A 115,343-nucleotide genomic window follows, 5' to 3' on the forward strand; every position below is an offset into this window, starting at 1 on the left:
GAAGGCAAGTGTGGCGAAGGTAAATGTGGCGGCGACAAAGCGCACAAAGAAGGCAAGTGTGGCGAAGGTAAATGTGGCGGCGACAAAGCGCACAAAGAAGGCAAGTGTGGCGAAGGTAAATGTGGCGGCGACAAAGCGCACAAAGAAGGCAAGTGTGGCGAAGGTAAATGCGGCGGCGACAAAGCGCACAAAGAAGGCAAGTGTGGCGAAGGTAAATGTGGCGGCGATAAAGCGCACAAAGAAGGTAAGTGTGGCGAAGGTAAATGTGGCGGCGACAAAGCCAAAAAAGAAGGTAAGTGTGGCGAGGGTAAATGCGGCGGACAGGCTTAATTTCTCGCATCTCCTCTATGAAGGGCTGAGTGTTCAGCCCTTTTCCGCTTAACTCCGTTAACAGGATATACCATGATACAAAATTACATTTCGGGTGTTGGTCTTGGCCTTCGCCGTGAAATGATGGACGAGCTTCTTCCTGATATCCCTAGTGAAGTGCACTTTTGGGAGATAGCGCCTGAAAATTGGATCCCTTTCGGAGGGAAGTACGCTAAGCAGTTACGTCAATTTACGTCATCTGCTCCTTTTGTCTGTCATGGATTATCCCTTTCGATTGGCAGTCCAGAACCGCTGGATGTTAATTTTGTTAAGGAAGTGAAGCATTTTTTGGATTTACACAATGTGATCCATTATAGCGAACACTTGAGTTATTGTTCGGGGAAGGGGCACATGTATGATTTGATGCCCATTCCATTCACAGAAGAAAGCGTTGTGCATGTAAGTACTAAAATTCGTCAAGCGCAGGATATTTTAGAGCGCCCATTAGTGATGGAAAATGTGTCTTATTACGCTGCGCCTGGACAAGAAATGTCAGAGCAGGAGTTTACGTTGGCAGTGCTAAATGAAGCGGATTGTCAGTTATTGCTTGATGTCAATAACATCTACGTAAATTCAATTAACCATGGTTACGACGCAGAGTCATTTCTGGCTGCAATGCCAAGCGAACGGATTGTTTACGGGCACATTGCTGGGCATTTTGATGAAGCAGAGGACTTGAAAGTAGATACGCATGGAGCAGATGTGATTGAACCCGTTTGGCAGCTGCTTGACAAAGCCTATGCGTTGCACGGTGTGTTTCCTACATTGCTTGAGCGAGACTTTAATATTCCTGCTTATTCGATGTTGAAGCAAGAACTTGAACATATTGCTACGCTCCAGAATAAATATCTAACATTACAGCCTAAAAAGAAGCCAGCCTGATGCATTTTTCTGACGTTCAACGCCAATTTATGGAGGAGATTAAAAATCCTTCTCAGCCCTCGCAATTTGCTGATATCGAGCAAAGAAGAATGGCAATTTATCAAGATCTGTTTTTCAACAATGTAAAAGGTTTCATTGATTCTGGCTTTCCAGTACTTCAGTCTTTGTATTCAGAAGATAGGTGGCGTCAGCTAGTAAGAGGGTTCTTTATAGAGCATGCGTGTCGCTCACCTTATTTTGCTGATATCAGCAAAGAATTTGTTGAATATTTGGCGAATACGTATGTCATGCAGCCAGATGATCCACCGTTTCTTCAAGAACTTGCTCATTATGAGTGGGTAGAACTCTCAATAAGCATCAGGCATGGAAGCGCCGTGATATCGAATGCAAATGAGCTGCATATTGACTCCCTATTATGTTTGTCAGATGTGAGTGTTTTATTAAGTTATCAGTTCCCCGTGCATGGCATATCTCCAGATTATCAGCCCCAAGAACCGGAAGAACCCGTATATCTTATTGTATATCGTGATGCTGAAGATGACGTCGCTTTTATGTTGATTAATCAACTAACAGCGTTAGCTGTTAAGCAAATTGAAGATGCTGAGGGGACATTGACCCTTCGGGCGTTAATGGCAGATATGACCGAGCGCTTTCAGCAGTTCGACACTTCCGTTTTGCAAAATGGACTCACAGACACGTTACGAATGTTAATCGACAAGCATATTCTTTATTTAAAGTGAATCGTAAAGAGACTCGAACACGCCTTATAAAGTGTATGCGTTTTAGAACAGAATACGTGCTTAATTTATCGGCTATTCCACCCGTCAGACCAAAAAGTCACCACTTAGATCCACTTTTCGCTAGTCTAAGGCTATTATTTCAAGGCTGATTGCATTAATATTCGCCCTTTGTTTAATTCAATGTGAGGAGCTCTCTCATGCAACACGAAAGTGGTACACAGGATCCGTTTAATTGGGGATATTTTTTTGCTGCCGTCGCAGTGCTAGTGGCATTGCCACTTATGCATGTTATCGCGGGCTGGTTTGTATTTTTCCTGTAAGCGAACGCTTCTCTAACGTCGATATTGAGGAAATCAGTGTCTGCAGAGTATATTAAATCGGTTGTAAAAACCGTACCGGATTATCCCAAACCAGGGATTATGTTCAGAGACGTGACGTCTGTTCTTGAAGATCATTCAGCGTTTACATCAGCGATAAAGTTGATGGTAGAAAAGTTCGGTCCAATGAATATTGATAAAGTAGCCGGAACTGAAGCCAGAGGCTTTTTGTTCGGCGCACCACTGGCTATTGAGTTAGGTGTGGGCTTTATTCCGGTTAGAAAACCTAATAAGTTGCCGCGTGAAACGATCAGCGAAACCTACGAACTTGAGTACGGTATGGATACGCTTGAAATTCACAAAGATGCGATTAAACCTGGCGAACGCGTGTTGATGATAGACGATCTTCTTGCAACAGGCGGAACGATGGTAGCAACAGCGAACCTGATTCGTCGTCTGGGTGGCGTTGTTGAGCACGCAGGTTTTATTATTTCACTGCCTGATCTTGGCGGTGTTCAAAAACTTCAGGAAATCGATGTAGAATCATACGCATTGTGTGATTTTGACGGCGAATAACCTATCAATGAGCTATCAAGTTCTCGCCCGTAAATGGCGTCCCCGCACATTTTCAGAACTTGTGGGGCAAGAACATGTCGTTGCGGCAATTACGAGTGCGCTAGAAAATAACCGACTCCATCATGCGTATCTGTTTACAGGTACGCGCGGTGTCGGAAAAACGACGATAGCACGCATATTTTCTAAAAGCTTAAATTGTGAGCAGGGAAAAAGCGCCCACCCTTGTGGCGAGTGCTCGACCTGTAAAGAAATTGAGCAGGGTAACTATGTTGATTTGCTCGAAATCGATGCAGCATCGCGTACTAAGGTGGAAGACACGCGCGAGTTGCTTGATAACGTGCAATACAAGCCAACGCGCGGTGACTACAAAGTCTATCTAATAGACGAAGTACATATGTTGTCAAAACATAGCTTCAATGCGCTGCTAAAAACCCTTGAAGAGCCGCCTCCCCATGTGAAGTTTCTGCTTGCTACTACTGACCCGCAAAAACTGCCGATTACCATATTGTCGCGTTGTTTGCAGTTCAATTTAAAGGCATTGTCCAGAGAGCAAATATCCACGCAGCTTGATCATATTTTACACGCGGAATCAATTACGTTTGAGGCAAATGCCATTGCGTCATTAGCAAGAGCAGCACAAGGAAGTATGCGTGACGCGCTGAGTTTAACTGACCAAGCGATTGCGCAAGGTAACGGCAATGTATCAGCGAATGTAGTTGCCGATATGCTTGGCTTGATGGATAAAGATCAAGTATTAAAACTGCTGCATGCTGTGCTGAGTAAAAATGTGTCAGGTGTCATGTCGCTGGTGGAGCAACTTGCTGTTCAAGCTACGTCATTTGAACATGTGCTTGATGAGCTACAAAGTTTATTACATCAAGTTGCGTTAACTCAATTTGTGCCTGAAGTTTGCAAGTTAGAAACGACATCAGCGCGTGGAATTTTTGAGCTGGCGAAGATGGTTTCGCCAGAGCATGTTCAATTATTGTATCAAATTGCGTTAAACGGAAAAAAAGATATCCAATTCGCGCCCGACGCAAGAACAGGGCTAGAAATGACCTTGATTCGTATGTTGGCTTTTAGCCCCGACAATCAAGGGAGTTCTGAACAAGCGCAATTAACTCCAATGACTCAAGCGTCTGCGCAGCCTTTAGCGTCTAGTTCTACGAGTACAAATGGGCCCGAAACAAGCCATGCAAATGCATCAGTCAATTCGACTTTGCCTGCCGCGATTCTAGCACAACGAGAGACGCAGTCTGAGGAAATGCATCCCTCCCAGCCTGCACAGGAAAATGCGTATCAAGCGCAGCCGCCTGTCGAAATGGATTTGTCTGCTGTACCAACGAACGTAAACCTAGCGCAACAGGCAATTGAAAGCGAGCAACCTGCTCTCTCAGAAGAGGAGTTCAGCGCAGAATCTTCCGCATTAATTGCCCAACAAGAAGATATCATGTTGCAAGCGCAGCAATTAGGTGCATCGCTTACGCCTGAAACGCACAATGAAAGCGTTCAAGAAGAGTCAACGCCTGCCGAGTCTGGGCCGGCTACTGCGCCTGTGCCAGCATCAACACAATCCTTAACCGAGACGCTATTGTCTCTGCAACAAAGTACGCAGAATCATTCTGGCGCTAAACCTTCCGCCACATCAAGCGGAGGAGAGGAAGAGGGAAAAAAGCCAGCGATAGATATCGATGAACCAAAGGTTCAGGATGATCCTGTTGCCCGTATTCAAGCAGCCTCGCATGCGCGCAAGTTGTCAGAGTTTACCCCTGATGTAAGTGCCTCAGATACCGAAGATAGCTTTTTTGCGGAAAGCATGGTTAAACAAAATACTGCCGCTAATGAGACGCAAGAGCCTAAGGTCACATCGTTACAGCCTATGCAACGCGACAGCGCGCATTTAGGTGCAATGGATAAAGAGGCGACTAATCAGGCACCCAGCACGACATTCGATCTTTCCACAGAGACTGCTGATTTATCGCTAGCGGATAACGATTTTGCCCAACCCGAGCATAGCGTCACCGTAGACGCTAACACCAGCGAGCAGACATTTACTGATAATGTTGCTCCAACGGACAGCGTGTCGCATGCTTTTGTACCGAATCAAGTTGATGACGATGTAGCACAAGCGTCACAACGCGTGCAAGACGCGCCTCCTTGGGATGTGGGAGACGAGGACGTTTTGCCCCATGCCTCAACAGATGTCGTCTTTGATGTGCACGCTGAACAGATGGAGCAAGACGCGGAAGAATTTGATCCGATGGCGCATTTACATGATGAAGTCGATGTGCCTGTTACGGTTGATGTTCCTGCGTTTTTAACAGGCGGAGAAAAAGTACTATACGCACATCAACTTGATACATGGAGTGCGTTGATCGAGTCAATGCCAATAACCGCATTAACAAAGCAATTAGCGTTGCATGCCGCTTATACATTGAAAGAAGACACCGTCGTCCTCACATTACCATCAGAGAAGGCGCATTTAGTGTCCGACTCATCGGTACAGCAATTACAACATGCATTGGGCCAGACATTGTCTAAACCTATTACTCTCGATATTAGGCTAGACATGCCGTCAAACACACCGTTTGCATTACAGAAAAAAATTAATGAAGTCAGGCAAGTTCACGCACAGTCAGTAGTTCAAACTGATGCTCACATTACAAGCCTGAAGAGCGCGTTTTCAGCAAATATCGTTGAGAACAGCATTAAACCCAGATAATCAGAGAGAGAATTATTATGTTTAAAGGTGGTATGGGAAATATCATGAAGCAGGCGCAGCAAATGCAAGAGCGCATGCAAAAAGCCCAAGAAGAGCTGGCTAGTATGGAAGTAACAGGCGAAGCGGGTGCAGGCATGGTTAAGGTGACAATGACATGTAACCACAATGTTCGCCGTGTCGATATCGACGAAAGCTTAATGGAAGACGACAAAGACATGATTGAAGATCTTGTTGCAGCCGCAACTAACGACGCGGTTCGTCGTGTGCAAGAAACTTCAAAAGAGAAGATGTCTTCCATCACTGGCGGCATGCCAATGCCTCCAGGTTTCAAAATGCCGTTCTAATTTTTTGGCGTAGATTGTATGAAATTTAGTCCCTTGATCGATGAGTTAATCGATGCATTCAAAGTTCTGCCAGGCGTTGGCCCCAAAAGCGCACAGCGTATGGCCTTTCAGTTGCTCGAGCGTAATCGGTCAGGGGCGCTAAAATTGAGCCAGATTTTGCATGATGCGATGGAGCATGTGCAACATTGTGGTTCATGTCGTACTTTTACTGAAGCAGAGATCTGCGAGATATGTAGCAGTGCTAAGCGCGCTGAATCGCGGCAGTTATGTGTCGTAGAATCACCACAAGACATCGTAGCAATAGAACAAACTGCAGAGTTTAAAGGGCGCTACTTTGTTCTAATGGGACACCTTTCTCCCATTGATGGCATTGGGCCTAACGAAATTGGCCTGCATATTCTTGATAAACGCCTAGCGTCGAACGCGTATGATGAAGTAATTCTTGCCACTAACCCCACGGTTGAGGGAGAGGCAACGGCGCACTACATTGCGCAAATGTGCAAAAGCTATGATTTGCAAGCCACGCGCATTGCTCACGGTGTACCTGTCGGTGGTGAATTAGAGTACATTGACGGAAACACCTTGTCTCACGCGTTTAGTGGGCGTCGCTCACTTTAACAGCAATTTCGCCGTTTCAATGGCAAAAATTCAGCAAATTTGTTAGTGATGGCTTGAAAAGGTATAAATCACCCCTATTTTCTTTGCGTACACGCGAGTGATGAATAGGAGATTGACATCTATGGCTGAAACAGCCCATCAAGAAACACATGGTTTTCAAACTGAAGTAAAGAAATTACTTCAATTGATGATCCATTCACTATATTCCAATAAAGAAATCTTTCTTCGTGAGCTTGTTTCTAACGCTGCAGACGCTGCCGATAAATTGCGTTTTAAAGCGTTATCGAACGATAGCCTCTACGAAGATGACGGTGACTTACACGTTAAGATTTCCGTTGATGAAAATGCCGGTACCTTGACGATTGCCGATAACGGCATTGGTATGACGCGAGACGAGGTGATTGAAAACCTTGGGACGATTGCGCGTTCAGGCACATCGGAATTTTTTAGTCAGTTGTCTGGTGATCAAGCAAAAGACTCCCAACTTATTGGACAATTTGGGGTCGGCTTTTACTCTGCGTTTATCGTTGCCGATAAAGTCACTGTGCGCACGCGAGCGGCGGGTGAAGATAAGCAACGTGGTGTTGAGTGGCAGTCTGAGGGAGAAGGTGAGTTCACGGTGTCTGACGTTGAAAAGTCAGTACGCGGAACAGAGATCATCCTGCATCTTCGCGAAGAAGAAAAAGAGTTTTTAGACGCATGGCGTTTGCGTTCAATCATTGGAAAGTACTCTGATCACATTAGTATTCCTGTGAGAATGTGGAAAGAGCCTGTGCCAGAACAAGACGGCCCTGATGGCGAAAAAATTCCAGCTCAAGACGGCGAATGGGAAGCCATTAACCGAGCCACGGCATTGTGGACACGTGATAAGTCAGAAATATCTGATGAAGAATATCAAGAGTTTTACAAACATATCTCTCATGATTATGCCGATCCGTTGAAATGGTCGCATAACAAGGTTGAGGGGAAAAACGAATATACCAGCCTGCTTTACATTCCGTCAAAGGCGCCATTTGACTTGTGGAATCGTGACCAGAAGCACGGATTGAAACTGTACGTTCAGCGCGTATTTATCATGGATGATGCTGAGCAATTTATGCCAACCTACCTGCGTTTTGTAAAAGGGTTGCTTGATTCAAATGACTTACCTTTGAATGTGTCTCGTGAAATTTTGCAAGACAACAAAGTGACACAAGCGATGCGTCAAGGCTGTACCAAGCGAGTTTTGCAAATGCTTGAACGTTTGGCAGCGAACGACGAAGAGCAGTATCAAGCGTTCTGGTCTGAATTTGGCAATGTATTAAAAGAAGGACCAGCCGAGGATTTCAGTAATAAAGAAAAAATTGCTGGATTGCTACGTTTTGCATCTACTCACAGTGATTCAGATGCACAAACGGTAGGCTTAGATAGCTACATTGAGCGAATGAAAGAAGGTCAGGAAAAGATCTACTATATTACTGCTGATAGCTATCAGGCAGCGAAAACTAGCCCGCATTTGGAAATCTTCCGTAAAAAGGGCATTGAGGTCTTGTTGCTATCTGATCGCATCGACGAATGGTTGATGTCGCATCTTACTGAATTCAAAGAGAAGACGTTCCAGTCAATCACCCGTGGTGAGCTTGACTTGGGCGAACTCGATGATGAAGAAAGCAAGAAGGCACAAGAAGAAGCTGAAAAGCAAGTAGAAGGTTTACTAGAGCGTGTAAAAACCGCGCTAGGTGACAAAGTTGAAAGCGTGAAATTCACGCATCGTTTGACTGATTCTCCAGCGTGCATCGTTGCTGATGAGCATGGTATGACGACGCAAATGATTAAACTCATGCAAGCGGCAGGACAACCTGTACCAGAGGCTAAATATCACTTTGAATTAAACCCAGAGCATGCACTCGTGAAAATCTTGGCAGATGTTCAAGATGAAGCGCGCTTTGCTCAATGGTCAGAGGTGTTGTTTGATCAAGCCGCATTATCTGAGCAAGGTAGTTTGAAAGACCCTGCTAGCTTTGTGACGAAACTTAACGCATTACTGATGGACCTAGCTAAATAAGCCTACAGCAGAATAATGTCGATTAGAAAGGGGAGCGGATGCTCCCTTTTTTGTTTCTATTGCGCAAAATTAATGTTTTTGTCTACATTTAATGCAAATTGGTGAGGAACCAATGCGACGTAATATGACTATTTGGTTAAGTTCGTTTATTTATAGCCCTTTCAAATAAGGAGTGGGAAGGTTTTTGACGGATTTGTTAAAATAAATCAAATAGAGTGCGTTAATCGATTGTTCTTTGTACTAATCGGCTTGTATCACGCTAGCTGAATGTGTAAAGTTGCGGACTCGAAGTATTTAACGTTTTCAAAGAATAAGAGGACACGGCATGCGCATCATCCTTCTTGGTGCTCCAGGTGCAGGTAAAGGCACTCAGGCTCAGTTTTTAATGGGTAAGTATGGAATTCCACAAATCTCTACGGGCGATATGTTGCGTGCTGCAATCAGCGCAGGAACAGAGCTCGGACTTGCAGCTAAGAAAGTCATGGATGAAGGCAAATTAGTGTCTGATGAGATTATCATTGGTTTAGTGAAAGAGCGAATAGCGCAGCCTGACTGTGAAAATGGCTTTTTGCTAGACGGTTTTCCTCGCACCATCCCTCAGGCTGACGCCATGAAGGAAGCGGGCATTGCTATCGATCACGTTATTGAATTTGACGTTGACGATGAAGTGATCGTAGAGCGTATGGGCGGACGTCGCGTTCACCCCGCATCAGGTCGCGTTTATCACATTCGCTACAATCCGCCAAAAGTTGAAAACAAAGATGATGAGACTGGCGAAGAACTTGTTATACGTCCTGATGATCAGGAAGATACGGTTCGTAAGCGTTTAGGTATTTATCATGAACAAACAAAACCGCTTGTTGATTATTATCAGCAAGAGGCAAGCGCTGGCAACTGTCAGTATCATAAATTAGATGGTACACAGCCGGTTGAAGAAGTAAGCACCAAGCTTGCAGCGCTACTTGGCGAATAATTCTTTTATAAAGCCCACGTGAGTGGGCTTTATTCGTTTAGGGGCAAACCAGTGATGCTATACGTTCCTATTACTTCATTTTATGCTTCTCTGTTGGCAGTTATGTTTTTGTATTTGGCAATACAAGTGATTGTTCAACGGAAGGAGTATGGTGTTGCGTTAGGGGATGGCGGAGAAAAGCACGTTAAGCAAAATATCCGTGCTCATGCGAATTTTGCTGAATATGTGCCTATGGCACTCTTACTGTTGTTGCTCGGAGAATTAAACGCTATCAATCCACTTATCCTGCACATATGTGGAGCGGTTCTTATTTTAGGTCGTGTGCTTCATGCTTATGGCCAGCGCCACCACGTTGCAGAAAGTTGGCAGCGCTTTGTTGGTACGCTTCTTACTTATTTAGTGATCTTCACATTATCGGCGATGAATCTGTGGCTGTTTTATCGATAACAATGCCAGATTGATGTGCAATCTTTTCATCCCGAATGAAAGATTTACGTTTATTCATGCTAATAACAGCCAGATTTATCTTTACACATTTCTTTAAACTTTCCGTAAAACGAATTACAAATCAATAAATTATGATTAGTAGTCGCCTTTGCTCAAAGGGCTACTATCGGCCTTGGAATAAAAGCTGCAACACTGAATCTTGATAAAGACTATCTCAACCGGGCCAACGAATAAGTTCGCAGGAAAATTAACTTGTTTTGGACGATACTTTACATAGTTGAATGAAACGTTGGTAGTTTGTTGAGTCCTGCAGAGTATCGTACTCAGGAGGCGTTATGGATGTACCATATAGTGTTGGTGATGCTAATATTCGTCGCCAAGAAACCCCACTTTATTCTAATGAAGAGAATAGCGCGCGCCCGCAGCAGGGTGATATCGGTGTACCAGACAACTTACCTTCGGATGAAGAGCTAGCTGAAACCAGTCAGGCAAAAGAGCCCTCGCAACGACAACAGGCAATCAGAGATGCGAGTAGAACGACAGATCTAAATATCACTCCGCCATCAAACCCAAATCGACTTGCAGAGGTCAATTTTCAGTTAAATAGCGTTATTGCACTAGAGCAGCAACCTTCGCAAGCACTGGCACAACGCTTATCTCAAATAGAAGAAGAACTCAATCAACTCGATCTTCGTGATGAGATCCGTAGGCAGAGTAATGGAGAAACGTCATTGAATGATATCGCTGAGTCACAGCGAGAAAATGGAAATGTCAGCGATGCTACCTTAAATGATGATGAGGGAATTGTTGAAGAAGAGAATGAAGAAGTCAGTGTTACTTTAGATAGTGAACGGAGCGCGGGCATTTCGCAACGTGAACAGCAGACAAATAGCGATATACAGAATGATCAGCTGCGCGAATCAGGGACAGAATCTGTGAATACTGCAGATCAATTGCGGGAACAGATATCGGCTCGAGTTCAAAGTGCTCTAGCAGGCAATGAGGATAATGTTAATCGTTCCTCGTCGGCTAGACCTGATACGACGAACTCGATTGAAGTTGAAAACGATATTGCGCCCCGCGAAGCCCGCCAAAGTGAACAGGCTGCGCAAACAGAAGCGCGAGAAAATCGCATAGAACGCCGTGAAGAAACCGAGGTAGACCGCCGTGAAGCCCGCCAGAGTGAACAGGCTGCGCAAACAGAAGCGCGAGAAGATCGCATAGAAGGCCGTGAAGAAACCGAGGTAGACCGCCGCGAAGCCCGCCAGAGTGAACAGGCTGGGGAAACAGAAGCGCGAGAAAACCGGATAGAACGCCGTGAAGAAACCGAGGTAGACCGCCGCGAAGCCCGTCAAAGTGAGCAGACTGCGCAAACAGAAACGCGAGAAAATCGCATAGAAGGCCGTGAAGAAACCGACGTAGACCGCCGCGAAGCCCGCCAGAATGAACAGGCTGGGCAAACAGAAGTCCGAGAAGACCGCACTGGACGTCGTGAAGAAAACGATGTAGACCGCCGCGAAGCCCGCCAGAGTGAGCAGGCAGGGCAAACAGAAGCTCAAGAAAACCGCACTGAACGTCGTGAAGAAACCGATGTAGACCGCCGCGAAGCCCGCCAGAGTGAACAGGCTGGGCAAACAGAAGCGCGAGAAAACCGCATAGAAGACCGTGAAGAAAATGAAGTAGGTCGCCGCGAAGCCCGCCAAAGTGAACAGGCAGGGCAAACAGAAGCCCAAGAAAACCGCACAGAACGCCGTGAAGAAAATGACGTAGACCGCCGTGAAGCCCGTCAAAGTGAACAAGCTGGACAAACAGAAGCGCGAGAGAACAGAGTAGAGCGCCGTGAAAGCAATGAGGTTGATCGCCGTGAGGCGCGCCAAAGTGAGCAAGCAGAGCAAGCTGAATCAAGAGAGAATCGAATAGAAAATCGTGAAGCGCAAGAAGTAGATGGCCGTGAATCTCGCCAAAGTGAACAAGCTGCGCAAACTGAATTGAGAGAAAACCGGATAGAGAGTAGAGAGCAGCAAGAGGTCCAACTCAGAGAGCGCCGCCAAAATCAAAACGCAAGCACTGAACAGCGTGAGGAAGTGCGTGAAGAGCAGCGCGTTGAAGAACGGTTAGCGGAATTGCGTGAAAACGAAGAACAACGTCTTCGTACTATTCAGCGAGATAACGAACAGCAAAATACGCTAGTCCAAGAGGAGTTAACGAATCAAGACATCAGAGCAGAGACCCTTCAACAAGCGGCCAGAGAAGCGGAGAATCGTCAAGCGGCTGAAGATGATGTTCAAAGAAATAATCAAGCACGGGTGCAATCTGATGAGGTGGACGAGTTTGAAGATGTCAGGCGGGAAGGGCAGGCATTGGAAACGCTTGATGCTGATGAGTTGGATCCCCTTATCGATGCTCAACAGCGTCAAGCGCTATTGAGGGAGCAAGCCGAAATTTTGCAGGTGCTAGTGGAGAGAAATGCTGAAGGTGAAGCGCCTGAGTTACCTGAGTCGGCGGACACTGATCTCGATGGTTATCTAGAAGAAACACGAGAGCAAGTGCAGGATGAGGTCGAAGACAACGCTCAGCTGATGAAAAATCGTCAACCACGTTCAGAGTCTCTGGGAAATTTTATTGATGAAGTCAGCTAAATTAGACAGATAATTTAGCTAGGTAGAAGACATACACAACCGAGTAAACAGTTGGGATGATCAACCCAAAAGTGATCAGCCCGCCTGATGCGATAGTTGAGTGTGCTTTGGCACACCAAATTCGCTATTTACTTTTGGCTCTAGCTGAAAAGTCAGCATGAGATCGAATGTAAATAATCGCGTTGTTCGTAGGCGTAATACGGTGCATTACGTCGCCAGATGAGCTAAAGAGACTTCCTTCCTCTAGCTGATATTTAGCGTTATTAGTAGAAGATTGATAGGTAATCGCACCTTGAATAATTACCGCTTTGAAGATGGGGTCTTGGCTTTGAATATCGATAGGTATGCCACTTTCCAGTTTTAGCAATATGCCCTGCAAACTACTTTCTGCATCATGCACTTTATTATTACGCCAAAGGTGAGCTATTTCGATATTGCTACTTGTTACAATCGCAGATTGAGAGTGGTCTAGCCAGACCAGATTAGCCGCGTGTACGTTAAGTGCATGTCCTCCAGAATCAAAGTGATTGGATTCTGGTTTAACTAAATATGGGCCGCTGTCAATTTCAAGATAGATGAGATTTTTATCAGCGTTTGCGGCTGTAACGTGTTGTTTGCCTGCGGGTTGTGTCCAGAAGGAAACGGGTGGCAACCACATGTGGGCTGCATCGGGATCATCATTATGCATCGCACCATGAATAACGATGCCTCGGTAAGTGATATTATGAATATGAGGCGGTGATGAAAACCCTTTATTGAATCTTACCAACATGCCTGTGGCGACATTTTTTGTTCTATCACCCCATAAATCAACGGCTCCCGGACTCTTCTCTCCTCGAAGCGGGTTCAGGTATCCCCATTTAAGCTGGTCGACAGTGATGATATCAACCTGGGCTGGGTTTACATCAGATGAGCGACAAAAAGGTGCAAACATTATTAGGGCGAGTAAGCATATATACGAACTCAATTTCATGTTGATCTCCTGTCCTTTTCGAGTATACGTGCAAAAGAGGAGTAGCTAGACTTACTCCTCAAGTATTGTGCTTATTACACCGTGACAACGACCTTTCCCATCGCTTTGCCACTACCGAGGCGCGCGTGAGCTTGACCGATTTCAGACAAGGAAAATGACGATTCATCAAGCACAGGGTGTAGTTCGCCCGCTTCGATAATTGATGTTAATGCGTGTAAAATTTTAGCGTGCTCATTTCTACGATAATTGTGAAGCATGGGGATCAACATAAAGACGACATGCAATGACAAACCTTTAAAGTGAGCGGTTGAAAGATCGAGTTCCACCATAGATACGGTAGAAACGACGTGACCATTGAGGGCTGCCGCTTCAAAGGAATTTGTCATATTCTTGCCGCCAACTGAATCATACACGATGTCGAATCCAGTACCTTGGGTATGCTTTTCAACATAATTCTCTACAGATTCTAATTTATAATTGACTGGTATTGCGCCTAGTTTCTCAATAAGGGCTAACTGAGCTTCGCCTCCGCCTGTGGAATAAACATTGGCACCAAAGTATTTCGCCAGTTGCAGAGCGATATGTCCGACACCACCTGAACCCCCATGAACCAGCACATTTTGGCCCTGTTTAATGCCTGCTCGTTTTAGACCCTCGTAGGCGGTGATGCCCACTAACGGAATGGCTGCGGCTTCACGCATAGATAAGTTTTTAGGTTTCAAAGCGATTAAGTTAGCATCAGCGACGATGTATTCGGCCAATGTACCAGGTAAGTCTGCCAAGCCGCCCGCACAGCCGTAGACTTCATCGCCTACGCTATACTCTGTTACGTTCTCGCCCACCTCTTCTACAACGCCAGCGAAATCCATACCTAGCAGGGCGGGAGCCGAAGGAGAAAGCGGTAGCTCGGGCCCCATTTCACGAATCATCGTATCTACGGTATTCACGCTGGTGGCCTCGATTTTGACCAGTACGTGCCCTGCTTTAATTTGAGGTTTGTCTATTTCCGTGGCTTCGAAAACGTCGGGGCCACCAAAGGTGTTGACTATCATTGCTCGCATAATGTGCCTCCAGTTAATGTAATTACAGTTTAGGTTTATTGAAAAGCAGAATAAATGGCGTTTAAATAGAATCAGAATTCGTATTTTGGATATAATAAATGGACACCGATGGTATTCGATTGTTTGTTATTGCTGCAGAGTTGCTGAATATAAGCGCTGCTGGAAAAAGGTTGGGCATTGCCCCTTCGGTAGCGAGTGCGCGGTTATCTAAACTTGAAGTGAAGTTAGGAACTGACTTGTTTCATCGCTCAACGCGCAAAATCACCTTATCGATTGAAGGGGCAGAGTTTCTTCCCTATGCCAAAGAAATCATTGCGCAAGAAGATGCTGCATTTGCAGCATTAGGGCGAGGCAGCGCGACCGTAAGCGGAACATTGCGTTTTGCGTCGTCTAGTACGTTCGCACAGTTATTTATTGCGCCAATACTTCCCGAGTTTCTGGCGCGCTACCCAGATATTAACGTTGATCTAATGCTTTCAGATGCACAATCAAACTTGATTGAAGGTGGGTTTGATCTTGCCCTTCGTAACTATGCCGTTGAGGATAGCAGTTTAATGGGCAGAAGACTCGCGCAAGACACTCGGATTCTATGTGCATCTCCAGATTACTTGAAAAAACATAGCACACCCAAACACCCTGACGATCTTGTACAACACCAGATTCTTACATTCATGCATTCAAAACCACGAAAGTTAATATCGAGCCAAAATACGGTTGTCTCGGCATTTCCTCCTGTTAAGCACCGCTGTCGTGTTGTATGTGATGATGGTGCAAGCATGCGAATTGCCGCTAAAGCAGGCGTTGGAATTTGTATGAGTTCGAAATGGAATATTTATAAAGAGTTGGAAGAGGGGAGTTTAGTACGGGTGTTGCCAGACTATGTCGTTGACGATAATGCTGCCATTTGGTTGGTCTATCCCAAGTCGAATGTACTCACAGCCACAGTGCGGGTGTTTATTGATTACTTGATTGAAAAAATAGGTGAACCGCCCATTTGGGAGCGTTGATATCGAATACATAGCTCAATAAAAAACAGCGCCGTAAGGCGCTGTTGTTGGGAGATACATGTTTAACTTTGGTATAAGCGGCGTACTTTATTCCGCGCCATTTTCCAGCAATTTACTTCCAATTTCGATTTTACGCGGCTTCTTAGCCTCAGGAATGACACGTTCCATATCAATATGAAGTAAACCATGCTCCATATCAGCGGCAAGTACCTTTACGTGATCACCTAATTGGAAGCTACGCTCAAAGTTTCTTTCTGAAATCCCTTTATGCAAGAATTTACGTTCGCCGTCTTCTTTAGAGGGCTTTTTACCCGTTACTTTTAGGGTGTTTTCTTGCACTTCTATTTCGACTTCATCACGAGAGAATCCCGCAATGGCCATAGTTATTCGGTATTTGTCTTCACCTAACAACTCGATGTTGTAAGGAGGGTAGCTGGCTTGTTTTTCATTGCGACTAGCCGCATCAATCATAGATGCTAGGTGGTCAAAACCAATGAAAGAACGGTATAGTGGAGATAGATCGATGTTACGCATATTCATATCCTCTTAAAGCAATATGTTAAATGTTGCCCCGATAAACGGCGGCATAAAAGTGTAAAATTGTCGAAGCTGGTGCTGTAACGAGCATACTGGTTTTTATTTCCACGTACCTCTAAATCAGCCATGTCAGATTCAACTCAAAAGTAATGTGACATTCACAATGTGTTGGCATAAACAGCACTATTCAAGCTACTGTATTACCACGCAACAGGAGCGCTATTCGATGCCACACCTTTGCTTAGTCTGTCGACCCTTTCGGCGTCGACAACTCATATATATGTGTGCCACACTTTTTTTCAATGTAAAAAATTAAAAAATTTTGATTAATTTTATAAGTGATTGATAAGTAATGAGTAAAAATGAAGAGGTGGTAGCAAAAATTTTAACTTTCTGGTTTGGCGAACTGAAAGATGGTATTGCAAATCCTGAAAAGTCTAGTCAATGGTATGAAGCATCGGCGAAGTTCGATGAAGAAGTGACCTCGCACTTTCATGCTGACTATCAAAAGGCTAAATTGGGAAAATTAGACGATCTTGCTGAGCATCCCAGAGGAGCGCTTGCGTTAATAATTTTATTAGACCAAATGCCCCGTAATATGTTTCGAGGAAAAGCCGAGGCCTTTGAAACTGATTTACATGCCTTGCAAATATGTTTAGCGGGGCTAGAGGCTAAGTTTGATAAGCAATTAGCCTTTGCTGAGCGGCTCTTTTTCTATCATCCGTTGGAGCATGCTGAATCACTCGAACATCAACAACTTTGCGTAGAATTAATGGCCGATTTGATGAATGAACACAAGGGCAATAAACGAGATATAGCCAAGGTAGCGTTAAAGTTTGCTCTGAGTCATCGAAACATTATTGAGGAGTTTGGACGATTTCCTCATCGAAATGCGGTGTTGAATCGCCAAAGTACTTCTTCAGAATTATTTTACCTTGCTGAAGGTGGGGATCGGTTTGGGCAATAACCAACTAAGTGAGTCATGCTCAAAGTGTCGAAACAACTTTGAGCATGATGACGAAACTCTGAATCAAAAAATATTAGGGCAAAGGAACAAAGTGGCGTCCATCGCGGGGAAGATAGTAATTGTTTTTATCTAACGACGTGACCAAACCCAGCACTTTTCCTTGCAATTCAGACACTGGAATAAACCCATAAACGCGAGAGTCTGCGCTGTAATTACGGTTGTCTCCGAGTACTAGCACGTAACCTTTTGGCACAGTAACTGGTGTAAAGTTGTCTAACTTCTGTGATGCAGGTTTGAACGCCACGGCATGCTTTACGTCATCAATGGTTTCGTAGTGCTTGCCATCCACTTTTTCATACATCAGCGGTTTGCCGTTTATTACCAGCTTATTATTCTGCATTGATATACGGTCGTGCTCCACGGCAACTATGCGTTTTAATAACCGGTTTTCAGCGGCTTTAGATTGAATAATCACAATATCTCCGCGCGCAGGCGACCGCATATTCATAACGCCTATGTCAGTAAATGGAATCTCTAGCTGATAGGCCATTTTATTCACGAAAACGCGGTCACCCGGCAATACCGTTGGCTCCATTGAACCTGTGGGAACGTGATACCAGTCTGCGATACTAGAGCGCATGACCATCATGAGCGCGATAAATAAAATAAATCCTTTGTTTTCCTTGATATAGTTAGTCACTTTTGCAGAAATAAGCCCTTTCAAAATTGCATCCTTTATTAATCATGTATATTCGATGGATTTGAGATCGTAATTACCAAACAGTTCCATGTTAGATGTAAGTAAATGTAAAATCGAAAAATTAGGGAGACATTATGGGTGAAACTAACTTAGAAACCTTGTTGGGAACTATGCGTCCTATATTAGCAAAGGACATTTTTGCGTTTTGCACAATACCAAAAGATAAGGTAACAGCAGACATTCTGAAAGTGTGTACTGGCATGTTCATAGAACAAGAAGGAACGACACTGATTCTGGAGCAATCTATTGCATTATCGAAAGGGCTAACGTTTTCAGGAGAATTTGCCTGTATCACGCTTACTGTACATTCTAGTTTGGAGGCGGTGGGCTTAACCGCAGCGGTATCTTCTTGTTTAGCTGATATTGGCATCAGTGCGAATGTCGTCGCAGCGTATTACCATGATCATGTTTTTGTGCCTTATGAAAAGGCCGCTTTAGCCGTCGAAGCGCTTAACGCATTGTCACAGCAACATCAATAGTTGGCTTTTTCGGAGGGAGATTTGGCAGTAAGCTATGTTTTGCAAAGGCTTTCCATTACTGCGGAGTCTGCATGAATAAGTGTGGTGTCAAACAGCGGTATGGAGGTATCGCCTGGCTTAATGAGCAAACCAATTTCTGTACAACCCAAAATCACGGCTTCAGCGCCAGCTTTTTTTAGTGAGTCAACAATGTGAATAAATGCTGTTTTAGACTCGGCCTCAATTTTGCCTTTACAAAGCTGGTGATAGATCACGTTGTGAACGGTATCCCTTTCTGACTCAGTGGGAATAAGAACGTTCATATCGAAAGTATCTTGTAAATAGCTCGTGTAGAAGTCTTCTTCCATGGTAAATCGGGTGCCCAATAACCCCACTGTACGAATTTGATGTCTTTGTAGTGCGCTACCCGTGGCTTGGGCAATGTGCAAAAGAGGAATAGATACAGATTGGGTAACCGCAGGTGCGACTTTATGCATGGTGTTAGTACAAATAAGAAGAAAATCTGCGCCCGCAGCTTCAAGTTGCTGGGCAGAATCGCTAAGTATGTCTGCTAGTGCAGCCCAGTTTCCATCATGTTGAAGTGCCTCAATGGTTGCAAAGTTGAGGCTGTGAAGCACGATATCTGCCGACGCCAGACCACCGAGCTGGTGGTTAACCTGTTGGTTAATCCGCTGATAATAGGTCGCCGTTGATTCCCAGCTCATTCCACCGATTAAACCAATGCGTTTCATGTGAGTTGCGTCCTTACGTATAGCGTTGCTTAATGCTCAAGTTCAGACTTAGGATGATAGCCCCACATAGTAGGGACTATCAATCATGTTGTCTGTGATAAAAATTGCTATTTGCGCACGCCTTCCACGTGAAGCTCCATGTCTACATGGGTTGATGCTGGGCCGAGGTTATAGGTAATACCGTAATCCGCCAATTTCAGTTTGGTGGAACCCATAAAGCCTGCTCGATACCCTCCCCACGGGTCTTTGCCTTCACCAATTTTATAAGCATCAATGACGATAGACTTGGTTACACCATGAAGGGTAAGTTCACCATGCAAATCGAATTTGCCGTCACCTTTGGGAACAACTTTTGTACTCTTAAACGTGGCTTCAGGAAACTTGTCTACATTGAGAAAGTCGTCTCCACGTAGGTGCTTGTCTCGTTCAGCATGATTAGAGTCAATGCTAGAGGTGTCTATTGTCACTGATACTGCGCTTTTGCTCATATCATCTTCAAGAGAAAACTCGCCGTCAAATTGGTTAAAACGCCCAACTAACCAAGAGTACCCCAAGTGCTGAATTTTAAAGTTTATCGACGCATGTGCGCCTTTCGTATCTATCGCATAGTCTGCGGCTTGTGCGTTTATTGTTGCAAAGCTCAAACCTAACGCCAGTGTAAGAGATGTCAAAGTGGTCTTCATTCCTTTTCCTCGTTAAGGGTGGGTTGCTGTGATGTGCTGGGCGATAGCATTCTGACCAGCGTGTTGTCTTTGTTAATAACATGATGTTTCAGTGCCGCCAGCGCGTGAAGTAAAGCCAAACCGATAATTGAATAAGCTAACCACTCGTGAATCTCGCCAGCAATGTCTTCTTGATTAGCGATCCATTCTCCCATTGATGGCACTGAAAACCAGTTGAATACTTCTATACTGCGACCATCAGCCGTTGAGATCAGATATCCGCTCATAAATAGGCTGAATAGCAGTATGTAAAATGCGATGTGTCCTAATTTCGCAAGGTGCTTCTCCCACCGAGCGCCAAGCAATTGGGGAGATGGCTGCTGAATTTTCCAAGCAAGCCGGAAAAGTGTTACGGCTGCCAACAGTAATCCGACACTTTTGTGATAGTGGGGAGCTGTTTGATACCATTCGCTGTAATAGTTTAAATCTACCATCCAATATCCTACGGCAAATAAACCAATCACAGTGAGTGCCGTTAGCCAATGAAGGGTAATACTTACCCAGCCGTAACCAGAATTTGAATTTTTAAGCATAGAATATCCTGAATAACGCATGCGTATGAATACGTTATCTATGCTAGGCGTTTTCGTAAGAAAGGGAAACTAAAAGGTATTGAAATGAGGCTTCAAAAAAATAGAACAAAACGCAGTCTTTCAACTGCGTTAAGTAGAGAGAACGGCTGCCGCGTTATTGGCTATGGCGTTCCTTAAGTACATTTAGCACATCTTGCAATGACAAATCACAGGCCTGAAGTAATACCGTCAAATGGTAAAGCAAATCAGCAGATTCGTTTTTTAATTCGTCTTTATCCATAACGGTAGCAGCCAGCGCTGTCTCGACACCTTCTTCTCCGACCTTTTGAGCGATGCGCTTAATGCCTTTAGCATATAAACTCGCCGTGTAACTGGAATCGGGATCGGCATATTTACGCTCAGCGAGTAACGCTTCCAAATCCGCTAAAAATGCCATGTCAGGATTTTCAGACTCAAACCAGCATGTTTGCGCGCCAGTATGGCAGGTTGGGCCTTTAGGTAACGCCAATACTAATAGGGCATCTTTGTCACAGTCAGCGCTAATACTGCTAAGTGATAACACGTTGCCTGATGTCTCTCCTTTTGTCCATAGACGTAACTTGGAGCGACTGAAAAACGTTACTTGCTTCGTTTCCAAGGTTTTTACAATGGCATCGGTGTTCATGTATCCAAGCATAAGGACTTTACCACTTATGGCGTGCTGAACAACGCATGGCAATAGATTGTCCATTTTCTCCCAAGCAAGCTCATTGATGTTATTTTGTGTAATCTTCATGGTAAGTTCCTCATTGTTCACGAATGGGAATGCGTTTTTCGCGCAGATAGGTTTTCAATTCAGGAATATCGATAACCGCTTTATGAAAAACCGAAGCCGCTAAAGCGCCATCGGCATCCGCTTGGCTGAATACGTCAAAAAAGTGAGACATCTCGCCCGCGCCGCCCGAAGCAATGAGAGGAACATGACATATATCCCGAATGGTTTGTAGTTGTGTTACATCATATCCGTTGCGCACGCCGTCCTGATTCATACAATTGAGAACAATTTCACCTGCGCCACGTGCCTGTACTTCTCTCACCCAATCTTGAGTTTGCCACTGGGTTTTTTGGGTGCGCGTTTCGTCTCCCGTAAATTGATACACCTGATAGGTTTGGGTTTGTGCATCAAAAAAACTGTCGATGCCAATGACTACGCATTGTTGGCCGAATGTTTGGTTAAGCTCGGTAATTAATGTCGGGTTCGCCAAAGCGGGGGAGTTAATGCTGATTTTATCTGCTCCCATCTCTAAAATTCTGCCGGCGTCTTCAACGGTTTTTATGCCACCTGCTACACAAAATGGAATATCTATTACTTGTGCAATACGGCTTACCCAGCTTTTATCGACAACGCGTGCATCGCTTGACGCGGTGATATCATAAAATACCAATTCATCAGCCCCTTGCGCGGCATAACGCTCTGCTAGAGGCACAATATCGCCGATGATTTCATGGTTGCGAAATTGCACGCCTTTGACGACTTTACCGTCTCTTACATCAAGGCAGGGGATTATGCGTTTTGCCAACATGCAATTGCCTCCTCAAGGGTAAACTTGCCTTCTAACAAAGCGCGGCCCAGTATGACACCATCCACACCTGTAGGTTTTAGGTCCTGAATGTCTGTCAATCCTCCAATACCACCAGATGCTTGCCATTTAACGCTTGGATATTGCTTACTCATTTCGGCGTACAGTGCATCATTCGCGCCTTGCAGTGTGCCATCTCGGCTTATGTCGGTGCATAGCACGTGCTTTGCACCGACATGCAAGAAGTCATCAAGTAAGCTTTCAATTGATACCCCTGAATTTTCTTGCCAGCCGTGCGTGGCGATGAATTTATTGCCATTCGCGTCTATATTGATATCCAGTGCGAGCACAATGGCATCACTGCCGTATGTTGTTATCCAGCTTTTAACGAGTTCGGGTGATTTTACGGCTAACGAGCCGATAACAACACGCGAAACGCCAGCGCCCAATAAGCCTTCGACATCTTGTTGCGAACGGATGCCACCGCCAGCCTGAAACTGCATGCGTTTGGTGTTTACCATACTTTCAATCAGCGCTAGCTGGCGCTTGTTGGTGTCTTTGGCACCTGTTAAGTCAACAATATGTAGCCAGGTTGCTCCCGCATCGGCATATTGATTGACCACATCGATGGGATCAAACTGATACTCGGTTTTTTTCTCATAGTCGCCCTGAAACAAACGCACGACTTTGCCATCAATTAAATCTATTGCTGGGATAATCATTTACCACTCCACAAAATTTTTCAGTAAACGTGCACCGGCTTCGCCTGAGCGTTCAGGATGAAATTGGACACCAAAGAAATTGTCTTTTGCAATCGCTGCAGAAAAACGCTGACCATAGTCGCAAGTTGCAACCGTATATTCGTTAGGCTTAACTGCAAAGCTGTGTACGAAATAAAAATACGTGCTTTGCTTAATACCTTGAAACAGCGGGTGGTCAGTATGCTGTATTTGATTCCAACCCATATGGGGTAGCCTGACGCTATTGTTTTGCATACGTTCAACATTACCAGAAATCCAATTTAGGCAAGGCGTGTTACCGGTTATCGACTCCTGTGAACGTGAAACCATAAGCTGCATGCCTAAACAGGCTCCCATCACAGGTTGTGTTAATGCCTTAAGCGTATCAATCAACCCTTTTTTTTCTATGCTGCTCATCGCCGCTTGTGCCGTGCCGACGCCCGGTAAAAAGATCTTATCGGCACTACGTATCACGTCAGGCACATCACTAATCGTTACCTTTGCATCTAAGCGCTCTAACGCATATCGCACCGACGCTATATTTGCACAGCCGGTATTCACAATCACAATGTTGTTAGACACTACAACGCTCCTTTACTACTAGGTAAAGCGTCGCCTTGTTTGGCAATGGCCTGACGTAGTGCACGACCAAACACTTTAAACAGACTTTCCACTTGGTGGTGTGCATTGCCATCTGTGGTAGATAGGTGCAATGACAACCCCATTGATTGAGCTAAAGAGTAGAAAAAATGCGGCACCATTTCTGTTGCCATATCTCCTACAGATTCACGGGTAAACTCTGCTTCAAACTTTAGGAAGGGGCGGTTTGAAATGTCGATAATGCACTCTGCGCGACATTCATCCATAGGAAGTGCAAACCCGAAACGACCGATGCCACGTTTATCTCCGAGCGCTTTTTTTAGCGCTTCACCCAATGCGAGTGCAGTGTCCTCTACACTGTGATGATCGTCGATGTGCAGATCGCCATCCACACTCACGTTCATTTCAAAGCCGCCGTGAGTGGCGATTTGATCAAGCATATGATCAAAAAAGCCAAGGCCTGTAGCGATTTGTGAAGGCGCACTGCTATCGAGATTGACGTCAATAGTGATATTAGTTTCTGATGTTTTGCGGGTGACCCTCGCAGTACGACTCTGGTTTAGCAACTGCATTTCGATATCGTCCCAATTCAGCGATTCTGGGCTATACTGCAAACCGCGTATGCCCATGCTTTCTGCCAACTGCATATCTGTGATGCGATCACCAATGACATACGAACGGGTAAAATCGACTTTACCTTGTTGTAAATAGTCTTTCACTAGCCCCAATTTGGGTTTTCTACAACTACAGTCGTCTTCATCGAAGTGCGGGCATATCAATACGTCATCGAATACAATGCCTTGAGATGAGAAAACGTCCATCATCTTATTGTGGGGTAAATCAAAATCAGATTGCGGGAAGCTGTCTGTGCCCAGACCATCCTGATTGCTGACCATCACCAAACGAAATCCAGCTCGTTGTAACTTAAGTAATACTGGAATGACGTTGGGTTCAAATACGAGTTTTTCCAGTGAATCTAATTGCTTATCAACAGGCGGTTCTTCTACAAGTGTGCCGTCGCGGTCAATAAACAGTATGGGTTGTTGGCTCATGATGATACTTCCTGAGATGCATAAAATGCGGTGATGGCTTCTACCAAGCGTTGGTTTTGTTCTGCGTTACCCACAGAAACGCGTATACAGTTGTCGAGACCACGTTGCTTAGATTGGTCGCGGAGCAATATGCCGCGCTCAATCAGATACGGCATTAAGGTCTCTCTTTCATTGCAGCGATATAGCAAAAAGTTCGCTTTTGTACTGCCTACGGGTGACAATTGTGGGAATTCTGATAATGCAACCTGCAATGCGATTTGCTGACGTTGCAATTCGCGCACTTGTGCTTTCATTATTGAAATGCCTTTGGGTGATAACGCTTGTTCCGCAATTTGAGCAACGGGTGCAGAAATAGGATAGGGCGCAATCACTTTTAGCAAGGCTTGAATTGTCGCTGGGTTAGCGAGAGTGAACCCGCACCGCAATCCGGCAAGGGCAAAGGCTTTGGACAGCGTGCGTAACACAACCAAATTTTCGTACTTTTTAAGCGTTGATGCCCATTCTGAGGTAGGAGAAAACTCAACGTAAGCTTCATCGACTACCACTAATGCGGAATCTTGGTAGTGGGTCAATATTGCTTCGATATCATCCGCGTTTACGCCTGTACCAGTAGGGTTATTTGGCGAGCAAATAAAGACGATGTTAACCTCACCCTTGCGGGCTTTGATTCCCTCTACATCCAGAGAAAAATCTATATTCAACGGGACTTCTTGCACGCCAACATTGCAAGTTTTAGCACTGATTGCATACATACCATAGGTAGGTGGGCAAATCAGAATACTGTCTTTGCCTGGCATGCAGAATGTGCGTATGAGTAATTCTATACCTTCGTCTGCGCCGCGCGTGGCAAGCACGTTGTCAATTTGTATACCAGCGTAATCTGCATAGCTTTTAATGACCTGTTCCGGTTGGCATTCTGGATATCGGTTTAACGTGCTTGTATCTAAGGTGTACGCATTGGCATAGGGTGACTCGTTGGCATTGAGCCAGTCTTTGCCACCACTGAGTAATCGTCTGGCTGATTCGTAAGGTTTTAGCTCGCGAATACTGTCAGGTAGGAGTTTGTTAATTATTGATGTCATATTAGTTCTCCAAACGGATCGCGACAGCCTGACGGTGAGCGTCTAAGCCTTCGGCACCTGCCAGCGACATAATAGCGGGCCCGATAGTTTGTAAGCCTTCGTAGCTCAGTTCTTGCACGGTATAGCGTCGCATAAAATCGGCGAGTCCTAAGCTGGAGTAGGCTCTTGCATAACCATACGTTGGTAATACGTGGTTTGTACCGCTAGCGTAATCACCAGCAGACTCAGGAGACCATTGACCAACGAAAATGGAGCCTGCATTTTTTAACAACGGAAGCTGCTCGCGAGCGTTGGCGACCTGAACTATCAAGTGTTCGGGCGCATATGCATTACTGACCTCAATTGACGTTTGCACGTTGTCAGTGAGAATAAAGCGGCTGTGCTGCATGGCTTCGGTGGCAATCTCCTTACGTGATAAATTAGCAAGTTGTTTTGTTATTTCATCCTGCACCGCTTGGATTAAAGCGTCTGACTCAGACACCAACACCGCTTGCGAGTCTGTGCCATGCTCTGCTTGAGATAATAAGTCGGCCGCCACAAAAGCAGGGTTAGCTTGCGCGTCAGCAATGACCAACACTTCTGAAGGGCCGGCTGGCATGTCGATTGCGGGGCCGCCTGCTAGCTGACTAACTTGCTGCTTGGCCTCGGTAACAAAACTGTTTCCAGGGCCGAAAATTTTATCTACTGGCGCAATAGATTCCGTACCCAGTGCCATGGCTGCAATGGCCTGTGCGCCGCCAACTAAATAAATTTCATCGATACCACATAGCGTGGCCGCATAGCGAATTTCAGCTGATACAGAGCCTTGTGCATTGGGAGGTGAGCACAATACTTTACGTTGGCAACCCGCGACTTGCGCTGCAACACCGAGCATGAGCACGGTTGATGGTAATGGTGCTGTGCCGCCAGGAATATAAAGGCCGACAGAAGCAATCGCATCGTGTTTTAGTTCACATAGCACACCAGCTTGAGTGGTGACCTGAATATCTTCAGGGCGCTGGGCCTCGTGAAAGCGTTTGATGTTGTCGTAAGCAGTTTGAATGGCTTGCTTAACCTCGTCAGAGACACTGTTTGCACTCGATTCAATGTCTTTAACAGATAAACGCAATGCAGGTACATCAACCTTGTCGAACTTCTTATTTAATGCATATAGGGCGGCATCTTTTTCTTGCGCCACATAAGAAATAATCTCACTTACTGATGCTTTTAACGTGTCGCTGCTTTGTTGCGCTGGGCGGCTAAGTGCTTGTTGCTGAGCATTTTTATCCAGCTTTCCCCAATCAATGATTTTCATGTGTGGTTACCCCATCATTTTCTCGATTGGCATCACAAGAATGGAGCTGCAACCCAGTGCTTTTAGCTTTTCCATGGTTTCCCAAAATAACGTTTCTGTACTGACAACATGGATGGCAACAGTTTTGTCACAGCTTGCTAATGGAAGAACGGTCGGGTTTTCTGCGCCAGGAAGTAACGCTTTAACGTCGTCAAGTTGCGCCTTAGGTGCGTGTAGCATAATGTATTTGCTTTCTTTCGCTTGCATGACGCCGTCAATACGAGGGAGAAGGCGGTCAATAAGCGCTTGTTTCTCTGGCGGTAAACTGCCACCTCGCTGAATCAGTACGGCTTTAGAGGTAAAAATCACTTCTTCCTCTTTTAACCCATTGGCTTCCAGTGTTGCACCAGTAGATACCAAGTCGCAGATGGCGTCTGCTACGCCTGCCCTTGGCGCTACTTCAACGGAGCCCGTTAACATCACGGCACTTGCATCAATGCCTTTCTCAATAAAAAAACGCTCTAGAAGATAAGGGTAGGTTGTTGCCACTTTCATTCCGTTGAGTGATTGAATACCTTGGTAATTAAATTCGCTTGGTACTGCAATTGATAGTCGGCAGCCGCCATAATCGAGGCGTCTTAGCGTGCTGAACTCTGAGCGTTTGCTCGCCGCTTGTCGCTCTAACATTTTTTCTTCGAGTTCATTTTCACCGATGAAACCTAAATCGACAACGCCGTCCATCACAAGGCCTGGAATGTCGTCGTCCCTAACGCGTAATAGGTCAATCGGCTGATTGGTAGAATGCGCAATTAACAGCCGATCGCGAATTTGTAGTTTCACGCCAATTGCTTTAAGTAACGCGATACTGTCGTCGCTTAATCGCCCTGATTTTTGAATCGCGATGCGAAGTCGGCTGCTATCTGTCATGTTTTTACCTTTCAATTATTTTTAAGAATCGTTAAATATTGTCGCCAAAACGAAAAACCCCCCGGAAGTTTCCTTCCGGGGGGTTAAAATTTGTATTCTTAAGCCTCTGGAAGGTAACAATAGACCTTCCAGCACGAACCTGAAAGGTTATGCTTTGTGGTGGTGATGATGGTTCAAGTTAAGGCTTAAAATGTTCATTTGTATGTTTATAAATTCGCTGTTCGTTTTCACTGATTTATTAAGGCGTTTAATTGGTCGCCATACGCTTTTTAACCTAGCGAAAAATATTCTTACTTGCAAGCGTTTATTAAAGATGAACCAAAAAGCAATGATTCTGTCTTATAATTGAAAGTAATAAGAATGCAGGTCTTGATTAAAGTTTGCTGGCTAATTGAGCGATATAAGATAATAAGTGCTCGCCTATTAATGGGCAAATACCAATTGAGTATAGTCATGCGCGCGTATTGAGGAGCGTACTATGAGTAACGATTTACTTTTTCCAATTATACCTCGGGAAGGAAAATCTCCGATTGTTAATGAAGAGATGAAGGTGAAACGTATTCAAAAAAAAGAACGTGCGCATGAAATTGAGGAAGATGAAGAGCACCCTCTCAGTACAAAAGAGCGCGATGCACGCGAGAATCAAAAAAAGCAACACAATAAACAACAATCTGCACCTGAAGAACCACATGATTTAACCGATGATGAAGGTGAAGATGAAGTGAATGAGCAAGAAAAAAAAGGGCCTCCTCATTTAGACATCTTTGTTTAGCAGGGGCGTTATCGCTGCGCCTGCATACGTACCTGTCTATCTCGATAGCAATGGTGTATGACCAGCAATTTCAACTAATTACTGGTCGATATAAAGGGCGCACGGTTGTAGAGTTTAGATACTGGGCTGCATCTTCATACAACTTGCATAGTACGTTGTTGTCGCTGGCCAGTCTGAAAAAATACCTAATACCCCAACATCGTTGGCCAATACATGCATAAGTTTTAATGCATCACCATCATTATCTGTGATATTACCAATACTTTGATAATACCAGCCTCCGCCAGAGGTTAGGTTTCCGGAGCGTTCGAGAGTCCAAGTGATCACATCAAGGCCAGCGTTTTTAGCGGCCGTTGCATAAGCAGACGGTACGATGGTGTCATTTGCACCCTCTGTTACTAACACCCACAGCGGAGGCGCGATGATGTTAACCCCATCGGCAACCAGCTCTTCCATAGTGGGAGACCACGTAGAGGCGTCATTCGGGTTAAAGGTGGCTTCGTCATAACGTCCGTCAAGGTACACTGCTTGACGACCAAACTCGGGCTCATTGGCAATCCAATATTTCACGTCGTCAAGGTTGAAAGATTGCGCCCATACATGGTTAGGCTCAATGCCTGCGGCTCTATATTCGTCTATCATCTTTTGCGCGTATTGTGCTTGTGTAAATCCATCAAAAGGCATCTCTACGCTTGGAGATTTCAGTTCAGGTGTCATTTTCACGTCAAGGGATGTGAAGAGTTTGATGCTCTCTGCGTGGGTTAACAAGGTGCCGCGTGTGGAAAATAAATCGGTACGCCAATTGGCCGTGCCATTCAGGTACTCTGCAACGGTTGTGGCTTGCGGATTGGCGGCGTCCATTTTGCCTTTAAGCGATTTAAATTCAGCTAGCGTTATGTCACTGGTGCAGCATTTAGCTTGAGCGGGTGCCCCTGAAACTGGATCGGCTGGCGTAAAGGGAATAGAGCACTTCGCCGCCAACTCGGTTTCAAGAATGTTCGTTGTCGTATGCAAATCACATTGAGAATGTCTGCATACCAGTTCTTTGTCTTTGGTAAAAGTCACATCGCACTCAACGATCCCTGCACCCATGCGCGCTGCGGCTTCATATGATTCACGGGTATGTTCAGGGTACTGCATGGGCGCACCGCGATGGCCAATAGAAAAATCTGTCTTGTAAAACGGCCCTTCAGAGCAGGCTTGCATTGCTTCTTTCAACTCCCCATCTTCCATATCATCAATAAGAAAATATGGGCGATTGCCGATTTGAATATCTTTTCCTTCGCCTTCTGGCACTTTAACAATAACCGCAGTTTCCACCGTTTCCACAATGGTTTGTGTGGTCACAACAGGCACTTCTTTTTCCACTTCGACCACTTGCACATCGTCGTCATCACACGCACTCAAAATAAGTGCAGCAATACTAACGGAAGCGATTTTACTTAGTGTGTTCATAGTTTTCCTTGTTTAATCGGTGTGATGTGGCGCATACGCTATAGATTAATAATGACAAAAAATTTACCGATAGATGAACACTTTGTGCCAATTTTGTGACAAAAACACTGGCAAAAAAGAGAGAGGGAAAATTGTAAGGGAAAGCATTCAAGAAAAGATCGTTAAAAGAGCGGAAAGTATCAGACAGCATCTTCTTAGCGCTAGATGCTGTCTGTGGCGGTAAGCTTAACGTGCTGGCAATGTGACCTTTTCAAGTAGGGTTTTAGCGTCTTGGCGTTCTAAGCAACTCGCCAGTGGCGCACGTTTAAATTGTCTTTTTGACACATTATACGTAACGCCTTCAAAGGACGTTTGTGCGTGCGCGATATCGACACGACACGTGATAGATTCATTACTTTCACGATAGATAATCTTAACTTCTTTGCTTTTTTCAACTAAGTTTTTATAGGGATATCCTTTATCGGTATATACCTTTTCTTGCGCAGATATACTGAACGTTGTTAACAGCATAGCGACAAAATAGACAAATTTTGAAGACATTAAATACATAATCTTGATCCTTACATGAATTGCCCGTGGTTGGTTAGTTTGAGAATAGAGGTTGATTACATGCTGAACAAACGATATAAATTTATATATAGTTAAGTAAAACTTAAGTATTGGTGTGGTGTGATTTCATTACCTCCGTTAAAAGCGCTCCGTGTGTTTTGGGCTGTGGCGAGATATGGCAGTTTTAAACGTGCATCAGAGCAACTGTTTGTGACTCAGGCAGCGGTTAGCCAGCAAATAAAATCGCTCGAAACCCATTTTGGATGTTCGCTATTTACACGTTCTGTCACGAATACTCACTTAACAGAAGATGGCAAACGGCTTCTACCGTATGTAGAACAGGCTTTTGCGTCCCTTGAAGATGGGGTTTTACAGTTAATGGGTGATCCCAAACCCGATATATTGAGAATTTCTGCGGTACATTCGTTTACATCGTCTTGGCTTATCCACCATCTTTCCAGTTTTCAGTCTCTTTATCCCAATTTGATGGTACAGCTGATGCCTTCAAATAGACTGGTTGACTTTAAAGATGCTGAACTGGATGTCGCAGTGCGTATGGGAATGGGAAACTATGAGGGAGTTATAAGTCAAAAGATTATGACTGACAAACTCGCGCTTGTGGCCTGCCCATTGGCATTGAAAGGTAAACATATAGATGATCCGAAAGAGGTGTTTTCACTTCCCGTTATATTTGACACCAGCCCCGGTTTTCCCGAGATGCTGCAATCATGTGTAGCGTCTTTTGGCCTCACTTTCCAACAGTTGCGCTTTCCTATTCAGTCAGATAACGCGGTTCCATTAATTGAGCATGCATTGGCAGGGAAAGGGGTTTTACTGACAAACCGCATTTTGGTTGAACGATATATTCAGGCTGGCACGCTTGTCGAGTTGTTAGGCTATTGTGCGCCAAGTCGATACTCTCTTTACTTGGTCGCACCGGAACGCCATTTTTCTTATGCTAAAGTGCAGCAGTTTGTGAATTGGTTCAGCAACGCAGTTCTAGACACCGTCGAAAGTCGTTCGCAAATTAATTAGTCATATTCGCTACTCAAAATCGGGTTTCTAAGCTGATGCAGCGCCAGACTCACAATTATTCACCGGTTCCACTCTATTTGCATTTCAAGAGGTTCTCGTTTTTCGTCTAAACCACACATTTCATCGTAAGGAGTGGATTGCTTTAGCCATACTTCGTCAAAATTGTCATTCTGGAAATGATCTTTGATTTCGTTTAAACAATGAAACGCCATTGGGTTGTCGTCTTTGTCTCTGACCAGACGCTTTTGCTGACCGTCCATGGTGGCGGCTAGATATGTGCCGCCTTCAATCGATTCAATGAATAACTTCATGCAAGGGCCTCCAAACGTAAATGAATGCGTATACTCGTTAAGTATAGTCACCCTTTTTCCTACGTGGCGGCGAATGGCAGAGATCACCTTTTGCGTTAACGCTCGCTGTCTATTTCTTCGAAAGATAAACCAGCATGACTGGAGAGACGTTCAATAAGTGTTTCACCCAGTAATGCCGCAGGCGTCCAGAATCCACCGTGGCTGTCATGCTCTTTGAGGTATTTGTGTAGAGTGACAGCTGTTTCCGTTAGCATCTTTGCGGTGGAGCCGTATCCGGGATCTCTGTCTCCCGTTACTTTTACTCGTATTGACTGGCTTGATGGCATTTTCCCCAGAAAACGAAGATCAAAAAATCCATTTTCTTGTTCTTCGGGGCTTGGCCCTTCACCTGACTTTGGTAACACGAATTGTTCTAGCAACCACCTTGAAGGTGAAAAGGCCGCGGCAGCCGTAAATACGGCCAATCCTGTAGAGGTGGCATATGCGCGGAATGCCCCTTGATTGTCTTTGCCTGTCAGCATGGCTTCGTCATATTTGAAGTGTTCGCCATAAGCTTTATCTAATAGCGCATTCGTGCGATGAACAATTTTGGTATTGATAGATGCCATTACAAACGGCGCAGCCCATGCGTTGAATTCGTCTTCGTATTCTGCTGATTTGTGATTGTGTTGCCGAGTAGTAAAGCCATGTTGCTTCGGGCACAGTGAATAAGGATCCGTCATGACGCGTCGAACGTGAGGGTTGTATCGGGCTTCTTTGATGATATTCATCATTGACGCGGCAGTGCCGCCAGAAAACGATCCCTTAATACGCTTTACGCGCATTTTTATATGCTCACAAGGCACATTGTATTTCGTTTTCGCTAACTGTTGTAGGTAATACACACCAAGATCTGAGGGCAGACTGTCGAAGCCACAAGTGTGCAATATATGTGCGCCAGTGGTTTTGGCAACGTCTTCGTAACGAGACAGCATTTTTTCAATAAACTGTGGTTCGCCAGTGAGGTCTAAATAATGTACGCCACGCGCTGCACAAATTCTTACAATAGGTTCACCATATATCGCATAAGGTCCCACTGTCGAGATAATGATTTCTGCTTGCTCACACATCGCTTGAATTTGACTGTCATTTTGCGCATCACAAAGAATAATAGGAATATCGCTCGTGGCAGCATTATGCTTCTCAAGTACGCTTTTTAATTTTTTTTCTGAGCGTCCTGCGATCGCCCAGGTGATGTCGCTTCCAGCCGGGTAGGTGTTTAACAAATACTGAACCATTATATTGCCGACAAAGCTGGTGGCTCCAAAAACCACGATATCAAATTTTTTCACGTGACAATGTCTCCTTATTGTTCTCTTCTTTAGCGCGTATTTACTGGTATTTCCACCAATGGTTACTTAACGTGCGTATACCTGCACTTTGCAGGGTTTGTCTGGTTACTTCAATGTCTTCTTTGCTTAAAAATGTGCCAATGTGCACGCTTTGTTGATGATCTTTAAGGGTTAATGTGGCTGGGTCTAACGTATTATTTGCTTCAGTAATATGCAAGTGCGCAGAATCACGTTCTAGCCGAGCTCTTGACTCAGGCCGCGTTATACCTGACTCGATAACAATCTTTTCTTGATCAATAGATATCACTTGTTGCTGATAACTGCCCATGCTGACGCGATACATGAAATAGCCCAACAATGCCATTTCTAACCCTGCAAATGGCAGAACGATCCACGCCCCTACCATTGCCCAACTCACTGCAATAATCGCGATAATGCACCAAGCGATTAAAATAAACTGTTTAATCTGTTTCCAACTGGCAGAACGGTTAGGGCTGAGTATGATGATATCGCCCTTCGATGTTAGTGTATGTTTAACCATAATCTATTCAGAATAGACGTAGAAAGCAAAACGCATAAACTTTACGTTTTATTCAAACCCGATTAATAGGAGCGAGAGCATGCGAGCGGTGATATTAGATAAAGATACCTTTGGCCGCGATGATGTGTCATGGCAGCGTATTGAACAACAATGCTCGGATGTGAGGTGTTTTAGTCACACTGATGCAAGCCAACTGGCCGCCAGACTTGCTGATGCAGAAGCCGTGTTTGTAAACAAAGTCGTACTTGATAAGAAAGCGTTGATTCACGCTAAGCAATTGAAATACATTGGTGTACTTGCCACAGGAACGAACAACATTGATCTTAAAGCTGCTGCGTCTCTTGGCATCACGGTTAACAATGTAGAGGGCTATGGTACTGACAGTGTCGCGCAACATACAATGATGTTGATGTTAGCCCTTGCGGGAAAACTAACCGCCTATCAGCATGCGATCCAAACAGGCGAATGGTCGGCGTCTGACAGTTTTTGCTTGCTGCACCTTCCTATTACAGAAGTGGCGGGTAAACACCTTGTAATCGTGGGGTTTGGGACATTAGGGCAGCGTGTAAAAGCCTTGGCTGAGGCATTTGGGATGCGGGTGTCTGTTGCCGCTCGACCTCATCAAGATTATACCGAAGGCGCGGCGCAGATAGCCCGTAAGCCGTTAGATTCGCTACTTCCAAGCGCGGATTTCCTATCTTTACATTGTTTATTGTCTGAAGAAACCGAAAAGCTTATTAATCAGGTGAGACTTCGCCTAATGAAACCATCAGCATGCATAATCAACACGGCACGAGGCGGGCTTATTGATGAACAGGCGTTAGCTGATGCGCTAACCCAAGGCACTATTGCTGGTGCAGGACTAGATGTGTTGTCTGAAGAACCACCTAATCGTCATCATCCGTTAATTCGTTTGCAACATCCGAATCTTATCTTAACGCCTCATAATGCTTGGGCATCAAAAGAAGCAAGACAACGTTTATTAGATTTAGCCGCCGATCATTTTTGTGCGTTTTTACGCTCAGACAAATCAGCGCGTTAAACTTTTCTTTGTCTTTGTTGTCCATTTCTATACCTTGAAATTTAACGAAGCGACGCCAGTAATAGGTCGTTAAAAAATAAAATAGGGGACGCGCTATGGAGCAACATCAGTTATTTAATGAGGCTCTCATCAAACTTTGCATTCTGATGTATCAGATTGATGGCAAGATTACGCTCGCTGAACAAGATTACTTAGATGAGCTAGCGGGTAGTGTAGAATGGCATGGTGATATGGACTATGAAGACTTTCTGAGTTGCGCAATTCATGAAATTCGTGAAGTGATTGATGCTCAAGAAACCCTGAATTTTATCAGTTCGTTACAAGATGCATTGTCATACAACCCCAACCGAGTATTGTTAGAGGCGAAAGGCATTGCAAAAGCAGATGGCGATATTGTCGACGAAGAGCAGGATATCATTGATTATTTAACCAACCGCGTTTTAGCGCGAGCTCTGAGAGCGCAAACGTCTCGAATAAAGGCGTCTCCGACCCCAGCATAAACGTCTTATACGCACAGAATGTGCACGAACATAACCATTCAAGTGAAAAGCGATATAGAAGCACACAAACACCCTGTATATTTTTGTTAATTTTGGCATAATCACGCCTCGCTTAATGAGGTATCGCTTTTCATGTCTTCTGTCGCTTCACTTTTTTCAACATCTGGCCGCCTTGCACAAGGTATTCCCGGTTTCAAACCGCGTAAACCGCAAACAGATATGGCGATTGCTGTGGGGGATGCCATACGTGATCAAAGCCTGTTAATTGTTGAAGCGGGTACGGGAACGGGAAAAACCTTTGCTTATTTAGCGCCCGCATTAAACAGTAAGAAAAAAGCGATTGTCTCGACAGGAACGAAAAACCTGCAAGAACAGCTATTTCACCGAGACTTACCGCTGCTTAAAAAAGTGATGGGGAGTCATCGTCGAGCGGCTTTGCTTAAAGGTCGGTCAAATTATTTGTGTACCTATCGCTTACGGCAACACGGCGGCAACAGCACGATTATTGATAAAGACACATTGTCAGAGTTGTCTCTAGTTAAGAAGTGGTCTACGAAAACTCAAAGTGGCGATATCGGAGAGCTGAAAACCTTAGCTGAAGATGCCAGAGTTATCCCTTTGGTGACTTCAACCGTGGACAATTGCCTTGGTAAGGACTGTCCTGATTACGAAGATTGCTATTTGGTAAAAGCCAGACGAGAAGCAATGGATGCCGATATTGTCGTTGTCAATCACCACCTTTTCTTTGCCGATATGGCCCTCAAAGACACCGGCTTTGGCGAGCTGATTCCTGAAGCAGACGTCGTGATTTTTGACGAAGCGCACCAAATTCCTGATATCGCCAGTGAATATTTTGGTGAAGCGATATCCAGTCGGCAACTACACGAATTGGCCAAAGATATCGAGTTGCTGTATCGCACCGTGCTAAAAGATGCTGAACAGCTTCATAAGGCCGCTGAAAAAGTGCGCTTAATTGCCGCTGACTTGCGCTTATTGTTTCCTGTTGAGCCAGAAAAAGGCAATGCCTTCGAGATTTATGAACGCGATGATATACAGCAGCAAATCACCAAACTTGATGATGCGTTAGGCGTGTTGTACGAAGTTGTGAAAATTCACATGGGGCGTGATAAAGAACTCGACACTATTTTCGAACGTGTGTGCGATGCCAGAACGCAACTAGCAACGGTAACCAATACAGAGCAAAAAAATGTCAGTCTTTGGTACGAAACAACACCGAGGCACATTATATTACATATGACGCCCCTGAGTATCGCGCACAAGTTTGCGGCCTTTGTGGCTTCTCCGAAACGCGCATGGGTGTTTACTTCTGCAACGTTAATGGTCGACAAGGGCTTTGAGCATTTTCAGCGACAAATGGGCTTAATGGATGCGAAAACAATGTCGCTTGATAGTCCGTTCGATTATCAACAACAGTCTATGCTGTGTGTGCCAAGATTTTTACCAGAGCCGAATAGCTTTGCATTAAAAGACGCCATGGAAGCAGTGGCTAAAGAGTTAATTGATGCCAGTGACGGACGTTGTTTTTTACTGTTTACCAGTCACGCCATGTTACAAGACATGGCACGACGTCTTGAAGATAAAATCAGTAACAAAATTCTTGTGCAGGGCACGACAACTAAACGGGCGTTGCTAGATGCCTACTTAGAAGACAAACAAGCGGTATTGTTGGGGACTGGCGCATTTTGGGAAGGTGTGGATGTGCGAGGTAGCGATTTGACCTGCGTGATGATTGATAAATTGCCATTCGCTTCACCAGATGATCCGCTGTTGCAGGCACGAATTGAAGATTGTCGTAAAGCGGGCGCAAATCCGTTTGCACGAATTCAAATACCGCAAGCCGTCATTACGCTAAAACAAGGAGCAGGGCGGTTGATACGCGATGAAGGTGACAAAGGCGTGTTGGTCATATGTGATAATCGCTTAATTACAAAAGACTATGCGAAGACATTTTTAGCCAGCTTACCTGATATGAAGCGAACACGCTCCTTATCGAAAGCGACCGCGTTTTTGAAACAGATTAGACAAGAGGAAAAAGCATGAAGTATTTGGCCATAGATACGGCTACGGAGGCGTGTTCAGTTGCGCTTTCAGTTGAAGGGAAAATACAAGCAGAATTTGAGATTTGTCCTCAGGCCCACAGTCAAAAATTACTTCCTATGGTTGAGGGTGTGCTCAAAGATAACAACGTAGCATTGACCGAGTTAGACTTTTTAGCATTTGGCCGAGGCCCAGGTAGTTTTACCGGAGTGAGAATTGCAACGGGCATGTTACAAGGGTTGGCGCTAGGCAGTGAGCGCCCAGTTGTTGCTGTTTCTACTTTGGCTGCGATGGCGCAGCAGGCGTTTGACGAAACAGAAGCAACTTGTTGTGTTGCGGCAATTGATGCTCGTATGGATGAAGTGTACTTTGCTATTTTTGATAAAGTTGATGGCTTGGCAAGGTGCATCGGAGAAGAAGCTGTTTTGTCTCCACAGGACGCCGTGAAGCTGTTGCCTGATGAGGCGTTTATTCAAGTTGGAACAGGTTGGGAAGCTTATACTGAATTGCAAGTGGCCTCTCAATTTGCCTCGAGCTCGTCTATTCTTTATCCAAGTGCAGAACACATGCTTAAACTGGCAGAGGCAGATTTTGTTAAAGGGATTGCTTTGTCTGTTGAGCAAATTGAGCCTGTGTATTTACGTGACAAAGTGACATGGAAAAAGCTTCCAGGACGAGAGTAGGCTACATTGGTGTGATTTTTGCGTATGCGTATGTGTTTTGAATATATTTAAGTATTCCAAAAATTCAACGCGCAGTATTCGTGCAAAGTTTATACACTATATTGAGTAGACAGGCGAAATTAGAGTAAATACGTGGAAGTAGAATCGTCGTTGGTGGCTGCACAAAATGGGCTAGCGATTTCACCTTCGCAACCTGAACCACAGCGTCAGGCCGAAGCTCAGCAGCAGCAAGCGCAGCGCCAACAAACAGAATTACCGCGCACGCAAGTAGTCGTGCGCCAAGCTGATAGTGAAGCTTCTGAACAAGCGGATCGCTTTCGGCAGCAGCAGCGCACGACTTATGAACAGCCTGATGCACGTTCTCGGTCTGCAATTAATGCGTATCAAGCGCTAGAGCTAGAAGAACGCCGTAGTGAGATTAAATCGTTATTTGGCGTTGACACTTACGCTTAGTTCCGCAAGCCCTTTGTGTTTTGATTCATTGTCTATTCAGTTTTATTCTCTAAGCTTTATGTTAGAGTGAAGAAAAACCCCAAGGTTGAGTTATGTTAGTACGTATTTTTTTCTTTACTGCCTTATTGAGCCTCGCAGGCTGTTCAAGTGTGCCTGACAGTATCAAGTTACCAGAAAGTACATCACTACCCGCCTTTGAGCAGGTGGTGGCTATACCTGAAAATCATAAAGGTAAAATGGTGAGGTTTGGCGGTGTCATCGCTGAGATTGAAAATAAAGAGCAGGGAACATTAGTGGAGTTGGTTCAGTTTCCGCTAAAAAGCTACGGTCGCCCGCTGGTTAGCGACGACAGCCCAGGCCGATTTAGAGCCTATGTAAAAGGCTTTCTTGATCCGATGGTGTATAAGAAAGGTCGCTCAATTACATTCACTGGCACGTTTCGTGGCATAGAAGAGGGCACGGTTGGAGAGCACAAATACGGGTTCCCTGTCATTGATGCAAACGGCTACCATCTTTGGAAAGAAATCAAAGAAGTTGAAGTCAGTAGCATTCAGCTATGGCATCACCCATTTTGGATTAACCACACCTACTATCCATTTTACCCCTACCACCAGCGCGTTATTATACGTAATGGTCGCGATGGAGCGGGCGCGAAAGGTGGTGCGGCAACAAAAGAGACTGGCAGTCGTAATCAGTAAACGAATGATGCGTCTATTTGTGTGGCAATATGTTGCCACACTGTGGCAGTTTTTGGTTCTATAGATGGCAAAACTATGCCGTCAAAAACGTGAATGTAGTGGAATCTATCCCAACAAGGACGTGATGTGAGAGAAATTATCTTTGACTCTGTTGTGCCTGCGCTTTCTGGGTTGAGTAACGATCAAACAGACAAGCCTCTCTTACTGGCATTACATGGTTGGCTTGACAATGCCGCCAGCTTTTTACCTTTATCTAAATATTTATCTCAATACCATATAGTTGCATTAGACTTTGCTGGCCACGGTAAATCGGCGCATCGTCCCGCCGGAGCACACTATCATTTGCTTGATTATGTGCATGACTTGCATCAAGTTGTTGAGCAGCAGAGATGGACATCATTCACGTTGTTAGGACACTCGATGGGAGGCATAATTGCAACGCTTTATGCCGCTACTTTTCCTGAATATATTGAAAAACTGATAACAATTGAGTCCTTTGGTCCTTTGACTAAGCCTGCTGCTGATGCTCCTAGCCAACTGAAAACCGCGATAGAAAGCCGTATTGCTAATGAAAAATCAGATATTCGTCACCCAACGCAACTTGAAACTGTGGTGTCGGCGAGACAAAAAGCGGGCGACATGTCGCGAGAGTCTGCCCAACTTTTGGTGTCTCGCAATTTGGATTTGTCATCAGAGCCCATGAAATGGAAAACCGACCGAAAACTGCGTACAACGTCATCGTTGCGCCTGACTGAGCCTCAAGCTGAGGCATTTATGTCTGCGATTACATGCCCAGTGTTAACAATTATGGGAACGAAGGGGTTTGATATGATGAAAAAAGCCTTGAGTGAGAGGCAGTCAATGGTTAAACAGCTAAAAATTGTTACTTGTCAGGGCGGACATCACCTTCATATGGACAATCCTCTAGACGTTGCTGAGCAGATAATCTACTTTTTAGAACAGTAATTCATCAGTTGTTACCGATTTTTTAAACATAGGTTTATCTCAGAGCGGCCTTTGGGTAATATTGCCCACCTGTTACCTCTGGTCGGAGCAGCCACGACGCAATTAGCGCATGCTCTGGCACTCATAAAACAAGAATTAAGCCCACGGAGGCAAAGTGGAAAAAATTTGGTTAGAGCACTACGACCCGCGTGTCGCGCCCGAAATTGATCCAGATAGCTATTCGTCAATCGTAGACATATTTGAACAGTCTGTTGAAAAATTTGCAGACAGAACAGCATTTATAAACATGGGGCAAAGCATCACATTTGGTGAGCTTGACCGTGATTCAAAGCAATTTGCTGCTTATTTGCAACATAGCGGACTTGAAAAAGGGGATGCGGTAGCGATCATGTCGCCTAACGTGTTGCAGTACCCTGTTGCGATGTTTGGGATATTGCGCGCAGGAATGTCTGTGGTCAATGTTAATCCTCTTTATACTGCTCGAGAGCTGAAGCATCAGCTAAACGACTCTGGAGCGAAAGCGATCGTCATTGTTGAAAACTTCGCTTGTACGTTAGCTGAAGTGATCAATGAGACCCAAGTAGAGCAGGTGTTTCTTACTCAACTGGGAGATATGTTGCCCGCGCCGAAAAAGTGGATCGTTAATTTTGTTGTTAAATACATCAAAAAAATGGTGCCTGCGTTTTCTCTTGAGGGAGCTGTAAACTTTATTGATGCGGTGAAACAAGGCAAGCAGTTTACATACACACGCCCTGACGTGACGAGCGATGACATTGCCTTCCTGCAGTATACTGGCGGCACTACTGGCGTGTCGAAAGGTGCCATGTTAACCCACCGAAATATGGTGGGCAACTTAGAGCAGGTTTCAGGTATTATTGCCACGGTTGTTGAAGATGGGGAAGATGTGGTGGTGACAGCATTGCCGCTTTACCACATTTTTGCGTTATTGGCGAGTTGCTTAACGTTTGTGAAATTTGGTACGCCGAACTTGTTAATTACCAATCCGCGGGATATGCCTGCTTTTGTAAAAGAACTTAGCAAGTACCCATTTACGATTCTACCTGGTGTAAATACCCTTTTTAACGGTTTGTTGAACACACCTGGTTTTGCTGAACTCGACTTTTCCAAGTTCAAGTTTGGGTTAGGCGGTGGTATGGCCGTGCAGCGCCCTGTTGCTGAAAAGTGGGAAAAAGTAACGGGTAAAGTGTTATTGGAAGGCTATGGGCTGACCGAGTGTAGTCCAGTCGTCACCGTTAACCCGCCACAATTGGAAAAATACAAAGGGTCTATAGGTTTGCCACTGCCGTCAACGGAAATTAAGCTGTGCGATGAAGATGGCAACGAAGTGGGGTTCGGCGAACCCGGCGAGATGTTTGTTAGAGGTCCTCAGGTCATGAAAGGGTACTTGAATCGACCTGAAGCAACGGCTGAGATTTTAAATGACGGTTGGCTTGCAACGGGCGATATCGCCACTGTAGATGAACAAGGCTACTTCTACATCGTTGATCGTAAGAAAGACATGATTTTAGTTTCGGGCTTTAACGTATTCCCGAACGAAGTAGAAGAAGTGGCTGCAATGCACGAGGATGTGCTTGAAGTAGCGGCAATTGGCGAACCCCATGATGTATCAGGGGAAGTGGTTAAGCTGTTTGTTGTACGTAAAAACAGTAGCGTGACTGAAAAGGCACTGATTGAACACTGCCGTCAACATCTGACTGGATACAAAGTACCTAAAATGGTTGAGTTCCGAGACGAGCTTCCGAAGTCAAATGTTGGTAAGATCCTGCGGAAAGAGCTGCGCAAGTAGTCAATCAAAGCCGGCCTGATACGCCGGCTTTTTTATGCGAGATAATGATGGATTACCAATTTATAAGAAATGACCAAGAGCTAGAACAGTTTAGCAATGAGGCGGCAAAAGCCGACGCGGTTGCAATAGACACTGAGTTTGTTCGCACTCGTACTCTCTATCCTCGGCTTGGGCTAATACAGGTATTCGATGGCAAGAGGCTTGTGCTGATAGACCCGCTTGAAATATCTGATTGGTCGGCTTTTAATGCATTGCTGACAAATTCAAGTGTTATCAAAATTCTGCATTCTTGTTCCGAAGATTTGGAAACTTTTTGGCACAATTTGGGTGTCGTGCCTTCGCCTATTTTTGACACCCAATTCGCTGCGTGCTTGTTGAATATGGGCGCAACATTAGGATATGCCAATTTGGTAGAGTTAACGCTTGGGGTGCAATTAGATAAGGGGGAATCTCGTACCGACTGGTTGGCAAGACCGTTAAGTGCTCAGCAATGTCAGTATGCTGCAAACGATGTGTTGTATTTGTATCAGCTTTTCCCAGATATTTATCAGAAAATTAAAGACATAAACCGATTGGAATGGATTTTTAATGAAATGGAAGCATTAAGTCTTAAAAAGACGAGCCAGCTTCCTACGCAACTCGCTTACCTGTCGATTAAAAATAACTGGCAGTTGCACGGTCGGAGCCTGTACATCTTGCAACAGCTAGCGAAATGGCGTGTTGAGAAGGCCATGAAAAAAGATATGGCACTGAACTTCGTCGTTAAAGAACAAAACTTAGTTGAAATTGCCAAACGCCAGCCGACCCATAAAGGTGCGTTGTTTAAACTTCAGGGAATTGCGCCACAAGAGGCGCGCGTTCATGGTGATGAAATCGTTAATATTATTAATGAGGCTAAAGACGTACCGCCTGAAATGTACCCGCCAGCAATCGAGCGCTTAATAGAATATCCAGGGTTTAAGAAGATCGTATCGTCAATTCGCCAGTTATGTCAGGAGCAGGCTGATGCATTGAATATTCCTGTTGAGATTTTAGGCTCAAAGAAGCAAATCCATCAGGTGTTAAAATGGGCATGGTTTGAACAGGACGAAACACGCGAATTAGGGGTAAGACCAGATTTACTCAGTGGGTGGCGGCAACCTTTGTTACAATCTGGCATTGAGTCAATTCTTGGAAAGAGTATAAAAGAGTAAATTATGTTGTACGCAGTCTACAAAAGTAGTCGCAAAGACGAAACATATCTGTACTTGGCTAAAAAAGATGATTTTTCTTCGGTGCCAGAGCCTCTTCTGGCTACCTTCGGTAAGCCGATTTTTGTTATGTTACTTCCACTTATGAAAGTCGATAAACTTGCACAAGTTGATAAGCAAAAGTTGATTGATGAAGTACAAGAAAAAGGGTTTTATTTACAAATTCCGCCGCCGAAAGAAAATCTATTAAAAGCACACCTAAGTGCACAGAATAGCGAAAAGTAACCTTCATGAAATTATTTGTAATAATCGGGCTGCTTATGGGCAGCGTGTTGACGTTTTCTGCGCAGGCTGAATTTTCGGATTACATTGAGTCTATTAAAAATGAGGCGCAAGAACAGGGTTTTGATAGGCCGTTTCTTGACGCAGCATTTGCTGACGTGAAGTATATAGAGCGGGCTGTCAAAGCAGACAAAAACCAACCAGAACGTAAAATTACACTCGATTCTTACTTAGCTTCACGTGTCCCGCAATGGAAAGTGAATCAAGCCATAGATAAATACAAGCAACATGAAGCGTTGTTGCAGCGTGTAGGGCAGCACTATGGCGTACAACCTCGTTTTATCGTCGCATTGTGGGGTAACGAAAGTAACTTTGGGCGTATTCAGGGGAAATTTCCACTACTGTCTTCTCTCTCAACGTTAGCTTTCGATGGACGCCGTGAGGCCTTTTTCAAAAAGCAATTGTTTGCTGCGTTAACGATTTTAAAGCAAGGCCATATTACACAAGATAAATTGTTGGGGTCGTGGGCAGGAGCAATGGGGCAAAGCCAGTTTATGCCAACGTCTTTTTTGCATTATGCGCAAGATTTTGATGGTGACGGTAAAAAAGACATTTGGTCAAACGAGGCTGACGTCTTTGCCTCTATCGCTAATTTTTTGAAAAATGAAGGATGGGATGATACGCGTACGTGGGGTCGCCAAGTAAGGCTGCCGGACCAGTTCGACACCGCTTTGATAGGTTTAGGTAAAGAAAAGGCCAAGTCATTGTCTCAATGGCAGATGTTAGGTGTACGTAGATATTCAGGTGAATTGCTACCTTCTGTTGATATTCAAGCGCATATCATTGCCCCAGATGGCAAAAAAGGACGCATCTATCTAGTTTACAATAACTTTCAGACATTGATGCGCTGGAATCGATCGTCGTATTTCGGTGTATCTGTGAGTTACCTATCGGAAAAAATTAAGGAAGGCATATGAGGCAGCACCGTCTTCACGGCAACAATGAAACGCAGACATTTCCCATAGGAAAAGTCGTGTGTGTCGGACGCAATTATGTCGAACATGTAAATGAATTAAATAATGCTATGCCTGATGAGGCTGTGCTATTTATTAAGCCTTCTACCGCTGTGTGTTCGTTGAATTCCGCAATCGTGTTACCTGAGGGAAAAGGGGGTTGCCATTATGAGGCGGAGCTAGCCTTACTTATCGGTAAACCATTGAAAAATGCCTCTCACAATCAAGTTGAGGTAGCGGTTGCTGGCATTGGGTTAGCTTTAGATTTAACCCTACGTGATAAACAGTCAGAGCTCAAAGCAAAGGGGTTACCTTGGGAAAGAGCAAAAGCGTTTGATAACAGTTGTCCTGTTAGTGACTTTTATCCACTAACACAACCGCTTGACCGAGCGTTTTGTTATCAATTCAGCATTAACGGTGAACTTAGACAATCCGCTGATTCATCTCATATGATTTGGGGAATGATTGACTTGGTTACTGAGATTAGCCATCAATTCACGCTAGAACCCGGTGATGTGGTGATAACGGGTACGCCAAAAGGTGTGGGGCAGTTGCATAAAGGTGATAAACTTAGTTTATCTCTTGAATCATATTTTCAGTTAAACACGCAGGTTAGTGTATGAGCGAAAAGCAAGCACCCTTTTGGGAAACGAAAACATTAGAAGAAATGTCTGATAAAGAGTGGGAAGCGATTTGTGACGGCTGTGCAAAATGCTGTCTGCATAAATTTATAGACGATGAAACAGTTGACGAACTTGCGCCCACAGCAGTGATCTTCGAAGGGGAGCAAGTCCATTATACCAATATCGTGTGTTCGTTACTCGATACTAAGGCATGCTCGTGCACGCGCTATGAAGAGAGAACCAAGCTTGTACCTGATTGCGTTAAATTAACTAAAGATAATTTGGGCGATATTTTTTACATGCCATCGAGTTGCAGTTACCGACGCCTTCACGAAGGTCGGGGTTTACCCTCATGGCACCCTTTACTCAATAAGGGCAAAAAATCCAAAATGCATCAGCTAGGCATGTCTGTCAGAAACAAAGTGGTGTACGATCACGACGTAGAGTTAGATGCTTTTGAAGACTATATCGCGCTTTGGCCGCTAGAGGACATCGATTAGTCGTCCTGTTTTGGCTATGTTTCCCTAGAGAGTCTTAATAAAACTAAACAGGCTTCGAGATAACGTTTGAAGCCGATTAGTCTGTGGGATCTGGCACATCATGAGTTGTAATGTTTCGCTTTTCCCGTTGTTTTCTTAGCCATTCTGGCTCTTCTGCATCAGGTAATTCATTTTGCTGATTGTTATCAGGGTTGATGAAAAAAGCCAATTTAGTCATTAAAGGAAAGTGATCTGAGCCTATATTAGATAGGCGCTTTACTTGTTTTATCTTGAAGTGCTGGCTGTGAAAAAGGTGATCAAGCGGCCAGCGAGCAAACCAATGATTTGCGTGAAAGGTATTAAACATGCCTCGGCCTACACGCGGATCGAGTAAACGGCTTATTTGTCTAAATAGTCGTGTTGATTTAGACCAAGCAACATCATTTAAATCGCCCGTGACAATAATAGGAGAGTCATCGTCTTTTAACTGTTTCGCTAATAAAATTAGTTCTATGTCTCGTTCGGTTGACTCATCGTTTTCTGTGGGGCTTGGAGGAGCGGGGTGCATACAATGTAATTGCAGTAGCACGCCTGAAGGTAGAGCGACACTCGTATGAATCGAAGGGACATCATCCTCCACTAAAAATTTCAATGATGCATTGTTAAGAGGCAACTTCGAGTACAGATGCATACCATAGAGGTTATCAAGTGGGCATTTCACTGAGTAAGGATAATCATCTTCTATGCAGTGTAAATACTTTTCCCATTTTTTATCGGTTTCAAGTGTCACCAGAATATCAGGTCGATAATGAGCAATGTGAGACAGTAAAGGTTTAGGGTCGCTATTTGTCATTAATACATTCGCGGTAATGATGGTAATTTCAGCATCAGGGGTATCCGTGTCGGACAGCGCGTTAACCTCAGGCTTAGCAATTAAGGTGTAGGGTAAAATCCAAGAGAGTTGATAAGCAATGCAAACAACGTGTATACCAAGTAGTAGCCAAGTATCTTGGTGTAAAAGAGGCAAGGTGAAAAGCGATACCAGTAAAATAATAAAAGACAGCGCGGCAAATTGAACACGAGGAAAATCGAACGCGCGTATCCACCACACCTGCTTATTAAATAAGGGCAGTACCGTTGCCATTAGCACAAAAAGCGTTGCTACACTGAGAACAATAAACATAACATCCTGATTTTATTTCGTTATGTGGTCAATAATAGAGTACAGAAGATAAATTTGATATGGGTTTTGATGTGGATGAGGATGTTTTAATACAACCACGACACGTTTTGAATTTTAGTAAACAAGCGATAAACTGTGTTTTTGTAGGCTACCCAGTGGGTAGCCTCTGATTCTTTAGTGGATGGTGTAGCACGTCATTTGTGCACTAAGATCTTGCCCAGATCCTGTGTAAGTAGTTTTACACGTGACAGAAATTGAAAACGAAAAAGCGTTTAATGCATCTTGAATGGACCTTTCATGCGCGTAATCTGGTGAACCTGGATTTGATATAGGATATTTTACAGCCCAGCCGCCATCTATATTATAGAACGTCACATCGCTAATTGTTTGGCAGTAATTTTGAACCGGTCGACACATAAGAATCGGTTTTTCGTTTATACCAGCTACGATTGTAAATGGTGACTCTTTCAATGCTTTATCGGCTAATGCAGTTGCGACGGCATCAACCGCTCGACTTCCAACTGCAGACGCTGCGCTCTCTACAACTTTATTAAGGATAGACGAGGGATTATTATCTTTGACTTTTACCCGTTGCTTGCCTGACGTGTTCACTTTATCTGTGTCGTGATTGCCTAGCGAGCCAAAGCAGTCATTACCGCAATCATCCATCCATAAGTAGACATAATTTTGCCCTGATAGCGTAGACTGAACGTATTGCCGAAAAATACTGTATCCGCGCTCATTAGATACGTTATGAAAAATGTAGTGAGGGTTTTCACTGCCGCCGCTCACGTCAACTCTGATTTCTTCGCCCCATTGTGTTTGAAAATAAAATGTTTTAACCGTAGCTGAAGCATGAAATGGGGCCAAAAATATAAAGAACAAAAAATAACAAAGAGTGTACCGAGACATAAATCATCCTTATTTTGATAAAAATTAAATAGCTATTCCATCCATGGTGGAGTAAATAGTTTTGGTTAATAAAATGACCGCGTCAAGTGCAGAAAAGGGAAGAATCCAGTAAACGCTATGCCTCTCCCGTTCCTATGTTCCATTCACGCATCAACGCCGCCAACTGTAAATCGTCTAATCGTTCACTGTTCGATAAGGTTTGATATATCGCTTTTTGATCATTGACGTGCTTATGTTGGCCCAACTTAAACTTACCTTCCACCGAGGTGACATGAAGCTTCATTGATACTATCGCCGTATCTAGCTTATCCATGTAAGCTTCGTCGTATATGTCTTCTTGCGCAGTGAAATGAGGCTCGTAGGCTGCCAGTATTTCTCTAGAGAAAGCCTTATTAAACGAAGGTGGTAATACCTCTACTTTTGCATAGACGTGTACAGCCGCGTAATTCCAAGTGGGTACAGCGGGCTTTGACTCGTACCACTGGCCAGAAATATAGGTGTGAGGACCCGCAAAGATAACCAGCACCTCTTTCCCATCGAGTTCCCGATGATGAGGATTCGCTTTTGCCATATGCGTGTGAAGAACAGCAACACTGTCACGTCGATGAAGAATCATTGGAATATGAGTACATTGTAGCGGGTCTGCGCTAATCATTTGTGCAAATGGGAAGGCTTCAACGAAATCCCAGCTCTGAGATTCTGTAAGAGCCAGCTTTTTGGGTGTATACATCCTTATACCCTTTTTAACTTCAATAACCGAGAAAAGAGTACCACGACAAAAGTTAAGCTGTATAGAGAGAAGATCACGATCATCCACATAGGCATGCTCAAACCTAAAAATGCCCAATCGATGTTTCCACAGTCACCTGTTGCGGCAAACAGACCTGGGAGCCACTCGTGCAAGGCTAAAAACTCCGGAAAATTCGGCACGAATTCACAACTAGCAAAAAATGGATTGGCAGCAGTTTGAATCTCGACATGCTCTATTGCAATCAGCAATCCCCATATTGCAGAAATGCCCCATCCAATAAATGCCAATGTGCGTGTTAATCCGTGTTGATACAAAAGCGGAAGCAACGCGCTTAAACAAATACCAAATGTAGCGGTGCGCTGGTAAATGCACTTAATACAAGGTTCTAAGCCCATTCCATATTGAAAATAAAGCGCAGTAAGAATGAGTGCCAGTGCGCTGGCAAAAAGTAGTAGCCATGCAGATTTTTTGTCAGCTAAGTGGGCGAGGGTGTTCATAATTTATTCTTTTCGTTGTCATTTTTACTATGGCAATCATTATATTCAGACCAATAAAAAAAGCACCGTTGAAGCGGTGCTTTTTCGTATTTTTGCGTTTAATTTATAGAAAATTAATGACTCGCGTCTTCTACGCCAAGGCCTGTATGATGGCTGATCCAATGCATCTCATAGAGTAAATCGGTCATGTCATACAGGAACAGGTAGGTTGAGACTAACCCGACAATGGTGAGAACAATCGTGTAGGGCAAAGCCATATACACCATTCTGCCGTAAGACAGTCTAAGTAGCGGTGCAATACCTGATGTTAACAAGAACAAGAACGCGGCCTGGCCATTCGGCGTTGCCACACTCGGTAAGTTTGTTCCGGTATTAATAGCCACAGCTAGCATGTCAAACTGGTCGCGAGTAATTGCGCCATTTTTAAGGGCTGCCGCAACTTCGTTAATGTATACCGTGCCAACGAACACGTTGTCACTCACCATCGACAACACCCCATTGGCAATGTAGAACATGACTAATTGGGTTTTGCCTTCAAAATTCGTAAGTACCGATTCTATAACCGGCACGAACAGCTGTTGATCGATTATTACGGCGACGACGCCGAAGAATACGCACAACAGCGCGGTGAAAGGCAACGCTTCTTCAAATGCCTTACCTAAAGAATGCTCTTCAATTACGCCGCTCATGGTAGTCGCAAGCACGATAATCGACAACCCGATCAAGCCTACTTCTGCAAGGTGCAGTGCAAGACCAATAATTAGCCAAACACCAATCAAGGCCTGTGCGATTAGGCGAGCATTATCGCGTTTAGAGCGAGCTCTATCCATGTGGTTGTTGTAATCAGTTAAAATTTCGCGCACGACATCGGGCAGTTTTGCGCCGTAACCACAAATTTTAACACGCTCAACAAAATAGGTGGTGATTAATCCAGCAAAAAAGACGGGAATCGTGATAGGAGACATGCGCAAGAAAAACTCGACAAAGTCCCAACTGGCTTTTTTCGCAATAACCAAATTCTGTGGCTCTCCCACCATTGTCATCACGCCACCAAGCGCTGTACCAACGGCCGCGTGCATCATTAGGTTACGTAAAAATGCACGGAAATTTTCAAGATCATCTTTGCTTGGATGATGTTCATCATTGGTATGGTCATGATCGTGTTCAAAATCAAACCCAGATGCCACTTTATGGTAGATGGTGTAGAACCCCATGCCAACAGAGATGATAACTGCGATAACAGTCAGCGCATCCAAAAAGGCCGAAAGAAATGCAGATGCTGCAACAAAAGACAGCGACAATGCAGTCTTATTACGGATATTGATGAGTAACTTGGTAAACAAGAACATCAATAAGTCTTTCATAAAATAGATGCCGGCCACCATAAACACCAATAGCAACACCACACTCAAGTTTTCATTGATCTCGTGATACATGTGTTTTGGGGTGGTCATACCGATGGCAATGGCTTCAATAAGAAGCAAACCACCGGGTTGCAATGGGTAGCATTTAAGCGCCATTGCCAGCGTAAATATAAATTCCAATACGAGCACCCAACCAGCAACGTATGGGTTGATCATAAAGATAAGTGGGTTAATGAGTAGAAACGCAATAATTAGCTTTTTATACCAGCTGGGTGCGTGGCCCAAAAAATTCTGATATATCGCTTGTGACATAGAAAGTTGCATCAGAGAGTGTCCTTCAACCTTTATACTATTTATTATGTAGCTCTTTTTTAAGAGTTAAGACAGATAAATGCAAGGTAAATCTGTCAGTTAGCTTGAGTTTGTCGAAATATACAGCGTTTTATCTCCACTTGATGGTCATCAAATCATTTTAATTCCCTAATATATCAAGGGCTTTATACATAGATATTAGCGTTTAATTGACTTTATGCGCTGAAAAGTGATGGTTTATTGCTCAATTTTGGCGGCGGGGAAGGCGAATGGTTACGCTAAGTCTATATTGATCTTATTTTTTATTGACGGAAAAAACAGCGATTGAACTGAAATTGTTGTTTTTACGATCTTTTTATAAATGACAGGGCTTGAAAAACGGCTGAAAGCGGCAATAAACAAGGAATTCGCAGTAAACTTTAGGTTTACCGATGTAAATCATCTGGTACAATCAGTTGAATATATAACAAAAACATAACAATTAGTGAGTGGTTGTATGATCTATAAGGCGCAAAGCCCGGCAGGTTTTGCCGAAGAATATATCGTTGAATCGATCTGGAGTGGACGCTTTCCGCCCGGTACCATTTTGCCAGCGGAGCGTGAGCTGTCAGAATTAATTGGGGTCACTCGTACAACCCTTCGTGAGGTGTTACAAAGATTAGCTAGAGATGGCTGGTTGACCATTCAACATGGTAAACCAACGAAAGTGAATAACTACTGGGAAACATGCGGCCTAAATATTCTAGAAACGTTGGCGCGATTAGATCAAGATGGCATCTCCGAACTTGTTGATCAACTGTTGGCTGCGCGCACTAACCTAAGCGCCGTGTTTATTCGTGGTGCGCTTCGTAACAACGCTCAAGAAGCTATAGCTATTTTATCTCGTGCTGTAGCGTCTGAAGACGGCAAAGGGTTTGCCGACCATGATTACCGCCTTAACCATGATCTTGCGCTCGCATCAGGTAACAAAGTGTTTGTGTTAATGATGAATGGTTTCCGTTCGTTTTATGCGCGTATCGGTGGGTATTATTTCTCGTTTGAGAAATCGAGAGAACTAGCAAAAGATTACTACAAGAAACTCGTTGAATTAGCTGAAACTGGCGAGTACGACCAAGTGCCATTAGTCGTTAGAAAATACGGTATCGAAAGTGGCAAAATTTGGCATGAAATTCGAGAAGAGATGCCAAAAGATCTTGTTGATTAATATGTTATGACTATGCGCCTGAACTTATTTCAGGCGTGAACTATTGATTTATTTCTATCAATCACCTTCATCAGTCCCTCCGCTTTTCACATTCTATAGTCAGTGATTGCAACCTATCTTTTATTTAAATGTTAACTATTGATTACTTTAGTATGTGCTTTCTAATTTTTGAGCATATTCTGACCATAACTGGTACATCGAGGATCAAAATATGACTAAGTTAGACACTATCAAAGGTAAAGTAGGCGAAGCTGAAGATTTTGCTCGCAAAATATGGTTAGCAGGATTGGGTGCTTATGGCAAGAGCTACGACGAAGTACAAAATCGTTATGACAAAATCAGCACAGACACGCAGAAAGTATTTCACGAGCTGGTCGCTAAAGGCGAAAAAATCGAGTCTCAGGCTAAAACGAAAATTAAAGAGCAAACCAATGTAGAGGCTCGCGTAGAAGAGGTTCGACGCAAGCTTGGTCTTGACGACCCAACAACGGAAGATAAAGTTGAAGAGTTGTCTGCAAAAATCGATGCGCTAACGGAAGCTGTAGAAAAATTAGCCGCAAGATAATATTGGTTGAGTAGCTCAGTTGAGTCTGAGCTACATGCTATTTGAGGAGCGTAAAATGACAACTGCAAAAAATGGTAAATCTACAAGTGAAGAAGTGCTTCTTGCTGGCGTAGGCGCGTGTGAGGAAGGGCGAGAGATGGCTGTGAAACAATTTGATAATGCGGTCGAATCGGGCTCTGCCTTGTTTAGTGATCTCGTTCAACGGGGCGAAAAAGTAGAAGATGACATCGTCTCTCGATTTTTTGAAACCACAAAAATTAAAACGCGAGTGCAAAATATGCGTCAGTTTTTTGGGTTAGATAACGCCCGTCGTGAACGCAAAATTGAAGCGCTATCAGATAAGGTGGACAAGCTGATAGAAGCCGTCGCAAAGCTGGCTGAAAAGAAAGTGAAAGAGCAGGAAGAAAAAGAGAAGCTGGCTCGACAAGCGAAAACGGAAGATAAAACAAGTACAACGGCTAAAGCGCCTGCTCGTACAAGCGCCAAATCGACAACGTCTACGGGAAGTACATCGACAAGCCGCTCTGCACCCACCAAAACTTCAGCGAAATCGACGACAAGCAATACGAAATCTAGTTAGCATTCTGTCGTTGTGTACACATGAGATTTGTACAACGTTATCCCGACTTTGAAGCCGGGATTTTTTTGCGGGCTAAACTGAGAAAATCGAATCCCTTTAGGTGCCGAGTGAACTTTCCTTCATAGACTGTCTTATTAAATGGTCGCTTGAGATAATAGTTTGGCTTCTTTAGTTTTGAGAGCAGTTAGGTGCTTGTTAAGGGTTTTGCTGATTCGTGTGTTTCTTTTAATTACATCGATTTGCGGCCAGGTTGCGCGTTCAGCATTATCCATGAGTGTTGTTATCCCCTCAAGCGAAGGATTTGCAAAGATGTGTTTAACGTTGCCTAATCCTCTCTCTGGAAGAATATTGATATCTCCCACATATTGCTGCTCAATGATAGAACGGATTTTGTGTATTCCCAAGCGAGCTGTGCGATTTTTCGTTAGGGTTTCCAGTATATCGAAAGCAAAGATGCTATTACTTTTGGCTAGGCTTCCTAAATGTCGGGTGGTCAATGACCAAATGCCTTTTCTAGGGCTTTTATTGCGAGACAAGAATGGCACCGCGATAGGGTTTGTTTGACTCACAATGCTATGATTCACGCCATACAAGCGTGCCAGCCTTTGAAACGGCATGTCTGCCATTAGAGAGCCATCAACAAATCGGCGGTTGGGAATATATGGGACAATGTCGCCATTTGGAGCTTTGGCTTTTAATTGTACTGCGCTAAATATCAAAGGAATGGCACAAGATGCTCTTACTGCTTGTGTGATGATCGCATTAGGCGATGTTTTGGCATTGAGCAATCGAGAGTGTTGATGGATATCTGCAGGTGACACAGTCACCGTAACATGGCGTCCTGTCTTTTTATATGCTTCTTCAAATGTGGTGAGATCAAATAACTCAATGAGGGCATTCTCTAGCGGAGTGCTATCTAGCAAGCTACGTTTGCCCATACCTTTCCAAATATTCCAATCCCGGAATCTCTCGTAAACATGCTCGGGTTGAAAAAAGGTTTTGAGTTCTTCGTCGGTTCGCGTGCCGATAAGCGAAGCGATGATTGAGCCAGCGCTGGCGCCAGAAATCACATTCGGCAAGAGACTATGCTCTGCTAGCGACTTAACCACGCCCCCATGAAAAAAGCCAAGACCAGCACCGCCACTGAGCATCAAGCAGGTTTGCCCATATGCATGCGTGGTTTCTTCGAAAAAAGACAATTTGTGGTAAAAATCAATCTCTGTTTCGTCAGCATTGAAGATGTTATCTAACGCCGTGCACACTTCAGTAATGAATGACTCTATAAGGACTTTGGTGCCCATTTTGGCCTTTAAATTCATAACCGGATTAGCAATATTGGCAAGATTCCCATGAAGCCCTTCATGAAGAATTGACATTAGGCCCTCGGTGTCACCTTTAGAGCGCGCTATTTGCATTCGATTTAGGCGCTTTCTAATCAAACGGTAATCGTAGTCGTGAGACACATCCTTTGCTTTCCATTCGTCGGCACCTGACAGCCCGTCATGCGCTTGGCACGCTTCAACGTACTCTTCGTAACTGCGTGCATTTGAAATCGCTTTTTCGAGAGAAGCTAACTGTCTTTTTAACATGAGTTACCCGCTGTTCCTGTTAAAGCCCAGTTTGTCACTTAGTAAAACGTGGCCGCATGAATTTGGCTAAACATAATGACTTCAATTTATTCTTATAGTGTTCGGATTAATTAGAAATTGCTACCCAATTTTCTTTTACTTGTTTTTATTCTTGTACGACGCATTGGATGATTATGACCAATTTGATTTTGGTGTTTATCAAGAATGAGCTTAAGGTGAATATTGACGGCAATTAGGGCACCTAACATCTTGCCTTGGTTAAGAAATTTCAAAATTAGATTGACCATTCTAAAATGAGTGGTTAGCCTGAACTTTGCTCAGATAACGCAAAGGTTTTATGCAACCTACATGGACTGGAACACCGAACACCTAATTCTTCTCCTTATCCCAATCATCAGTGCACTAGTGGGGTGGGCGACTAACTACCTTGCAGTGAAAATGATGTTTTACCCGATTTCATTTGTGGGAATAAAGCCTTTTTTTGGGTGGCAGGGCTTGATTCCCATGAAGCGAAAAGAAATGGCTGAAATTGAGGTCGATTTGGTTCTGGGTAAGTTGCTGAGTGTGCAGGAGTTAGCATCACGTCTTGAACCAGATAAGCTCACATTTTCTATTCAGCGTAGGCTGAATCAAGTGATTCGCCGAATCGTGAATGATGTCATGCAAGAGTCGGCTCCCGCTTTATGGGCGTCAATTCCAGTACAAGGAAAAAACCTCGTCTATAAACGTATTGAAGCAGACATGCCGAATGTGGTGCATAAAATGGTGGAAGATTTTAAGCACAACGTTGACGAGATTTTAGATATTAAAGAGCTTGTGGTTAATCACCTCGTTGAGAATCCCGAATTAATCAACGAAATATTTCTCAAATCTGGCGAGAAAGAATTTCCGTTCATTGAGCGCTCTGGCCTGTACTTTGGTTTTTTGTTCGGTATACCCACTATGGTGTTTTGGTACTTTTATCAAGCGTGGTGGATATTACCATTGGGCGGGTTATTAGTCGGTTACCTGACGAATTGGATTGCAATCAAAATTATCTTTGAACCCAAACGCCCAATCAACGTGTTTGGCTTAACCATTCAAGGTATGTTTTTAAAGCGCCAGAAAGAGGTTTCACGAGTATACGCCGACATTGTTGAACGTAAACTCATTAATTCACGCAATATTACTCAAAGCGTTCTCCATGGCTCTGGTTCTGAGCAGCTTCTTGAGCTTATTGAGCTTCATGTCAATGATGCTATCGAGCGCTACGTGGCGATTGCTCAACCTTATTTTGCAATTGGTGTGGGTTCAGAAAAATATTTCAAAATGAAAGAACGCGCCGCCCGAATGATTTTCGATAGCTCTGACAAATATTTGTTATATGCCTACGAATATGCGAATCAGGCACTACAAGTCGGGCATGATTTATGTGAACGATTACAAGCTTTGTCACCAGAGGATTTTGAGAGTGTATTGCGGCCTGCTTACCAGGCTGACGAATGGAAACTAATCGTAGTCGGTGCCATATTAGGTATGCTCGCTGGATTCTGCCAACTTTATATTATGCTGGTTTAGCCTTATTTACCCGTCATCTTGTCTGATTTTTTGCCCTGTGCCCCAAGCAACGAATGGGATATCGGTATACTGATTTAGCGAAAAGCTGATCTATGTCATGTAGGTGTCACACTTTTTGCAATACATTTGCTTTATTATTGAGCAGTTGAACAATAAAAGAGCAAATCTGTACCATAGCTATCTATACATTATAGAATTAGTGTGAAATATTGGGTTAAAATATTGACCTGGATGGGGGGGGAATGAAAACAGCAGAAAGGATCCTGTTTACAGCATTGGCACTGTTTAATCAGCGCGGTGAATCTAATGTCACTAGCGTTGAAATTGCAGATGAACTAGACATCAGTCCTGGCAATTTGTACTACCATTTCAAGGGAAAAGAGGTACTTGTATTGGCGTTGTTGGATTTGTACTGCAGACAACTAGATAAAATACTTTCGAGTGCAAAAAACACGGCTTTGACCTTACCTGAATTCTTTAGCTTTCTATATTTAGCGCAAGAACAACATTTTTTGTTCCGCTTTTTTCACCATAATCAAGTCGAACTGACTAGCCGCTATTCTGGTGTGACACCTAAGTTACAACGCATGTTTGATGCACTAAAACAGTGCGTTGATGCTCAATTGAACCAATACTGTGCGATGAATCTTCTTAGTGTGACAGAAAAAGACCAAGCCTATGTTTCTGATCTCATTGTGGCGCTGTTTTATCAACCTATTCAGGTTCTGCCAAAGCTTGATGAGAAGGCCCATGAAAAAAAGCATATCGACGCTTTTTTGCAACGAGTGTTGTTTGTTCTCCGTCCTTATTTAGCAAAAAATGACGGTGGCTTAGAAGAGCTAGTACAGTTTGTGCAGGGCAGTGAACAAGAAAGTGATTTGCATCTTAGCAAAACCACTATTGCTTGAGCTGATTAGTCAGCATGCAGCAGGTGAATAGAGCGAAAAAGTAATAATTGGAGTGAGACCTTGACAAAAAGAATGTCGTTTTTAGATCGCAGTTTTTGGATCACTGAGTCTCAAGATAATCCTAAGCATGTAGCCGGATTGCAGTTTCTTGAAAAACCTGAGAATGGTGGTAGCCATTACGTTGTTTCATTGTTTAACGAAATGCGCCAACACACCAAAGCAGTGGCACCTTTCAACTGTGTGGTTAAACGGGTGTTGGGCTTTCCAACTTCGCTTAAACCTATCACGAAGTTAGATATGGATTATCACGTCCAATACCATGTGATTGATGATGTAAACGATGCGTCTCTCGTTCATCAGTTTGTGGCTTCACTGCATGAAAAGTGGCTAGATCGAGATAAACCTTTATGGCAATACCACTTGATTGAGGATAAAAAAAGTAAACGGTTCGCCATATTTTTCAAAGTACACCATATGTACGGTGATGGTGCGACACTCGTTCGCTGGTTTCAAGAAGGGTATGAACCCACACCCACAACTGACGGTTTTGTCCCTATTTGGGCAAGACTCAGGAAAAAACGTCATGGGAAGCGCATTGCGAATTGGAAACTATGGCTGAGTAATGGGCTAGAGTGTCTTCGCGTTATTTTTGACTTGACCGTTATTCTGATTCGCTTGCTTCTGAAGCTCTTATGGGTAAATCGTAATTATATGCCAATTCCGTTTAGTGGAACCAAAACCCTGTTAACTGGACAAGTTTTGAAAGGGCGGGTGGTTTCTACGGTCGATCTTGATTTTGAGCGTGTCAAACAGCTAAGTAAACGCACGCGTGCATCTGTGAACGAAATTTTATTATGTTGCTTTGATATCGGCGTTCACCAATTTCTTAAGGATCATGGCCATTCCTTTGAAAAAGCGTTGTTTACCAACATGCCAATTAATCTGCGAAAACCAGGCGAACATACCTCGGGAAATAGAATTGCTATAGTACCCGTTAGGTTAGCGCATGGTAAGAAAGATCCCTATCTTCGTTTACGTCAAATCATTGAAAATCACCGTATTGTAAAACGGGCAGCCAAGCGCGCCAGACCAATGGCATTTAGTTATTACACTATTTTGATACAGTCTTTTGCGCTACTTTTTGAACTATTACATTTATCTGATTGGGTGAAACCCATTGGTAATATCTTAATCTCTAATATTCCAGGGCCAAATCATACGCGTTATTTAAAAGATGCAAAGCTACTCGCGTGTTATCCCATTTCTACGATGACGCCGGGAGGTGGCGTGAATATCACGCTGCTTACCTATAACGGAAAGGCGAATGTTGGGCTGGTTTGTGCTGATCGGTATATCGACTCATTGGAATCAATGGCGCAGTATTTCAAAGATGCTTTTACGTTACTTGAGAAGTCAATAGATGACCCGTCTACATCAATCGATGATATTGGTGAGAAGGTAGTTGATATTGGACTCACAATTGTAGAGGAGCAAATTCCCTCTGATCACACACATTCAGGCTCAGTAGGCGTGAGTGGTAACCAAATGACGGGATAAAACGCAAAGTCGTTCGGTTTGGTTGATTCAGTTTGATGGTTAAGGGCTGGATGCAGTATAGCAGCCTTGCTTAACAACGATTAGGCAAAGTGAAAACGAATAACGTCACTTTCGATAGTGATATGGCTACCGTATTTTATAAATAACGCTTCTTCCCAGTCATTCCCATCAAGTATGTATTGGCAAGATGGCGTGCAAGTGAAATGGCGCAACTTTTCTTCCAGCTGAGTATGATGGTAGTCCAGAATATTTTGCTTGCTGCCATTGGTGAATAAAGAGACGTAATCTAGCGATGCATCGGATACGCCAGCGGTTAAAAAGCCAAGTGCTGATTTTACTGTGCCCAGTACCAAATTTTGTAAATGATGAGGGACGAGCGTGGCAAGCGCCTCTCTGGATTGGTTAACTAACGCATACTCATCTTTGATTAAGCGAATTTCATTAATATCAATTTGATCAATAACGACGGCGTGGAGTTCTGATTTGAAGGCAATAGACAGTGTTGTGGCAATACTGACATGAGCGCGATATAGCGTTGCACTTACAGAAGTAATTGTAAAGTCAGTAAAAAGTTGAGCATGGATGTGATTTTGCAAAGGATTGAAAGTTAAGGATAGTGTTTCAATGGTTAAGTTACCTTTTCCTAAAGGTACTCGGATCGGCAGCGTGTAAGGCAAGTGAGCTAAAATCTTGTTTTGTAGCTGACTTTTTTCGTAATCGACATAACGCAGTTTGCCAATTTTAATCAGCCATTTCGCTAGCAGTTGTTTTCCCTTGTGTCGCCAACTCACTTTTGTCACAGATTGCCTTCTAAATAAAAAGGGTGTTTTACCGAGCTTTTTATGTGAAAGTCAATATGTATTAATTATTTACTGAAATTTAACCAACTCATAACACATTTCTTTCAACACTTGATAAACTGGTAAGACGTCTGATTAGTATGTGAGCAGGGAGAGTAAATGAAAACACCATCGCAATCTGAATTTGATTACGTCATTGTCGGGGCGGGTTCGGCAGGCGCAACATTAGCGGCGCGATTGTCAGAGAATCCGGGTATCAACGTGTGTTTGCTAGAAGCAGGTGGCGCCGATAAACATATGTTTATTCATATCCCTTTTGGGCTCTCTTTGTTGTCTCGTGTAAAACACGTTAATTGGAATTATCAAACCGTTCCCCAACGTCATTTAAATAATAGAGAAATGTTCTGGCCAAGAGGTAAAACGCTGGGAGGCTCTAGTTCTATCAATGCCATGTGTTACATACGCGGTGCCGCCGAAGACTATGACCGATGGGCCGAATTAGGCGCAGAGGGATGGGATTGGGAATCGGTACTTCCTTACTTTAAGCGCTCAGAGTCGCAGCAGCATGGGGGCAGCGAATTGCATGGCGCAGATGGTCCTCTTAGAGTAGAAGACTTACGCCATACCAATACGCTATCTCAATCCTTCGTCAAAGCCGCAGAGCAAGTGGGCGTGAAACATGTTGGAGATTTTAACAGTTATCAACGTGAGGGTGTCGGCTTTTATCAGGTAACACAGAAGGAAGGGCGCCGTTGTTCGGCGGCCAGAGCGTATTTGCTGCCCGCTATGTCGCGGCCTAACTTAACTGTAATAACAAATGCGCAGGCGCAACGGGTACTACTAGATGATAAAACGGCTAAAGGAGTAGAGTATCTGCAAGCGGGTGAACGCAAAGTCGCAACGGCTAAGCATGAAGTGATTTTAAGCGGTGGTGCAATCAATACACCACACTTGTTAATGTTATCAGGTATAGGAAGCGCAAACGCGCTTGCGGAGAAAGGCGTCGAAGTAAACGTAGATTTACCGGGGGTGGGGCAAAACTTACAAGACCATCTAGATGCGATTGTTCAATACCGTTGTAAGGCCAAACAGGGTTACGCGGTAGATGTACGTGCCTTGCCCATGTATGTTTCTCATTTTTTCAAATACCTCTCAGGTAGAACGGGGTTATTGACGTCTAACATTGCAGAGGCCGGTGGATTTGTAAAAAGTGCCTTAGCTGGGCAAGTGCCTGATTTGCAATACCACTTTTTACCTGCAATTTTACAAGATCATGGGCGCTCTACGGCGTTTGGCTATGGTTTCGGTATTCATGTGTGCTGTTTGTATCCAAAAAGCCGAGGAAGTATCCAGTTGAGAAGCAGTGATCCACAGCACGCGCCCGTGATTGATCCTAATTATCTCGCACATGAAGATGATCGCAAAGTCATGATAGACGGTGTGAGAAAGGCCCGCGCTATTCTTAATGCGCCAGAGTTTACGCAATATTTACCTCGTGAAGTGACACCGGGAAAAGACAAACAGAGCGACGAAGATATTCTTGCGTTTTTGCGTCAACACGCAGAAACCATCTACCATCCAATCGGCACATGCAAAATGGGTGCGCCGGAAGACGAAATGGCTGTCGTTAATTCAAAATTGCAAGTGAGGGGAGTGCGCAGTTTACGTGTGGTTGATGCGTCGGTTATGCCCTCATTAATTGGTGGAAATACCAATGCACCTACCATTATGATTGCAGAAAAAGCCGCAGATTTAATTAAGACAGGGTGGCATTAGGGTCGTCAAATTATGCTCATTGTTACTTGTCCTGAATAAACAGATTTACAACCGTCTCGCACATCTCGTCTATGTGGCTGGTATCGGCATAAATACCATCAATGAGCAATCTGGCAATACCATGAATGGTTCCCCACGTAACTTGCGCGAGCCTTAAAGGGTCTTCCTCTTTTGGCATAATTCCTTGCTCTTGCCACTTTTTTGTCATAGTGACCTGATATTGAAAGCTTGGAAATGCCACGTTTTTCAGTGCGTCTGTGGCAGTATTTTGTTTCCAAATCGTGCGACCAAACATCAGATCATACATTTCTGGATTTTCAGAGGCATAACGAATGTACTCATACACAAACTCGCGATAACGCGCCTTTGGCGAAAGGTGCGTTTTAGCCAGTATTTCATCTGCCAGTGTATGCCAATGCTCAAAGCCTTCAGCTGCAATGGCACAAAGCAATTCATTTTTATCTTTAAAGTGATGATAAGGCGCTGTTCGCGATACGCCGACTTTGTCAGCCAGCTTTCTTAAAGATAATCCTTCAATGCCTGCCTCAGCCATTAGCGCTTTTGCGGCCTCAAGTAGTGTGACTCTCAAATCACCGTGATGATAAGCGCGTTTTGTGTTTTGTTCTTTCATGGGCGCACAGTAGCATAAATCTTGACAGCGTCAAAATAACCTCTTATCTTGACGTTGTCTAGTTTGGTTGAAGACGATTCTAAATCAATGTAGTCAGGCGTATTCAATACGTACCACCATCAAGAAGGACGACAAAAATGAGCGACAATTTACTTTCTGATCTAACAACGGTGTCGGTTTCCATTGAGAATCACATTGCTCACATTCAGTTAAATCGACCTGAAAAGCTGAATTGCATGTCACCCGCTTTTTGGGAAGAATTTCCGAAGGTCGTTAAAGAGATCGATCGTCAGGCAGAGGCGCGCGTGATTGTTATCTCGTCGACTGGGCCGCACTTTAGTGCAGGGATGGATTTAGATGTTTTTGCTCAAATTGGTCGCTCATTTGAAGGTGAACCTGCTCGAAGAGCAGAGCGATTGCGCCGCACCGTGCTTGAACTTCAAGCCGCATTCAACGTGCTTGAGACTTGCCGCCTGCCAGTCATTGCCTGTGTACAAGGCGGAGCCATTGGTGCCGGATTAGACTTACTCTGTGCGTGCGATATTCGCTACTGTACAGAAGATGCTTTCTTCTCTATTAAAGAAACGCAAATCGGTATGACCGCCGATGTAGGCACATTGCAACGTTTACCGCATCTAATGCCCGCAGGCATTGTGAGAGAAATGGCATTTACTGGCCGAGATTTGCACGCGCAAGAAGCGGTAAAACACGGATTCGTGAATGGTACTTTCGCTGATCAAGCGTCACTCATCAAACATGTAATGAAGCTTGCAGCTTCAATTGCAATGAATTCACCTGTTGCCGTAACGGGATGTAAAGAAATGCTCAACTATGCGCGTGATCATAGTGTGAATGATAGCTTGAATTACATTGCAACCTGGCAAAGTGGTATGTTCCAAATGCCTGACCTTCAAGAAGCATTAACCGCACAGCAAGAAAAGCGCATGCCTTCATTTGAACCGTTGCATCCCAACGAATCTACCATGACAAAATAAACGTTTATCAGGACCAATTATGCAGAAGTCATTTGAATCACTACCGGGATTTAAAAAATACCCACATTTACTTGAGCCACTAGATTTAGGTTTTACGACGCTCAAAAACCGTGTGCTGATGGGCTCTATGCACACTGGGCTTGAAGAGATGCCTGATGGACATGAACGCATGGCCGCATTTTTTGCGGAACGCGCAAAAGCGGGCGTCGGATTAATTGTTACGGGCGGTATTGGCCCTAACGACGAAGGGGCGACCCATCCCCATACTCGTAGGTTAGATAGTGATGAGCGTGTTGCAGAACACAAAGTGATCACCGATGCTGTTCACGAAGCAGGTGGTAAAATTTGTATGCAAATTTTGCATACTGGACGCTACGCGTATAACCCTAATCTCGTAGCACCTTCAGCGGTGCAAGCGCCAATCAATAAGTTTAAGCCTAAAGCGCTAGACGAAGAAGGTATTGCCCAACAAATTCGTGATTTTGTGTTTACAGCTCAGCAAGCACAAAAGGCCGGTTACGATGGTGTAGAAATCATGGGTTCGGAAGGGTACTTCTTGAATCAGTTCATTGCCAAGCGTACTAACCATCGTGATGACCAATGGGGCGGAGAGTATGAAAACCGTATCAAATTGCCAATTGATGTGGTTAAACAAGTACGAGAGGCTGTTGGGAAAGACTTTATTATCATCTACCGATTGTCTATGTTGGATCTGGTTGAGGGCGGTTCGTCTTATGATGAAGTGGTGCAGCTAGGTCTAGAGATAGAAAATGCGGGTGCCACCATTATTAATACTGGAATTGGCTGGCACGAAGCACGAATTCCTACCATTGCGACTAAAGTTCCTCGTGCAGCGTTTACCTGGGTTACTGCTAAATTTAGAGAAGCGCTCAATATTCCAGTGATTACCTCAAACCGTATCAATATGCCCGATGTCGCTGAAGCCGTATTGGCAAGAGGGGATGCAGATATGGTGTCGATGGCAAGACCGTTTCTTGCTGATCCTGAGTTCGTGCAAAAGGCGGCAGAAGATCGGGCAGATGAAATCAACACATGCATAGGCTGCAACCAAGCCTGTCTCGACCATGTCTTTGAGGGTAAAATGACAAGTTGCTTGGTTAATCCTAGAGCCTGTCACGAGACACTATTAAATATTACGTCTGCCGACGTTAAAAAATGTGTCGCGGTGGTCGGTGCTGGGCCTGCAGGATTAGCTGCAGCAGTTACCCTTGCACAGCGGGGGCATGACGTCACATTGTTCGACGCTGCGAGTGAAATTGGTGGCCAATTTAACATTGCTAAACAAATCCCCGGCAAAGAAGAGTTTTACGAAACACTGAGATACTTTAAAAAGCAATTAGCTCTTCATCATGTCAACGTTGTGCTAAATACCTACGTAGATGCACAGACTTTGAATGAAGGAAATTTTGATGAAGTAGTACTTGCTACAGGGATTGTTCCTCGTCAACCCGACATCGAAGGCATTTCTCATCCGTCTGTATTGACCTATTTGGACGTGCTGCGCGATAAGAAGCCTGTTGGCAAGCGCGTTGCGGTGATGGGAGCTGGGGGCATTGGATTTGATGTGTCTGAATATCTTGCTCATGAAGGCGAATCAACCAGCCAAAATATTCCTGCATTTATGAAGGAGTGGGGAATCGATATGACATTGACGTCGCGCGGCGGAATCGAAGGTATGACACCACAACCTCATCCATCGGCACGTGAAATCTTTTTGCTTCAGCGTAAAACCACTAAGGTTGGTGCGGGTTTGGGTAAAACCACGGGATGGGCGCACCGAGCTGGATTGCTTGCGAAAGGTGTAACCATGATCCCAGCGGTTCAATACCACAAAATTGATGATGATGGATTGCATGTGACGGTGGACGGTGAACAGCAAATAATCAAGGTAGACAACATTGTGATTTGTGCAGGTCAGGAACCACTTCGTGCGCTGGTGGATGGGCTAACCAAGCCTTATCACCTAATTGGGGGAGCAGATGTCGCTGCTGAACTGGATGCGAAGCGCGCAATAGAACAAGGAACAAAAGTCGCCAACGCTATTTAGCCTGTCTGCGCACCGTGTTAATGCGGTGCGCTGGCTCTCTAACTTTTACTTTCGTATTTCTAGCCAAATTGCGCCAAAAAAAATTACTAGGCATTTTGCATTAATCGGTGCATAGTAGGAGTATAAAATTTAAGCGTTTGAATTGATGGCTTCACGGTATAGCTTTTAAATCAAGTCGCTAATGTACATACATTATATGGTAGCGAAACAGGGTTGAAGTAAGGGCCTTTATGCTCTAATTCAACCGCCTGAATGAAGATTATGGGTCGATTAGTCGTATTTGTTTTTGTGTTGTTTACGTCATTGTTTGTCAATGCAAATGACAGTTCAAAACATGCCAATAGCGAGATCTTGTATTTTGATCTGGGCATCGAGGGACGCTGGGTACCTTATCAACGAGGTGCAAACTCAGGTAGCTACGGTGTGTTTAAAGAAGTGACCGATGCCATTGCAAAACATGCCAACCTGACTTTTGATCATGTTTACTTTCCAGCTAAACGCGCGCAAAAAGCGCTGATTGACGGACTTATAGATTTTGAGTTTATTAGTCTGGCTTGGCTAAAAGGAAGTCAGCCAGGTGAAGATTTTGTCGTGAGCCAACCAATTTTTGAAGTGCAAGAATACATTGTTACCCTCGAAGGTAACGGTGAAAACTTCGAAAAACCACATAGTTATTATGATCACGCAGTCGGCACCATTGACGGGTACTTTTACCATGATGATGATAAATTCAAACGACATGACTTTTCTACAGAAAGCGAACTAATACAGGCGCTCGGTAAAGGCCGCGTCCGTGTTGCTATTTTGGAGAAGGAAACCGCCAAATTTTGGGCTAGCGTACACGGCGTCAGTTTAGAGTTTACTTCATTACACTCTCGTGGTGATTTGCTCATTCGCCTAAGAAATGAAAAACAGCAATTCATGCCACTCATTAATTTTGGCATCACTAAAATCAAGCAGTCTGGTGAATTGGCAAAAATTTTGTCTAGTCACGATATCGATCCTGCCGTCATTCACTAATAGTTCTGATCCATTCTCGATTTCTCTAAGCAGTCAATGTGTATAGGCAAGGCTGACATAACGCCTGTTTTCGAGCGTGATTGCTCATTTGCCAATCAAAATGAAAAAAAATGTCAATAACAATAAAAAAACTATGGTTTTTGCCCTTGAAGCCTGTAGTAGCGACCCCATAACTAGAGCCAGTTCAAATATCGGACAGTCATAAAGTACGTTCCGATGTGAATCACTTTGATGATCGTAATTGGAGTTAAGCATGAGTAATGAACAACAGCCGCAAGATCAGCAAGAGTTAGAACAGACTCAAGCGGCTGCAGAAGAGACAGTACAAGAAAGCAATGAGGCTTTGACAGAAGAGCAAGCACGTATTGCTGAATTAGAAGCGGCACTTGCGGCGGCAGAAGCAACCGTGCAAGAGCAGAAAGACAGCGTATTGCGCGCTCACGCAGAAATGGAAAATGCCCGTCGTCGTGCGCAATCAGAAGTCGAAAAAGCGCGTAAATTTGCGTTAGAGAAATTCGCCGGTGAGCTTCTTCCTGTCGCTGACAACTTAGAGCGAGCGATCCAGGTTTCTGACAGCGAAAACGAAGCGATCAAACCAATCGTTGACGGCGTTGAGCTAACTCTCAAGTCTTTCATTAGCACGATTGAAAAGTTCGGGTTGGAAGTGATTGACCCACAAGGCGAGAGCTTTAACCCAGAACACCATCAAGCGATGTCAATGCAAGAAAGTGCCGATGTCGCACCTAATACTGTGCTGGCAGTGATGCAGAAAGGTTACTTGATTAATGGGCGATTATTACGTCCAGCTATGGTGATGGTATCTCGCGCGCCTGAAAGTGGCGTAGATACACAGGCTTAAAAACACATTGTGTGGCAAATCGATTAATAAATTTTTCATCTTTAATATTGAAAAATTGTTTAATAGCCCCACAAAAGATACAGACATTTAAAAAGATTTATCGGAGACACACTAATGGGTAAAATTATTGGTATCGACTTGGGTACTACCAATTCATGTGTCGCAGTACTTGACGGCGACAAACCTAAAGTTATTGAAAATGCTGAAGGTGATCGCACTACACCTTCAATCATCGCATACACTGACGATGGTGAAACACTTGTAGGCCAGCCGGCAAAGCGTCAGGCTGTTACAAACCCTAAGAATACATTGTTTGCAATTAAGCGTCTAATCGGGCGCCGTTTTGAAGACAAAGAAGTGCAACGTGATATCGACATCATGCCATTCAACATTGTTAAAGCTGACAATGGTGACGCATGGGTTGAAGCAAAAGATCAAAAAATGGCTCCGCCTCAGGTGTCTGCTGAAGTTTTGAAAAAAATGAAAAAAACGGCAGAAGATTACCTTGGCGAGGAAGTGACAGCAGCTGTTATTACCGTTCCAGCCTATTTCAACGATTCTCAGCGTCAAGCTACTAAAGATGCAGGCCGTATTGCGGGTCTTGAAGTTAAGCGTATTATCAATGAGCCGACAGCGGCCGCATTGGCATACGGCATGGATAAGAAAAAAGGTGATAATGTTGTTGCAGTTTATGACCTTGGTGGCGGTACGTTCGATATTTCTATCATTGAAATTGATGAAGTTGAAGGCGAGCACACATTTGAAGTACTAGCAACCAATGGTGATACGCACCTTGGTGGTGAAGACTTTGATAACCGTGTTATCAACTACCTTGTAGAAGAATTCAAGAAAGATCAGGGCGTAGATTTACGTAAAGATCCTCTTGCAATGCAGCGTTTGAAAGAAGCAGGCGAGAAAGCAAAAATTGAATTGTCTTCTGCGCAACAAACAGAAGTTAACTTGCCGTATATTACGGCGGATGCATCAGGTCCTAAGCACCTGACAATCAAAGTTACGCGCGCAAAACTTGAGTCTCTTGTTGAAGATATGGTGAAAGAATCTCTTGTGCCTGTTAAACAAGCATTGGCAGATGCAGACCTTACTGTAAATGATGTTCACGACATTATTTTAGTTGGCGGTCAAACACGCATGCCTCTAGTACAAAAGTATGTAACCGAATTCTTCGGCAAAGAGCCGCGTAAAGATGTTAACCCTGACGAAGCCGTTGCAGTAGGTGCTGCGATTCAAGGTGGTGTACTAGCAGGTGACGTAAAAGATGTTCTTCTTCTGGACGTCACGCCTTTATCACTGGGTATTGAAACCATGGGTGGTGTAATGACTGCCTTGATCGAGAAGAACACGACCATTCCAACGAAGAAATCGCAAACCTTCTCTACAGCAGACGATAACCAGTCAGCGGTAACGGTTCACGTACTTCAAGGTGAGCGTAAACAAGCTGCTGGTAACAAATCGTTAGGGCAGTTCAATCTTGAAGGTATTCGTCCAGCTGCTCGAGGCGTACCTCAAATTGAAGTTACCTTCGATATTGACGCTGACGGTATTTTACATGTATCTGCGAAAGATAAAGATACTGGTAAAGAGCAGAAGATTACGATTAAAGCGTCTTCAGGTTTGAGTGAAGATGAAGTCGAGCAAATGATGCGTGATGCAGAAGCTAATAAAGAAGCTGATGCGAAATTTGAAGAGCTGATTCAGGCGCGCAATCAAGCTGACGGTATGGTTCACGCAACACGTAAGCAAGTTGAAGAAGCGGGTGATGCACTTCCTGCGGATGAAAAGAGCAAGATTGAAGATGCAATCAGCGCCCTTGAAACCGCTGCGAAAGGTGAAGATAAAGCTGAAATCGAAGCGAAAACCCAAGAACTTATTCAAGCATCAGCGAAATTGATGGAAATTGCTCAAGCTAAAGCGGCACAACAAGGTGACGCTGCGCCAGAGCAAGGCGAGCAAGCGGCATCGAAAGACGATGACGTAGTAGATGCTGAGTTTGAAGAAGTTAAAGACGATAAGAAGTAATTAACTCTTATGTGGTAGCGCGCTACCACAACAACGTGTTTATCGAACTTGGGCGCTAGCATTTTTCGCATTGCGCCCTTGTTTTTTAAATAAGGGTTACACAACTTTCAGAGTAGGGTAAACAAGCAATATGTCGAAGCGTGACTATTACGAAGTGCTTGGTGTGGATAAAGGCGCGAGCGAGCGCGATATAAAGAAAGCATACAAGCGTCTCGCTATGAAGTACCATCCTGATAGAACACAGGGTGATAAAGATCTCGAAGAAAAATTCAAAGAGATTCAAGAGGCCTATGAAATACTCACCAACGATCAAAAACGTGCTGCCTATGACCAGTACGGCCATGCTGGGGTAGATCCTAATCGTGGAGGCGCGGGCTTTAGTGGCGGTGCTGATTTTGGCGATATTTTCGGTGATGTATTCGGTGATATTTTCGGTGGTGGCCGTGGTGGTCGTCAGCGTGCAAGACAAGGGGCTGACCTTAGATACAATCTTGAGCTCACTCTCGAAGAAGCGGTTCGAGGAAAGAACGTAGAAATTCGCGTGCCGACGTTGGTTGGGTGTGACGAATGTGATGGTTCTGGCTCTAAAAAAGGCTCGACACCAACAACGTGTCCAACCTGTCATGGTAATGGTCAGGTTCAAATGCGTCAGGGGTTCTTTGCTGTTCAGCAAACCTGCCCAACGTGTTCTGGTCGTGGAAAAATTATCGCCGACCCATGCCGTAGTTGTCACGGACAAGGACGCAAGGAAAAAACCAAGACATTATCCGTTAAAGTCCCTGCAGGGGTCGATACGGGTGATCGCATTCGCCTAAGCGGTGAGGGCGAAGCAGGCGAGAACGGCGCGCCAGCGGGAGATTTATATGTTCAGGTGCATGTACGTGAACACCCAATCTTTGTGCGCGATGGCAACAATTTATACTGCGAAGTTCCACTAAGCTTTACCAAGGCCGCATTGGGTGGTGAAATAGAAGTGCCGACCCTAGACGGTAAAGTGAAACTGAAAATCCCTCAAGAGACGCAAACGGGTAAGATGTTCCGCTTACGTGGTAAAGGGGTTAAGTCAGTTCGAAGTGGTACCGTTGGCGACCTGATGTGTAAGGTAGTGATTGAGACACCGGTCAATCTAACGAGTCGTCAAAAGGAACTGCTGGAAGAATTGGATACATCAATGGGTAAAGGAGAAGAGGCAGCAAAATACCGTCCTAAAGAAAAAGGCTTCTTTGACGGTGTGAAGAAATTCTTCGATGACCTAACCAGTTAGTGACATTCTTTTGTAGAGTAAAAGAACGGAATATAAAGCCAGCAATCCCTTGCTGGCTTTTTTCATTTATCGCGTAAATTTGTTGTTTTATTGTGAATTTACAGACCTATTAAGGTTAATTGCGGTATGCTTACCGACTTGCTGTGCTCAAGGAAGCAAATGAATGAAAAAATTAATAACGAGTATTTGTGTGGTGGCGTGCATGTCTGCGAACGCAAAAGATTTTACTTATCCTAAAACAAAATCTGTTGATCATAAGGATGTTTATCATGGCACGACGGTTGCTGATCCTTATCGATGGTTAGAGGACGATGTCAGAAACTCGGAAGACGTTGCCAATTGGGTAGACGCCCAAAATGCCGTTACGCAAGACTATATTGATGCACTCCCATATCGGGAAAAAATTAAAGAATCACTGACTGATTTGTGGAATTACGAACGTTTTTCTACACCAGAAGTGTATGGTGACGCAATTTTTTACCTGAAGAACGACGGTTTACAAAATCAATCGGTTCTCTATGTAGAAAAAGACGGAAAAAGCAAAGTCTTGATTGACCCAAATGCATGGGCAAAAGATGGCACAGGAGCACTTGCAAGCTATGTGGTTAGCCCCAAGGGCACCTATGTTGCTTATGCTATTCAAAAAGGCGGCTCTGACTGGCGAAACTGGAAAGTGCTTAATGTTGAAAGCGGGGAGACACTTAACGATGATCTCGATTGGCTGAAGTTTAATGATGTTGCTTGGAATAGCGACGAAAGTGGTTTCTTTTACTCTCGCTTTCCCGAACCTGAAGAAGGGCAAGAATTTCAAAGCTTAAACTTCGATATGGCTGTGTATCACCATCGATTGGGTGATGCGCAATCAAAAGATACCCTTGTATATACCAATAAAGATAACCCAGAGTGGGGCTATTCAAACTATGTAACGAGTAATGGTCGTTGGTTATTAATTACGGTTTGGCACGGCACAGACAACCGCTATCAGGTGTTATACAAAGATCTCACCAAGAAAGGTGCAAAGCCTACTTTTTTGGCTAAAGGGTTTAATTACGAATACAGTATTGTAGGTAGCCGCGGTGATACTGTCTATTTCCAAACAACAGAAAGTGCACCTCGCAAACGCATTGTTAGCATTGATTTAGGTGCTGATGCGTTGAGCTGGAAAGAAGAAGTGCCTGAGCAAAAATCTGTGCTTGATGAAGCGAGTCTCTCCAAGTCGTCCATCATCGCGCACTATATGGAAGATGCAAAGTCAGCACTTTATGAAATAGAGGCTTCTGGAACCCGCAAAAAACTGGCTTTGCCTACAATTGGCAGTGTTGGAGGAATCAACACGTCATCGAAATCGGATGATGTTTATTATTCTTTCTCTAGTTTTAATTATCCCACTACGATATTTAAAACGTCACTTGCTGACGACAAAACGCAGGTTTATCGCAAACCGAATGTAAAGTTTAATCCTGAAGACTTTATTGTTGAGCAAGTATTTTATACCTCAAAAGACGGTACCAAAGTACCGATGACCATCAGTAGATTAAAGTCTAATGTGAACAAAACGAATTTACCGACGTTACTGTATGGTTATGGAGGATTTAACGTATCGTTACTTCCTCGATTTTCTTTGGAGCGTCTAACATGGATGAAAATGGGCGGCGTTTACGTGCAAGCTAATATACGTGGTGGGGGCGAATATGGCCAAACATGGCACAAGGCCGGCACAAAACTGCAAAAGCAAAATGTGTTTGATGACTTTATTGCTGCCGGAGAGTACTTAATTGAAAACGACATCACTTCGTCTGAAAAGATGGCGATTTTTGGTGGTAGTAATGGCGGTTTACTTGTCGGTGCAGTAACTAACCAACGCCCCGATTTGTTCGCGGCTGCCGTTCCGGCTGTGGGCGTGATGGATATGTTGCGTTTTCATCAGTTTACTGCAGGGCGTTATTGGGTAGACGACTATGGTAGTGCAGATAATCCAAAGGAGTTTAACGTTCTATATCAGTACAGCCCTTACCATAATGTGGAAAAAGGCACTGAGTATCCCGCGGTATTGGTATTAACTGCTGACACCGATGATCGTGTTGTGCCAGGACACAGTTTCAAATATATCGCGGCTCTTCAGGCGGCTCAGGCAGGCCCTGCGCCAGTGATGATCCGTATTGATAAAAATGCCGGACACGGCGCAGGCACACCGACTGAGAAGAAAATTAATCAGTATGCGGATGTATGGGCATTTTTAGCGAAAAACCTTAACATGAAGGTGGCGTTGTAAGCGCCCCCTTTAACACATAAAACGAATAAAACAGGCATAAAGGAAGACTATGAAAAAGTTGATGTTGGCTGTTGCTCTTAGTGTGAGCAGCATTTCATGCGGTGTAATTGCTGAAGAAGCGAAGTCAGAAAAACAAGCAAAAACAGCGGTAGAGTTCAGACAAGCATTAATGCAGTTAGTGCGAAGCAATGTAGGCTCATTGGGTGCGATGTCTAAGGGAAAAATTCCGTTTGATGCAGCGTCTATGGAAAAGAGTGGTTTGCGTTTAGAGCAGCTGTCTTTAATGATGGAAGACTACTTTGCGTTAGACACGCGAAAGTTTGATGTTGGCTCTGAATCTCTCCCAAAAGTATGGGAAGATCAAGCCGATTATAAAGAAAAAATCCAAGCGCTAACTGATGCCGCTGCAAAATTACAAAATGTTGCGGCTGCTGGCAACGATAGTCAATATAAAGCGGCAATCGGGGGGATTTTCAAAACCTGTAAAGGCTGCCATGACAATTACAAAGCAGACTAATCACTGAATCAAGAAAAGGCGCGTTAAGCGCCTTTTTTCTGTCAATATTAACCTTTACGTAACTTTACCTAGCTCGTCACTTGTTAAAACCTTACGCTATCACCTTCATTTAAAATGAAAAGAGGAGGAGGGGTATCAATTTTTTCATACATATTAAGAAGCCGAGTAAGGGCCGAGTGGCTGCTAATATCTCCCATTTTCCAACTGTGCTTGCCAAACCCCCACGGGATGACTACTCCGCATTGTAATTCTTTAGCTGCCATAAGCGTATCTTCAGGGGTGGTGTGTACGTACCGATACCACTCACCATATTCTTCATGGAAGTAGGAAGCGATAGGTAAAAGGCATATATCAATATTGCCATATTTAGCCTGAATATCTTTGAAATGCTGAGAGTAGCCAGTATCTCCTGCAAAAAAGAGGGTTTTTCCTTTGTTTTCAAGAATCCAGCCCCCCCAAAGCGACTTTTCATTGTCATCGTAGATAAAGGGAACCCAGATTCGGCTGCTAAAATGGTGGGCTGGCACGAAGTGAATGCGTGTATTTTTAATTTCCGTTGTAGCATACCACGCCATTTCCTCAATGGATAAACCCTCTTCTGGGAAATGATGTGCGGTGTTAAGCGGAGTAAGATATTGAGGAGCGGGCCCGAGATCCTTAATATCACTTTTATTGAAATGGTCGTAATGAATATGAGAATACATGACTGCGTCAATTTCTGACATCTTCTCGTCGTCTGGCCAATTGGGAGGTTGCCGATTGAAACCTTCTGACAAGTAGAACGCCCAGTTTACAGGCCAATCGAATTGATCGCTAACTGGATCAAACAAAAAGCGCGCACCTTCATCCGTTTCAACATGAAAGCTCGCATGACCAAGCCAAGTAACGGTGAATCCCGCACTCAGTGTGGGCAAGGTTTGTTTGCCTATATAGTGACAGTCTTCATTGTCTGATTCGCATTCCAATTCACGGCGTGGTGCGTAGCAGTCAGCCTCACAGGTAAGCGGGTAGATTTTCTTGCCAGCGTAAAGGTTACGAAAACGCGTCTTATCATCAGCTCGGTACACTACTTTCGTGTTACCGTGCTGGTTAACCGTAACAACGTTAGGTTTACCAAATATTGATGCACAACCCGAGACTGCTAATGCTACAGCGAGTAAAGTAAGTACGTAGCGCATTGAAATATAGAAAGTTTAGTCAAAAAATACATCATATTACAGTGGTTAATGCTTGGCGAGCTCTGCTTTCCAGCGTTGCTCGCCCACATGTGATTTTATTAGCTCTAGCACTTCAGAAATGACCATTAACATTTCGTTCTCTAGCGCTTGTTCTTGAGGGTCGAATTGCGTGAGTGTATTGCGAACAAAGTAGTCGACTTTATCAGGGGAGAGGTCTTGCAATAAATTTACCACCGATTGAGTCACGATATCAGTGACCACATCTTCTAGCGTTCGCTCTATCGTGCTGCCTACAACGGGCACAAGTTTAAGCGTGTTAACTTGATTATTTTGTCTGACTGCACGGCCAACACTGTCTCTCACATGTTGGCGAAATACTTTTCCGTGATTGGCATCCGCTAACGAATCTCCAATGTGAGAGAGCATAGCTGCTGCCCATGCGCAAACGATATCTTGTCGTTTCTTTAAAACGGATTCGAAAATATCGTCTATCAGTGGAGAGCCAGCGGCAATGTCTTCTTGTGCGTCAGATAGTACCTTTACCACAATCCTGTCACTGAGCTCTTCAACAAAGACGTTGTAATAGAAAAAGATAAAACGAAACAGTGCGGTGCGTCTAAGATCAATAATTTGATACTTGTGTAGTCGATGTAAGATAGAAAAAATGCGGAGAAAACGAAAAATACGCGTTGCGCTTAACGGAATGCACCCTACCAAGTCATACCAATGAATAAAGGGGAAAAAGTACCAGCGCATGTAAGTCTTACGGTATATCGCTACCAGCCATCGAAGGAAAAACTCAGTTAAAAATATGGCGATGAAAACTAAATCAATGACCAGAAAGTTCTCATGAATCGGTTGGTAACCAACGACAACTTGCTGTGAAATACTGGAGAGAAAGCCTCTGAATAGCTGCGTCTCAAAAAGGGTATCGAATATGATCCAGAGTAAATTAATGGTGAGTAATAACAACATGACCAAATCTAGCATTAGCCACGGCCCTTCGTGGCTTTGCTTTAATTTGGTCAGGCTGAAATTTAGCACGTGCGTCCTTGCATTGGGTTTAGGTTCTTGTTACGTCTACAAAGACTTTTAAGCGCTGTCCCGGCTGCAAATACTTCTTCGGGTTTAATTGATTCCAGCGTTTTAAATCGTTAATAGTAACATTGAACTTATTGGCTATCCGAGCTAATGAATCTCCACGGCGAACCGTATAAGTTAAGCTTCGCATCACGGCATCGCTACGCTGGTTTTTGCTTACTGAATTCACCCAAATAACTAAGGTTTTACCAGGATGCAGTGTGTCAGTGGGAGCCATGCCATTCCACTTTGCTAAGCTTCGCACGTTGACGTTGTATTTACGACTCAAGTCCCACATGGTGTCGCCAGACTTTACTTTATGGGTTAACTTGTGGGAAGCACGCTTTTTAGACTGAGTCTGTGCTAATCGCTGCTCGGCAGATAGGGTGTAGTTATCGAGCGATTTGAGCGCGACTGGCACCAAAAGGTGATCGCCGACACGAATCATATTGCCACGCATGTCGTTTACTTGCTGAATAATATCTACCGTTGTGTGGTATTTTTTCGCCAGCTTAAGCAAACTGTCACCGCTTTTTACTGTGTGCCGTACCCAGTTTAGACGCTCTTGTTTATCTATGTTAGCCAGTGCATCTTCAAACATTGGGGCTTTTTCTAGTGGCACCAATAAGCGGTGCGGCCCGTGGGGATCTGTTGCCCAACGATTAAAGCCAGGATTTAGCGCGTGCAGCTCTTTTAACGATAAGCCTGCCATGTCAGCAGCCAGTGCTAAGTCAATCTGAGAGCCTATATTTACTGCTTTAATTACCGCTTTGTTCTCAATTTTGGGCCAGTTGAAGGCATATTTGTCACTATTTCTGAGAATATCAATTAGCGCTAGTAACTTGGGTACATAAGCGCGCGTTTCTCTGGGGAGATCCAGCGACCAGAAATCAGTCGGCTTACCCGCTTTTTTATTCTTGCGGATGGCGCGTTTTACTCTGCCTTCGCCACTGTTATAGGCGGCTAATGCATGAAGCCAATCGCCGTCAAAATAGTCTAGTAAGTAATTTAAATAGTTTACGGCACCGAGTGTAGAATCGGTCACGTCCCTGCGTCCGTCGTACCACCACGTTTGCTTCATGCCAAAGCGTTTACCCGTTCCCGGAATAAATTGCCACATGCCAGCGGCGCGACCATGGGAATACGCGAATGGATCAAAGGCACTTTCTACGATGGGGAGTAGTGTCAAATCCAGCGGCATGTTCTCATGTTCAAGGGTGTCTACAATATAATGCAAAAATGGCTTTGCGCGTTTAGCAACACGTTCCATATAGGCGGGGTGGCGTAAATACCAATTGCGTTGTGCTGTAATACGTTTGTTCTCAGGGACATCAAATATGAGGCCAACACGAATCCGTTCCCACATATCATCAATTGGGGCAGGATGGGACTCCACTACATCGGTGGTTTCAAGAGGAATGTCTACCTGTTCAACAGGATGGCTAACTGGAATAGTCCCTTCACTGGCTGTGCAATGCTCAGTGTTGTGCTCTTGTTCGGAGTCACACAGTAAATCCTCTTCAACCTGCTGTATTTCAACAAGTTCAAGTGACTCATCAATTGTGTGCGTGTCGTTGTCGCTTATTGTTGGCGTTGTCAATTGACACGCCGAAAGTGTTACAACGAAAGGAAGTAGCAAGCGTTTTTTCATGTACATCAAATTTTTTGCTCTTTATGTTCGCTATTCTAATCGTCTAGGCCCGATCTTTCCATTCTCTTACAACGGCAAAAACCTGATCAGCCTTAGTTATTTTTTGAGATAAACGTTCTTCGGCAGCAGAAATCACAGAAGGTTCAGTTACTCGTACAAATGGATTGATCTTTTTTTGCTGCTCAATAGTCGTGGGAAGCGTCGGAATATCTTTGGCTCGCTGTGATTGAGCCCATTCAGTATAGGTACGCAGTTGCGCATTGTCAGGCTCAACTAATTGAGCGAACTCTAAATTAGCCAGAGTGTATTCATGCGTACAATATACGAGTGTGTTATCGGGTAATGCCATCAATTTATTTAAGGATGCGTGCATTTGTTCGGGCGTGCCTTCAAATAGACGCCCACAGCCCGCACTAAACAAGGTATCACCACAGAACAGGCCTAATTCGCTCACGTAGGCGATGTGATCGAGCGTGTGTCCAGGGACGTCTACCACTGAGAATGTCAGGTTGAGTGCATCAATGTCAACTACATCATCTTCTTTGAGCGTATGAGAAACCAATGGCGCTTTGGGTGTGTTGGGGCCATACACGGGAACATTGGGATAGGCGTTTAGTAGTTCCGGTAGTCCATCTGTATGGTCCCAATGATGATGGGTAATCAGTACTCCTGCCAATGTAAGGTTTTGATGCTTGATGAAGGTGATTACGGGTTCAGCGTCACCAGGATCTACTACCACGCAGTGTTGTTGGTTGTGAATGCACCAAACGTAATTGTCTGAAAAAATAGGAATAGGGATTACCTGACAATGCATATCGTCTCTTTTGTTTACATGACTAATTGCTGTACTATAGAAATTCAAACCTGTCACATCAAGGGGCAATTGACTACATGAAGCCAGCGTTATCTGGACGTAAGCCGCGATATCCTAGTAATTGGGAGAGCTTGCCTGCGGGTAATGACCTCAAAGACATTATTGAGCATGCGCTGGACGACGTAAGTCGACAGATTTTTGGCTACCATTTTTTAAAGCTTGGCAGCTTGAGCAGTGAGTTGAGCCTATCTCATTCGCCGATAAAACATATATTTAGCATGACGGAGGAGTTGGGCCTCGATAATGCCGCTATTGTAGGTAAGAGTCAGGATTTACCCTTTCAGGAAAATAGCATTGATGCCGTGCTACTTGCCCATGAAATGGATTTTTCACAAGATCCTCATCAAGTTCTTCGTGAAGTTAACCGCGTAATTACTCCAAACGGTCATGTCATTATTGTTGGGTTTAGCCCGTTTTCCCCTGCAGGGCTTCTACGTTTTTTCCCCATCAATCCAAAACAAATCCTGCACGAAGCACGTTTTTTTTCTAGTGTTCGCATCAAAGACTGGTTGCATCTGCTAGGCTTTGAAGTGGTAAATCATCAGCGTCTAATTTTTTCAGAACTGTTTTTTGAGCGTCGTGTTCATGAAGACAGCCGCTGGCAGCGTTGGTGTCAAAAATACCTTCCCGTTTTTTCGACCGTATACGTCATTGTAGCGAAAAAGCGTGTGATGCCGCTGTCGTTAGTTAGACCGAAATGGAAGCCAAAACCGAATTTCACTGCGGTTGGGGCAAGCATGCGAATAGATTCGTCTTCGCGTATGAAAAAAAATTTGCTGTAAATTGAAAAATGGTCGATAAATATCTGTGAATAATCAAATTCTTTTATGCAACGCACAACTGAGGCCCGACCATGTGGTGGAACAAAGAGAACGAAGAAGAGCAAAGACGGATTAGAGAACTGAATGAAGAAAATCAGGCTTTGCAACACAGAATCGGACAGTTAGAAACTCAACTGCGTCAAGCGCAGGACCAAGCTATTCAACAAAATACCGAAAGCTCAGAAATTCAGGTAGTGGGTGAATTAATGCTTGATGGGCAAAAGCAGCTCAGCGATATTCGCGAAGCGCTCAACGAGGCTACTCATCTTTTAAGAGATGAGAGTGACAAAGTTGATAATGCCAGTGATTTATTTACTGGGTCATCGGAAATGTTAGATGACGCGGTAAAAGGGCTCACCCAAATCGATAACATTGCAGCGAAAGGGGTGACCCACGCGGGTGAATTGTCTGGTTTGGCAAGTAGTATTAGTAGCTTTGTAGGGGTGATTAACTCCATAGCCGAACAAACAAACTTATTGGCCCTGAATGCCGCCATTGAGGCTGCGCGGGCAGGGGAAAGTGGACGCGGTTTCGCGGTCGTAGCCGAAGAGGTACGAAATCTGGCAATGCGGTCTTCTGAGTCCACCCAAGAGATTAACAATCTGGTGGAAAAAATTGAGGAAGGCACACGCAATATTGAGTCTAATATTAACGAAGTGTCGGCACAGTCAAAGGATCTTGTTGAAAAAACCAGTGAAGTGAAAGACAAAGTGTCACAGGTACTCAATTTGTCGAAATCGATGGGTAAAACCATTGGAAAAGGTGCGAACAAGGTCTCACTTGTTGGGGTGCAAATTGAACACGTTGAAATTAAACGCAGCGTGTACAATGCACTCATTGGCAATGGTGACAAAGCTAGTGCGTTGGAGCATGCCCCTGCCGAATTGAGTCGGGTAACGTCTGGCGAAGGCTTAAAGCAAATGAACGACATGTCTGCGCTTCGTTCATTGGAGCAAGCTAATCAAAAAATGATGGATGCCGCAAAATCGGCGATAGCGAAAGCCAAAGACCATATAGACAGCAACGTGTTAGACGCGTTGAGTCAAATGGAAAAGGCAAGCAATGAACTAATGGCGCGTATCGAGCAGATGCAAAGATAACATTGGCCTTGTGTTTGTTTAGACTAAAAGGCGCAACGTGCGCCTTTTTCGTATAAAAATACAGTTAAGGAGGGAAATAATTATGTAGACAGTAGGCACAATATGGGTGTCTAAAAAATATACACATTTTTGAATGTGCACGCATGGAGAATTTTTAAACGATTGAAAGTAAAGCTAAAGCTTTCATGGCTTGAAAAATGCAGCGGTTCATTTCGTGCATCCATAATGCTAAGGATATGTCATGATTATGAAAATCAAACGAGCAGTACATGGATTGGCGATAATAGTTTGTAGTCTCTTCGCTTTTACATCAGGGGCAGCCGTCATCCCCTCAGATCTTAATTTAAATGGTTCAGTGTCTTTTGACACAGCTAATTCTTTGCCATTTACCGGCACGGGTTCGCAGACTGCATCTATGACGTCTGTGAGTGGTGGGGTTGGCGCTTCAAGTTCGGTCAATAATGTTACAGTCACGGGGAGTAATCCGCTGAATGCAATCTTCACTGAGACGGGGGATGGTGTCGGTGTTTCTGCTTCAATGAATGGCGGATCAGGCGCTGAAGCTGATGATTTCATTTTTGACATCGGCTTTAATTTGTCTAATACCTCTTTATTAGATTCTTATATTATCTCTTTTGAAATTGCGTTTGCGACTGCGGCTGATGCAGATTCACAAATTGCCAATGGCGATGCATTTGTTGATTCTGAAATTAACTTTTTTGACAGCGCGAATACGGAGTTTTTCTTTTCTGATTTAACGTCCGATGTGTCGTTTGGCGATGAGCAAAATGGCACTAGTACGGGAAGCTTTGGTGCTGCACTGTCGGACAGCGGGACGTATACCTTTGATATTCTGTTAGGGGCAGGAGCGTCAGATTCTTTTACAGGTTTAATTAAAATGGATGGCGGCGAATTCGCGGGTGCGGGTGCGTTTCTCGCTTCGGCCGAAGCTTTTGTAAGTATCACTAACGTCATCAGAAATACCACATCAACGCCTATTTCTGAACCGCCATTATTCATTGCGTTTGTTTTGTTTTTAATCACAGTGATATACCGCAATCAGTCAACGCTAGAAACAAGGACTTCTCATGAAACTATGTAAATACGTTACGCTTACGTTAATGTCGAGCTTGTTGGGTTTGTCGCTCTTTACCGCTAAAGTCAATGCGTGTTCTAGTGATGTTTTTATTGGCACAGTGTGTATGTTTGGGGGGAATTTCACGATCAGGGGCTATGCCCCCGCCAACGGGCAACTGTTGTCGATAAGTAGCAACACGGCGTTGTTCTCACTGTATGGCACAACGTACGGTGGCGATGGCAGAACCACGTTTGCGCTTCCAGACTTACGCGGACGTTCGCCTATCGGCATTGGCCAAGGTATTGGGCTGCCCACTGTGTCTTTGGGCCAACAAGGCGGCGCGGTTGAAACCACATTATCGGTTTCGCAAATGCCGGCGCATTCTCATGGTGCATCTACTACTGTGCAAAGTACTAGCGATGGATCCTCCAGTTCTGCCATTTTAAGGGCATTAGCCGGCTCTGCGAATGTGGGTGTGCCTACGGGTGCTGTATTGGCAAATAACCCAACACGGGAAGATATTTACAACACAGGATTACCTACCGTAGACATGAGCGCGAATGCGATTGTGTTAGATGTGCAGGTTACTACTTCAAGTTCTGCTACCACAACCATTGCCAATGCGGGCGGTTCACAACCTGTTCAAATTCGAAATCCCTACTTAGGAATCAATTTCCTGATTGCCCTTGATGGTATTTATCCTTCGCGGAATTAGTACCATGACTTTGACATTTAAAAAGCGGCAGATTGCCGCTTCTTTTTTTCTTTTGGTGATGATGAGCACCTCGGTGTTTGGCTTTGAAGACTGGAGACAAGCGCTTCATGTTGCCATGCAGTATCAAGCTGAGCACGAATATGAGAAAGCGTACAATCAGCTGCAAAAACACGCGAACAAAGGTAATGGCTTAGCGCAGTTTAATCTGGCACTTCACGAAGAATTGGGATGGGGTAGGGAGGCGAATATTGACAATGCATGTGAATGGTTTGAACGTGCAGCGAAGTCGGGTATTCCTCAAGCAATGAAAAAGGCAGGGGATTGCGCATTGCGTGCCGCTAGTAACGCGCCGAAAGCTGTTTCACAGGATACCGCAATAGCATGGTATCGCGCGGCAATGGCAGAAGGTATTCATGGTGCTGGATGTAGCGCGGGTAAATTGCTGATTGACTCGGGCGTGCCCAAAAATATCAACGAAGGCTTGGCATTGTGTACTCAAGCGGCAGAAAAAGGGAGTACCTCAGCTGCGGTGCTTTTGGCTGATCTGTATTATCATGGCGATCTTATCGAACAAAACTTCCCTTTGGCTCTGCGCTTGTATCAGCAGGCAAACCCTCAAAGCAATGCGCATGCGGCATTTCAAATTGCCATCATGTTTGATTATGGGTTAGCGGTGCCTACCGATCTTCGTCAGAGTGCGTATTGGTATGAGGTGGCCGCTAGTCAAGGTTATCAGCAAGCTTATCTGCCATTGGCTGCATTGTATTGGCAGCTTTACTTAACGTCACAGCAATATAAATCAACTTGGCTGGCTAAGTCATATTTATGGGCAAATACATCCCAGCGATTAACTGATGATAACACGGCAGATTTAACCATATTGATAAAGCGCCTTAACGAGGCAGTGCCTGTAACATGGCAACGTGCACTCGGTAAGAAAATAGCTGAACATCTGAATACCTATCACAACCCAGATGTAGCGATGGTAGAAAATCATGAGGCAGAAAAACAAACGCCGAATTAACAGGTAATTCGGCGTCGAATGTGGTTGATTCTGCTGTAACAGACTAGCGTGTTTATTTGACCTTCATTCCAGGCTGTGCGCCTTCATGAGGTTCAAGAATCCATAAATCAGAACCGCCTGGTCCTGCGGCTAATACCATACCTTCAGACAGGCCGAAGCGCATTTTACGCGGTGCTAGGTTTGCAACCATCACCGTTAACTTACCTTCAATATCTTCAGGTTGGTAGGCAGATTTAATGCCCGCGAAAACTTGCTTTGTTTCGCCGCCTAAATCAAGTTGTAAACGCAGTAGTTTGTCTGCGCCTTCTACATGTTCTGCTTTAGCAATTTTGGCGATACGTAAGTCGACTTTGGCGAAGTCGTCGAATGTAATGGTATCTGCAATTGGATCTTTTGCCAACGGGCTATTCGGATCGATAGCAGGCTTGGTTTCAAGGCTTTCTTTTGAATCTTCAACCATGGCGTTTACTTTATCCATATCTACGCGCTGCATTAGCGCTTTAAATTTATTAATCTCATGATTTAGCAGTGGAGCTTGTGCGCCTTCCCATGTAAGAGAATCATTCAAGAATGCTTCCGCTTGCTCTGCCAATTTTGGCAATACAGGCTTGAGATAAATCACAAGAATTCTAAACAGGTTAATCCCTAACGAGCACACATCGTGAGTGAGGGTTTCTTTGCCTTCTTCTTTGATGGTAACCCAAGGCGCTTGTGCATCAATAAACTGATTCGCTTTGTCTGCTAACGTCATGATGTCGCGAATAGCGCGGTTATATTGACGCTTTTCATAAGACTCAGCTATGCCCTCAGCAGCCTGTTTAAATTCATTTAATAAGGTCTCATCAATAATATTTGATGATAGGGTGGCATCGAATCGTTTTGTGACAAAGCTGGCGCAGCGGCTCGCAATGTTGACCACTTTACCCACCAAATCTGAATTCACTTTTTGCGCAAAGTCTTCAAAATTTAAGTCAATATCGGTGACGCCATCGCTGAGTTTAGACGCGAAGTAATAGCGCAAGTATTCTGGATTGAGGTGATCCAGATAAGTACGTCCCTTAATAAAGGTTCCACGTGACTTCGACATCTTCGCACCATTAACGGTTACAAAGCCGTGTACGTTGACACCAGTTGGTTTGCGCAGACCCGCGCCTTCAAGCATGGCAGGCCAGAACAAACAATGGAAATAAGTGATGTCTTTACCGATAAAATGGTACAGCTCTGCATCAGAGTCGGCTTTCCAGAATGCGTCGAAATCGAGATTATGCTGGTCACAGTAGTGCTTAAAGCTCGCCATGTAACCCACTGGTGCATCAACCCAAACATAGAAGAACTTGTTAGGCGCACCTGGGATTTCGAAACCAAAATACGGCGCATCGCGGCTAATATCCCACTGTTGCAACCCTTCTTCGAACCATTCTTTTAATTTGTTAGCGATTTCTTCTTGAAGCGCACCGCTCACCAACCAATTTTTTAGCATCTCTTCGAACTTGGGTAAATCAAAGAAGAAATGCTCCGAATCTTTCAGAACTGGCGTTGCGCCCGACACAACAGAGCGTGGATTTTTCATCTCTGTCGGGCTGTAGGTAGCGCTACACACATCACAGCTATCACCATTTTGATCCTCTGCACCGCAGCTTGGGCAAGTTCCCTTTACAAAACGGTCGGGTAAAAACATCTGTTTTTCAGGGTCGTACAGTTGGCTGATAGTACGTTTACTGATATAACCCGCATTATCTAGCTTGGTGTAGATATCTTCACACAGCTGCTTGTTTTCTTCAGAGTGAGTGACGTAGTAATTATCGTATTCGATGTAAAAGTCTTGCAGATCTTGATGGTGCTCAGCGCGCGTTTGCGCCACCATTTCCTCTGGAGTAATACCAAGCTCCTGAGCTTTCAACATAACTGGCGTGCCGTGGGCATCGTCTGCACAGACGCTGTAACATTCGTGGCCACGCATTCGTTGAAATCTTGCCCAGATATCAGTTTGGATATGTTCAAGAAGATGACCCAAGTGAATCGAACCGTTCGCATAGGGAAGTGCGCTTGTAACAAGAATTTTACGTGGCGTATTTGACATGTGTACTTTGCTAGTCTTTGTAGTTTAAAAAAGGACGCAAATAGTATCGAAAATACGCGTACATTGCATCTGCAAAATAGGGGAGTTTGATGGGATTTTTTAATTTTTCAGGTTTTAAAAAAGCGCCGTCTATCGATATGGACAAATTAACGCAGGGCGTGGCTGACTTTTTTGCATTAGACACTGCCGATGTCAGTGGTTGGATATCCGTCAACAAAGGCGACGTGATAGTGGCGTTTCCGTTTGCTTGTGAAAGCAAGTGGTCAGGGTTACGTGAGGCATTGAATGCCCTTGGTATAACAGCAGATAATGTGCAATTCACCACCGAAATCGAAGCAAAAAAGGCGCTTAAACCACGAGTGCCAGGTATAAAAAACATTATTGCAGTGGCGTCGGGTAAGGGCGGCGTCGGCAAATCGGCTACCAGTGTCAATCTGGCGTATGCGCTGATGCAAGAAGGCGCAAAAGTTGGAATTCTAGACGCTGACATTTATGGCCCTTCTGTACCAGTTATGCTGGGCAATCCAGACTCTCACTTAGAAAGTGACGACGGTAAACATATGTTTCCTGTTAACGTTGAAGGCGTGTACGCTAACTCAATTGGATACTTGGTGCCGTCTGAAAATGCCACAGTATGGCGAGGGCCAATGGCCAGTCGCGCGTTTCAGCAGCTGCTAAATGAAACCCGTTGGGGAGAATTGGACTACCTCATTGTAGACATGCCGCCAGGAACAGGTGATATTCAATTGACCTTATCGCAGGCAATGCCAGTAACTGGAGCGATTGTGGTCACAACGCCACAAAACCTAGCATTGGCAGATGCTGTAAAAGGCATCGCTATGTTTGAAAAAGTAGACGTGCCTGTGCTTGGGTTAATAGAGAATATGAGTTTTTATCAATGCGGGCAGTGTGGTCATCAAGAACACATATTCGACAATGGTGGTGGTGAGAGTTTAGCGAACAAATATGACACGCAATTGTTGGGTGCATTGCCGCTTGATACACAAATTCGTCAACATGCTGATGCGGGTAAGCCATTGTTGGTGCGTGAAAAAGACGCTGCCATTAGTGTTGAATATCGTCGAATCGCACGACGCTTGTCGTTAAATTTAGCCATGCTAGGGGACAAAGATAACGATAATCGCATTCCTATTGTAGAAAAACATTGAACAAAGAAGGCTTCGCTTTCATAATTTGCGTCAGCCTTCCTATTAGAATTTCAAAAAGAGCCCAAATCATGCGCTTATGTGATAAGGATATTTATCAATATCTTCAGGATGGACGTATTACTATCAGTCCACAGCCTGACTATTCCCAAATCAGCGGCGTAACCGTTGATGTTCGTCTTGGTAACACATTCCGTGTGTTTCAAGATCATGCCGCGCCATTTATTGATTTAAGTGGTCCTCGAGAGCAAGTGCAAGAAGCATTAAACTCGGTAATGAGTGACGAAATTGAACTGCCTGATGACAAGGCATTCTTTCTTCACCCGGGAGAGCTTGCGCTTGCGGTCACCCATGAATCCGTCACATTGCCCGACAACATTGTCGGCTGGCTCGATGGTCGCTCATCGTTAGCGCGGTTGGGGTTAATGGTACACGTGACTGCGCATCGTATCGATCCGGGTTGGCATGGCAACATTGTGCTGGAGTTTTTCAATAGCGGTAAATTGCCATTGGCACTTAAACCAAAAATGAAAATTGGTGCGATCAGCTTCGAAATGCTGTCAGATCGCGCAGAAAAACCTTATAACGCTCGCGTAGATGCCAAATACAAAGATCAGAGCAGCGCTGTCGCCAGCCGTATAAGTGCTGACGAAGAGCGAAAAATGTAGCTGAACAAAAGACGACAACGGGTTGCAACGAAACCAACTGTGATTCGGTAAAACAAAAAGAGCGGCCAAAAGTCGCTCTTTTTGTATGTAAAAACAGCAAACAGACGGGTTTACGAAAATTAACCTCAAAAGGCCATTGCATTAAGGTCAAAAATAAGTAGACTTTATCGCTCTTCGGTCGGTGTGTAGCGCAGCTTGGTAGCGCACTGTCATGGGGTGTCAGGGGTCGGAGGTTCAAATCCTCTCACACCGACCATTTAATCCCTTATAAATCATGCATTTATGCAACCCTGACAAATTTGCCAAAATAAAGCGTCCCATTTCCGTCCCATTTCCGTCCCCTTATACAGTATTACAAAATCGCCAATTCTGCGGCTTCAACACGCGTCCATTGCACGTGATTTTCAGTGTAAATCTTCGTTGTTTTTTCATCTTTATGCGCCATTCGTCCAGACGGGCCTATTCCAGAGTCTTTAAACAATTTTGCTGATAAAGCTCGTATCTCATGGAAGGTGGGTCTTTCTTCTTTATTAAGATCCTTACACGCCTCAATTTCGTCTCTTACTTTACTGAACTGCCGACTAATATACTTACTCGAAACTTGAGTTTGCTTTTCTGCTTTTGTGTCTATGACACTAGGGGAATTGCAACTAAAGAGCTACTAAGTAAAACCAAATGAGATGTCGTTAAAGAGATAACGCATGAAAAATACCAGCATTTTTGCAGGAATTTATAGTGCATACTACGGTGCTTAATTAATAGCAAAGAGGCACAGACATACATTTAGAACGACAAATACTCATTGGAAAGATAGAGCTGTTAAGCAAGAGTTTTCGACCGGATATTGACATTACACCCGAGCTCTTGATAGCAGCAAAAGTGATATTAGCGGAGATCCGCGAAGAACTTAAACCAGTAGAGATTGCGACAAAGGTTTCGTTTATACAAACAAGCACTGATTAGAGATAGGAAACATAGCTATATGTGAGCAAAATCTTCCAAATCTGAAAAGCATATAGGCTTGTTTAGGTGGTGAGGCTCTTGTTCCTTTCGGGACTAAAGTGGCAGTAGATGATAATGCTCAGGCTGGTGTAAAAGCATCATGGCTTAAAGAAATGTTCATAGCAATTGGCTATAGGCCACGTAAGCGATGATATGACAGATGTTTACATAATACCTGATCCACAACGATTGACCGATGCGTTGAAAAACCTATATAAAACAGTTCCTCACCTTGGATATAAAAAATACATATAAAACATCGAATCTTTACTTGTTGAGTTATAGTAAAGATGTGATATTCTTTACTTGCAAGTAAATGGTAAAGAGGTTCTTATGGCTAAAGTAAGTGCAAAAAGGCAAATAACACTACCTATCGAGCAATGTATGATAGCGCATATTAATGCAGGTGATGATGTTGAAAGCTTTGTTGATAGACAAGGTGTAATTTCAATTGTTAAGAAACAATCTGGCGCAGCAAAAGGCTTACTCAAAGGAATAGCTACTAACACGGATGTAAGCGAACAAGAATCACTAGAGAGTATGCTAGATAAATGATAGCGATTGATACAAATGTATTGCTTCGCTACTTGTTGCAAGACGATGAAAAGCAAGCCAATAAAGCGGCTAAATTGATTTTAGGCACTCAACCTGTTCTGGTAACTGATGTTGTATTAACAGAAACGATCTGGACACTAAAAGGCAAGCGTTACAACCTAAGCAAAGAGCAGATTATTGATGTTGTTCACGCACTTTTTGCTGAGCCAAATTTGACGTTTGAAGATGGTCAGGCGGTATGGGGTGCTTTAAAAGATTTTACCAATGCCAAACCTATTAAATTAGGTGGCAAGACAAAGCAAGCAGACTTTCCCGATGCGTTAATAGTTAACAAAGCAAAACGGCATGGTCAGTTAAATAAAGATGAAGTATCAACTATTTACACGTTTGACAAAGCAGCGTTAGAAATAGACGGTACTGAGCAACCTTAAAATAGAAATGTGAACTAATGGATTTAAATGTTGTTATTGAGTTGGGAGATAAGCCTCTTTTAGAACAATCGAAGTTAGCTAATCAGTGCTAACAAGCATGAGGTATTTTGGACAGAATCACAAAATGAAACACAACCAAGCAGACAACGGCTGTGCCTGCTTGGTGCGTGGTACTACTTAGTTTCCTGATTGATTTTGCTCTGTACGTTCCCACATTTGTAAGTAGGCTTCCGCTGAGCGCATAACGGAGGTGTATGTGCTGTGAGTACCCACATTTTTCAAGTCTTCAATGTGCTCTGCTAGCATGCCATAGTGGGCCACGCCTTCGGTGTTATAATCGAATACGCGGTTGCCAGTGCGTTGACGATCGAATACGTATTTACCATCAAAAGAGGTAAATGGATATTGAACACCATCATTGGCATTATCGGCTCTGGGGGCAGCTTGTCTGGCAATTCCGTTTACGTCGGTTGAAAAGCCCACGCCAACATAATAGGGGTATTTGTTGGCTAGTTCCAAATAGGCGTCAATACGGTTGCTGAGTGATTTTACGCTTCTATTCATTACTGCCATAAAGCCGCCTAAGGCTGCCATACGGTCTTGCAGCCCCGTCATGCTGCCATTTTCACCTAGCGGGGTGTGGCTATGGCTGGTGATTAATCCCGAATAGTTGCGTTGTTCTGCGATTTCAAGAACGGCGTTGGTGGTGTCGGGTGACATATGATCAATTTCAATCATGATGTTTTTGTCCATCATACGATTGATCAAAAATGCGCCAAGCTCAGATAAGCCGTCAGCATTGCAGTGTTTATGACTTTGATCATAGTCGGGCTGTAATCCCAAACTTTGCAAAATGCTACTAAGTACCGGAACCTGACCAATAAGCGGGAAGCCATTCGTCATGTTTGCGCCTTCTACGCCATATCCACATCGCTGAGTGTCGAAGAAGTTTCCGGTTGACAGCGCTTGCCCGAGGTTTAAGAAACCATCTTCAATCTTCGCACCGCCAAAGCGATTGTCAAAGCGGTGAATGGGGAAAAATACGCGTATGCCGGCATCGTAATATTCATCTAATTGCTGATTAATCGACGCTTGTGTGCACCCTGTGTCTTTTTCGCCGCAGTCAAAAGACTCCGACACTTCCATTCCCATGATAACGGCCAGCTTGCCTTCACTAATGACTTGGCGAGCTTCGGCACTGCTTTTAACGATGCGGAAAAAACCTTGACCGGGACCGCCTTGTTGGGCATCAATGTAGTTCTGCATTTCATTCATACGACGAATCTGCAATGCTACGCTGTCTGTGGTCACGCAACTATTCGGATTAATCCAACTGGCTGGGTTAACGGTTTTTTGTGCATTGCACAGTACTTCGTTTTCGACCAAGTGACTAACCAGTACGCGCAAGCCTGCTTTGTGCGCTCGCTCAATCCACTTGTAGTAACTTTGTTGGTGCGAGATTTGGCGATGGTTCGGCCAGAAAGGAAAATCAGGGTAACCACGGGTGTCGTATCGGTGGTTAACATCACCATAGCCCATGATATTCCCAATGATATCCAGCGCGCCACTTGGACCATGAATATCTTGGCTGTCATCTAAGGCTTTGGTAATGCCATAACGATGAAAAGGACTGCCGTGCATGAATTTTCCGCCCATAAATTCATATGACGTAATATGCGTATGCGCATCAACAAAGCCAGTGACTTCTTCACCAACTTGCGGATGATTATCGGGTAAACCTGTGTCTGCCAAATTAAGTTCTGCTTCAGGGTAAGGCGCGCAGTCTGATTTGGGCACTAGTTCAAATCGTGTCTCTGTGTTGGCAAAAAACGGGGGTAAAAGATTAATGAAAATCAATCCGCCGTCCCATTTTTTATGGCGTAAATCTAAATTCATAATATGATTGAAAAAGCTGAACTCTTTGCCGTTGCTGCCCGCATGCGCTGTGATTTTCCATTCGTTATACGGCCCTGGTGACTTACCCGCAGACACCTGATAGGGAATGTGTGAACCTAAATAACGTCCGTCTTGGTCTGTCACCATGTAGTGAGAAAAATCAGTGGGTTTGAAGTAAAATTGTGCCGCTTGCATGTCTGATTGGGTGCTAAATTTGTAACTTAGCCCATCTCGCACTGGGCCTCCAACGTTAACGCGCTGTAGATATTTGCCCGTATCGGGTGATTTAATCGCATAGCAACCTTGTGCCAGTGCAAATACGTCTTGTTCATTTGCATTTGCAGAGAGCGTTATTCCTGAGAGTAATGTCGCCTGTGTACACAGCAACAAGGCAGAGAGTCGTGAGATCATCGGAGGGTTTCCTTGTGTTGATTGAGTGTTCTCAGGGTAAAAAATTAGACCAGAAATGAGAAATGCACCACTTTGATGCGGTGAATTGAGTATGCTTGCGTACATTCAGTGAAAATAATCGGTTTGTTGCGGGTTGTGTTCTGAGCTTAGGCGATAGACATTCAAGCTAAATGCAGTACGAACCCGCTGATAAACCACTGACATGGGCTAATAGGAAGCGATAAGTTTGCGCCCTACATACCAACCACTCAGTGCACTGATCGCAGAGACACACGTGCCCCACGTCCAATCTTTGATAGTGATAGAAAGGGGCCAATCGGCAATGAGCGCATAATTGGTCAGGTTATATGCGCCATACGCGCCCAAACCCAATAATGCACCAGATAACCCGATGTTAACCCATGCTGTACTGCTTTTAGAATCGGGGGAATCGCTAAGACTGTCTCGCAACCCTGGCATAACTACCAGGTATTGAATCACAAAACTGTAAACAAGGTAGAAGGTGACCCAAGGCCAAATAGGTGGGTTTTCACGCATCATCGAGGCCATCGCTTCCTGATAAGACGACTTGGCAATGAGCCCCAGCCAAATACCATCGGCAATTAAGTAACTGCCAATAATTCCTGAGTATACTGCTACCCACACTCTGAATTTACACATACGCTTGCGCTCGCAATGGTGCTGCCATTAAGTCGATGGGGGACTGTGGAATACGGGTGTACCGAAATATAAATGCAACATCTTCTTGCTGGTGGCTTAATTGCAGTTCAAGCAACCTGAGACCGCGCTCTGCAAAATCCTTTGCTCTGGTATTCCAGCCTGCGTTCCAACTCTGACGTGCAGCGTCTAAATAATGTTGAATGCGCTCAATTCTGAGGCGACTGTTACGATCATTTCGAGTTTGATCCACTTCTGACAGTCTGTTTTCTAACAGTACTAGCGTATTGGGTTTTACGGTTACAGTATCATCGACGTCTTGCTCGGCACTCACGAAGGCTAGCGCCGAAGTTGTGCATAATCCTATTACGAAGATAATAAATAGCGATCTCACAATCTATTCCTCTTTGCGAAAATGGTATTTAGTTAACTGGGTCGCAGGATTAATACCAACTTGATAGTATTTCTCTAACTTTTTGAATTACCAATAGAAAGTGTGTTTTTCGTTTTGAGGACAAGCGAGATGATTGATATCTCGTGGGTAAAATTTACGTAACGTAGGCATATTTTGCAGAATCTCATCCGATGAGATGGGTGTTGTGGTGAATCAATCTGGGTAAAGCCGTGCATTTCACGGTAAAACTCTCTAAGGTTAGGGTTTTAGGAATGTAGGACATCATCGATGATGAGAAAGGTTGTAATTTTGGTGTTACAGGGGCTATTAGCAATAGTACCTATCACTGTCACGATTTACTTACTTGTTTGGATATTTGGCAGCATTGAGTCTCTACTTACTCCTTTTATACCTTATCGCTGGTATTTTCCAGGTTTAGGACTACTTATCGCATTATTCGCGATGGTGATAATGGGATTATTAGTTAATGCCTACATTTTCAAGATTATGCTAACGTGGTGGGAAGGGGTATTTGAGAAAATTCCTGTTGTAAAAACCTTGTATGGCACGCTGAAAGACGCAGTGAATCTGATTAGTATTGGCAAGGAGCAGCGAATGCAGTCGGTGGTGTCTGTAGAAATCAACCCAGATACACATCTAATTGGCTTCATAACCAGTCAGGAAGGAGCCCAATCTCTGTTTAACGATCAAGATAAGGTTGGTGTGTATATCCCGTTGAGTTATCAAATTGGTGGGTACACCGTGTATATCGATAAATCGCGATTAACGCCGTTAAATATAGATGTAGAAACGGCGATGCGGATATCTTTGACTGGCGGGACGCGCGCCACCGATGAAGCTGCGCTTACGCCTCTACAGCCAGAGGCACAAGCTCATAAAAATAAATAGAATCAAAGTACGGTGATTAGCCACCAGATTTAGACGGTGGCGTGGTCTGTAGCATGCCTACTTCAAGCATAGGGGCTGCGTCTATTTCGTCTGCATCCATCATTTTTGCGATACGCTGCATCGTAGCCACTAATTGAGTCTGTTCCCATTCTTCTAGCTTCTCAAACCGATGGATAAAGTGTTCTTGAAGTGGTTTGGGCGCTTCGGCTAATACGAGCTTGCCTTGTTCTGTAAGATGGATGCCCACTTTACGCTTATCTACACTTGAGCGAAGGCGGCTCACAAGATTTTTCGTTTCTAATCGATCTAAAATGCTGGTTACGGTTGCGGAGCTGAGGTTAATGTTTTCCGCGACTTGTTTCACCATTATGCCGTCTTGCGCGGCAATTTCCTGCAATACAATAAGCTGAGGGCTAGTTAGACCTGTTTCTTTACTGAGCTTTTTTGAGTAGAGGTCGATTGCTCTGATCACCCGTCTCAGGGAAACCAACAATTCATCATACTTTTCCATGGTCATATGTCACTTTTCTTATTTGTTCGAACTCTATCAAATGTGTTGTGTGAATCAATGAAAATTATCCTTCAATTAGTCATCTCGCATCGAACTCAAACTAATATGCACATAATCTGCACCAATGAATAAGCGAATTCGGTTAATTCAATGAAACGTGACGAGAAATTGTTAACAGAAAATTATCGGGTTAGCACCCTTGTATCTTAGAGTATACGTTCAAAACCTGATTCACACTTGATTGTTTGGTGATATTGTGACCATAATATAATTAGAGTACGAATTAATAGAGAAGAAATTAATAGTTTGGCTGGTATTTTGTGCGGTACTCCACAAAACGCATCAGCGAAGTGAAAAAGGTTTAGTAGAGAGATGAAACTCAGCAATACGTTGCACGATGTAATCAAAATAACGAAAGAAAAAGTCTGTTTGTGGTTGTTGCTAAAAGCCTATGGCATGACTCAGCGCCAATCGGTTTCCACCACGCCTGCGCGCAGGCCAGCGAAAGTAGGAGCATCTGCACAAGTCAGGGAGGCGTAATGAGTTACGTGTCGTTGGCGATGTACTTTATCGTCATGTTGGCGATTGGCTTGTTTGCATACCGAAAATCTACCGATGATATGTCAGGGTATATTTTGGGCGGCAGGCAAGTGAGCCCTCAGGTGACTGCGTTATCTGCGGGAGCGTCTGATATGAGTGGCTGGATGTTGATGGGGCTGCCCGGTGCTATGTTTGTTATGGGGTTTGACACCATGTTCATCGCGTTAGGCTTACTTATTGGTGCATTGATGAATTATCTGGTGGTTGCACCGCGGTTGCGGGTATACACGCAGGTAGCAGATGATTCTTTAACGCTTCCTGAGTTCTTTTCCAAACGCTTTGGTCATGCAAACAAGCAGGTCAGAATGGTGTCTGCTGCCATTATTGTGTTGTTTTTCACCCTTTATACGTCTGCGGGTCTTGTGGCTGGTGGCAAGTTATTTGAGTCTGCATTTAATGTTCAATACGAATGGGGTGCTGTGATAACCGTCGCGATTGTTGTGATGTACACCTTATTAGGTGGATTTCTAGCCGTCAGTCTGACGGATTTCGTGCAAGGGTGCATCATGTTTGTTGCGCTGATCCTTGTGCCAGTCGTGGCCTTTACTCAGTTTGAAAGTGCCAGTGAGCTTACCTATTTTGCCAAAGAATCAATTCCGAGTATGCATGAAGCATTATCGGGGTTAACCGTGATGGGGCTGATATCTAGTCTGGCATGGGGATTAGGCTACTTTGGCCAGCCCCACATTATTGTTCGTTTTATGGCTATTCGGTCGGTTAATGATGTGTCGACGGCACGTAATATCGGTATGAGCTGGATGGTGGTGACGATTATTGGCGCTTTAGCCACGGGCTTGGTGGGCGTTGGGTATGTTCAAAAGTTTGGTATTGCGTTGAATGATCCTGAAACGATTTTTATTGTGTTTTCTCAAATCTTGTTCCATCCGTTGATTAGTGGGTTTCTGTTGGCTGCCATTCTTGCCGCCATTATGAGCACGATTTCGTCGCAGTTATTGGTTAGTGCGAGTTCATTAACGGAAGATTTGTTATCAAGCGGCAAGCGAAGCGAAAAGCGAGCAGCTGTCGGTAGCAAACAAAAAGTCACGATAGGCAGAATCGGGGTGGCAGGTGTAGCAACGGTAGCGTTGCTACTGGCTCTCGACCGCTCTAACAGCGTGTTGTCACTGGTGAGTAATGCATGGGCAGGGTTTGGCGCAGCGTTTGGGCCATTAGTGCTGTTCAGTTTGTATAAACAGGATTTAACACACAAAGCTGCCTTGGCAGGTATTGTGTCGGGTGCATTAACCGTACTCTTTTGGATTTATGCGCCAGTATTGGCGGGCGGCGAAACGCTCAGCAGTGTACTTTATGAAATAGTGCCAGGGTTCATCGTGAGCAGCATCGTGATTTGGATGATGAGTGCGATGGATGAAGAGCCTGAAGGCAAAGTGGTTGCGCAGTTTGAGAGAACAGACAAGGTATTGGCTGAGCTAAAACAGCAGCCCGCGACTTAGAGCCAACTATTTAGCGTAAACGCCTGAGCAGACCGCAATACATGAATGAGTTTAAGAGTAGAGTATGAGTGAATTTAACTGGAAACGTATAGTCATTAAAGTGGGTAGTGCCCTTATTGCGCCCAATAAATCAGGATGCAGTAGTCATTATCTGTTGAGCATTGCACAGTTTATTGTGCGATGCAGAAGTAAAGGTATTGAAGTGGTGTTGGTTTCATCTGGTTCGGTTGCAGCCGGCGCGCACCTATTCGATGATATTGATAATGTACCGATTGCGACGAAAAAAGCCATGGCGGCCGCAGGTCAAACTGAAATGATGGCCACATGGGATAAGCTGTTTGACTTTCCGTCAGCGCAAGTGTTGCTAACTCACGCAGACTTACGCAATCGCGATCGCTACGTCAGTGTTAAAGAGACCATTGCCACGTTATTAAGCAACGGCATTTTGCCAATCATTAACGAGAATGACACCGTTACAACAGACAAGCTAAAAGTGGGAGACAACGATAACTTGTCTGCCATGGTAGCCGCAGCCGCAGATGCCAATGCGCTGATCATTTGTTCTGATATTGATGGGTTGTACGATAAAAACCCGCACTTGCATGAAGATGCAAAGTTAATCTCTTGGGTGAGTAAGATTGACGCTAGCATTTATTCGATGGCGGGCGGCGCAACGAGCAGTGTGGGGACAGGCGGCATGCGCACCAAAATTGAGGCTGCGGAAAAGGCCACATCAAATGGCATCGATACATTCATTATCAATGGGTTTACCGAGCTGTCATTCAACATGTTGTTGCAAGGCAAGAACCCTGGCACGCACTTCCAACCATTTGAGCAGCCGATGCAGGAGAATGTGCATTGGATGACCCATACCTCGAAGGCCCAAGGTGAACTCGTCGTTGAGGGAGACTTCAATGAAACGTTAAACGAAGGGGTAGAGGGCCTGACAGCCGATGAGATTGTGGAGGTCAATGGCGACTTCGCCGTTGGCGACACGATACTTGTCAGGCGAGATGATGGCACCAAATTAGTAAAGGCAGAGGCAAATTATAGCAGCTGTTTATTAAGTTTTCTGACACGCCACAGCGAGCATTCTCGCTATAACGAATATATGCAGAAAACAGGACCAATTATTTCAGAAAAGAATTTAGCCGTACTGGAGGAAAAATGAGTTTAATTACTGAATTGGCAAGAGAAGCAGCGATTGCTGCACAAACGCTGTCGATTCTTGACGAAGAAAAGAAAAATGACGTGTTGATTGATATGGCAAATGCGCTACGTTCCCATGAAGTGCTCATTTTCCATGCCAATCAAACCGATTTGCACAATGCACAGCAACAAGGTTTGAGCGAAGCGATGATCGATCGCTTGACCTTAAACACTGACCGCATCGAAGCGATGGCAAAAGGTATCGAGGATATAGCGAACTTGCCAGATCCTGTTGGGATTGAACGTAAGTTGGGCACACGACCAAATGGCTTAGAAATCAGTAAAATGCGCGTGCCACTGGGCGTTGTATGTATGATTTATGAAGCAAGACCCAATGTGACTGCCGACGCTGGTGCATTATGTTTCAAATCGGGGAACGCGGTAATACTTCGAGGCGGGAAGGAAGCCTTGAATTCCAGCAAAACTATCGCGAGTATTTTGCAAGAGGTATTAGCTGAACACGGATTACCTACCGCACTGATTACTGTCGTTCCCGATCCCGATCGTGCGTACATGATGGAATTGATGGAGCAGCGGGATTTCATTGATGTGATAATTCCTCGCGGTGGCGAAGGCCTGATCAATTTTGTGACCGATAACAGCAAAGTGCCGGTGATACAGCACTTTAAAGGCGTTTGCCACCTGTATGTAGACAAAGACGCAGACTTAGATGTTGCCCTTGAATTGCTCCTAAATGGTAAAACACAGCGCACTGGCGTGTGTAATGCACTGGAAGGGTTAATTGTTCATAAAGACGTTGCTGATCTATTTTTAACACGCGCAGCGTATGCACTTCAGCAGAAGTCTGTCACGGTGAATGCGTCCTCTGACGCGGCAAAGTACTTTGATAACGTTAATGTGATCTCTGATTCAGAATTTGGTGAAGAGTACTTAGATTTAGAAATTGCGGTGACTTTGGTTAATACTGTAGATGAGGCTATGACGCATATTCGTCGCTTTGGTAGCCATCACACTGAGGTAATATGTACCAAAAATGAGCAGACAGCGCGCCTGTTTCAACGCGCAGTGGATGCGTCTGTGGTAATGGTGAATGCATCGTCACGATTTTCTGATGGCTCACAGCTGGGATTGGGCGCAGAAATTGGTATCGCCACTACCAAGCTGCATGCATACGGGCCGATGGGGCTAGAAGCACTGACGACCGAGAAGTATTTAGTGTCAGGAGAAGGGCAAATTCGAACTTAACGATTTTGGGAGCAGACATGCTGGATATTACGCAAAAAATTGCTTTGGTTGGCACAAGCCAAAGTGCCGCAGCCCTTATTAGTGGCTTAATAAAGCAAGGTATGTTGCGTGAAAATATACTTGTCTGCTCTGAAGACGAAGAAGGGCGGAGATTTTTTTCCGAAAAGTTCTTTGTACGCGTGTCGAAAGATATCGGCTCGGCTATTGCATTTGCTGATGTGGTGGTTTTGGCCGTACCGCCATCAATTACAGCTGAATACACCATCATGTTGAACGATGAGATGGAAGCGCAGCAAATGCACCCACTTATTATTACTATCATGGCTGGCATTACAGCGTCAGAGGTCAGTGAAGCGTTAACCAGTTCGGAGCGTGTAGTGGCTGCTATTCCTAATATGCCGTCAGCAATATGCAAAGGTGTGATTGGGTTATATGCGTCTGAAAAGGTCGGTATTGATGATGTTTCGACCACCGAGCGTATAATGTCTGCCCTTGGCGAAACTCTTTGGGTTGAGAGTGAGAATGAGATGCCAGCGCTCGCAGCTGCGAATGCGGGGTTGCCTGCCTATTTTCTGATGTTTATGGAAGCGTTGGAAAAAGCCGCTATAGATCAAGGACTTGATCCGGCAACAGCAAAAACTTCTGTTTTACAAAGTGCCATTGGAGCAGTTAACATGGTGAAACGAAGTTCGGAATCGTTGTCTACGCTTCGGGGTAAGCTCACGTCTGCCACAAACGGGACAGAATCGGGAGTGGCTAAGCTTGAGCAAGGGCAGATAGATGAACTGGTCGCCATTGCGTTAAGTTCTGCCGCATCCAGAATGGAGGAGCTATACTCGAAGCACTCGACAAATATCCATTAGCCAAAAACGGGTGTCAATGAGTGTAAATGAAATAGAAGCTCTACTGCTTCAAACCTTTGCGTTTTTCGCTGAGCATCGCTTGCTCACCTCTATCATCATCGTCATTCTTGCTCTGGGCGTTAAGCGCTTGGTGGTGCGCAGAGTGCGCAAACGCAGCACGCTGCGTGGTGAAGACCGACGCCATCAAATCAATACGTTTAAGCAACTATATAACGCGTCAATTATTATTTTCCTATTGATACTTTGGTCTTCCGAAGTGCAAAGTTTTGCAATATCAATTGCCGCCTTTACGGTAGCCATTGTACTGGCGACAAAAGAGTTTATTCAGTGTTTTTTAGGGTTTATTTACTACTTGGGCGCTAGGCCATTCAGAGTGGGAGATTGGGTACAGCTTAATAATCAGGTTGTCGGTGAGGTAGTAGAAATAGACTGGGCAAAAGTCGCGCTATTGGAAGTAGATGCTGAATCATTCGAGTACACCGGTAAGCATCTTTATGTACCAAATAGCCATATTGTGACGCAAATGGTGAAAAACCTGAACTTTCTTCGTCGCTACTCAATGCATGAGTTTTCAGTCACCCTTGAGCCCACCGTTAATATTTATCCGTTTATGGATGAGGTGTTAGAAGCTGCGATAGAGCACTGCCAGCATTTTAAAGACGTTGCTGAGCGCTACAAGGGGCTTATTGAGCGAAATTTGGACGTTGAATTCATTACGATTGATCCACAAATCGTTATTAACACTAATCAATATGCAAAGGTTGTAGTCAGTGTTTCACTTTTTTGTCCGACAAAAGAAGCATTTACATTACAGCAAAAAATTACGCAAGACTTGATGGCCAGAGTGTTTGAAGCCCAAGAAGCACAGGTAAAGTTACTGCATGGCACCGTCTCAACGCTGCCTGCTCAAATTTAGGTATTTAATCGCTCAATTTAAGAGGGAATTAGTGTTATCACCTTGATTTATAAGCGGTAATGTACACACTTTAGTGAGGCCAGAGTATCGTGTTGGTTGACAGGGAGATGGCATGCAGAGTGACTTTCGAGGAGATTTACGTGAGCGCGCACCGCTAGAAAAAGGCTTTTTGCGGGTTACCACACCGTTTGAAGCCTTTTTTAACAGCCAGACATCAGCTGGGCTAGTATTGGTGATTGCTGCCATCATTGCGCTTTTACTTGCCAATTCTGATTTTTACCCCATTTACGCGGAACTTAATAAAGCGCCACTGAGTGTGTCGCTTGGTTCTTTTGAGTTTTCTCATTCTCTTCACTATTGGGTCAATGATGGCTTGATGGCGTTTTTCTTTTTCTTGCTGGGTTTAGAAATAAAGTATGAAGTGCTAGTGGGTGATCTTTCCGATGCTAAAGATGCCTCGCTCGTTATCGCTATGGCGTTGGGCGGGATGATTTTTCCTGCCGCAATGTATGTGTGTGTGTTGTCATTTTTGGGCGCCGATGCTTGGCGAGGGTGGGGGATTCCCATGGCAACGGATACGGCCTTTGCGCTGGGAATATTGGCGTTGCTTGGGTCTAAAGCGCCACGTTCAGTCGCGGTTGCACTCTCTGCGCTGGCTATTGTGGATGATATGGGCGCTGTGGCTGTAATCGGATTGTTTTACACGGAAAATATTGAGTTATCAATGCTGTTTAATGCGGCGATAGTGTTTGGCATTTTGGTCGCAATGAATCTGGTGGGAATTCGCAGGCCAATATTTTATTTTTTTGTTGGTGTTGTGCTTTGGTGGTGTATTTTACAGTCTGGCGTGCACGCTACTACTGCGGGGATTTTAACTGCCCTAACCGTGCCGACAAAGCCGTATCTCGGTACCCAATGGTTTAGCCGACAAATGCGCGCCTTGCTTAAGCGATTTGATCGTATTGATCAGCCGGGCCAATCAATTGTTGAAGACCGTGAACAACATCATATAGCAGAGCAAGCCGAACGGCTGGCTAGACGAACCACGTCACCAGTATTGAAGTGGAGTCATACACTTGATAGACCGGTTGCGATGTTTATTTTACCTCTTTTCGCTTTTCTTAATGCTGGCGTGATTATCCCCAATGAACTCAATATCGGCGCAGATTCTGCGGTGCTGGTAGCCGTGTGCTTTGGGTTGGTATTTGGCAAAGTGATGGGGATTACACTGTTTGCCTGGGCCAGTATGAAAATGGGCTTTTCGCGCTTGCCTTCGGACATGACGTTTGCTCATGTCGTAGGCTTGGGCTGTTTGGCTGGTATTGGTTTTACTATGTCATTGTTTATAGCCGCACTCGCGTTTGCCGACATGCCTGAGCTTCAAGCACAAGCTAAACTGGGTATTTTAGCGGGCTCGCTGATGTCTGGAATATTTGGCGTTGCTGTGTTTATCGTCACGAGTTCTACTCATAACAAGAAGGAACCTATCCATGGCCGCTAAATCGTTACTAAAAAATGCAGCGTTGCACTATTTATTGGGTGCAAGTTTAGCGTTAGGAATCGGCATTGCGCTGTTTTCAATGCTTGGCCTGTGGTTTATTGGCGCTCTGATGGTTTGGACAGCGTGCGCGCTGGGTATTGTTTCAGCAGCCTATTTTTTTAGTTATGGGCGATTATTTCGTAAGCGTCATGATGGGCGCATTCCTATTTGGGCAAAAGTTGTATTTCTACCGTTTTTTATTGGCATTCATATTTACAACAGAATTGCTCGATTTAAAGATGGAACAGACGCCCTGCACAAAATTACCGATGGCTTGTATTTAGCCCGAAGAATTACTCCTCTCGATATACCGCTACTCATTGAAAAAGAGATTGGTGGCATTTTAGACGTAACGGCTGAATTTGATGCGTTGCAGTTTACCGCTTATGAGTTGGAGGTGGATTATTTGAATATCCCTGTTCTTGATCATGACGTGCCAAGTGAATCCCAACTAATCAAAGCCCTAAATTGGATACATCAACATCGACGTAAAAATCAGAATGTGATTGTGCATTGTGCGCTAGGAAAAGGGCGCTCTGGCATAACTGTTCTCGCTTATATGGCAATGATTTCCAAAAATCAGCCCCTTGAAGACGTGGTGGAGTATGTACAGCAACAAAGCGAACGGTTTAGTCCAAATAAGAAGCAAATGCGCTGGCTAGAACGGTTGCATAGCCAAGAAAAATTAGCATTCGATCAGCATGCTTACCTTATCGTTAACCCTGTGTCTGGCGGTGGTAAATGGGATCAGTATAAGCTTGAAATATTGAGTGTGCTAGAAGCATACCTAGACGTAACGATACACGAAACAAAGGAAAACGAATCGTTAGAAGGCGTAGTTAACGATGCAATCAGCCAAGGTGCAAACCTGATTATTGCTGCTGGTGGAGATGGAACATTGACTGCCGTGGCTGAAGCGTTGATAGATAAAGACATTACCTTTGGGGTAATACCGCTCGGCACGGCAAATGCATTGTGTCAGGTTTTGCTAGGTGCTGAATTTTATACCCAGCCTATCGAAGCCAGCTGTAAGGCAATTATTGAGGGACACACGCAAACCATTGATGTGGCAAAATGTAACGGTAAACTGTCTTTGCTGATGGTGGGATTGGGCTTTGAGCAACGCATGATTGCCTATGCCGACCGTGATGAGAAAAACCACTCTGGTGTTGGCGCATATCTACAAGGGTTTTTTCATGCAGTGGGTGAAAATGAGGCCTTTGAGGCAACCCTAACATGCGATGATTTACCGTCACAGACCATTAAAACGGTCAGCCTTGTTGCTGCCAATGCAGCCCCGTTTACCAGTGTTTTGGCGCAAGGTGGCGGGAGACCAGATTTGACAGATGGACAACTCGATTTAACATGGTTAGAGGCGACAGCGCATCCTATTTCAAATATCGCTAATCTTATGGATTTATGGTCAGCAGGCGCGTCTGAATCGAGTTCGTCTGGTGTAGGTCATCAACGTGCCAAAACAGTCAAAATAGAAACCTCTCCGCCGCAAGACTATGTGATTGATGGAGAGCTTGTTGGAAAAACCCCCATTACTGTTGAAACGTTACCAGCAAGCTTACGTATTCTGGTATCTAACGACAGTGAAGTATCATTAAAAGAACAATAATTTAATGAAGAAGTTCGGTGCATTTGTGCGGTTATTGATTATTTCTTCAATGACCAAATTGGCAGACCTGTTGGTATCACCTAAAACAACGCTTCCTTGGCTTATTACTGCAACGGGCGCGCCGTCGTGGTTAATTCCTATGCTTGTACCTGTTAAGGAGAGCGGCTCGCTGCTACCTCAGTGGATACTAAGAACCACACTCGTGCACCAATTTGAGAATCGAATGACTTTTTGGCGGATTGGTATGGCTGTTCAAGGGATAGGGATTGTCTCTCTCGTGCTCAGTGTGTTTTGGAGCGATCCCATGTGGTTATCAGTCATTTGGATCTTGCTATTGTTCGCAATCGCCTTTGGGCGTTCAATTTGTTCATTAACGATGAAAGATATTCAAGGAAGCAATGTTGAAAAGGGCCGGCGAGGCCGCCTCGTTGGCGCAGCGTCTTCCATATCGGGTGCACTGACGATAGTGACATCGCTGGCGTTGCTGTGGTTTGGTGATAAAGACAACGTATTGGCTGTGAAACTCTTGATTGTTTCGGGTGGGGCACTGTTTCTATTCGCGATGTTACCCTCGCTAGCGATGCAAACTCGTATTGATGATGCTAAAGAATCGTCTCCGAGGCTTCGGGAGATATTTGCTGTCGTGAGTGAGAATCAGGCTTTACGCTCGCTTATTATTAGTCGCTCTTTATTATTACATTCCGCGCTCGTTCTGCCTTTTATTGTAGCGCTGTCGGCATCGACGGAGCGCTTTGATTTGCCTATTTTCATGATTTTGTCTGCCATTGCCTCGTTGCTTAGTTCTTACGTGTGGGGGGCATTGTCGGACAAAAGTGCCGTGCTGACGCTCAAGATATCGTCTTTTATCTGCGTGATAGCTGCTATGGGAGCTGGTTTTTTAGAAAGCAATGCCGTGCCGCTGTATGCATATATATGCTTTTTTACCTTAAGTATCGGTCATGCGGGTATTCGTACTGGGCGCAAAACCTATATTCTCGATATTACAGAAAAGGGTGAAAGGACGACCTACGTCGCCATTGCCAATACCTTGGTTGGTGTAGTGCTACTGCTTTTAGGTGGGGTTTACGCATTACTCGAAAATGCTTTAGGCTCAATGGTTTTGCTGGTGATGGCTACGGTGTTAGTACTTGGCTTTCTGCACACATTTATGCTTGCACCAGAAAAGTAAATGACAGTGTAACATCTCTTACACACTTTCGACTTTAGTGGATTCTGCTATCGACCAACCGCATCCGTTACTTTTTCCGGTGTACATTGCTTTGTCAGCTTCGGCAATCAGTTCGTCCACGGTTTTACCATGCGTGCCGTACAATGCTGCACCGATGCTAGCACAGGCGTCAATATTGATAATTTTTCCTTCATCAGACTCAACCGCGTAACTATCTTGAATCATGTCAAATTTGCTGCGTACTAAACATTCTAACTCTTCTACATCTCCGACATTTTTTGCGATCATAACAAATTCGTCTCCGGCATATCGAGATACGAAATCAGAACTACGCTTAAATATATTAAGCCGAGCACCAATCGCTTTGAGAATTTGATCGCCAACTAAATGACCATGGTTGTCATTAATCCCTTTAAATTTATCTACATCAAAAAATAACAGCGCAAATGGTGTGTTGTATCTTTCACCATCACTGATCATTTCTTTAATACGCTCATCAAAGGCTTCTCGGTTAGGTAACATGGTGAGGGGATCACGGCGTACCTTTTCTTCAAGACTTTTGAGTAGTTGGAAACGTTCTCGTGAAAATCGCACACTGCGTTTTAACAAGTTACCCGTAAGTTCTGATTTTGGGATATAATCTTGTGCTCCTAGTTGAATGGCATCATAACCGATGCTTTCTTCTTCATAGCCTGTTAACACAATGATTGGGTAATCGCCAGCAAAGCGTTTAACACGAATTAATGTATCAAGCCCGCGACTTTCCTGAAGGTTCATGTCTGAGATAATGACATCAGGTGGCATAATGGTAATGGCTTTTTCAAGTGCGTCTAAGGTTAAATAGCTTCGTAATTTAAAGTCTTGCATACCTGAATTTGCCATGAGCCGCTTAACAATGTATGCATCTTCCTCGCTGTCTTCTAAGAGATATATGATAATTTCACGCATGTTTTTTTCCTTTTTTAGGAAAACGGCAAAACTTAAACCAATAACTTGTCAGCGTAGCAATGAGTTCATTCAATTCTTTGGCTGAATCGGGTTTAGTTAGATATGACTTTACACCGAGTTGGTAGGCGGCCTTTACATCACTGTCGCTGCTAGATGTGGTGTAGGTGACTATAACCAACTCGTTAACTGAGTCATTCTCATTAAGTATTTCTAACACGTCTAGTCCGCCCAGTTTCGGCATATTTAAGTCAAGTAGAATAACTGAATCTCTGCAATCATTATTCTCGAGATAGTGAATTAATTCTTGCCCATCATTAAGTACGATAATATTCGTGTCTGGTTTCAATGCGCCACATGCACTTTTAAAAAAATAGACATCGTCGGGATCATCTTCCACTAGAATAATCTTAGTCATCTTTTTCTCCCGGTTGCGGCAACGTAATGACAAATTCGGCACCAATACCCTCTACAGGTTGTTGGCAACGAATATCTCCATCGTGTGCTTTGGTAATTTGCCTGCAAATAGTTAAGCCAATTCCTGTTCCAGCTAGATTTTTAGCTGAGTGTAGGCGATAAAAAGGGTCGAATATTTGTTGAATAAATTTGCTGTCAATGCCAATGCCGTTATCTTTATGATGAAGTATGGCTTCTGCTGTGGTTAATTCTGCTGAAATATCAATATGGGGTGTGCGCTCTTCAGGGCAGAATTTAATACTGTTGCTGATTAAATTCTGGAATAGCTGAATCATCAAGCTTTCATCGACATACAGCTCAACATCGGGGCTTTTCACATTAACGACCGTATTGGTATCCTCAATTAAGTACTCCAATTGATCACATGCGCGCTCAATAATGCGGTTTAGCTTAATGGGATAGATTTGCACATCGGTTGTATAGATACGAGATAAACGCAATATATCCTGAATCATTGTGCGCATTCTGGTTGCTGCACCTTGAAGGCGTGACAATTCGAATTTCGCATCTTCGTCGTTATCAATCACAGGTGCGAGCCGCGTGCTGAGTGAATCTGAAAATGCGGTAATTTTTCTTAGTGGCTCTTGCAAGTCATGAGAGGCAACAAAGGCAAACCGCTCTAAGTATTCGTTGGATTGTTTCAGTTGAGCAAGTAGCATCACGTTTTCGGTTATATCAACAAATGTCCCTAGCATGACCGCGCCGTATTCTGGGTCAAAATGTCTGATGCTACTGTCAATTGACTTACACCATACCCATTTTCCAGATTTATGTTTTGCGCGGTATTCGATTGCTATAAGCGCCCCCTCTTCAGCCTCTTTTACGTTGTTGATATGCTCGGTCACTTTGCTTTGATCATCTGGGTGAATATGACTTGTCAGTTGTTTAGAGTGGGAAAGGTCGTCAAACGTATAGCCTAAAATATCGGTAAAACGTTTATTAATTTGAATGTATTTGGGCGACGCTATGTCATAAAGATACAGTCCGCACACCGTGGAATTGATCATTTTGAGTAAGAATTTTTGGTAGCTCTCGAGGGCTTCTTCCCCTTTTTTCTGTTCAGTAATATCAATCGCCGTGCCCACTATTTTTTGCACTTTTCCTGCACTGTTGTATATAGGATAAAGGGACGTCTGGTACCAACAGGGTTTTCCTCTTAACGGTATTGTTTCTTGGTAATTAATTGCAGCATTTTGTTCTACACATTTTGAGTAATTATTGTGTAAATGCTTCACTAATTCAGAAGGTAAGTATGAACCAGCCAATTCGAATAAGGGCTTACCAATAATATTTTTAACAGGAACATCCATACGACTCGCTGCCGTTTGGTTAAACTCTGTGAAAACAAAATCGTAGAGTAGGGTAGGGTCAGGCTGATCGTGAATCACATCAATCACCCATATCGCATGGTTCGCCCCCTCGTAAATGGTGTTTAAAAATTCGGTTTTTTCTGCCACTTTTTGTTTTAGGAGCTTACTTTCTTGAATGTAACGTAATGAACCTGACATGGTGATAGGCTCGTGCTTTTCGTTCATAATACTGTTGCCGATAACATTGAACCAACCGTATTCACCTAGCTTGTTTCTGCCCAAGTATTCAACAGATAGCTTTTCCCCTGTTCTAAAGTGCGTGTCGAGTGCTTCCGCAATGATGTCTTTGTAATCTGGGTGAATGTGAGATTTCCACTTCTCAATACTGGGCTGTTCACTGATATTGAACCCAATCATTTTCGCAAATGAGGGGGACCAAAACATACTGTTATCTTTGATATGCCATTCCCATATTCCGTCATCGGTTGCATTTATTGCACGTTCAAGCTGTCTGTGGGATTCAAGTAACTCTCGTTTAATTTGGCGATATTCCGTTAAGTTTTTTAGTGTAATAATCGTCGTGGGTGTATCGTTATATCGTTCTCTTACCATGGTCATTTCTGTGGGTATGATGTCACCGTTTCCACATTTAACCTGAACAAGGATTTGTTTTTTAAATTGAGTTTGTGATTCAAGTTCTGAATTTGCACTGCCCGTAACTTCAGAGGCAAAAATATCGAACATATTTTTTTCGAGTAGCGCGTCTTTCGTATAGCCAAATTCTTCAAGAAAGAACTTGGTAGAAACCAAGAATTTATTTTCTTTACCCACTATCGCAGCACTGATTGGTAGGCTGTCCAACATAAAGTTAGCTAAGTCTTGCTCTTCAATTTTTGCCATTAATTTCGCTCTATTCAATGACGCCTCATCGAGTTCGCGCTTAATTCCCTCATATTGGCTAGGCGAGGGAAGCATAATCGCGTTTGGTAAAATACGAAAAACATACACTGCGGTAATGAATGAAACGACTGCTGTTGCAAGCTTTGCTAATCCGTGCGCACCGTACACGCCTTGCCATACTGTATAAATCCCAAAAAGGTGGGTAATGCCGCATAGTAAAATAAATGCAGAGAATAAAAACAGCACACGGCTGTTGCCAATATCAGGACGCTTGTGGGAAAAAATCAAAATCGCGACCGGAATAGAAAAATAAGATGCCGCGATAACAAAATCGGAGAGCACATTTGTCCATAGTATATGAGGCTGCCACAAATAACAGTGACCGTGGGGCATGTAATCGCCTCTTAAAAAAGAGGTCAATAGGCTTTCTTCCATTTTCTTACTACACCGTTAAGGGACGTAACTTAAAAGATAGCAGTGTTTGGAAAATCAACAGCGAAACCGTTAAATTTCACACTCTTGCGTGCGAATTATCTAATGTTTTACGTTAGACTAGGCCGTGTATGAAATCGATATAATCTATTCGTGCCACGAAAGCGCGTTCTAGAGATTGAAAAACACCCTTATACGAATTTGGGGGAGGGAGAGTGTATGAAAATTGAAGTATCACTGAGTGACGGGCAAAAATTAGAAGCAAAGTTTGGCGATTTTGTAGTAACTAGTGATCAAAATAAAACGGTTGGGGGAGACGAGTCGCACCCAGAGCCTTTTGATTATTTTTTGGTAAGTTTGCCTTTGTGCGCAGGTTTCTTTGCAAGAAAATTTTGCGAGGAAAGAGGAATTTCAACGGAAGGCCTTAAGATTACGCAATCACATACGTCTGATGAAGCTGATAAGTATAAAAAGCATTTTGTTTTAGATGTCGCTCTTCCGCCTACCTTTCCTGAAAAGTATAAAAAAGCCATTATCGCTGCGGTCAATACGTGTAGTGTTAAGCGAGTAATCCAGGCACAACCTGAGTTTGAAGTGAATGTACGCGTTCAATCTCAGGACTAAATCAATGAAATTAAGGCGTTCCAATAGCAAGAACGCCTAACTAAATAGGAATCGCTTTGTTTATTTTGGGTATCGAGCACTTAGTCCATGATATACTTTATCAGCGTAGTCTTTGTCATTAATATCAAGCTCACTCAGCACCTCAACCAAATGTTCGTTGTCTTCTCTGCCATGCCACACTTTGATGTAGCTTCCTTCTTTATACCCGTTGTCTTGACGGAAAAAATTCAATACGTTTTTACCGACATATTGCCTGAATAACTCATCTGAGCTGAGGTCTGCCTGTTCAACTATATGCACAAATAAAGGGACATCAAAACGGCGCGCTGCACAGAGACCCGCCAGCAGTTGCAAGTTATCTACAATGTCGGCCTCGCGGAAGGCGTAGGGTTTGCCATCAAAGGTCACTTCAGCGTATTGGCTCGAGAGTTGTTCGGCTATTTGGTTGGCAGATTGGTTTAAATCACCATCGAAATCAATAATGATAGCGCTTAGCGCAAAGTGCCAAATATCAACAAGTTCCATTTGCAACTGAGGAAGATCTTTAGATTGCGCTTTCCACCACTTCCATCCGTGATGTTCAATGCCTTCCACCGACTCAATCATTGCTGCTCGAAGATAATTATATCCAGCAGTAAGCCACTCAGAATTGACTTTTTTATTCATATTATCCTGAAGTGTGAGCATGGTCAGAAGTTGTGAAGACGATAGCATGTAAGATTTTCCCGATATGTATAAACGGGCGCTAGTGTAAAATAAAATGCGTCGGACGCAAACTAGCATATTGCATTAAAATACAATGCCCGCAACGTATGTGTTTCACATATATGCACTTTGGATACTATTTGCACAACCTCATTCGAAGGGCTTGGTTTTCACGATAAAGTAAGGTCAACTTGCGATAAATCGCCACCAAACAGCCGCATTCCTCGTTAAACTATTTTAGTTTTGTAAATAGTATGAGTTGTATGTCATGTCATCAACTCGCATGGGTAATGTGTTTCTTGGGTTTACGTCTGGTAATGGCAAGGATGAAGGGATGGCAATTAAAAAGCCGCATAGCAGTTTCGTATTCATAGGTGCTGGGCTCTTTGCCGTCTTATCTTTTTTGGCACAAGACGGAATAGAAACACGTTTATATTACCTGACTGACAGCCAAAACAAGTCTGCGTTTATAGATGATGAAGGACGAGCTGAAGTGCTTCTAGACACTTCAATGCCATTGTCATTTGCTAAAGATGCTGCACCTTTGGCAGGGCACACATTAGATGCACTGAAGGGGACTAATCACGTTTCCTCAATGCAAGCCGCTTCATGGGTTGAGACGGTGCAGCGCAAGGCGTTTAGCCAGCACTCCAAACAAGCCTCAGAGCAACCTACAGAGCGCTTAAATAGCAAGAAACTGATAGCAAAATTAAAGCCACCACCTGAAAAGCTAACGACTAACGCTAGACAAACACCTCTTAAAACCGCAGACATAAATCATCAGATGCATTCAACACCAGTGAGGTTAACAAATCACCGTGTTGGAGATAAGTTTTTAGCAGTGGATAGTGCAAATGTCTTGGTTTCAACTGACAAACAACATTTACTCAGTGAGCAAAAGTCTGACTTGGTGGAAAAGCGTATTACACCCGTAAGGTTGGAGGGTAAATTGCCCAGATACCCACGCAGAGCATTACGCAGGGGAGAAGAGGCAGATATTGTTGTTACCTTTGACGTATCTGTTGGGGGAGAAGTGGAAAAGATCAATTTTGAAACCGAAGGAAATAAACAGTTTCAGCGAGCGATAGTGAGGGCATTAAAGAAATGGCGTTACGTGCCCGGAACCAAAAATGGTCAGGTTGTGCCGATGAAGGTAAGCAAAAAATTTAAGTTTCTTATACCAGAAGACGTGGCTAATTCTTAGTATCGCTAAAACTTGATAGTGAACAAAGTATCTTCGTAGGCGCGTGTATAACCCAGGTGCTTCTCGATGTCGCTAAGTTTGTGGCCGTTTAGTATTGTAATCGCTGCTATGCACTGGTTTAACTCAGATTTCAATACAGGCATATCAAATTCGAATAGCGTATCACCTGCCGATACAATATCGCTATCGTTAACGTTGAATCTGATGCCTCGCCTGTTGAGTGTTTCTATTTGAACGCCCATGTCTATTCTCACCTTTAGCCCAATTTTAGAGCGCAGCACAATGGAAGCTGACAATGGATCTCGCTCTTCTACACGTGACTTAAAGGGGGCTACGCATTTGTATCCCGATGGAAGAATCGCGACGCCATCACCTAGGAGTTGATGTTTATGGATAAGCGACGGGTGTTGATCTAATGCTATTGCGCGTCCACTTATCGGACTCATAATTGGCACGTTTCGCAAGTTGGTTTTGGGTGGTGTTGCAAGTTGTTTTATTTGATTCATGTTTTTATCTAATGACTTTATATCCGTCTTGCTCTAATGCGTCAGCGGCGCGTTGAAGATCTTTGCTTTTAACCAAGAAAAAATCTGTTTCAAAAGTCGATACGATAAATATGCTGATTTTTGCGTCAGCGAGCACATTACCAATCTGTGCCATAATACCCACCATCGATAGCTCTAATGGGCCAAGCACCTCCATCACTTTCCAGTCGGTATCAGAATCCTCTGATTCGATATGAATCGACTCTGGGATTACGATAGACAATTCCTCATGGGTTTTGCCAATAAAATACAATGAAGAGTTTAACACTTGGTGAGGAATGTCTGCGTCGACAGGCAAACTGTGAATAACAAATGTATCTGGCAGAATGGCGAGTGTTTGTTTTGGCATCAAAAGTCCCTTCTTTTGTCTACTCTTATTGTGCGTAACCTATGGATGAAGTCAAGCGGGTAGAAAAAATTCACGATTTATCCCAAGTTTTATCCACTGAAACTGTGGATAAACTTGTTGAGTTCTATGAATTGATTGGTTAACTCTATGATATTTATAGATAAAATATGCTTGTATGTATTTTGTTCAGATTGGTGGTTGTGAATGAAAGTGTGAATTCTTGTCATGTTATAAACAGGGGAGTAAAAATGTCTCAATATAAACCGGGTGAGATGGGGTGGTTAGATTTGACTGTAGATGATGCAACAACACTTAAATCGTTTTATCAAAATGTCCTCAATTGGCACGCTACACCAGTAAAAATGGGAGACTACGCTGATTATTCTATGAGTGTAGATAGAGAAAGTGATCCCGTATCTGGAATTTGTTACAAGCGAGGAGAGAATGCAGATATGCCTTCTGTGTGGATGCCTTATTTTATTGTTGAAGATTTAGATGCGGCAATAGATAAGGTTACGCAGCAAGGTGGAGAAATAGTAAGTAAAATCAAAGGTTTTGGGAGTAGTCGATATGTCGTGATCAAAGATCCTGCTGGCGCAGTTTGTTCTATATATCAGCAATAAGCTATTAAAAAATATACAAATATTTTATGATCTGAGTTATCCACAGAATCTTGCATTGTTACGAAGTGGCAGTGGTCAGATCATTCACAAATGTGATTCAAATACGCTTGATAATCACGACTGAGTTGATAAATTACTGCGCCTCAAAAAAAGACTGTGGATGAAAGAGAATGGCATTGATTAATATATTTGCAGGAAACAAAGCGTTTAAGCATATTAAGCGAGAAGGCTTTCATGCAGATATGTTCAGATTCATGCTTGGAGCGTCGGGAGGACCAAAATGGTTTGTGCTCGCCGGACTAGACAGATATATATTTCCAGAATTTTTTGCAAATAGAAGTACGCCTCTTGATATTGTTGGCTCTTCTGCGGGGGCGTTTCGATTTGCCTGCTTTTCACAGCATGATCCCCTAGGCGCAATCAACCGATTAGCTGATCGGTACTCTCATACGGTGTACTCAGACAAACCTACAGCCAGAGAAATTACCCAAAAAGGGATGGCCCTGTTAGATTACGTGTTGCAAGAAGAGGGCGTTTCAGAAATAGTCAATAACCCTAATATCCATGCACATTTTGTTGTTGCAAGATGCAGAGGGTTAACGCAATTTGAGTTGAGACCTTTGCAATTGGCAGGTTTGGCGGCAAGTGCTGGGGCAAACTTAGTGAAGCGCCGTTGGTTACAACGCTTCTATCAGAGATATGTATTTTCCAATCGGCTTAGTACACTAAAAATTAACGATCCGGAGGGAATGCCTACGCACAAAATTGAGCTGACCAATCAAAATCTAAAATCTGCTTTAATGGCATCAGGTTCGATTCCTGTTGTGATTGAGGGAATTCGGGATATTCCTGGAGCACCGCCAGGAATGTATCGAGACGGCGGCATTATTGACTACCATTTCGATTTAAAATTTACGACCGAATCTGATGATGATACTTCATTAGTACTCTATCCACACTTCTACGCAAACCCCGCACCAGGCTGGTTCGATAAATCTATAAAGAGCAGGAAACCCCATGCATCGTCATATGAAAATGTTGTTATGGTAGTGCCATCTCCGGAGTTTGTTCGTATGCTTCCTTACCATAAGATACCTGATAGAAAAGACTTTGAACAAATGCCGGCCCCAGAGCGCATCGCCTACTGGCAGAAAGTGTTACATGAAACGGACAGGTTAGGGGAAGCATTTAAATACGCAGTAGAGACGCAGCAGGTCGTTGATGAAATTCAACCTTTACCCTTTTAAATTGGTTGGGGTGTAGCCAGATAGACTACTATCTGAACACTCGAACGGATTTTTACAAAAAGTGCTTGAACATCATAGAGGGCGTAGTTATGATACGCGCCGCTTCGACAGATAAGTTAAAGCAATTTCAATTTTTGTTGATTATGTTCCTCTTACGTAATTAATAAAACACAATGTGCGTCCGTAGCTCAGTTGGTTAGAGCACCACCTTGACATGGTGGGGGTCGGTAGTTCGAGTCTACTCGGACGCACCATTCTTAAAGGCCTGTAGCCATCCGCTAAAAATAGCGCCCCTTAAAACAATATCTAGCGCCCCATTATACAGTGTTCTTAAAATTTAATATTTGCTGCTAAAACTCGATTCCATTTAACACGCCCTAAAGACAAGTATGCGTTGATGTGCGCTATACACGCGTTAGCCAATATCTGCTCTATTGATTCGCTTAGATAGCGGTATCGACCGACATCTTGCCATTAGTCAGATAAATAATACGTGACAGTCGAAACCACTCTAATTTTCTTGATATGCGGGTTATTTTTATCGCGATGTCCGATAGTGAATTGACCTTGTGACGCGCGTTTTATTTTTCCAAGTTGGCTATCTGAATCTTTCGCAAATTTTTCTGCCACTTCTCGTGCTTTCTTAGTGGCTTCTTCTATCATTTCGGGTTTTACTTCGTTTAAGCGAGTAAAAAGGTATTCCGTCTGAGCTTGGTAATAGTCGCCGCTAAATACGATACCTTGTTTTCCCAGTTGTGAGATGTTATTCATGACAGCGCGCACATTATTTATTTTATCTGTATAGACGGTGACAGTTTGGCTGGCGGTATAACGATACTTCACAGGCATATCACCACCATATTGTTGAGCCGACTTATCTGTGATAATTGGCGTGCTGTAGGAAATCGCGCTTTTTTCGATGCCTGCATCCACCAAAAATTCGCGGATTTTGTGGGTATTCGACTCTAGAGTTTGATACAGAGATTCGAGTTGGTTATCTGCAACAGTAAATTGAAGCGGCCAAATCACAATGTCTGCTTGATATTCACGTTCAGCCAGCCCTTTGACGGTAACGCTTCGCTCGTACTCTTTGAAAGTAACCGCTGCGTTTGACAATTGGTACCCAAAAAGTCCAAGACCTGCGACAATTGCCGCGCCAAGAATCCAGCCAAATCCTGTGTTAGGTGTCATACTCTATTTTTCTCTTGTTATGTAAGATTACTCGATGCGTTGTACCATCTTAAGTTTTGGAATCTTAATGACACCTTAACGCGAGGCGCGTGGGTAAAATAATAAAACGCTTGTGGTTAATTATCGGGAGATAGGTGCAATTTCATCTCTACCAAAGCGGGGCGAAAGCCAAGCTTTTCGTATGCACGAATAGCAGACGCGTTTTGACTGTATACATCTAAATAAAAATCGTGAATATTGTGCTGTTTTGCCCAATCTACTAGCTTGGAGATAACATCTTTGTTTAAGCCTCTGCCGCGCATTTCAGGGGCGACGTACATAAACCCCAAATAACCGTGCCTTGCGTGAGTGAGTGATTGTTTTGACGTTTCTATTCGAATGTAACCTGTGGCAATGATGATATTGTCTTGTTCTGCCACGATAACATGCACTGCGGGGTCAGATAATAGTTTTGGTAAATCATAGTATCGAGCATCTGAGGCTTTTATAGTCTCGTTAAATGGACGCTCAGCGCTAAGAACACCTTGTTCGCAACGGGCTAGTTGCGGAATATCTTCAAGTGTCGCTTGACGAAAGTGTATTGTGGGGGGAGGGTGAGCCATAACTGTTCCTTAGTATTGTTTTTTTATACGTCTATTTTAATAGAGACTATTGTGACATGAGGGGCCTTCTGAACTTATTCTACATGATAGTTAGACTTTTTCATCGTTAGACTCTTGGTTTTGACATGACCGTGAACGTGGTTTTTAATCTTATTCTACTGTCAACTTTTATACTCTTTGGTCACTGTTTCCAAATTGTTGGCAAGTTGTTTGAGCTTATGGGCAGACGTTCTATTTTGTTCACTTGAATCTCGAAGTTCTTTTCCAAGGTTTTCTAAACTGAAGGCAGAGGAACGTAACTGCTCGGTATTATTAAGGCTTTCTTTTGCGTAATCTGACAATCTGTGGTTCTCACGGCTTAAGTCGTTGACATTTTCTTGAACATCGTGCAGTGAAGAGGCGGTTTTTGAGGCAATATCAACGCATTCATTTGCGCTCGTTTGGTTTTTTTCCATGGTTGAGACGGTGTTGTTAATAGATTTGACTATAGAGTCTAGAATGTCATTTATTTCATTTGTTGACTCAAAAGTGCGGCCTGATAACGCGCGAACTTCATCTGCTACGACTGCAAATCCGCGACCAGATTCGCCGGCTCGCGCGGCTTCGATAGCTGCATTTAAGGCCAGTAAATTGGTTTGTTCTGCAATTTCAGCGATAGATTGCACAACCTTGCCCACCTGATCGCCAGAGGCTTTTAATGTTAACAA

The 115,343-nt window shown here is 44.0% G+C and carries 114 protein-coding genes, 2 tRNA genes and 1 other annotated feature (1 of these 117 running past the window's edge); of the genes, 70 read left to right on the forward strand and 46 right to left on the reverse strand.

Features of this window, described 5'->3' with window-relative positions:
• From OE749_RS10160 to OE749_RS10215, 12 genes are all read left to right on the forward strand, one after another.
• Positions 1-330 (forward strand): HvfA family oxazolone/thioamide-modified RiPP metallophore (locus OE749_RS10160; protein WP_263712348.1); only part of this gene is annotated, 330 nt, incomplete at its 5' end.
• A 72-nt stretch (positions 331-402) separates the two neighbouring features.
• Positions 403-1,251: an HvfB family MNIO-type RiPP peptide maturase gene (locus tag OE749_RS10165; RefSeq protein ID WP_263712349.1), complete on the forward strand. Its 849-nt coding sequence runs from the start codon at positions 403-405 to the stop codon at positions 1,249-1,251.
• Complete coding sequence (locus tag OE749_RS10170; protein WP_263712350.1) at positions 1,251-1,991, forward strand: HvfC family RiPP maturation protein; 741 nt, start codon at positions 1,251-1,253, stop codon at positions 1,989-1,991. The genes OE749_RS10165 and OE749_RS10170 overlap by 1 nt, the downstream gene beginning before the upstream one ends.
• 197 nt (positions 1,992-2,188) lie before the next feature.
• Positions 2,189-2,311 (forward strand): hypothetical protein, encoded by a 123-nt coding sequence (locus OE749_RS10175; RefSeq protein ID WP_263712351.1) that lies wholly within the window; start codon positions 2,189-2,191, stop codon positions 2,309-2,311.
• Positions 2,312-2,347: 36 nt separating this feature from the next.
• Positions 2,348-2,884, forward strand: a complete 537-nt coding sequence (gene apt, locus OE749_RS10180; protein WP_263712352.1) for an adenine phosphoribosyltransferase — start codon at positions 2,348-2,350, stop codon at positions 2,882-2,884.
• Between the two features lie 7 nt (positions 2,885-2,891).
• A complete protein-coding gene (gene dnaX, locus OE749_RS10185) occupies positions 2,892-5,606 on the forward strand; it encodes a DNA polymerase III subunit gamma/tau (RefSeq protein WP_263712353.1) in 2,715 nt (904 codons plus the stop codon).
• A gap of 17 nt (positions 5,607-5,623) precedes the next feature.
• Positions 5,624-5,950, forward strand: a complete 327-nt coding sequence (locus OE749_RS10190) for a YbaB/EbfC family nucleoid-associated protein (protein ID WP_263712354.1) — start codon at positions 5,624-5,626, stop codon at positions 5,948-5,950.
• Between the two features lie 18 nt (positions 5,951-5,968).
• Positions 5,969-6,568: a recombination mediator RecR gene (recR, locus tag OE749_RS10195; protein WP_263712355.1), complete on the forward strand. Its 600-nt coding sequence runs from the start codon at positions 5,969-5,971 to the stop codon at positions 6,566-6,568.
• Between the two features lie 121 nt (positions 6,569-6,689).
• Positions 6,690-8,612 (forward strand): molecular chaperone HtpG, encoded by a 1,923-nt coding sequence (gene htpG, locus OE749_RS10200; protein WP_263712356.1) that lies wholly within the window; start codon positions 6,690-6,692, stop codon positions 8,610-8,612.
• A 325-nt stretch (positions 8,613-8,937) separates the two neighbouring features.
• On the forward strand, positions 8,938-9,585 hold the full coding sequence (gene adk / locus OE749_RS10205; protein ID WP_263712357.1) for an adenylate kinase: 648 nt from the start codon (positions 8,938-8,940) through the stop codon (positions 9,583-9,585).
• Between the two features lie 54 nt (positions 9,586-9,639).
• Entirely contained in the window at positions 9,640-10,032 is a 393-nt protein-coding gene (locus tag OE749_RS10210; protein ID WP_263712679.1) for an MAPEG family protein, read from the forward strand.
• Positions 10,033-10,367: 335 nt separating this feature from the next.
• Positions 10,368-12,671, forward strand: a complete 2,304-nt coding sequence (locus OE749_RS10215; protein WP_263712358.1) for a coiled-coil domain-containing protein — start codon at positions 10,368-10,370, stop codon at positions 12,669-12,671.
• A gap of 124 nt (positions 12,672-12,795) precedes the next feature.
• Here the strand turns inward: OE749_RS10215 and OE749_RS10220 are convergent, their stop codons facing one another.
• Both OE749_RS10220 and OE749_RS10225 read right to left on the reverse strand, forming a co-directional pair.
• The gene (locus tag OE749_RS10220; RefSeq protein ID WP_263712359.1) at positions 12,796-13,644 is read right to left on the reverse strand and encodes a DUF4437 domain-containing protein; all 849 of its coding nucleotides are present in this window, start codon (positions 13,642-13,644) and stop codon (positions 12,796-12,798) included.
• A gap of 74 nt (positions 13,645-13,718) precedes the next feature.
• Positions 13,719-14,705, reverse strand: a complete 987-nt coding sequence (locus OE749_RS10225) for a zinc-dependent alcohol dehydrogenase family protein (RefSeq protein WP_263712360.1) — start codon at positions 14,703-14,705, stop codon at positions 13,719-13,721.
• Between the two features lie 98 nt (positions 14,706-14,803).
• Here OE749_RS10225 and OE749_RS10230 point away from each other — a divergent pair, with 98 nt between their 5' ends.
• The gene (locus OE749_RS10230) at positions 14,804-15,712 is read left to right on the forward strand and encodes a LysR family transcriptional regulator (RefSeq protein WP_263712361.1); all 909 of its coding nucleotides are present in this window, start codon (positions 14,804-14,806) and stop codon (positions 15,710-15,712) included.
• An 87-nt stretch (positions 15,713-15,799) separates the two neighbouring features.
• Here the strand turns inward: OE749_RS10230 and OE749_RS10235 are convergent, their stop codons facing one another.
• Entirely contained in the window at positions 15,800-16,246 is a 447-nt protein-coding gene (locus OE749_RS10235; RefSeq protein ID WP_263712362.1) for an Hsp20 family protein, read from the reverse strand.
• A 355-nt stretch (positions 16,247-16,601) separates the two neighbouring features.
• Here OE749_RS10235 and OE749_RS10240 point away from each other — a divergent pair, with 355 nt between their 5' ends.
• On the forward strand, positions 16,602-17,216 hold the full coding sequence (locus OE749_RS10240) for a DUF924 family protein (protein WP_263712363.1): 615 nt from the start codon (positions 16,602-16,604) through the stop codon (positions 17,214-17,216).
• A 73-nt stretch (positions 17,217-17,289) separates the two neighbouring features.
• On the opposite strand, the gene lepB is transcribed toward OE749_RS10240, so the two are convergent.
• On the reverse strand, positions 17,290-17,940 hold the full coding sequence (gene lepB / locus OE749_RS10245; RefSeq protein ID WP_263712364.1) for a signal peptidase I: 651 nt from the start codon (positions 17,938-17,940) through the stop codon (positions 17,290-17,292).
• 110 nt (positions 17,941-18,050) lie between these two features.
• Between lepB and OE749_RS10250 the strand changes: the two genes are divergently transcribed.
• A complete protein-coding gene (locus OE749_RS10250; protein WP_318527876.1) occupies positions 18,051-18,455 on the forward strand; it encodes an ACT domain-containing protein in 405 nt (134 codons plus the stop codon).
• Positions 18,456-18,487: 32 nt separating this feature from the next.
• Here the strand turns inward: OE749_RS10250 and OE749_RS10255 are convergent, their stop codons facing one another.
• The 11 genes from OE749_RS10255 to hisG form a co-directional block, all read right to left on the reverse strand.
• On the reverse strand, positions 18,488-19,186 hold the full coding sequence (locus OE749_RS10255) for an aspartate/glutamate racemase family protein (RefSeq protein WP_263712365.1): 699 nt from the start codon (positions 19,184-19,186) through the stop codon (positions 18,488-18,490).
• 107 nt (positions 19,187-19,293) lie between these two features.
• The gene (locus OE749_RS10260; protein ID WP_263712366.1) at positions 19,294-19,869 is read right to left on the reverse strand and encodes a YceI family protein; all 576 of its coding nucleotides are present in this window, start codon (positions 19,867-19,869) and stop codon (positions 19,294-19,296) included.
• A complete protein-coding gene (locus OE749_RS10265) occupies positions 19,866-20,441 on the reverse strand; it encodes a cytochrome b (protein ID WP_263712367.1) in 576 nt (191 codons plus the stop codon). Before OE749_RS10265 ends, OE749_RS10260 begins: the two co-directional genes overlap by 4 nt.
• A 154-nt stretch (positions 20,442-20,595) precedes the next feature.
• Positions 20,596-21,216 (reverse strand): bifunctional phosphoribosyl-AMP cyclohydrolase/phosphoribosyl-ATP diphosphatase HisIE, encoded by a 621-nt coding sequence (gene hisIE / locus OE749_RS10270; protein ID WP_263712368.1) that lies wholly within the window; start codon positions 21,214-21,216, stop codon positions 20,596-20,598.
• Positions 21,217-21,226: 10 nt separating this feature from the next.
• Complete coding sequence (gene hisF, locus OE749_RS10275) at positions 21,227-22,003, reverse strand: imidazole glycerol phosphate synthase subunit HisF (protein ID WP_263712369.1); 777 nt, start codon at positions 22,001-22,003, stop codon at positions 21,227-21,229.
• The gene (gene hisA / locus OE749_RS10280; RefSeq protein WP_263712370.1) at positions 21,985-22,722 is read right to left on the reverse strand and encodes a 1-(5-phosphoribosyl)-5-[(5-phosphoribosylamino)methylideneamino]imidazole-4-carboxamide isomerase; all 738 of its coding nucleotides are present in this window, start codon (positions 22,720-22,722) and stop codon (positions 21,985-21,987) included. The genes hisF and hisA overlap by 19 nt, the downstream gene beginning before the upstream one ends.
• A complete protein-coding gene (gene hisH / locus OE749_RS10285; RefSeq protein ID WP_263712371.1) occupies positions 22,723-23,322 on the reverse strand; it encodes an imidazole glycerol phosphate synthase subunit HisH in 600 nt (199 codons plus the stop codon).
• Positions 23,322-24,392 (reverse strand): bifunctional histidinol-phosphatase/imidazoleglycerol-phosphate dehydratase HisB, encoded by a 1,071-nt coding sequence (hisB, locus tag OE749_RS10290; RefSeq protein ID WP_263712372.1) that lies wholly within the window; start codon positions 24,390-24,392, stop codon positions 23,322-23,324. The genes hisH and hisB overlap by 1 nt, the downstream gene beginning before the upstream one ends.
• Complete coding sequence (gene hisC, locus OE749_RS10295; protein ID WP_263712373.1) at positions 24,389-25,474, reverse strand: histidinol-phosphate transaminase; 1,086 nt, start codon at positions 25,472-25,474, stop codon at positions 24,389-24,391. Before hisC ends, hisB begins: the two co-directional genes overlap by 4 nt.
• A 1-nt stretch (position 25,475) precedes the next feature.
• On the reverse strand, positions 25,476-26,762 hold the full coding sequence (hisD, locus tag OE749_RS10300) for a histidinol dehydrogenase (protein ID WP_404828171.1): 1,287 nt from the start codon (positions 26,760-26,762) through the stop codon (positions 25,476-25,478).
• A gap of 12 nt (positions 26,763-26,774) precedes the next feature.
• Positions 26,775-27,674 (reverse strand): ATP phosphoribosyltransferase, encoded by a 900-nt coding sequence (gene hisG / locus OE749_RS10305; RefSeq protein WP_263712375.1) that lies wholly within the window; start codon positions 27,672-27,674, stop codon positions 26,775-26,777.
• Positions 27,675-27,723: 49 nt separating this feature from the next.
• Positions 27,724-27,846, reverse strand: a sequence feature (His leader region).
• A 306-nt stretch (positions 27,847-28,152) separates the two neighbouring features.
• On the opposite strand from hisG, the gene OE749_RS10310 reads away from it, so the two are divergent.
• Entirely contained in the window at positions 28,153-28,446 is a 294-nt protein-coding gene (locus OE749_RS10310) for a hypothetical protein (RefSeq protein WP_263712376.1), read from the forward strand.
• Between the two features lie 114 nt (positions 28,447-28,560).
• Here the strand turns inward: OE749_RS10310 and OE749_RS10315 are convergent, their stop codons facing one another.
• Positions 28,561-29,901 carry a glycerophosphodiester phosphodiesterase family protein gene (locus OE749_RS10315; protein WP_263712377.1) on the reverse strand — a complete coding sequence of 447 codons (1,341 nt, stop codon included), beginning with the start codon at positions 29,899-29,901 and terminating at the stop codon, positions 28,561-28,563.
• Positions 29,902-30,126: 225 nt separating this feature from the next.
• Positions 30,127-30,441, reverse strand: a complete 315-nt coding sequence (locus OE749_RS10320) for a hypothetical protein (RefSeq protein ID WP_263712378.1) — start codon at positions 30,439-30,441, stop codon at positions 30,127-30,129.
• A gap of 129 nt (positions 30,442-30,570) precedes the next feature.
• Between OE749_RS10320 and OE749_RS10325 the strand changes: the two genes are divergently transcribed.
• Complete coding sequence (locus OE749_RS10325) at positions 30,571-31,485, forward strand: LysR substrate-binding domain-containing protein (RefSeq protein WP_263712379.1); 915 nt, start codon at positions 30,571-30,573, stop codon at positions 31,483-31,485.
• 59 nt (positions 31,486-31,544) lie between these two features.
• On the opposite strand, the gene OE749_RS10330 is transcribed toward OE749_RS10325, so the two are convergent.
• The 3 genes from OE749_RS10330 to OE749_RS10340 form a co-directional block, all read right to left on the reverse strand.
• Positions 31,545-31,796 (reverse strand): DUF6482 family protein, encoded by a 252-nt coding sequence (locus OE749_RS10330; protein ID WP_263712380.1) that lies wholly within the window; start codon positions 31,794-31,796, stop codon positions 31,545-31,547.
• Positions 31,797-31,891: 95 nt separating this feature from the next.
• Entirely contained in the window at positions 31,892-33,127 is a 1,236-nt protein-coding gene (locus OE749_RS10335) for a saccharopine dehydrogenase family protein (protein WP_263712381.1), read from the reverse strand.
• A 40-nt stretch (positions 33,128-33,167) separates the two neighbouring features.
• Entirely contained in the window at positions 33,168-33,668 is a 501-nt protein-coding gene (locus OE749_RS10340; protein ID WP_263712382.1) for a DUF2244 domain-containing protein, read from the reverse strand.
• A 79-nt stretch (positions 33,669-33,747) separates the two neighbouring features.
• Here OE749_RS10340 and OE749_RS10345 point away from each other — a divergent pair, with 79 nt between their 5' ends.
• From OE749_RS10345 to OE749_RS10405, 13 genes are all read left to right on the forward strand, one after another.
• Positions 33,748-34,710 (forward strand): D-2-hydroxyacid dehydrogenase, encoded by a 963-nt coding sequence (locus OE749_RS10345; RefSeq protein WP_263712383.1) that lies wholly within the window; start codon positions 33,748-33,750, stop codon positions 34,708-34,710.
• A 95-nt stretch (positions 34,711-34,805) separates the two neighbouring features.
• Positions 34,806-35,210, forward strand: coding sequence for a TerB family tellurite resistance protein (locus OE749_RS10350; RefSeq protein WP_263712384.1), 405 nt, complete (start codon positions 34,806-34,808; stop codon positions 35,208-35,210).
• 132 nt (positions 35,211-35,342) lie between these two features.
• The gene (locus OE749_RS10355; RefSeq protein ID WP_263712385.1) at positions 35,343-37,271 is read left to right on the forward strand and encodes an ATP-dependent DNA helicase; all 1,929 of its coding nucleotides are present in this window, start codon (positions 35,343-35,345) and stop codon (positions 37,269-37,271) included.
• On the forward strand, positions 37,268-37,951 hold the full coding sequence (gene tsaB, locus OE749_RS10360) for a tRNA (adenosine(37)-N6)-threonylcarbamoyltransferase complex dimerization subunit type 1 TsaB (protein WP_263712386.1): 684 nt from the start codon (positions 37,268-37,270) through the stop codon (positions 37,949-37,951). Before OE749_RS10355 ends, tsaB begins: the two co-directional genes overlap by 4 nt.
• 132 nt (positions 37,952-38,083) lie before the next feature.
• Complete coding sequence (locus tag OE749_RS10365) at positions 38,084-38,404, forward strand: hypothetical protein (RefSeq protein ID WP_263712387.1); 321 nt, start codon at positions 38,084-38,086, stop codon at positions 38,402-38,404.
• 92 nt (positions 38,405-38,496) lie between these two features.
• A complete protein-coding gene (locus tag OE749_RS10370; RefSeq protein WP_263712388.1) occupies positions 38,497-39,102 on the forward strand; it encodes a Slp family lipoprotein in 606 nt (201 codons plus the stop codon).
• 126 nt (positions 39,103-39,228) lie between these two features.
• The gene (locus OE749_RS10375) at positions 39,229-40,068 is read left to right on the forward strand and encodes an alpha/beta hydrolase (protein ID WP_263712389.1); all 840 of its coding nucleotides are present in this window, start codon (positions 39,229-39,231) and stop codon (positions 40,066-40,068) included.
• A 154-nt stretch (positions 40,069-40,222) separates the two neighbouring features.
• Positions 40,223-41,875 carry a long-chain-fatty-acid--CoA ligase FadD gene (fadD, locus tag OE749_RS10380; protein ID WP_263712390.1) on the forward strand — a complete coding sequence of 551 codons (1,653 nt, stop codon included), beginning with the start codon at positions 40,223-40,225 and terminating at the stop codon, positions 41,873-41,875.
• A gap of 44 nt (positions 41,876-41,919) precedes the next feature.
• A complete protein-coding gene (rnd, locus tag OE749_RS10385) occupies positions 41,920-43,068 on the forward strand; it encodes a ribonuclease D (RefSeq protein WP_263712391.1) in 1,149 nt (382 codons plus the stop codon).
• 3 nt (positions 43,069-43,071) lie between these two features.
• Positions 43,072-43,350 carry a YcgL domain-containing protein gene (locus OE749_RS10390; RefSeq protein ID WP_263712392.1) on the forward strand — a complete coding sequence of 93 codons (279 nt, stop codon included), beginning with the start codon at positions 43,072-43,074 and terminating at the stop codon, positions 43,348-43,350.
• A gap of 5 nt (positions 43,351-43,355) precedes the next feature.
• A complete protein-coding gene (locus OE749_RS10395; RefSeq protein WP_263712393.1) occupies positions 43,356-44,324 on the forward strand; it encodes a lytic murein transglycosylase in 969 nt (322 codons plus the stop codon).
• Positions 44,321-44,983 carry a fumarylacetoacetate hydrolase family protein gene (locus tag OE749_RS10400; protein WP_263712394.1) on the forward strand — a complete coding sequence of 221 codons (663 nt, stop codon included), beginning with the start codon at positions 44,321-44,323 and terminating at the stop codon, positions 44,981-44,983. Before OE749_RS10395 ends, OE749_RS10400 begins: the two co-directional genes overlap by 4 nt.
• A complete protein-coding gene (locus OE749_RS10405) occupies positions 44,980-45,483 on the forward strand; it encodes a YcgN family cysteine cluster protein (RefSeq protein WP_263712395.1) in 504 nt (167 codons plus the stop codon). The genes OE749_RS10400 and OE749_RS10405 overlap by 4 nt, the downstream gene beginning before the upstream one ends.
• 76 nt (positions 45,484-45,559) lie before the next feature.
• Here OE749_RS10405 and OE749_RS10410 read toward each other — a convergent pair whose 3' ends face one another.
• From OE749_RS10410 to nhaB, 5 genes are all read right to left on the reverse strand, one after another.
• Positions 45,560-46,645, reverse strand: coding sequence for an endonuclease/exonuclease/phosphatase family protein (locus OE749_RS10410; RefSeq protein WP_263712396.1), 1,086 nt, complete (start codon positions 46,643-46,645; stop codon positions 45,560-45,562).
• A gap of 174 nt (positions 46,646-46,819) precedes the next feature.
• A complete protein-coding gene (locus tag OE749_RS10415; RefSeq protein WP_263712397.1) occupies positions 46,820-47,557 on the reverse strand; it encodes a hypothetical protein in 738 nt (245 codons plus the stop codon).
• Positions 47,558-47,672: 115 nt separating this feature from the next.
• Positions 47,673-48,287: an FMN-binding negative transcriptional regulator gene (locus OE749_RS10420; RefSeq protein ID WP_263712398.1), complete on the reverse strand. Its 615-nt coding sequence runs from the start codon at positions 48,285-48,287 to the stop codon at positions 47,673-47,675.
• 2 nt (positions 48,288-48,289) lie between these two features.
• Entirely contained in the window at positions 48,290-48,805 is a 516-nt protein-coding gene (gene dsbB, locus OE749_RS10425; protein WP_263712399.1) for a disulfide bond formation protein DsbB, read from the reverse strand.
• Between the two features lie 113 nt (positions 48,806-48,918).
• The gene (nhaB, locus tag OE749_RS10430) at positions 48,919-50,493 is read right to left on the reverse strand and encodes a sodium/proton antiporter NhaB (RefSeq protein WP_263712400.1); all 1,575 of its coding nucleotides are present in this window, start codon (positions 50,491-50,493) and stop codon (positions 48,919-48,921) included.
• A gap of 484 nt (positions 50,494-50,977) precedes the next feature.
• On the opposite strand from nhaB, the gene fadR reads away from it, so the two are divergent.
• The 3 genes from fadR to OE749_RS10445 all read left to right on the forward strand — a co-directional run bounded on the left by fadR (position 50,978) and on the right by OE749_RS10445 (position 52,830).
• Entirely contained in the window at positions 50,978-51,685 is a 708-nt protein-coding gene (fadR, locus tag OE749_RS10435) for a fatty acid metabolism transcriptional regulator FadR (RefSeq protein WP_263712401.1), read from the forward strand.
• Positions 51,686-51,896: 211 nt separating this feature from the next.
• The gene (locus tag OE749_RS10440) at positions 51,897-52,250 is read left to right on the forward strand and encodes a phasin family protein (RefSeq protein ID WP_263712402.1); all 354 of its coding nucleotides are present in this window, start codon (positions 51,897-51,899) and stop codon (positions 52,248-52,250) included.
• 55 nt (positions 52,251-52,305) lie between these two features.
• Entirely contained in the window at positions 52,306-52,830 is a 525-nt protein-coding gene (locus tag OE749_RS10445) for a hypothetical protein (protein ID WP_263712403.1), read from the forward strand.
• A 134-nt stretch (positions 52,831-52,964) separates the two neighbouring features.
• Here OE749_RS10445 and OE749_RS10450 read toward each other — a convergent pair whose 3' ends face one another.
• Positions 52,965-54,419, reverse strand: a complete 1,455-nt coding sequence (locus tag OE749_RS10450; RefSeq protein ID WP_263712404.1) for a DUF3336 domain-containing protein — start codon at positions 54,417-54,419, stop codon at positions 52,965-52,967.
• A 348-nt stretch (positions 54,420-54,767) separates the two neighbouring features.
• Between OE749_RS10450 and OE749_RS10455 the strand changes: the two genes are divergently transcribed.
• From OE749_RS10455 to OE749_RS10465, 3 genes are all read left to right on the forward strand, one after another.
• Positions 54,768-55,976: a DUF445 domain-containing protein gene (locus OE749_RS10455; protein WP_263712405.1), complete on the forward strand. Its 1,209-nt coding sequence runs from the start codon at positions 54,768-54,770 to the stop codon at positions 55,974-55,976.
• 242 nt (positions 55,977-56,218) lie between these two features.
• Positions 56,219-56,884 carry a TetR/AcrR family transcriptional regulator gene (locus OE749_RS10460; protein WP_263712406.1) on the forward strand — a complete coding sequence of 222 codons (666 nt, stop codon included), beginning with the start codon at positions 56,219-56,221 and terminating at the stop codon, positions 56,882-56,884.
• Positions 56,885-56,944: 60 nt separating this feature from the next.
• Positions 56,945-58,441 (forward strand): wax ester/triacylglycerol synthase domain-containing protein, encoded by a 1,497-nt coding sequence (locus OE749_RS10465; RefSeq protein WP_263712407.1) that lies wholly within the window; start codon positions 56,945-56,947, stop codon positions 58,439-58,441.
• 80 nt (positions 58,442-58,521) lie between these two features.
• On the opposite strand, the gene OE749_RS10470 is transcribed toward OE749_RS10465, so the two are convergent.
• Positions 58,522-59,241: a hypothetical protein gene (locus OE749_RS10470; RefSeq protein ID WP_263712408.1), complete on the reverse strand. Its 720-nt coding sequence runs from the start codon at positions 59,239-59,241 to the stop codon at positions 58,522-58,524.
• A 159-nt stretch (positions 59,242-59,400) separates the two neighbouring features.
• Between OE749_RS10470 and OE749_RS10475 the strand changes: the two genes are divergently transcribed.
• Complete coding sequence (locus OE749_RS10475; RefSeq protein ID WP_263712409.1) at positions 59,401-61,017, forward strand: GMC family oxidoreductase; 1,617 nt, start codon at positions 59,401-59,403, stop codon at positions 61,015-61,017.
• Between the two features lie 22 nt (positions 61,018-61,039).
• On the opposite strand, the gene OE749_RS10480 is transcribed toward OE749_RS10475, so the two are convergent.
• Positions 61,040-61,648, reverse strand: coding sequence for a TetR/AcrR family transcriptional regulator (locus OE749_RS10480; RefSeq protein WP_263712410.1), 609 nt, complete (start codon positions 61,646-61,648; stop codon positions 61,040-61,042).
• A 137-nt stretch (positions 61,649-61,785) separates the two neighbouring features.
• Between OE749_RS10480 and OE749_RS10485 the strand changes: the two genes are divergently transcribed.
• The 8 genes from OE749_RS10485 (at position 61,786) to OE749_RS10520 (ending at position 72,680) form a co-directional block, all read left to right on the forward strand.
• Positions 61,786-62,643, forward strand: a complete 858-nt coding sequence (locus tag OE749_RS10485; RefSeq protein WP_263712411.1) for a crotonase/enoyl-CoA hydratase family protein — start codon at positions 61,786-61,788, stop codon at positions 62,641-62,643.
• A 19-nt stretch (positions 62,644-62,662) separates the two neighbouring features.
• On the forward strand, positions 62,663-64,711 hold the full coding sequence (locus OE749_RS10490) for an NADPH-dependent 2,4-dienoyl-CoA reductase (RefSeq protein ID WP_263712412.1): 2,049 nt from the start codon (positions 62,663-62,665) through the stop codon (positions 64,709-64,711).
• Positions 64,712-64,972: 261 nt separating this feature from the next.
• A complete protein-coding gene (locus OE749_RS10495) occupies positions 64,973-65,731 on the forward strand; it encodes a substrate-binding periplasmic protein (RefSeq protein ID WP_263712413.1) in 759 nt (252 codons plus the stop codon).
• 253 nt (positions 65,732-65,984) lie between these two features.
• On the forward strand, positions 65,985-66,590 hold the full coding sequence (gene grpE, locus OE749_RS10500) for a nucleotide exchange factor GrpE (protein WP_263712414.1): 606 nt from the start codon (positions 65,985-65,987) through the stop codon (positions 66,588-66,590).
• A gap of 114 nt (positions 66,591-66,704) precedes the next feature.
• The gene (gene dnaK, locus OE749_RS10505) at positions 66,705-68,627 is read left to right on the forward strand and encodes a molecular chaperone DnaK (protein WP_263712415.1); all 1,923 of its coding nucleotides are present in this window, start codon (positions 66,705-66,707) and stop codon (positions 68,625-68,627) included.
• A 130-nt stretch (positions 68,628-68,757) separates the two neighbouring features.
• Positions 68,758-69,891 carry a molecular chaperone DnaJ gene (dnaJ, locus tag OE749_RS10510; protein ID WP_263712416.1) on the forward strand — a complete coding sequence of 378 codons (1,134 nt, stop codon included), beginning with the start codon at positions 68,758-68,760 and terminating at the stop codon, positions 69,889-69,891.
• A 163-nt stretch (positions 69,892-70,054) separates the two neighbouring features.
• Positions 70,055-72,163, forward strand: a complete 2,109-nt coding sequence (locus OE749_RS10515; RefSeq protein WP_263712417.1) for a prolyl oligopeptidase family serine peptidase — start codon at positions 70,055-70,057, stop codon at positions 72,161-72,163.
• Positions 72,164-72,212: 49 nt separating this feature from the next.
• Positions 72,213-72,680: a c-type cytochrome gene (locus tag OE749_RS10520; RefSeq protein ID WP_263712418.1), complete on the forward strand. Its 468-nt coding sequence runs from the start codon at positions 72,213-72,215 to the stop codon at positions 72,678-72,680.
• Between the two features lie 83 nt (positions 72,681-72,763).
• On the opposite strand, the gene OE749_RS10525 is transcribed toward OE749_RS10520, so the two are convergent.
• From OE749_RS10525 to gloB, 4 genes are read right to left on the reverse strand one after another with little or no spacing between them, the layout of a single operon-like run.
• A complete protein-coding gene (locus tag OE749_RS10525; protein ID WP_263712419.1) occupies positions 72,764-73,858 on the reverse strand; it encodes an MBL fold metallo-hydrolase in 1,095 nt (364 codons plus the stop codon).
• Between the two features lie 45 nt (positions 73,859-73,903).
• Entirely contained in the window at positions 73,904-74,902 is a 999-nt protein-coding gene (locus OE749_RS10530) for an ion transporter (RefSeq protein ID WP_263712420.1), read from the reverse strand.
• A gap of 19 nt (positions 74,903-74,921) precedes the next feature.
• Positions 74,922-76,595 (reverse strand): lytic transglycosylase, encoded by a 1,674-nt coding sequence (locus OE749_RS10535; RefSeq protein ID WP_263712421.1) that lies wholly within the window; start codon positions 76,593-76,595, stop codon positions 74,922-74,924.
• 37 nt (positions 76,596-76,632) lie between these two features.
• Positions 76,633-77,403, reverse strand: a complete 771-nt coding sequence (gene gloB, locus OE749_RS10540) for a hydroxyacylglutathione hydrolase (RefSeq protein ID WP_263712422.1) — start codon at positions 77,401-77,403, stop codon at positions 76,633-76,635.
• A 77-nt stretch (positions 77,404-77,480) separates the two neighbouring features.
• Between gloB and OE749_RS10545 the strand changes: the two genes are divergently transcribed.
• The 5 genes from OE749_RS10545 to OE749_RS10565 all read left to right on the forward strand — a co-directional run bounded on the left by OE749_RS10545 (position 77,481) and on the right by OE749_RS10565 (position 82,201).
• The gene (locus OE749_RS10545; RefSeq protein ID WP_263712423.1) at positions 77,481-78,245 is read left to right on the forward strand and encodes a class I SAM-dependent methyltransferase; all 765 of its coding nucleotides are present in this window, start codon (positions 77,481-77,483) and stop codon (positions 78,243-78,245) included.
• 71 nt (positions 78,246-78,316) lie between these two features.
• Complete coding sequence (locus OE749_RS10550) at positions 78,317-79,384, forward strand: methyl-accepting chemotaxis protein (RefSeq protein WP_318527877.1); 1,068 nt, start codon at positions 78,317-78,319, stop codon at positions 79,382-79,384.
• A gap of 247 nt (positions 79,385-79,631) precedes the next feature.
• Entirely contained in the window at positions 79,632-80,486 is an 855-nt protein-coding gene (locus tag OE749_RS10555; protein ID WP_263712424.1) for a hypothetical protein, read from the forward strand.
• Positions 80,473-81,177 (forward strand): phage tail protein, encoded by a 705-nt coding sequence (locus OE749_RS10560; RefSeq protein WP_263712425.1) that lies wholly within the window; start codon positions 80,473-80,475, stop codon positions 81,175-81,177. Before OE749_RS10555 ends, OE749_RS10560 begins: the two co-directional genes overlap by 14 nt.
• 4 nt (positions 81,178-81,181) lie before the next feature.
• Positions 81,182-82,201, forward strand: coding sequence for a tetratricopeptide repeat protein (locus OE749_RS10565; protein WP_263712426.1), 1,020 nt, complete (start codon positions 81,182-81,184; stop codon positions 82,199-82,201).
• 52 nt (positions 82,202-82,253) lie between these two features.
• On the opposite strand, the gene metG is transcribed toward OE749_RS10565, so the two are convergent.
• The gene (gene metG / locus OE749_RS10570) at positions 82,254-84,281 is read right to left on the reverse strand and encodes a methionine--tRNA ligase (protein WP_263712427.1); all 2,028 of its coding nucleotides are present in this window, start codon (positions 84,279-84,281) and stop codon (positions 82,254-82,256) included.
• Positions 84,282-84,418: 137 nt separating this feature from the next.
• Here metG and apbC point away from each other — a divergent pair, with 137 nt between their 5' ends.
• The 5 genes from apbC to OE749_RS10595 all read left to right on the forward strand — a co-directional run bounded on the left by apbC (position 84,419) and on the right by OE749_RS10595 (position 88,103).
• A complete protein-coding gene (apbC, locus tag OE749_RS10575) occupies positions 84,419-85,450 on the forward strand; it encodes an iron-sulfur cluster carrier protein ApbC (protein WP_404828173.1) in 1,032 nt (343 codons plus the stop codon).
• 68 nt (positions 85,451-85,518) lie between these two features.
• The gene (gene dcd / locus OE749_RS10580; protein ID WP_263712429.1) at positions 85,519-86,115 is read left to right on the forward strand and encodes a dCTP deaminase; all 597 of its coding nucleotides are present in this window, start codon (positions 85,519-85,521) and stop codon (positions 86,113-86,115) included.
• Positions 86,116-86,294: 179 nt separating this feature from the next.
• A tRNA-Pro gene (locus OE749_RS10585) sits at positions 86,295-86,371 on the forward strand.
• A 1,079-nt stretch (positions 86,372-87,450) separates the two neighbouring features.
• Positions 87,451-87,672, forward strand: coding sequence for an AbrB/MazE/SpoVT family DNA-binding domain-containing protein (locus OE749_RS10590; RefSeq protein ID WP_263712430.1), 222 nt, complete (start codon positions 87,451-87,453; stop codon positions 87,670-87,672).
• Positions 87,669-88,103 (forward strand): PIN domain-containing protein, encoded by a 435-nt coding sequence (locus OE749_RS10595; protein ID WP_263712431.1) that lies wholly within the window; start codon positions 87,669-87,671, stop codon positions 88,101-88,103. Before OE749_RS10590 ends, OE749_RS10595 begins: the two co-directional genes overlap by 4 nt.
• A gap of 177 nt (positions 88,104-88,280) precedes the next feature.
• On the opposite strand, the gene OE749_RS10600 is transcribed toward OE749_RS10595, so the two are convergent.
• The 3 genes from OE749_RS10600 to OE749_RS10610 form a co-directional block, all read right to left on the reverse strand.
• Positions 88,281-90,410 carry a membrane dipeptidase gene (locus tag OE749_RS10600; protein WP_263712432.1) on the reverse strand — a complete coding sequence of 710 codons (2,130 nt, stop codon included), beginning with the start codon at positions 90,408-90,410 and terminating at the stop codon, positions 88,281-88,283.
• Between the two features lie 207 nt (positions 90,411-90,617).
• Positions 90,618-91,070, reverse strand: a complete 453-nt coding sequence (locus tag OE749_RS10605; RefSeq protein WP_263712433.1) for a DUF2177 family protein — start codon at positions 91,068-91,070, stop codon at positions 90,618-90,620.
• On the reverse strand, positions 91,063-91,461 hold the full coding sequence (locus tag OE749_RS10610; RefSeq protein WP_263712434.1) for a hypothetical protein: 399 nt from the start codon (positions 91,459-91,461) through the stop codon (positions 91,063-91,065). The genes OE749_RS10605 and OE749_RS10610 overlap by 8 nt, the downstream gene beginning before the upstream one ends.
• Before the next feature lie 288 nt (positions 91,462-91,749).
• Here OE749_RS10610 and OE749_RS10615 point away from each other — a divergent pair, with 288 nt between their 5' ends.
• Positions 91,750-92,370: a DUF502 domain-containing protein gene (locus tag OE749_RS10615; RefSeq protein ID WP_263712435.1), complete on the forward strand. Its 621-nt coding sequence runs from the start codon at positions 91,750-91,752 to the stop codon at positions 92,368-92,370.
• 16 nt (positions 92,371-92,386) lie between these two features.
• Here the strand turns inward: OE749_RS10615 and OE749_RS10620 are convergent, their stop codons facing one another.
• Positions 92,387-92,881, reverse strand: a complete 495-nt coding sequence (locus OE749_RS10620; protein ID WP_263712436.1) for a MarR family winged helix-turn-helix transcriptional regulator — start codon at positions 92,879-92,881, stop codon at positions 92,387-92,389.
• 372 nt (positions 92,882-93,253) lie between these two features.
• Between OE749_RS10620 and OE749_RS10625 the strand changes: the two genes are divergently transcribed.
• The 9 genes from OE749_RS10625 to OE749_RS10665 all read left to right on the forward strand — a co-directional run bounded on the left by OE749_RS10625 (position 93,254) and on the right by OE749_RS10665 (position 103,482).
• Positions 93,254-93,421: a hypothetical protein gene (locus OE749_RS10625; RefSeq protein ID WP_263712437.1), complete on the forward strand. Its 168-nt coding sequence runs from the start codon at positions 93,254-93,256 to the stop codon at positions 93,419-93,421.
• Positions 93,421-94,935: a sodium/proline symporter PutP gene (gene putP, locus OE749_RS10630; RefSeq protein ID WP_263712438.1), complete on the forward strand. Its 1,515-nt coding sequence runs from the start codon at positions 93,421-93,423 to the stop codon at positions 94,933-94,935. Before OE749_RS10625 ends, putP begins: the two co-directional genes overlap by 1 nt.
• 64 nt (positions 94,936-94,999) lie before the next feature.
• On the forward strand, positions 95,000-96,106 hold the full coding sequence (gene proB, locus OE749_RS10635) for a glutamate 5-kinase (protein WP_263712439.1): 1,107 nt from the start codon (positions 95,000-95,002) through the stop codon (positions 96,104-96,106).
• Positions 96,103-97,350, forward strand: a complete 1,248-nt coding sequence (locus tag OE749_RS10640) for a glutamate-5-semialdehyde dehydrogenase (protein WP_263712440.1) — start codon at positions 96,103-96,105, stop codon at positions 97,348-97,350. Before proB ends, OE749_RS10640 begins: the two co-directional genes overlap by 4 nt.
• 17 nt (positions 97,351-97,367) lie before the next feature.
• Positions 97,368-98,213 (forward strand): pyrroline-5-carboxylate reductase family protein, encoded by an 846-nt coding sequence (locus OE749_RS10645; protein WP_263712441.1) that lies wholly within the window; start codon positions 97,368-97,370, stop codon positions 98,211-98,213.
• Positions 98,214-98,229: 16 nt separating this feature from the next.
• Positions 98,230-99,129 (forward strand): mechanosensitive ion channel family protein, encoded by a 900-nt coding sequence (locus tag OE749_RS10650; RefSeq protein ID WP_263712442.1) that lies wholly within the window; start codon positions 98,230-98,232, stop codon positions 99,127-99,129.
• A gap of 112 nt (positions 99,130-99,241) precedes the next feature.
• Positions 99,242-100,630 carry a Na+/H+ antiporter NhaA gene (gene nhaA, locus OE749_RS10655; protein ID WP_263712443.1) on the forward strand — a complete coding sequence of 463 codons (1,389 nt, stop codon included), beginning with the start codon at positions 99,242-99,244 and terminating at the stop codon, positions 100,628-100,630.
• Complete coding sequence (locus OE749_RS10660; RefSeq protein ID WP_263712444.1) at positions 100,620-102,293, forward strand: diacylglycerol kinase family protein; 1,674 nt, start codon at positions 100,620-100,622, stop codon at positions 102,291-102,293. Before nhaA ends, OE749_RS10660 begins: the two co-directional genes overlap by 11 nt.
• A 4-nt stretch (positions 102,294-102,297) precedes the next feature.
• Positions 102,298-103,482, forward strand: coding sequence for an MFS transporter (locus tag OE749_RS10665; protein ID WP_263712445.1), 1,185 nt, complete (start codon positions 102,298-102,300; stop codon positions 103,480-103,482).
• 18 nt (positions 103,483-103,500) lie between these two features.
• Here OE749_RS10665 and OE749_RS10670 read toward each other — a convergent pair whose 3' ends face one another.
• The 3 genes from OE749_RS10670 to OE749_RS10680 are packed head-to-tail and all read right to left on the reverse strand — an operon-like array spanning position 103,501 to position 107,507.
• On the reverse strand, positions 103,501-104,430 hold the full coding sequence (locus tag OE749_RS10670; protein ID WP_263712446.1) for a GGDEF domain-containing protein: 930 nt from the start codon (positions 104,428-104,430) through the stop codon (positions 103,501-103,503).
• Positions 104,423-104,845 carry a response regulator gene (locus OE749_RS10675; RefSeq protein WP_263712447.1) on the reverse strand — a complete coding sequence of 141 codons (423 nt, stop codon included), beginning with the start codon at positions 104,843-104,845 and terminating at the stop codon, positions 104,423-104,425. The genes OE749_RS10670 and OE749_RS10675 overlap by 8 nt, the downstream gene beginning before the upstream one ends.
• A complete protein-coding gene (locus OE749_RS10680) occupies positions 104,838-107,507 on the reverse strand; it encodes a PAS domain S-box protein (protein WP_263712448.1) in 2,670 nt (889 codons plus the stop codon). The genes OE749_RS10675 and OE749_RS10680 overlap by 8 nt, the downstream gene beginning before the upstream one ends.
• A gap of 258 nt (positions 107,508-107,765) precedes the next feature.
• Here OE749_RS10680 and OE749_RS10685 point away from each other — a divergent pair, with 258 nt between their 5' ends.
• The gene (locus tag OE749_RS10685; protein ID WP_263712449.1) at positions 107,766-108,170 is read left to right on the forward strand and encodes an OsmC family protein; all 405 of its coding nucleotides are present in this window, start codon (positions 107,766-107,768) and stop codon (positions 108,168-108,170) included.
• A 60-nt stretch (positions 108,171-108,230) separates the two neighbouring features.
• On the opposite strand, the gene OE749_RS10690 is transcribed toward OE749_RS10685, so the two are convergent.
• A complete protein-coding gene (locus OE749_RS10690) occupies positions 108,231-108,884 on the reverse strand; it encodes a dUTP diphosphatase (protein ID WP_263712450.1) in 654 nt (217 codons plus the stop codon).
• 259 nt (positions 108,885-109,143) lie between these two features.
• On the opposite strand from OE749_RS10690, the gene OE749_RS10695 reads away from it, so the two are divergent.
• A complete protein-coding gene (locus OE749_RS10695) occupies positions 109,144-110,079 on the forward strand; it encodes an energy transducer TonB (RefSeq protein WP_263712451.1) in 936 nt (311 codons plus the stop codon).
• A gap of 5 nt (positions 110,080-110,084) precedes the next feature.
• On the opposite strand, the gene OE749_RS10700 is transcribed toward OE749_RS10695, so the two are convergent.
• Both OE749_RS10700 and OE749_RS10705 read right to left on the reverse strand, forming a co-directional pair.
• Positions 110,085-110,585 carry a PTS glucose transporter subunit IIA gene (locus OE749_RS10700; protein WP_263712452.1) on the reverse strand — a complete coding sequence of 167 codons (501 nt, stop codon included), beginning with the start codon at positions 110,583-110,585 and terminating at the stop codon, positions 110,085-110,087.
• Between the two features lie 4 nt (positions 110,586-110,589).
• Positions 110,590-110,973 carry an ACT domain-containing protein gene (locus OE749_RS10705; RefSeq protein WP_263712453.1) on the reverse strand — a complete coding sequence of 128 codons (384 nt, stop codon included), beginning with the start codon at positions 110,971-110,973 and terminating at the stop codon, positions 110,590-110,592.
• Positions 110,974-111,221: 248 nt separating this feature from the next.
• Between OE749_RS10705 and OE749_RS10710 the strand changes: the two genes are divergently transcribed.
• The 3 genes from OE749_RS10710 (at position 111,222) to OE749_RS10720 (ending at position 113,097) form a co-directional block, all read left to right on the forward strand.
• Positions 111,222-111,596, forward strand: a complete 375-nt coding sequence (locus OE749_RS10710) for a VOC family protein (protein ID WP_263712454.1) — start codon at positions 111,222-111,224, stop codon at positions 111,594-111,596.
• 170 nt (positions 111,597-111,766) lie between these two features.
• A complete protein-coding gene (locus OE749_RS10715) occupies positions 111,767-112,843 on the forward strand; it encodes a patatin-like phospholipase family protein (RefSeq protein WP_263712455.1) in 1,077 nt (358 codons plus the stop codon).
• A 177-nt stretch (positions 112,844-113,020) separates the two neighbouring features.
• A tRNA-Val gene (locus tag OE749_RS10720) sits at positions 113,021-113,097 on the forward strand.
• A gap of 220 nt (positions 113,098-113,317) precedes the next feature.
• Here the strand turns inward: OE749_RS10720 and OE749_RS10725 are convergent.
• The 3 genes from OE749_RS10725 to OE749_RS10735 form a co-directional block, all read right to left on the reverse strand.
• Positions 113,318-114,034: an SIMPL domain-containing protein gene (locus OE749_RS10725; RefSeq protein WP_263712456.1), complete on the reverse strand. Its 717-nt coding sequence runs from the start codon at positions 114,032-114,034 to the stop codon at positions 113,318-113,320.
• A 116-nt stretch (positions 114,035-114,150) separates the two neighbouring features.
• On the reverse strand, positions 114,151-114,636 hold the full coding sequence (locus OE749_RS10730; RefSeq protein WP_263712457.1) for a GNAT family N-acetyltransferase: 486 nt from the start codon (positions 114,634-114,636) through the stop codon (positions 114,151-114,153).
• A 161-nt stretch (positions 114,637-114,797) separates the two neighbouring features.
• Positions 114,798-115,343, reverse strand: partial view of a methyl-accepting chemotaxis protein gene (locus OE749_RS10735; RefSeq protein WP_263712458.1) — the 3' portion only. Its footprint extends 1,056 nt past the window's final position; the window shows 546 of its 1,602 coding nt (coding positions 1,057-1,602); its start codon lies beyond the right edge, outside the window — the gene reads right to left on this strand; its stop codon occupies positions 114,798-114,800.

The organism is Fluctibacter corallii (assembly GCF_025751585.1).
GTDB classification, from domain to species: domain Bacteria; phylum Pseudomonadota; class Gammaproteobacteria; order Enterobacterales; family Alteromonadaceae; genus Fluctibacter_A; species Fluctibacter_A corallii.

Excerpts from the sequence above, each read along its gene's own strand:
- OE749_RS10665 (WP_263712445.1), top strand. The coding sequence starts at position 102,298 with ATGAAGAAGTTCGGTGCATTTGTGCGGTTATTGATTATTTCTTCAATG.
- OE749_RS10495 (WP_263712413.1), top strand. The coding sequence starts at position 64,973 with ATGGGTCGATTAGTCGTATTTGTTTTTGTGTTGTTTACGTCATTGTTT.
- OE749_RS10455 (WP_263712405.1), top strand. The coding sequence starts at position 54,768 with ATGGACTGGAACACCGAACACCTAATTCTTCTCCTTATCCCAATCATC.
- OE749_RS10260 (WP_263712366.1), bottom strand. The coding sequence starts at position 19,869 with ATGAAGACCACTTTGACATCTCTTACACTGGCGTTAGGTTTGAGCTTT.
- OE749_RS10660 (WP_263712444.1), top strand. The coding sequence starts at position 100,620 with ATGGCCGCTAAATCGTTACTAAAAAATGCAGCGTTGCACTATTTATTG.
- OE749_RS10725 (WP_263712456.1), bottom strand. The coding sequence starts at position 114,034 with ATGACACCTAACACAGGATTTGGCTGGATTCTTGGCGCGGCAATTGTC.
- OE749_RS10545 (WP_263712423.1), top strand. The coding sequence starts at position 77,481 with ATGAAGCCAGCGTTATCTGGACGTAAGCCGCGATATCCTAGTAATTGG.
- OE749_RS10685 (WP_263712449.1), top strand. The coding sequence starts at position 107,766 with ATGAAAATTGAAGTATCACTGAGTGACGGGCAAAAATTAGAAGCAAAG.
- OE749_RS10320 (WP_263712378.1), bottom strand. The coding sequence starts at position 30,441 with ATGTCTTCAAAATTTGTCTATTTTGTCGCTATGCTGTTAACAACGTTC.
- OE749_RS10715 (WP_263712455.1), top strand. The coding sequence starts at position 111,767 with ATGGCATTGATTAATATATTTGCAGGAAACAAAGCGTTTAAGCATATT.
- gloB (WP_263712422.1), bottom strand. The coding sequence starts at position 77,403 with ATGCATTGTCAGGTAATCCCTATTCCTATTTTTTCAGACAATTACGTT.
- nhaA (WP_263712443.1), top strand. The coding sequence starts at position 99,242 with ATGCAGAGTGACTTTCGAGGAGATTTACGTGAGCGCGCACCGCTAGAA.
- OE749_RS10265 (WP_263712367.1), bottom strand. The coding sequence starts at position 20,441 with ATGCTTAAAAATTCAAATTCTGGTTACGGCTGGGTAAGTATTACCCTT.
- OE749_RS10390 (WP_263712392.1), top strand. The coding sequence starts at position 43,072 with ATGTTGTACGCAGTCTACAAAAGTAGTCGCAAAGACGAAACATATCTG.
- OE749_RS10650 (WP_263712442.1), top strand. The coding sequence starts at position 98,230 with ATGAGTGTAAATGAAATAGAAGCTCTACTGCTTCAAACCTTTGCGTTT.
- OE749_RS10230 (WP_263712361.1), top strand. The coding sequence starts at position 14,804 with ATGGACACCGATGGTATTCGATTGTTTGTTATTGCTGCAGAGTTGCTG.
- OE749_RS10690 (WP_263712450.1), bottom strand. The coding sequence starts at position 108,884 with ATGCTATCGTCTTCACAACTTCTGACCATGCTCACACTTCAGGATAAT.
- OE749_RS10535 (WP_263712421.1), bottom strand. The coding sequence starts at position 76,595 with ATGTACATGAAAAAACGCTTGCTACTTCCTTTCGTTGTAACACTTTCG.
- OE749_RS10210 (WP_263712679.1), top strand. The coding sequence starts at position 9,640 with ATGCTATACGTTCCTATTACTTCATTTTATGCTTCTCTGTTGGCAGTT.
- OE749_RS10520 (WP_263712418.1), top strand. The coding sequence starts at position 72,213 with ATGAAAAAGTTGATGTTGGCTGTTGCTCTTAGTGTGAGCAGCATTTCA.
- OE749_RS10550 (WP_318527877.1), top strand. The coding sequence starts at position 78,317 with ATGTGGTGGAACAAAGAGAACGAAGAAGAGCAAAGACGGATTAGAGAA.
- metG (WP_263712427.1), bottom strand. The coding sequence starts at position 84,281 with ATGTCAAATACGCCACGTAAAATTCTTGTTACAAGCGCACTTCCCTAT.
- OE749_RS10620 (WP_263712436.1), bottom strand. The coding sequence starts at position 92,881 with ATGGAAAAGTATGATGAATTGTTGGTTTCCCTGAGACGGGTGATCAGA.
- OE749_RS10700 (WP_263712452.1), bottom strand. The coding sequence starts at position 110,585 with ATGAATCAAATAAAACAACTTGCAACACCACCCAAAACCAACTTGCGA.
- OE749_RS10175 (WP_263712351.1), top strand. The coding sequence starts at position 2,189 with ATGCAACACGAAAGTGGTACACAGGATCCGTTTAATTGGGGATATTTT.
- OE749_RS10165 (WP_263712349.1), top strand. The coding sequence starts at position 403 with ATGATACAAAATTACATTTCGGGTGTTGGTCTTGGCCTTCGCCGTGAA.
- OE749_RS10600 (WP_263712432.1), bottom strand. The coding sequence starts at position 90,410 with ATGATCTCACGACTCTCTGCCTTGTTGCTGTGTACACAGGCGACATTA.
- OE749_RS10615 (WP_263712435.1), top strand. The coding sequence starts at position 91,750 with ATGATGAGAAAGGTTGTAATTTTGGTGTTACAGGGGCTATTAGCAATA.
- OE749_RS10590 (WP_263712430.1), top strand. The coding sequence starts at position 87,451 with ATGGCTAAAGTAAGTGCAAAAAGGCAAATAACACTACCTATCGAGCAA.
- OE749_RS10680 (WP_263712448.1), bottom strand. The coding sequence starts at position 107,507 with ATGCCCCACGGTCACTGTTATTTGTGGCAGCCTCATATACTATGGACA.
- OE749_RS10225 (WP_263712360.1), bottom strand. The coding sequence starts at position 14,705 with ATGCGAGCAATGATAGTCAACACCTTTGGTGGCCCCGACGTTTTCGAA.
- OE749_RS10475 (WP_263712409.1), top strand. The coding sequence starts at position 59,401 with ATGAAAACACCATCGCAATCTGAATTTGATTACGTCATTGTCGGGGCG.
- tsaB (WP_263712386.1), top strand. The coding sequence starts at position 37,268 with ATGAAGTATTTGGCCATAGATACGGCTACGGAGGCGTGTTCAGTTGCG.
- fadR (WP_263712401.1), top strand. The coding sequence starts at position 50,978 with ATGATCTATAAGGCGCAAAGCCCGGCAGGTTTTGCCGAAGAATATATC.
- apbC (WP_404828173.1), top strand. The coding sequence starts at position 84,419 with ATGGACAAATTAACGCAGGGCGTGGCTGACTTTTTTGCATTAGACACT.
- OE749_RS10450 (WP_263712404.1), bottom strand. The coding sequence starts at position 54,419 with ATGTTAAAAAGACAGTTAGCTTCTCTCGAAAAAGCGATTTCAAATGCA.
- OE749_RS10675 (WP_263712447.1), bottom strand. The coding sequence starts at position 104,845 with ATGACTAAGATTATTCTAGTGGAAGATGATCCCGACGATGTCTATTTT.
- proB (WP_263712439.1), top strand. The coding sequence starts at position 95,000 with ATGAGTGAATTTAACTGGAAACGTATAGTCATTAAAGTGGGTAGTGCC.
- OE749_RS10190 (WP_263712354.1), top strand. The coding sequence starts at position 5,624 with ATGTTTAAAGGTGGTATGGGAAATATCATGAAGCAGGCGCAGCAAATG.
- htpG (WP_263712356.1), top strand. The coding sequence starts at position 6,690 with ATGGCTGAAACAGCCCATCAAGAAACACATGGTTTTCAAACTGAAGTA.
- OE749_RS10445 (WP_263712403.1), top strand. The coding sequence starts at position 52,306 with ATGACAACTGCAAAAAATGGTAAATCTACAAGTGAAGAAGTGCTTCTT.
- OE749_RS10345 (WP_263712383.1), top strand. The coding sequence starts at position 33,748 with ATGCGAGCGGTGATATTAGATAAAGATACCTTTGGCCGCGATGATGTG.
- OE749_RS10370 (WP_263712388.1), top strand. The coding sequence starts at position 38,497 with ATGTTAGTACGTATTTTTTTCTTTACTGCCTTATTGAGCCTCGCAGGC.
- OE749_RS10480 (WP_263712410.1), bottom strand. The coding sequence starts at position 61,648 with ATGAAAGAACAAAACACAAAACGCGCTTATCATCACGGTGATTTGAGA.
- OE749_RS10565 (WP_263712426.1), top strand. The coding sequence starts at position 81,182 with ATGACTTTGACATTTAAAAAGCGGCAGATTGCCGCTTCTTTTTTTCTT.
- hisC (WP_263712373.1), bottom strand. The coding sequence starts at position 25,474 with ATGACATCAATAATTAACAAACTCCTACCTGACAGTATTCGCGAGCTA.
- OE749_RS10350 (WP_263712384.1), top strand. The coding sequence starts at position 34,806 with ATGGAGCAACATCAGTTATTTAATGAGGCTCTCATCAAACTTTGCATT.
- OE749_RS10170 (WP_263712350.1), top strand. The coding sequence starts at position 1,251 with ATGCATTTTTCTGACGTTCAACGCCAATTTATGGAGGAGATTAAAAAT.
- OE749_RS10240 (WP_263712363.1), top strand. The coding sequence starts at position 16,602 with ATGAGTAAAAATGAAGAGGTGGTAGCAAAAATTTTAACTTTCTGGTTT.
- OE749_RS10485 (WP_263712411.1), top strand. The coding sequence starts at position 61,786 with ATGAGCGACAATTTACTTTCTGATCTAACAACGGTGTCGGTTTCCATT.
- OE749_RS10420 (WP_263712398.1), bottom strand. The coding sequence starts at position 48,287 with ATGTATACACCCAAAAAGCTGGCTCTTACAGAATCTCAGAGCTGGGAT.
- OE749_RS10415 (WP_263712397.1), bottom strand. The coding sequence starts at position 47,557 with ATGTCTCGGTACACTCTTTGTTATTTTTTGTTCTTTATATTTTTGGCC.
- OE749_RS10250 (WP_318527876.1), top strand. The coding sequence starts at position 18,051 with ATGGGTGAAACTAACTTAGAAACCTTGTTGGGAACTATGCGTCCTATA.
- OE749_RS10215 (WP_263712358.1), top strand. The coding sequence starts at position 10,368 with ATGGATGTACCATATAGTGTTGGTGATGCTAATATTCGTCGCCAAGAA.
- OE749_RS10410 (WP_263712396.1), bottom strand. The coding sequence starts at position 46,645 with ATGTTTATTGTTCTCAGTGTAGCAACGCTTTTTGTGCTAATGGCAACG.
- dsbB (WP_263712399.1), bottom strand. The coding sequence starts at position 48,805 with ATGAACACCCTCGCCCACTTAGCTGACAAAAAATCTGCATGGCTACTA.
- hisB (WP_263712372.1), bottom strand. The coding sequence starts at position 24,392 with ATGAGCCAACAACCCATACTGTTTATTGACCGCGACGGCACACTTGTA.
- OE749_RS10490 (WP_263712412.1), top strand. The coding sequence starts at position 62,663 with ATGCAGAAGTCATTTGAATCACTACCGGGATTTAAAAAATACCCACAT.
- hisA (WP_263712370.1), bottom strand. The coding sequence starts at position 22,722 with ATGATTATCCCAGCAATAGATTTAATTGATGGCAAAGTCGTGCGTTTG.
- OE749_RS10395 (WP_263712393.1), top strand. The coding sequence starts at position 43,356 with ATGAAATTATTTGTAATAATCGGGCTGCTTATGGGCAGCGTGTTGACG.
- OE749_RS10625 (WP_263712437.1), top strand. The coding sequence starts at position 93,254 with ATGAAACTCAGCAATACGTTGCACGATGTAATCAAAATAACGAAAGAA.
- OE749_RS10340 (WP_263712382.1), bottom strand. The coding sequence starts at position 33,668 with ATGGTTAAACATACACTAACATCGAAGGGCGATATCATCATACTCAGC.
- OE749_RS10220 (WP_263712359.1), bottom strand. The coding sequence starts at position 13,644 with ATGAAATTGAGTTCGTATATATGCTTACTCGCCCTAATAATGTTTGCA.
- OE749_RS10440 (WP_263712402.1), top strand. The coding sequence starts at position 51,897 with ATGACTAAGTTAGACACTATCAAAGGTAAAGTAGGCGAAGCTGAAGAT.
- OE749_RS10695 (WP_263712451.1), top strand. The coding sequence starts at position 109,144 with ATGTCATCAACTCGCATGGGTAATGTGTTTCTTGGGTTTACGTCTGGT.
- OE749_RS10235 (WP_263712362.1), bottom strand. The coding sequence starts at position 16,246 with ATGCGTAACATCGATCTATCTCCACTATACCGTTCTTTCATTGGTTTT.
- OE749_RS10315 (WP_263712377.1), bottom strand. The coding sequence starts at position 29,901 with ATGAACACACTAAGTAAAATCGCTTCCGTTAGTATTGCTGCACTTATT.
- dnaK (WP_263712415.1), top strand. The coding sequence starts at position 66,705 with ATGGGTAAAATTATTGGTATCGACTTGGGTACTACCAATTCATGTGTC.
- OE749_RS10355 (WP_263712385.1), top strand. The coding sequence starts at position 35,343 with ATGTCTTCTGTCGCTTCACTTTTTTCAACATCTGGCCGCCTTGCACAA.
- OE749_RS10405 (WP_263712395.1), top strand. The coding sequence starts at position 44,980 with ATGAGCGAAAAGCAAGCACCCTTTTGGGAAACGAAAACATTAGAAGAA.
- hisIE (WP_263712368.1), bottom strand. The coding sequence starts at position 21,216 with ATGAAGATTACACAAAATAACATCAATGAGCTTGCTTGGGAGAAAATG.
- putP (WP_263712438.1), top strand. The coding sequence starts at position 93,421 with ATGAGTTACGTGTCGTTGGCGATGTACTTTATCGTCATGTTGGCGATT.
- recR (WP_263712355.1), top strand. The coding sequence starts at position 5,969 with ATGAAATTTAGTCCCTTGATCGATGAGTTAATCGATGCATTCAAAGTT.
- OE749_RS10640 (WP_263712440.1), top strand. The coding sequence starts at position 96,103 with ATGAGTTTAATTACTGAATTGGCAAGAGAAGCAGCGATTGCTGCACAA.
- OE749_RS10705 (WP_263712453.1), bottom strand. The coding sequence starts at position 110,973 with ATGCCAAAACAAACACTCGCCATTCTGCCAGATACATTTGTTATTCAC.
- OE749_RS10555 (WP_263712424.1), top strand. The coding sequence starts at position 79,632 with ATGAAAATCAAACGAGCAGTACATGGATTGGCGATAATAGTTTGTAGT.
- adk (WP_263712357.1), top strand. The coding sequence starts at position 8,938 with ATGCGCATCATCCTTCTTGGTGCTCCAGGTGCAGGTAAAGGCACTCAG.
- dnaX (WP_263712353.1), top strand. The coding sequence starts at position 2,892 with ATGAGCTATCAAGTTCTCGCCCGTAAATGGCGTCCCCGCACATTTTCA.
- OE749_RS10400 (WP_263712394.1), top strand. The coding sequence starts at position 44,321 with ATGAGGCAGCACCGTCTTCACGGCAACAATGAAACGCAGACATTTCCC.
- OE749_RS10255 (WP_263712365.1), bottom strand. The coding sequence starts at position 19,186 with ATGAAACGCATTGGTTTAATCGGTGGAATGAGCTGGGAATCAACGGCG.
- hisF (WP_263712369.1), bottom strand. The coding sequence starts at position 22,003 with ATGTTGGCAAAACGCATAATCCCCTGCCTTGATGTAAGAGACGGTAAA.
- grpE (WP_263712414.1), top strand. The coding sequence starts at position 65,985 with ATGAGTAATGAACAACAGCCGCAAGATCAGCAAGAGTTAGAACAGACT.
- OE749_RS10645 (WP_263712441.1), top strand. The coding sequence starts at position 97,368 with ATGCTGGATATTACGCAAAAAATTGCTTTGGTTGGCACAAGCCAAAGT.
- rnd (WP_263712391.1), top strand. The coding sequence starts at position 41,920 with ATGATGGATTACCAATTTATAAGAAATGACCAAGAGCTAGAACAGTTT.
- OE749_RS10670 (WP_263712446.1), bottom strand. The coding sequence starts at position 104,430 with ATGCGTGAAATTATCATATATCTCTTAGAAGACAGCGAGGAAGATGCA.
- OE749_RS10330 (WP_263712380.1), bottom strand. The coding sequence starts at position 31,796 with ATGAAGTTATTCATTGAATCGATTGAAGGCGGCACATATCTAGCCGCC.
- nhaB (WP_263712400.1), bottom strand. The coding sequence starts at position 50,493 with ATGCAACTTTCTATGTCACAAGCGATATATCAGAATTTTTTGGGCCAC.
- dcd (WP_263712429.1), top strand. The coding sequence starts at position 85,519 with ATGCGCTTATGTGATAAGGATATTTATCAATATCTTCAGGATGGACGT.
- OE749_RS10710 (WP_263712454.1), top strand. The coding sequence starts at position 111,222 with ATGTCTCAATATAAACCGGGTGAGATGGGGTGGTTAGATTTGACTGTA.
- OE749_RS10310 (WP_263712376.1), top strand. The coding sequence starts at position 28,153 with ATGAGTAACGATTTACTTTTTCCAATTATACCTCGGGAAGGAAAATCT.
- OE749_RS10515 (WP_263712417.1), top strand. The coding sequence starts at position 70,055 with ATGAAAAAATTAATAACGAGTATTTGTGTGGTGGCGTGCATGTCTGCG.
- OE749_RS10595 (WP_263712431.1), top strand. The coding sequence starts at position 87,669 with ATGATAGCGATTGATACAAATGTATTGCTTCGCTACTTGTTGCAAGAC.
- OE749_RS10605 (WP_263712433.1), bottom strand. The coding sequence starts at position 91,070 with ATGTGTAAATTCAGAGTGTGGGTAGCAGTATACTCAGGAATTATTGGC.
- hisG (WP_263712375.1), bottom strand. The coding sequence starts at position 27,674 with ATGACAGATAGCAGCCGACTTCGCATCGCGATTCAAAAATCAGGGCGA.
- OE749_RS10460 (WP_263712406.1), top strand. The coding sequence starts at position 56,219 with ATGAAAACAGCAGAAAGGATCCTGTTTACAGCATTGGCACTGTTTAAT.
- OE749_RS10525 (WP_263712419.1), bottom strand. The coding sequence starts at position 73,858 with ATGCGCTACGTACTTACTTTACTCGCTGTAGCATTAGCAGTCTCGGGT.
- OE749_RS10560 (WP_263712425.1), top strand. The coding sequence starts at position 80,473 with ATGAAACTATGTAAATACGTTACGCTTACGTTAATGTCGAGCTTGTTG.
- dnaJ (WP_263712416.1), top strand. The coding sequence starts at position 68,758 with ATGTCGAAGCGTGACTATTACGAAGTGCTTGGTGTGGATAAAGGCGCG.
- OE749_RS10730 (WP_263712457.1), bottom strand. The coding sequence starts at position 114,636 with ATGGCTCACCCTCCCCCCACAATACACTTTCGTCAAGCGACACTTGAA.